Below are 115343 nucleotides of genomic sequence, written 5' to 3' on the forward strand. Positions count from 1 at the left end.
AAAGTCCGGTTTCTGCGCCTCACTGTCATTCGAGCAGCATGCAGCATCCTGTGGGTTTGGGCTCACTGCAGCCGTTCTCTGCGGTGAGACAGAACAGGTCCTTTGAGCCCTTCCCGGTCTTTGCTGCACCAACTGGATGCTATGGGTGCGCTAGGAAGGTCAAAGCTCTAAGCGGACCTTCAGCGGTTTTGACAAAAAACAGAGGTCTGGCTTCTACAAGTATCACGCCTCCATCTACTTGTTGTGCAGCAACTCACGCAGTTCGGGATAGTGTTGGTTGATTTGCCTTTCTAACTGTTTGGACCCTTGCTTGGGTGTCCAGGATTGTCCCATCAAGTTTTCAAACGCGCGTAAAACTAACCGTTCCAATGCAATCTCCGGTGAAGTCTTTAGGTCGTATTTTTGACGGTTGGTCTGAAAGCGTCCACGGATTTTCGTTTCATCGTCAGAGTCACCGTGAACTATTGCGTTTCGGAGTTGGTAGAGCTCCACCATAAGATCGGCAGTGGCTCTAGTTTTGTCTGTAGACACCGCGACCATCGTCGCTAGAGCATACCGTTTTACGTAACCCTTGATGACGAACAAGCACTCAAGCGCATTGAAAAGAAGGCTTATCCTCAAGTATCTGGGGGGCTAACAAAGCGCGCGACAGCATTTCCGCGGCAAACAGATTGCATTTGTAAGTTTCAAACACGCCAGCAATGTGTTTAGGCAGTCGATGTTTGCTAGGAAGACCAAATTTTGAGATTGTGGGAGCCTCGGATCCAAACAGAGCCGTTTCTTCTTGATAAGTAACAGAATGCGCCGGTGTAATGTAGGTAACCTCTCCAGTTAAGATTCTGTATTTCTGCACAAAACCTACATACTTTATGTCACCTGGCCGCCCGCATCGGTACGTGCGTAGCGCTGCCATCAGAGCTACCATGGCAGGCCGTTCATTGAATTGTGGGTCAGTCGTGACAAAGGCACTGTAGGGGTAGTCGCCTAGTTTTAGATACGGTTGAAGCCGTCTCAGGTCGATATTCAAGTCATTCGAAGAGACCAGCGCCCCTAGTTGACCAAGTTCTATTCCCTCCTTCATCTCTAGCCCTTGGATCAAGAGTAGGCGCTCATTGTTAGCGGGCACCAAGCCGTGATTGTGCCCGTTCAGAACAACTTCGACAAAAACGTCATGATTGACGGCATCTTCCGTTAAACTAGGGAGGTGTGATCGTTGCTGGACTACCCGTTGTATGGAGAACAATTGGTATTCGTTGGCCAAGGTGCTGAATTGGCGGGCCAAACTGTATAGTTGCATAGCAGGCTTGCCAGCACTTATCAGCCAACCGTTAAAGTCTTGCCATTCCTGCCAACTCTCTACCGCAAGCCCGATATTGTGATCGAGCTGCATAGCCATACAAAAATCAACTCGTGCCAAGTCACCGTCAATTACAACACACTGTTCGAAACCCAATTTTGCCAAATAGAAGAAAAAACGACGGTACAGAGCCTCATATAGCGCTATTCCAACACGAACATCCGGCATTCGAGTACCTCAAAATCTAAAGTTCTTTGTCCAGGAATATGTTGGAAGATCAAGGCATGGTGAATTGTAGAGTGCAACCTTAAATTGAAGCAGCAAAGTTTCCCAATTCAGATAAGGAATCTACCCTTGCCCGGCGACGGAACAAGGTCACTTCCGACGCAAAGCTGCCGTTCGTAGTGGTCGGTGCTGCTAATGTGGCGAAGGGCAGCTCCGTGGCGTTCCTGTTAGGTAACCGGTGGCACGGTGATTGGGGGCCATCGGTCTGGATGCAAAATCTTAACGGGATTGGGCGGCAGCTTTGTTGGGATTCATGCGGCAATTCACCGGGAATATGCAATCAGTCTTGTCGCATATCGCAATTCTCGAGCAATAAGCATCAAATGGATGCTTATCCTTCACAAGATTTCATCTGTTCTTTCGCCTTGTCCCAAGAAACCCCCAACCTTCTGCTCAATTCGTTAATTGAAGGACAGTCTTGAAGCGCCTTTCGAACTTCAGAGCTATCGAGTTGAATTGAAGGTCTTCCTGAGCGAATTGGAACTTTTCGATGCTTCAGGCCGTCAGAAAGTGTCGTTGTCTTCAGCCCATGGCGCTTTGCTATCTGCGCTAAAGGTAGGCGAGATTCATAGTCCTTGATGACGCGTTCCCATGGATCCAAACCCAGCTGTTCAAGCAGCTTCCAAAGAGACTTGCGAGAGCAATAGTACATTGCACGTAAATCCTTGAGCATTTCTACGGCATGAAAGTCTGAAATGAGATGCTTCGACGAGAATTGGAAAGGTAACTCCATAGCCTCTTTCAGCCAGACCATCATAAAGAGATCACCGTCTTTGCCCAGACTAATATCGGAGCGTTTTACCGCTGCCGGGTCAACTCTTCGGAAAGTTCTGTAGTTGTTTTGAACCTCCCAAATGTCGCGGGCAAGCTGACACGCGACTTTCTCTTTAGCTCGCATTTTCCATGCCCCTTCTTCCAAGAAGGTGTTTTTTGCAACTTGGGGCAGCGTTTAAAAGATTTGACTGCCGCGCGCACGATAACTCTATTTGGGATAGTCGCAAAATAGACTCCATTCGTGAGGTCAAATCATGAGACACAATGATATCCCTATCGACCGAGCAAGGCATGCGCGGATCAAGTTTGAACTAGAAATCAGGGGGTTGAAGCTCACGGATCTAGCGCAACGGATCGGTGTCGGAGCCAGCGCCGTCAGCTCTGTGTCGCTTGGGAAAAGCCGTTCGGAGAAAATCGAGAAGTACCTGGCTGCTGTGTTAAATCAGCGGGTTGAGGAGCTGTTCCCTGAGCGCTACGCCCAATCAGAAGTGGTCGAGGAGCAAAGCACGGGAAGACCGTAAATCCCGGGTTCTGGAAAGGTTGTGGCGTTGCGATGAGACCCATTGGTGAGCCGGAAAGGACCGAAGTCCTGTGTTGCAGATCGCCTGGTTTTTACGCAGGCAGAGGGACCTGTCGCAATCGTCCGGATTGCGGACATTTCCGAAGTGCACAAACTGCCACGCGCACTTGCCTGGGTCCGCGATACGATACGAGTATTGTTGTTGACGGTGTCTTCCGCATGTTTTGCGACTTCTTACCTTCTATCGCCGGGCCTGGGGACTTTACCTCGCAAAGATCGATACTGCCTACGCAACGCTTGCTTGTCTGGCTTCAGGCAAAGGCTAGGCAACGGCCTATTGAGCGCGGGCATTCCAGTCTACGAAAACTGTTGAATTCGCCCATCGAGCAGGCTCTGGCGGATGCCATTGGTGTGCCTGTCTCCGAGCTGTTCGAACCACTGCCAAGAGAGGAGAGCAACAAATGAGCCCGTAGGAAAAGCAAAGCCCCCGAGAGTTGCAGCTCTCAAAGGGCCAAGTGCAAGAGATTAGCACCCCTTTGCACACCCTTCATGAATGATTTTTGGCGACCCGTCAACCGCGCTGATCACTTCAGCGGGCGGGTCACCTTTTGCCTTAATCGATGAAAAGGAGCCGAACGGCGCGGGCAACAACCGCAGCCACGGCTAGAGATATGTCTAAAGATGATGACGACGACGATTTCTATCGTCCCCCTGCACCCACCACGGCCGGGCTTATGTTTCCTGCGCGCTCGAAGTTCACTGTGCGCGGGTTTACCCTGGCTAGGACACCCGCCGAAATGTACTGGCGGCAGTTTATTTCAGCCAGTCAGCTTGAACGGGCAACCTGCCTACTCGCTCTCGCAGATCCAAATCTTTGGAACCTGCACGATCAGCCGCGTCCCGTCAGCTATATTGATGCCTCGGGGCGTCAGCGCACGCATCGCTTTGATTGGCTGGCGGAGTACCGGGATGGATCACGTGTGGCGATGGCCGTCAAACCCGCCGAACGGGTCGAAAAGCTGAGCTTCCGAAGCACGCTCGCCGCGATCCGACGTGATCTGCCGAAGGGATTTGCCGACAAAGTTTGCCTCATCACAGAGCGCAACCACCATCCAAAAGAAGTGCAAAACGCAGAGCTTCTGAATTTCTTTAGACGCTGCCCGGACGAAGAGGCCGATCTTCTCGTTGCTGAGACCATCGCAGGTCTCAAAGACGAGCTTTCTATCGATGATCTCATCAAACCTCTGGGCCTGGGTGCGCGCGGCTTCCGCGCCGCCTTCAGAGCTATTTACGCGGGGCATCTGCAAGCCAACACGCGTGAACGCATTTCCACCAACACAACCGTCGCTCCAAGAAAGGAAAAGCCATGAAAGATATCCAGTTTCAGCTCAACCTTAGCCTCGAAGATGCTGTGATCGGGAAAGGTGAACTCAGCTTTGTGCATAAGGTCACAGAGGACACGGTTACACTGCTTGCAAAACAGGCGGGCTCTGTTCCTCTGACGTTTACCCATGAGGAACTCGCCAAACTGCTCGAAGATGGGCATTTCTCGATCGAGTATGGCTATTTCTCGGATCGTCAGGCCGCGCGTCGCGCGCGGGCAGGGCGGGCGTTGCTCTCGCGCTTGTCTCTCAAAACCCAGCTCTTGGCGTTCCAAGGCGAAGCCTGGTGCGAGGCCATGCGCGAAGGGGAAGAAGAAGGGTGGTTTAACCGATCTTCAAAACGGTGGTTTGAATTTCTTCCGAAGCTGCATGAGCGCGTGAAGCAGAAACTTCAGGATGGGGTGCTCAAAGCCATGAACGGCGAGCCGGTTCCACCGGACCTCCTTTCGCATGTTCCCGGTCGCAGCACCATCATGCAAAAGTACCGGGTTTGGGAAGAGACCCGGGACCCGATGATTTTTGTCAAAAGATCGATTTTCAACGGTCAGAACGGCAAGAGGGTACATCCCCATGTCGAAGCGATCATTCAGATCGAACTTGCAAACTATCTTCACCCCAACGAGATTTACCCTTCGCAAGTTTTGGATGCTGTAAATAGTGAGGTCCGACGAAAGAACATCGCCCTTGGGATCGCCGGTGAGGAACTTCTTCCGGAAGTTTCACTGAGCACGATCGAGCGCCGTATCAATGAACTGGACCGGTTTGAGGTGTTGGCTGCACGCAAGGGTGTCGCATATGCCAAGAACAAGCTGGGTGCCCATGTTGGAGGCATCAAGCTTCAGGCTCCACTGTTTCGTATTGAAATGGACGAATGGGAAATCGACCTCATGTCGATCCTGAAGAGCGCAGGGATCGACATCACGCATACCAGCCTGCGTGATCTTGAACTTGGGCGCTACTGGGTGTGCGTCGCAATGGACACCGCCAGCCGTTCAATTTTGGGTCTCAAGCTTTCGACCGCGCCAAGTGCAGAAGATGCGAAAGCAGTTATCTGGATGGCAATGCGCGACAAGACTGCGCTTGCATCCGGGCTGGGCTGTGAAACACCCTGGTCGCAACACGGGCATGTCTATCATGTTGTCGTCGACAATGGCCCGGCCTTTGTGAACGCGGATTTCAAAGCTGTACTGTCCGATCTGGCGATTGACTATTCTGTTTTGCCTGCTGGGGTTCCTCGATTGAGAGGGGTCATCGAGCGCTTATTTCGTACGATAGCGACTTTGTTGATGCCCTATTTGACCGGGCGGACATTTTCCAATCCGCAGCAAAGGGGCGACTATCCGTCGGAAAAATATGCGGTGCATACCGCAGAGAGCATCTTGGAACTTCTGGTGCGGTTCACGGTTGATGTTTACCATAATCGCAAGCATCGGAGCTTAGAATACGCAACGCCCAACAACATGTGGGACAAGCTCGTCTCTGAGTTTGGTTGGTCTCCACCAATGAGCGCGCACAAACTGCGTCACATCCTGGGACTGAAATTCCAGCGGAAAACTGGCCCTCATGGCATTTTGATGAACGGCGTGAATTATCATTCCAAACGTCTTGCCAAGCACTTTCTGAAATACGGTCCGCAATCGGTCGAGGTCAGTATCGATCCTGAAGATATGGGTCATATCTCAGTTTGGCTGGAGCGTGGAAACGACAGCGGGTGGTCAACGTTGCGGGCAACGATCGACGGGCTTGACGGAATATCTTTTGCAACGTGGGAGCGATCAGTCTTTGAGCTGCGCAAAAACAATCGCGCAGCCGCCAGCCTGACGCAGGGTGTATTAGACCGCGCTATTCAGCGAATGAAGGAGATCGACGCTGAGCAATGTGCGGCGCGACAGCTTGGGCCGATCAAAACTACCAGAGATCAGATCAAACGCGCGCAAAAAGAGACGTTCTGGGGTCTGTCTTTGGGGTCCGACCCGGACGTTGTTGCCGACAAAAACGCTCCGAGCCCGGATCAGGACATCGGATTCCTCTCCGATGAAATACCGTACCTTCCCGGCCCACTACCCGAAGAAGAACCAATACTGCCAGAGGAGAGCGAAAGCGAGTGGCTCTTCAGTGACGAGTTGGACGACGACGACGGTGATCGGAGAGGATCCGACGAAACCGAGGAGAAGGGCGATGAATAAGCACAGCAAGAAGTTTTGGACTGACAAGGACATCCGCAAAATGGTGCAGAGTCTGAGGAGACTCTACATCCCGCGGCCAGAGTTTGACAAACTTGATGCGCGCTTTGGTGCTCTTCTTGAACAGCGCCGTGCAGACGATGCGGACGGTATGCTGTTCACAGCCAGAAGCATCATGCTGGTGGGGCCGTCGGGGAGCGGGAAAACCACTGCCGTGCGGCATCTCAAGCATAAGTACAGGCACGCAATGGCGACGGACACGGAGCAGGAAATCTGCGAGTTCATTGGTCTTCAGGTGCCAAGCCCCGCCACGATGAAATTTGTTGGTGCGGCTACGCTGCGGGCGCTTGGTTATCCGTATTCTGGTAACAAACAAGGCCCGGCAATCTGGGATCAGGTCAAAGAGCAACTCCGGCTGCGTCGAACGCTCTTTCTTGGCTTCGACGAGGCGCAGGATTTGGCTCGTTTCCAAACTGACAAGGAACGGCAGTCAGTGGTCAACACCCTAAAATCTCTGATGGAAAACTCCGTCTGGCCGGTCGGGTTGCTGCTGTCCGGGATGCCTGACCTCAAGAAAATCGTAAATCAGGACGCGCAACTGGCACGTCGAGTTGATCCGATTGAAATCGGTCGGCTGCACGCAGTGCGTGATGTCGAACATGTCATAAAGATCGTTCAAAGATACGCCGATCGTGCGCGGATTGAAGTTACAGCGTCGGTGAAGAACGAAGCTTTTGCCATGAGGCTGATGCATGCGGCGGACTATCAGTTTGGACTGATGGCCGAGATCGTGGTCTTGGCGGTGTCGCATGCACTGTTCACCCAGGGGTTCGAAGCCAAGCTAAGCATTCGGCATTTTGCAGAGGTCTACGGCGAGCGTAACGGAGCTGAGGAATGGATGAATGTCTTCATCGCCGAGGACTACGGGCGCATCAATCCAAGAAAGCTTCTGGACGACGGGGAAGACCCTGACGACGGAGAAAATGCATGAGGTCTCCCCTTAACCCCATTCTCCCCCTTATCGAGGGGGAGACACCCTCAGGTTACGTCAGTCGAGTGGCTCGGCTCTATCGAACCACACCGCGCGATCTCTGTTCGGATCTTGGAATGCGATGGCCATTTCTCTGCTCCGGGCATGAGGATCAATTGGAGCGTCTTGCATGGCTGACAGGACAGGATTGTTCGGCGTTGAAGTTGTGTTCAGCGACTAAGCTCGCAGCTGGCCGATATCGCGTGGGGCTTACGCATTCCTCAACGGGTGTGTTTCGCCGAACGGCTTCCCGGTTTTGTCCTCTCTGCGTGTCGGAAGCACGGACCCAGTCAGGCGAACATGGCATATACGAGCTACTGGAATGGAAAGTTCTCAGCCTGCACCGCTGCGACAAGCACGGCGTAGGGCTGCGAACACTGCCGGCTGCGGGTCACTCTCACGAAGCCTATGATTTTGCGACACAGGCGATCAAGCATTGGGAGGTGATCGAGAAGGCCGTTGCCGATGCCATCATTCTACCGCCGATCAGGTTCGAAGATTATGTCCGCGAACGCATCCGATCTGGCCCACAAGGAGACTGGCTCAATGGTTTCGACCTAACAAGTCTGCATGGAGCTTGCGTTTCCCTAGGAGCAGCGTTGGAAGGGTTCGGTGCCAGAGCCGCAATGAGCCTTGATCGGTCAGTCACGCCTCGACTGGCTGAACTCGGACATTCCTACATGTCAGACGGGCCAGACGGACTGTCACGAGCGCTTCACCTGCTGCACGGAAACAGCCGGAGTGAGCGCCCGTATTTTAGCTCCGATCTGGGCCCGTTCTATGAATGGCTTCATGACGGCCAGGACGACCCAATCTTGCACGAAATACGGACAAAAACGCGCGAGCACATCTTTGAGACCTATCCGGTACCTTTGGACAAAGATGTTTTAGGGCAAAAGCCACAGCGTGAAATCTGGCTCACGATGGAAGAGGCCCGCAAGCGTTCGGGTTTCGGTGCAGTCTTTTTGAAAAAGCTGTTGGGGTACATCGAGGGGATCAGCGCTGATGACGCCATGAAACGCACGGATGTTCGAGTGACCGAGCTTGCCTGGGCGCAGGCGTTTTGGTCGGAGCTTATGAACCTGTCTCAGGCTGCGAAAGAGTTGTCCATTCGGTCTGAGCAAGTAAAAGTGCTCATGCGTTTGGGGGTTCTGACGCAGGTTCAAGTAACGTCGGCCTTGCGCTATGCGCGGCGTCAGGAGATCCAATTTCTACTGCGGCGCATTGGGGGACTGCCTGATGTCACCAACGACGTCGGCTACCTACCTCTTCGGACGTTCTGTCGTTCAAGGGGAATTTCTCTGGCTCGGGTTGTTGCGGCGTGTTTGTCGGGTGAACTGGAAGGGCAACTGCGCCAGGGCACAGGCGCGGGGGTGCATGCAATTGAGGTTTCTGAGCGGGCTTTCGCTCAAAAGGATGCCATCTGCCTTGAACGCGATTTGACGCTCGCAGAGACGGCAAAGTTCCTCAAGATCAGTATCATCTCAATCCGCAAGCTGCGTAATGCGGGCTATTTGGCTGTAATCAACAAGCTCAACCCGGATACAATCCACATCAGGACCTACGTATGTCGTGACAGTATTCGCGGGTTTCAGGCGCGGTATGCCACGTTGGGCCAGATCGCAGTTCAACGCAACGTTGCCCCGATCCACTTAGCACGGCAACTCGATCGCGAAGAGATTTCGCCCATTTCTTGTGATGGCAGTCTGGTGCGCGTCTATGACAAGGAGGCCGTATTGCCGGATGGAATTTGGCTTTCCAAATCTGCCATTGATCGGCAGGCGCAGGGAGAAGGCAAATGAGCAAGCTTGCGCTTTCTCTGCGTCCTGCTGCGCAGGAAATTCCCACATCCTATCTATCGCGATTGGCCGCGCGAAACGGCTGCTCGGATATGGCGTCCTTTTGTAGCGATGTTGGGTTGGACCTGCTTGCATTATCGAACGGGGATCGGGGTGCTCTAAAGGAGCTGTGTCATCTTGCGGGTCTGCGGGAAGACGCATTTGCAAAAACTCCCGTAATCAAGACGGCCAGAAATAGGTATCGGATCGGGCACGAGACGCTAGAACCTCTGACCTTCAATTGTGTTCAGGTTCGGGTCTGTCCAAAATGTCTGTTGGAGCAGCACCAACTGTCGCCAGAAATCTGGGAAAAGACACATCAGCTTCACTGGCAGATCCCACAAATTGGGTGCTGTCATCTGCACAACGAAAGGCTGCTTACCATATCGTGCAGATCTCTGCGTTTGAGGCGCTTTGATACCAGCTTGGCAATCAAAAATGCCTGGAACGAAATTCAATCTGCAGATCATCCCATGATCGCCGATAGCCTTGATCGCTATCTTGCCGAGCGGTTGATCAGAAGACGCGGTCAGCCTCTTTGCGACCAAATGAGTATTCCGCTGCTTTGCAGGATTGCCGAAGCTCTTGGCATCATTCTGACCTATGGCAGGTCGCAACGTAGGGGCGACCTGGACCGCCATGCAAAACGGCGGGCTCTTTTGAACGGATTTGAGCTCCTGATGGCTGGGGACAACGCCTTGTTTGACGCCTTGACGGAATTCTCGAAAAGAACCGCGCGAAAGTCCGGTCGCTATAGTTGGCCGCATTTTGGCGCGCTACGCAACTATCTGTATCGAGACTTGGACTACAGTGAAGGTTTGGACAAGTTTCGGGAGTTGATGCACCGATACGTCGTGGATCGCTATCCCATTGTGCCGGGTACAGTCGTCTTTGGAATTGAAGTTGAAAGGCGCCGGGTTCACACTCTCACATCTGCCAGAAAACACCTGAAAGTTCGTCGCGATCTATTCGAGGAGATCCTGATCGACAGCCGTCTCGGTCACCGCGATGCAAACGGGACGTTTGTGCTTGATGGCATTCTGACCGTCGAAATTGTCGAAGGATTGAGAGAGGTAACCTCAAGGTTTCTGTCCAGGAAAGAGGTCGCGGGGTTTCTGGGTATTTCAGAAAACGTGGTCAAGGAACTGCAAAAACGCAGAGTCCTGCGACCCCGAACCGGGCAGGATCACTGGGAGCGCAAAGGCTATGATGCCGAATATCTGCAATGCATGCTGGATCGGATTTTTGACGGGACGCGTGTGTTTCGAACCGCTCCGAGAGGTTCCTACACAATATCGAATGTGACACGTCGTACTCAATGCCGAGTTGCTGATATCGTGGAGCTGATATTGTCAGGCAATCTCAAGGTGAAGGGGCGCATTGGCCAAGAGCTTGCACTGAGAAACTTGCTGGTTTCAAAAGCGGGTGTTTCCAAAGCCTTGTCGAAGCAGCCTCGAAATGGATTCACCAAAGAAGAACTGGTTCAAAGATGGTCTATGGGCCGGCCGAACCTCAATCGATTGATCGCAAGTGGCGTCCTCCGACAGAAGCGAATGAAACACAGTCAAAGCCGAGTGACCGGAATGCTTGTACCTGCCGAGGATGTTGAGGCCTATGAGCGGGACAGATGCAAGAAGGGCGCCGGGGTTTCTGATTTATCGGTCGAGACATGCGGAGGAAACGGTTGGCATAATCAGCGACGTTAAGTTTAGATATGCATGACTCATCAGCATTCGTTCGGCCGAAAATTAAAAATGCTGAAATGGAGGTCACAAGCTAATGGCTGATAATGAAAAAAGCCTTTTTGAGCGACTCAAATCACTATGGGAGGCCATGGAAAAGCTGGGTGAGGTAGATCCCGAATTTGATGCGAAGGCCTTTTTCGATGAGATGTGGGCAGAAGAGTATGAAGACTCCATCGCTTCTTGGGAGGCTGGAAACACACAGGAAATCAATGATGCGGAGCTTGCTGAGGACTTTGATAGGCAGTTCATGATGATTGCGGCAGCTTACGCCACGGGAGAGGCGGCTAAGATCGACCGGGTCATAAATCACATTGCAATAATTCGGCGTATGAAGAAGCTGGGAATTTTTGATTTAAGGGGCTCGAATAAGGACCATTCTGATGAGTGACGGGGTGCCTTGAAGCGAACCTTCGGTAATACTTAAAGATCAATAGGCGTTGCCAACCAGATGGGCAGCTTAATACTGATCAGCCCGAAAGGTCCGGTTCATGAGCAGTGCGCGGAAATGTCGACGTCTAGCTCACAAGCACTTTTAGGCATTAAGCCGCCGTTCACTTTTGAAATAGCCGGACCCGCTTTCGGCCATCCTCTGGACATTACAAAGCTCGGTTTCCGCGTATTGCACTCTTTTGCAACTATGGCAGCACCGCTGACCTTGCCTCTTTTGTTCTCAAACGACAGTTTTGTCCCGCATACCGGACGCTCCGCACGGCTGAACCACCGTGTGCTTGATAGAGATCGTCAAATGTTCGCTACTAGCCCATAGCAACAAATGCTCAAAAAAGAGAATGTCGGCTTTGAAGCGCACGCTAGTTTTCGTATGCACAGAACAACCTGACCTACTTTTCGGAACATTTGATGTGTAATACACTCGCTCTCTTAGGCCTGATAATTCTTTTAATGTTTGGAGGTGTTGCATCTGCTGAAGAAGTATATGTCACCGCGAACGGCGAAAGGGTGAACGCCCTCGACGTTTTTAAAGACTGTGATGTTTGCCCAGAGATGATCGTTCTACCGCTGGGTAAGTTTCAAATGGGCTCAACTGTCCGTGAGGCGAATGCTGCGCAGTTAAGCGGATATTTAACCATAAATACCTTTTTAACCACGAAACTCGACCCATCTGACTACGAATTGAAGCTCAGACAGTCCTTTACCAACCTTGGCATCGATCCAGATCGGCCCGAAGAGGGTCTAAGGCAATACTATGCAAGTGGAAACGTCGTCCAACAGGATGACCCTCAGTATTCTGTCAATCCGTTTCTGCACGAAGTACCCCGCCATCAGGTTACTATTGATCTGCCTATTGCTATGGGACGCAACGAAGTTACGCGCGAAGAATGGGCTGCTTGCGTTGAAGACGGTGGCTGCGAGATGGGACAAAAGGACCTTCCGCGCTATAAATACTCTTCGTGTGAGAGCGCCGTGGATTGTACTCCAAACCCAGATACACGCGTTAGGTATCGCCTTCCCAAGGGACCACATGCAACCCATCCACGCAGCCCAATGACTGGCATGACTTATTATGAGATGCTTGATTACACGTCGTGGCTAAACAAAAAGGTAGGGGCAAATGTTTACAGGGTTCCGACCGAAGCGGAATGGGAATACGCAGCACGGGCTGGCACAACAACTAGGTATGCGCAAGGCGACACTCTGACATTAGAACAGGCCAACTTTCTAAACTACCGCTTCGAAGATGTGGATGGTGAACGTGTTTGGAAAGTTGATTTTGGAAGTGCCAGAGAACTTTTACCAGTAGACAATCTCGATGCGGCAAATGATTGGGGCCTACGACATATGTCCGGTAACGCCGGTGAAGTCACAAGTTCCTGCGGAGAGGGACCGCATCGCGGCTTAGAAACGTCCAGTCAGTACTTGGCAGTAGATACAGACCGTCCCGACTGTAAGCGTTCGATAAAGGGAGGTGCGTATGCCGGACATGTTGAGTTAGCAAGACCCGCCCGACGCGTTGCCAGTTCGAGTGATCGCTGGTCGCCTTGGAGTGGGTTTCGTGTCGTCCGCGATTTAACCCCGGAGAAATAAAACTGCCTTTGGTGACGCCCGATACAGTGTCCGCTTTGTCCGATCATCCACCATTCGTGACCTGGCACCGAACGTCTGGAATGTGCGGCTCGCGACGCGACGCACATGCAAAGAATAGAAGCCTAGTCGACGGCAGGCATGGGCTCATCTTTCCATTTAAACGAGCTGTAGAGAACGGCTAGATCCAGCTCGTTGCGCCCTCAGATTCAGAATGGTTCAGTAGGCGCTAGCTCTGATTATGAACGGTTCCAGGTTTGGACGAAAAGCCCAGTCTGGTATGGCAAAGGAGCAGCCTTCAATAGGGATGTCGTTGCATACATTAACTGAGGCGGACGACACGTCAGACGGTCGGCCAAAGTTCCAAGACAGACTGACCCAGAGTTGCGCCGCAAGGTGGAACAGGCCGCTATTAACCACGCGATTGCCTATTACGAGTCCGACGAGGGCGGTTCTCATAGAGTGGAATCAGTCGAGAAGGACGGCGTCGGCTGGGACCTTGAAGCGTTCTCTGAAGACAGCGCCCATCTCAAAGTTGAGGTCAAAGGACTCTCTGGAAAAGACCCCATCGTCGAGCTAACGCCAAACGAATACGCGAAAATGCAATCACCTGAACATCGGGCAGACTACATCATTTACGTGCTTACGGAGGCGCTTTCGCCCAAACCGGTGGCCTACATTTTTCGCTATGATGCAATTTTAACGAAGGGGAAAGACTTGGTCTGGATGACCGACGACGGGCAGCGACTACGGATTTTGCCCATCATCGCGGCCCGGCTGTCCATTGCTTGACGCAGACACACTGCATCAGTTGACAAAGTCGGCCCTTGGACGAAGCCGCTCGCGCGGCAATGGCGTCTGAATGGGCCGTATCTTCCTCCGTTCACCCAGAGAAGACCGATTGAGACTTCAGACCAGTTCCGGTGAGATTCCCGCCAGACACATATACTTCTCCTAGAATAGATAGAGACGCTGTAGGCTCAATTGTTAAGGATCGCAAACACTGAGGCGTTGCGCGTGAAGCGTCAAATCTCTTACGCAATTCAGTCGATTCCTGTAACATCCCCAATATTTTTATTGCCTGTGAATTTTAGGAGGGACCTATGGGAGAATGCGACCTTATCATGAAAGGCGGGGTAACTTCGGGGGTGGTCTATCCATTTGCCATCACAGAGATAGCCGGATCTTATCGGCTGCGTAACATCGGGGGAACGTCGGCGGGTGCTATTGCGGCAACCATTGCAGGTGCGGCCGAGTATCGACGGCAGACCGGTGGCGGCAATGAGGGGTTCGGGGACATCGAGGAAATTGCCTCGGAACTTGGCAAGGACCTAGGCTCGCTGTTTCAGCCAACGCCCGAGTTGAAACAGCCCTTCGAAATCCTTAAAAAACTGGTGACAAAAGACCCGAACGCACCCGAGGGCGAAGATGGTAAACCCAAAGCCAAGACCGGTGTCTTGAAAGCGGTTTTGACCACTTACCGCGGGCGGGTGTTCACGGCTGTGTTGCTGGCTGGCGCGCCCGCAATCTTGTCGGCGATGTTTGGGGTATGGGGGTTCTTTCTGTTCTTCCTGTTGCTGATCCCGGTTTTAGCGGTCGTTCTGATCGGGCTGGCGCTGAAAAAGGCCGCAACGGTGCATCTGCCGGCCGCGGATTTCGGGCTCTGTTCCGGTAAGACACAACCAGATTCGCAAAAGCCGGCCTTCACCAACTGGATCGCAGATCACATCGATCGCGTGGCCGGTTGCGATGTGACTGATACGACTCCGCCCTTGACGATCGGTGATCTGGAACACGTTGGCATCAATGTGGCGACCATGACGACGGATCTGTCGACGCAACGGCCCTATAAGCTGCCTTTGACAGAAAAGCGGTTCTTTGTGCGACGGTCCGAGATGGAGCGGCTTTTTCCAAAGCGGGTGGTGGAATATCTCTGCCAAACCGCCAATCCGCCACAGCACAAGGACGATCCGGACGATCTTTTTCGTCTGCCGGTGGGGCCTGAATTCCCGCTGGTGCTGATGGCGCGGATGAGCCTGAGTTTTCCGGGGCTGATCAGCGCGGTGCCTCTGTGGCGTGTGGATTACGAGAAGCCAAAGGACGAAAACGGCAAGAACCCGATGACGCGGCTTTTGTTTTCCGACGGCGGCATTTGTTCAAACTTCCCGGTGCATTTCTTTGACGCGCCCCTGCCGCAGCGCCCAACCTTCGGCATCAAGCTGGGCCCCTATGAAGAGGCCATCCACACCGGCGAGCGGGTGGACTTGCCTGAAAAGCCGCGCGACGTTCCCAGGCTCCGGACGTCGAAGGTTGACGGGATCGGTTCTTTCCTTTTCGCCATTCTGAACACGGCAAAAGACTGGAACGACACGTTGCAATCGCAGTTGCCGGGCTATGCCGAACGGATCGTCGAAATCCGATTAAGGACGTCAGAGGGCGGCATGAACTTTACTATGGACCCAGGCGTTGTCTCCGATATTCAAGAATACGGCGCTCACGCAGGCAAAAAGCTTGTGACAGCGTTCAAGGACGAGGAACAAAAAGGCTTCAACCGCCATCGCTATGTTAGGGCGCTGTCCTATGCTGTTGCGATGGAAGAAGCGTTGGCAGGTCTGACCACTGCTTATACGGATAACGCGGCGAACCCTACCTACCCGGAAGTTATGGCAGAGTTGGATGTAGGTGCGTTTGGTCGAATTTCGAAGGCCGAGCGAAAAGAAATCGTCGAACCGTTTCTGGCCAAGCTTTCGACCCTCGGGCTGGAGGTTAAAAACGACGAAGCCAGCGCGAAAACCAAAACAGTGAAACAAGCGGGCGGTCCTGCACAGGACGCTAGCCTTAGGCTGGCGGCAGAAGCTGATCGGCGACCGGAGGTGGTGGATAGCAACGATTAAGGCATTGTCTGATGTTCTTTTTTAATCGGAAACTCAATGATGGTATTGTGCCGTCTTCACTGATCTCGCAGCAAAACGAAGCGCGTCGCGAGATGGAGGAGTATCTGCTCCATCTCAGCCCGGAGCGTCGGGCGCAGACCGATCCGCCCTTTGTGTGGAAACGTCCGTTTGGCAGAGATGTGCTGCCGGCGCTGCATGAGATGGCTTATGGCAAGTGTCCGTTTTGCGAGCGGCGTTTGGCGCCGGAGGATTTACTGGTCTATCGGTTCCGACCGCCGTCGCGGGCGAGTGATGGGCGGTCCAAGCCGGATCTGGAAGCTTATCTTTGGCTGACGTTCAATTGGCAAAACCTATTCCCGATCTGCCGGGAATGTCGGCCTTTGGATTCAAGTCGCTTTCCTGTTCGGGGCAAGCGATGGGCACCGGGGCCCGATGTTATCCAGGGATTGCTGACGTCACCCGCCAGCTTGTTTAGCGCGAAAGAGCAACCGCTGTTGCTGTTTCCGGGTGAATGGAAGCGTATTTTGAAGCCCGAGCGGGTAACCTTCGATGGACGTTTTCCAAACGTTGCGATGGGTTTTAATGCTTTCGAATTCAGGCGCGACCGGCTCCATGCTACAATCGATCACTTTCATCTGGATCGTCCCGAACTTGTCGCCGCGCGGCGTGCCGCGATTCAAAACAGAATTGAACTTTTGTATGACGGCATTGTCCTGACCAAGGCAGAGAAACAGGATTCCCCGGATGCACTGGAGTTTGCATCGACATTTTGGGTGTTGTTCGGCTTGGTGCTGAGGGAGTTTCAAGGCGAGCTAGACAACTGGCCAAAGAAAAAGTTGCCGACGCTTCGTCAGTCCATTGCCGGCCTTGAGAAAGCGATGAAGAGTGAAGGAGGTATTGCCGCCGTCAGATTTGCGATCAGTAAGCTGACGTCCACCGCGGTCGAGGCCGGCGATCCGTTCGAGCCCGCCCCCGTTTCTTCCTCGAAAACCGCCGCCAAACCCACACCTTCCGCCAAGGCTGCCCCCGGAACCGCGCCAAAACGGGATTTCCCACGCCTCACCAAAATCTCCATCCGCAATTTCAAATCGCTCGAAAGCGTCGAACTCAACCTCAAACCCGAGCTTACCAACGTCGACAAGGAGCGGTTGGTGTCGCCGAAGCATACATCGCTGCCCGAAGCGCCGTGTCTGTTGATCCTCGGCGAGAATGCGACGGGTAAGTCCTCGATCCTCGAAGCCATAGTGCTTGCATGTCTGACGCCCGCCGAACGGAAGACGCTTGATTTGAACGTTCGGCGCCTAACGCTCGATCCGGATTACCTAGGTGAGTTGGAGAGCCAACCGCGTCAGACGGCGGAGGTTGAGTTGACCTTTACGCCGAAGCGCAAGCTGTTGCTGACCATGGATCGCGAGACGGGGAAGATGTCGGGTTCGCCGCGCGCGCAGAGGCCCTTGATATTCGCGTTCGGGGCGCATCGACTTTATGGGCGCGAAGCCTCGGAAACTCCGGTGTCGCGGGTCGAGACGCTGTTTTACCCAGAACGCTCGATCTCGAACCCTGAAGCATGGTTGACCGAGTTGCATGAAAACAATCCGGGCGAGATCCACGACGTCATCATGGCGCTACGGTATCTGATCGAGATTGACGGCGATTTCGAGAATATTGAGCGACGTGAGACATCTTCCGGCGAGCCACGCTGGTTGATCAATTTTCAGCGCTCCCGGAACGGCAAAACGAAGGTCGATCCCAATACCGGCGAGAAGGCGGTCGAGCAGCTACCGTACACAGTCACGCAGCGGTTCGATACGGTTTCGTCCGGCTATCGCGCTGTTCTGGCGCTGGTCTGTGAGGTCTTGGCGGGGCTTTATCGTGCGTTTCCGGGCAGCATGTACGAGGCACGGCTGGCGCATGCAATTGTGGTGGTGGACGAGATCGAGGCGCATCTGCATCCGCGCTGGAAGCTGACGATTATCGACAGGCTGAGGCGAGCGTTACCGAATGTGACGTTCATCTTTACCAGCCACGATCCATTATGTGTGAGGGGCACAGTGCAGGGCGAGGTGGTGGTACTCAATCGCTATATCAACGACTTGACTTCGACGACAGGCGTTTTGCCTGAAGCGGTGGAAAGTGTTGCGATTGCCGAGCGGGCCGAGCATCTGACGGTCGAACAAATGCTGAATTCGGACCTTTTCCGGTTGTTGACGACGGAAGGCGAGAACACGCAGCGCGAGTATGCGCGCGTTGCCGACATTCTGGCCAAGCAAGAGCGGCGGGAGGACCTTACAAGCGAAGAGACACATATATTGGACGCGTTTACCGGTGAGATACGCGAGGCGTTGCCCTATGGCGACACGGTCATTCCACGGCTGGTTCAAGAAGCTGTTGCGGAATACGTCCGTGACGCGCGGGATCGGTCCTCGGCCGAACACAAGGCGAAGCGGAAGGAAGCGGTGGAACGGTTGAAGGCGTTTCTGGCGGGGACGCTGCAATGAGGAAGGCCGACCGCCCGAAATCCGATGTGCAGAATGTGTTGAACGCCGTCTACAACAGCGACGGCCAGACCGAGCTCGAGCGCGCAAAAGCGCATTACAAGGCGCTGATTGACGTCGGCGGCGAGATCAAGACCTATGAATTCTCGCGCTACAAGCGATCAGAAGTAAAAACCGAGCTGGAGAAGATCTTTCACGGCAAATGTGCCTATTGCGAAAGCCCGTTTTCCGCAACCCAGCCGGTGGATGTGGAACATTATCGTCCGAAAGGGCCGGTCGAAGGGGTGGTGGGGCACCCGGGTTATTGGTGGTTGGCGGCGGATTGGCTGAACCTTTTGCCGGCCTGCATCGATTGCAACCGGCGGCGGGCGCAGATCACACCCAATCCGCCGAATTGGCGCTTGGTGACGCTGACGGAACATTTTAAATTTGACCGAAACAAGAGCCTTCTAACGGGCAAGCAATCGGCCTTTCCGCTGGCCCCCGGAGCCGCCCATGTTGCGGTTCAGGAAGGGGCGGTGGACGACGAGCCACGGTTGCTGCTGGATCCAACGCGGGATGACCCGGACGATCATCTGGTGTTCCATGTAGATCGAAGCAAACCGTTGATATCGCTTGTATACCCGAAGCCGTTGGACGAGAGCGCGATGCCTGGGCTGCCGACGGCCATCCGAGATTTGGTGGATGTTGGCACTCAGGCAGATAGGGCAAATGCCAGCCCCATTGGAGCGGTGTCGATCCAGGTTTATGGTCTCAATCGTTTGGGTTTAGTGCAGGCGCGGACGCGGCTTTTGCGGGATTTGGATTACCTCGCTCATACCTCGACCGAGCTAGATCTGCTGAGGACCGAGTTCCGGACACGGGTAGAGCGCCGTGAGGCAGAGCGAGACGCTGCAGTGGTCGCGGGTGATGATGTGACAGCCTTGGAACTTGATCTGGATCTGGACCAGCGGGCGGTGGCGAAGTTGGGGGAGCTGGTTGCGTCGCTTCGGGCCAAAATAATTGAAAAAACAGATGAGAAATACCCCTATTCCGCAGTCGCGAAAGCTTGGGTTCGGGCGTATCTGGACGATCAGGTGATTGGCTGATCGGCCTGAAGCGGGCTATGGCCTCGGCCAGATGATCGAAAGAGCGAGTGAAGCGGTCGTAACTTGTATTGGGTCAGAATTGCTTGACGTTTGGGTCAGAATTGAATGACGCGATATGCTCGTTTCTTGAGGTTAGTGAACTCGATTGAGTCAAAGGTTTGTGACGTTCCACAATTCTGATGAATGTCACACGAACCTGATCCAACCGTCATAGTTGGACCAGAAATGAGGTGAACGTTCGACATCGGATGGCACCCCCAAATCAATAACTCCTTGAGCACGAAGTAGACCCAGAGCTGCAAATCAGTTGCTGACAGAGGAATTTGGTGCCGCTTTTTGAGTTGGCAGTCAGTCGTGACTGTCGGCCCATAGCTGCCGTTGGTCGCTCTATGGCAATTCTGCGCTTGCAGCCCGTATTCCTGCCGTTCGCTGCGAGCGCAAAGGCAACTGCTAAGCTCATGTCGTCAATATAATCCAGAACCGATGAACTCGCTTAGCGAGCATCAATGCGGACATTCAAAAAATGCCAAGGGCTCCCATTTCCATCAAGATAAGACTCGGCCACCTTACTAGGGAAGGCTTCGTACCCCTCACCAAGTACCATTAGCGCATATGGGTCGCCCAGGAAAACCGCTCGGCCCTTTAGATTTCAATCGTTTCAGTGACGACCAACGCATCCTCAAGCTCAACTCCAAAGTGCCTAAACTTCCTCGGCATCTAATAAAAGACCGCCCGTATCAAAAATCAGTGCGGGCTAATTCACTAAGTGACCATTGATTGCAGCTCGAGGGCATCCCGTCTCCCGACAATCTAATGTCAAGCCAAGTGACAGATTTGGGCTCTCTACGGGCCTTCGTCGCGCGCTTCGAACCGCTATTGCCAAGCTAGCAGAGGATTTCACACTCTTCTGCAATGGACTCCAAACATTCGGTTCCATAGCTGAGGTGCGATTTTCAAGGCAACCCTACTACTGCGGTTCCTCTTGCGCACATACTCTGCCGCTTCGTCGAGAGGCAGTCTATGAACCCTGCAGTTCATACCGTGTAAAATGCAGTTAACGAAAATCCGGTACCGTTTGGTTGAATCACTCAAATAGATCATTTCGCGTTCCAGGCCCCTATCACATTCACAGGGCAAATACTCGCTCTGAAGCTCTTCGTATTGCAGCTTTGCGGTCTCAGAGATTATCAAACGATCGACTGACCAAACACGCTGCTCGATGCGGCCTTCTTCATGAGCCCTAAACTTCGCCACAACGCTCCGGTGATTGCCTGTGTCAGTGAACAGCTCACCATTTATTTCCACCAAACTCCAGGGTTCGGTATCAGTGGCATGGGCTTTCGGATCGTCATAGTATTCGGGCTTGGTTTCCAGCATATCCAGCTTCTTCTTCATCCGCTTTCCGTAGGCTAGAAACTCTCGCCACGTCATTCCCTGATTGTAGGCGCCGTGGGATGTCCCAACGATCTTACGCGGATCAATAACGCAGTTTTTCATCTTTATTTCCCAGACAACGAAGTCTCTTTCGTCGTAGCGCGGGCATGCCCGGATTTCTTCGTCTGCCCAACGACCGGCTTCCTCCAACCATCTTAGGCCTGTCGGCGCTGATACAAGCTGTTTGATATTTTTCATTCGATTGTCGCCTCAGCCTGTTGCTTTTGAGCGGAAACCTTGGGCAAGCTCTTGCAGATCTCTGGCCCGGTCCTGGGCATGCGTTTAACGATGAACATGTTAGCCATTGAATTTCTGGCTACAAATGACACTAGTTTGGTCCCAAACTTTCCAACCGCCATCCAATCCACTCAGTATTTCCAATTTAATCCGGCTTTCACATACGGCCCTTGGGCCCCGCTACCGAACTCCAGCTCGGCGCTCAGCTCCAACTTTGCTCCGGTCGAAAATTCCTTCTCGTAGCCAAGCAATAGGTTCCCACCCGTAAAATCGGATGCCGCAAAAGTCAGTTCGTTTGTAGCAGAAAACACAGTCACATCCGCTGTCGATTCCCCAAGATCACGACGGAACACGCCACCAACCTGACCAATGAACGAACCGACACCGGAAATCGACTTCTTTGCTTCCAATCCAAGCCGCGCTTCTAGCACCTCTGTGGTGACTTCTCCCACTGTAGCATTCGCATCAGAGCCGGTTTCGGTATAGCTGTCATCGTCCTGTCGAGTATATCGAACACTACCAAACCCAAGCATATCAACGTCACGAACAAGATCGATTGTACGTTCGATGCCGACACCTGCCGTGAGCAGACTGCTGTCGTAATCGCCATCTGCATCCGGGCTGCCCGAGATTGTTCGCGTTTTGTCGGTTGAAAGAAAGCCAAATCCCAGATCAGCCTCGACCACAAAATCTCCGAATTGTCGTCCGCCAGCGAAGCTCAGATAGACCGCGTTTGTGTCAAAGGTTGAATTGTCGCTATCGCCATCGGCAGTAAATGGATCTGCAGGAACACACCGGCAAATCAGAGATCAAATTTTGCGGATTCCCTTTGATGACGGAGCGCTTTGACGATTCAAACGCTTTTGATCGCGTGGCTGATTTCTTCGCTGGCTGCGCAGGCAATATGGGTTCCAGAGGTGGATAGATGAAAGGTCGCCGGCCGGAGGGGAGGCGGCGCTGTCGTTCCCACGCGGGGGGAGGGCGTCAATCAGTTCAACCTTGATGAGCGCGGGCGTGATCGGATGCTTGCGCTTGAGCCGGAGAATATCAATCCGGGTCACCGCGAGATCTATCGCTGTCTCGCTTTGCCCTTGTGCCACCCGAGCCGGGATCGGCTGAACGAGGGATTCATTTTCAGGTTCCACCAGCTTGTGCGGGTGGTGGCACGGCATGAGAAACTTCTGATCGCGCTGGAGGATGGTGAGATCTACACCGCGAAAACCCGCGACGGTGAGCAACAAAAAACAAAACCCGAGGTGGGCCAGATCAATGAAACCTTTCGCCAAATCCGGGTGCTGGCCGGTGAGTTTGGCATGACGCCGGTAAACCGAGCGTAGCCTTTCGGGTGGTGGTCAGATGGGGTTCAACTTTCCGCACCCCGGCGAGGATTACATCACATGAGCAACGCAACGCGGGCCTCTCCACAGGAGGATCCGGTCACGGGTTGGGTGTAGGAGGTGGCTGCTGGTGAGGTGGTGGCCGGGCAATATACCCGTCGGAGGCGTTTGAATTACAGACAGATTTCGCGCTCAACAATTCCGAATCCTTTTTCGAATCTGGAAGTTTCCCTCCGCGAAGTCTTTTTCTCCTGATTTTTGATGAGAACAGACTGGGACCCTTGCACCAGTTTTGCACCAAAATTTGGTGCAAGTGCCCCAAGTTTCACAGAATTTCAATGAAAGTCACGAAATTTAGTGAAGGAGATTTTTTCAATTTTTTTGCGCGAAGAGCCTTGTGTTTATTGGCTCTTATCGACTACACCCACCGGCGGAGACGTGGCCGAGTGGTCGAAGGCGCTCCCCTGCTAAGGGAGTAAACCAGGAATGGTTTCGAGGGTTCGAATCCCTTCGTCTCCGCCATTTACCAAGGCCATCAGATTATCAATATAAAACAAACACTTAAGCAAAAGCGACAAGGGCAAACCCCACACGCTTCCCCCACACGTTCACCCCACGCATAGTTTGGCTGGACGAATATGCGTTACGTGAATCAGTGGCCACTTAGCGGCCATTCGCTGCGTTTGCAGCGCCGACCATCACTGATGGCAGCTTTGCGCAGAATGGTGGTTCTGCAAAGTCAAAGGCGCTGATCAGGTTTAGTTGAAGCGAAAACTGGAAAGATGCTTTTCGCCCGTCATCAAGTTCGTGACCCGAATAGCTCATCCGTTTGCAAGTAAGTTCGGATGGCTTGCTTGAGCTCGTTAAGCTTGATGTATAGGTTTTGGCCCCTCTCCTCGCGCATATTGTGAGCCCAAGTAAGATCGGCTCCATCGAGGCATTCACGGTTGGGGTAGTGCCGAGGAAATTCCCGTACTACTTTTTCTAAATCATGGGCCGCTCGGATCGCGGCGTCATGAAGCTCCTTTTGTAAGTTGTTCACTTTTGAAAGGATTTCGTGAGGGAGAACTGGATTGTTTGAAACTTCGTCAAGCAGTTCCACTACCTCTTGGTACCTGCTACTGACCTCGAAGGTTTCCCAAGTGTAATTCTCCCAGTCGTAAACGTGGTGGGGCCGTTTTTCGGATTCGTCGGCATCATCAGCTGGTCCCACGATTTTTTCGAAACCCGTGGCATTCGGAGATACTATCATTCCCACGGATGAAGCTTTGTCTTCAGCTTTGGGTTTGACTTCCGCAGAAAACCGATCTTTGGCGTAAGTCTTAAAGAGACTGTTCATTGAGATATCAGCCGAAGTACTTAGTCCTGACGCACGCCAAGCATCAAAGTCAGATTTCCAGTTTAGCAGTTGCATGAGTTCTTGCAGCTTCTCAATCTGCACTTTGAAAACTTCGTTTTTAGCAGGTTGGAAAATGGTTCTTCGGGCTTGCCGGTAAGACAACCACGCTACGCTTCCGGCAACGATCCAGAATCCAATTTGGGTTAGGTTCTTAACCATAGTGACGGTGGTTTCTAAGCAAAATTGCATCTTTTTTTGACCTAAATTCGATCGTCCCAGATAAGGGCTCTTTCAAGCTATGCGCGTTCGACTTGTGATGAGAAAATCGGAGGTATCGAAGCGACTTCATCAAAGTGCTTGTGCCAGATGGTTTCGATAACTTCGATATATGTGTCTACTTCCCAACCGCTCATGAATGGAGAAATGGTGATTTCTTGTATCAATAGCGGCAACTTCAGCGAGAGGTCGCAGTAGATTACAGGCTCGTACCCTCCTCCTGGTGATCGTTTGGCGTAGCGTACTTCATTTTCATCCTTGTAATAGCCACGCTTGGAATACACGGCATCTTCAATATTGCGCGCTTTTCGACCGGTGTAGTCAACTTTTCCAAAGTAAACATGTGGCTCCGGTCTGGCATCCCCTAAACTTGCATCATAGGCAGGATTTTCGATTGCCCTCAGCAACTCCAAACTATTGAACGTAAATGAAACACCTTTTCCGGACGGTACATACGTCTTCCACATCAAATAGCTTTCCGCGCTCATGTCACGGTCAGAATCCGAACTTGGTCCGCAACATGAGAAGCAATACCATTCGTGTAGATAGTCGTTCGCTGTAACCGGAATAAATGGGCGCAGCAGAGCGGATTTGAAGCCTGTCTGTTTAAGATTGCCATGTGCGATCTCAAGCGAAGCGTTAATGCCCTCATCATTTGTCGCCGTTTTGATGTAGCCCCTTAAAGCTTCAATCGATTGTACGATGGCTCTATCTGCTTGAGCGTTACCAGTAGCCAGAACAAGTCGTTGCGTGTACCAATCCACCCGATCAAGAATGTACTCTTTCTTTAGCTCAAGATCGACCTGAGCTTCCGCTCTATCTGAGAACGTATCAACGCGAGAAAGAGGTAATCTTCGATGGGTTAGGAGGTCCAAGAACTTCCCCATTTCCATATATTTTCGGCACTGAAAGGTGTGTTTCTCAGTCTGTGAGAGGATTCGTGCGTGGAAGCGCTCAGATTGATCACAGAACGTTTGTTTGGTCATGGAAGGCCTGAAAATAGGGGCAATGTTAATACCGACATTTGTTGCACAGTGAAATGTAGGGTCAATCCCCTAACTTCTTGATGCCGTTGATCATAATGGTTTTCCCAATGTCCGGTTTGCGTGTTCGCGATATTCTGCATGAGCAAAGCTCATTGCTACGGTGAAGGTCCGTTAGGGGCTCTTACATCCCATTGATGCCCAATGCGGAGGAAGACAGAAGTGAGCGCACATAGGGTGGAACAACAAGTCTAATCTGCCTTTTACTGGTCTAAAGGAAGATTGAGTAGGTGCCGTCTTCAAGCCGCTTCAGATAATCGGCAGACATAGGTTTGCCTCATACGACTTGCCTTTTAAAATTTGCCAAGTCTCCAACATGTGCCTAGGCACTAGAGGCGCAGGAGATTGCTTTGGTTTGGAGGGGGCTTTCCTCGCTTGTTTTCGCTTGGGGGCATAGTCCCATTCCCCCTTGGCTATCTTGTATTTTCTTTTGATAACGGACGGATTAGCGGTCTTAAGTTCGGCAAGGCTTTCAACCTCCAACACATCCAAGAGGTCACCATAGCCATCAGAGCCGGGGACATTCAACGCCCTGTAGAGCCACAAGCAGCTACTCCGCAAAGGCGCGTCCCAGTGTTTAGTCTCGGGCAGTTCTTGGGCTATGAACTGGCCATACTTCGTTGGGGATTCGAAGTATTGCCATGCGGTGTGCATGAACAGACCGACATTCAAGTAGTCTTGCAGTTTGTCATTGAGCCTTGCGTGTCTAATGCCTGTCAAAGCAGTGGAAGAAGTCAAAGCCTTCTTGGTTATGGATTGATCGATGGTTATTTCTCTAGAATTCAATTTCTGTTCCTTTAAGTCGTTTTAGACCCCAAAAAATAAAACCCGTAGGTTCCCGTCCTCTCTGTGGGGTCACTCGGAAAAGTGCGGGTTTTCTGCCTTCTTAGTCAGGCCGAATAACTTAACACCGAGGTTGCTTTGGTTGATTGCGATCTGGGCTGGATTGTGCCTTCTATATGAGGCCGAATAACGCTCCCATTAGATCGACTTAGGAGAGTCCTCAGCAGGACAACTTTCTTGGTTCTGGTCGCCTCCCTAGGGGAAGCCTTAACGACTCTCAGCGAGGCTCTCAGTGGCTCTGACGGGCCTTCAAGAAGGGCATCTAGTGTAGCGGGTTTTCACCCCTGACACAGGTACGTCCTTGGTGGCTTCCGGAGACCCAACTAAAGACTGCCAAGGTCTGCGCTAACTAAGGTATATATAATCGGGGCTGCCCTTCTATATGAGGTCTAATAACGCTCCACCTTATGAGCGATATTTAGGGGTTATCCATGTCTCTGAGGGGCATTGCCAAGAGAGGGGCCGATAACAATGCATCACTATGAATACCCCTCCCGTTTGTTGAAGTCGGATTTCCAAACTTCGAATTTTGTTTGTGTTGTTCCAGACCTGGAATTGCGAAGGCAACAGTGTTGAATTTCCTGTCAAACGGGTTCGGGAATTGGCGGTGCAATGTGCAGTAAGTGGAAAACAAAGGCTTGCTGTCTACTCAAAACATACCCACATAAAGTAGATCGCGAAGAGGTCGCTACGACATGAAGGGGGTGTAATGGAGGGCTTGGGCATCGGAGAAACGCTTAGTATCGGGTTTGATGCCGTCGCCCTTGTCGTTGCCGTCGTTGCTATCTTCATTTCATTGAACGCACAGAAAGTGTCTCGCAAAAACGCAGAAGCGGCTCAAGAAGCAGAGCTAGCCGCTATGAGGTTGCGGGCTAAAGAAGCGCTTGCGGAGGTAAGGAATAGCTACTTCGAAGTGAAAACCGCTTGCGCTCAATGCCGAACATCATGGGAACAGCATAACGACAGGCATATGCCCGTGCTTGGAGACCCCCTCAGTCGTCGCACGCCTGCAATGGATGAAATATCGGACGTCGAGCATGGTGCGGCATCTATGTTGAAAAATCTCGAAGAACGCTTTGGTAACCTCGGTCAAAAGAACCCAAATGAACTAGAAGCACTCATTGACTCTTCTTCATCGGCTGCAATGGGTATCAGGTCATTAGTTTTGCGCCTTCAGGAGCCAAAACCCTTTCGGCGTTGGTGACTTTTGATTAGGGCGGCCTCAAGACAGTGGCCGACGAAAAAAACAATAATAACAACAATAATAATCCCCCCGTTTTTTGAAGTCAGTTCTCAAAACCCCCGCCCCCTCTTCAGCCAGTCAAAAAAATTCTCAATGGGGCAGTGGGTCTTTGTCGCAGTCAGTTCGCAATGATTGTAACAGTCACAACCAACGTTGACGTTAGTAACATGGGGGCATACATGGGGAATTGAGGCCACCCAGAAGGAACGAAACTTTGAAGCGGTACGTCATCTACAAGCGTGTAAGCACAGAAGAACAGGGGCGCTCTGGCTTGGGGCTGGATGCGCAGAAAAGGGACATTGGGATTTTCCTTGAGTCCTACTCAGAAGAACCTTTTGAGGTCATCGGGGATTTCACGGACATTCTGTCAGGAAAGAACGATGACAGGCCGGAACTTCAGGAGGCCATGAGGCTGGCACGGACAACTGGTGCTGAATTGTTGGTGGCTAAATTGGATCGCCTAAGCCGGAAGGTGTCATTCATCGCCACGCTAATGGATGATCCCAAGATAAAGCTAAGGGTCGCTTCCATGCCCAGCGCTGACAAGTTTCAGCTACACATTTATGCAGCATTGGCAGAGCAGGAGCGGGAATTCATTTCAATTCGCACAAAGGCTGCACTGGCGGAAGCAAAGGCGAAGGGTGTGAGGCTTGGGGGTCTTCGGGACAAGACCAATGAGAGAAACAAAGAGGTTCAGCGTAGAGCCAAGGAGAGGGCCGATAGAGTCGCCAAAGTGATTTTGCCACTAAGGAGCCAAGGGCTTAGTTTAAGGGCCATAGCGGACGCTCTGAACGCCTCTGGGGTGCCTACCGCTAGGGGTGGTAGTTGGCAAGCGTCGCAGGTCCAAAGAACACTAAAAAGGTTGTAAACGCTCGCTGAAACCTTGCTGTTTTGCCACACAGGTTTTTAGCACTTGCGGAAAGAATACGTTTCACACTTCGCGCGGTTGCGTACAGACGTGTTTCGAGCAATGTTAATGACGACTAACAATCTCATTTATTAAGGAATAGCAAAGCGTTGGCAACGAAACCAAATTTAAAGGTAAAGCCGGGGGACGCTCTTCGAGACCAAGCCGCAAAGCTACTGTCTTCAAAGTTCGGCCCTGCAAAAACCGAACGGCGGGAGATGGGCAAGAAACCGGACATTTACTTTGAGGTTTCCCACTTCGGGCGAACGGTTCGTTTGTATGTTGAGGCGAAGGACTACGGCCATGCCTTGAAGCGAAGCGAGGTTGCTCAGATTTTCGCAGATTACAGTGGAATACTGGACCGCAAGAAACCTGCTAGCCTCCTGATAGTTACGCGAAATGGTTTGTCTACCGATGCAGATACTTACGTAAATGTCGAGCAATCTGATTTGCGACATCAGACTATACTAGAAATCGAAGTGTCTTCTGTCGATTTGAGCTCCTATATGGACTTTCTACAGCGCGAATTCGCAGAAAGCCGCTTGGACAAATGTTACGTTGAGAGCGACTTTAGGATCAAAGGTGACGCTCAAAGTGACAGTGAATTTGAACGAACTACCAAGGGCCTTTTTGATACCCAAAAAAGTGCTTACCATGCCCTCAAGGACTGGGTAAATGACGATACCGACTATTCGCCAGTGGCTCTATTGGGCGGGTATGGATCGGGAAAAACAAGTTTAGCCACTAAGTTAGCTGCGGAATTGGCGGAAGCCAGTACAAAGAGTCTATCGGTTAGACGCCCTATTTTCATCAAGCTTGGGAACATAACTAGGTATTCTGCAATTGACGGTATTCTTGGCGGGTTATTTACAAGCGAAGTTCCAATTCAAAATTTCAATTTCCACGATTTTCAAATTCTGAACGATAAAGGTCACTTTCTAATAATTTTGGATGGCTTCGACGAAATGAAGCACTCAATGACTTGGACGAGTTTTAAGGCACAGGTTCAATCCCTCCTTAAGCTACACAAGCCCAAGTCAAAAGTACTATTGCTTGGCCGTCCTAGTGCTTTTCTAAGCGAAGATGAAGAACGCCATATCCTAAAGGGTGAACGCAGGTTCGGCGATGATTGGGTGAGCTTACCTCATTGGCCTCGTTTCCACGAATTAGAACTCTCCGATTTTAATGCTGAACAGCGAAAGAGATTCGTGACGGGCTACCTCGCGCTCGAAACCGACGACAAATTCACCTCAGACATGGCAAGTGAAAGAGCGTCTGTGGCGAATAAGATTGCAGATTCCGATCCCAAACTGTTCGGAAAGCCCGTTCATTCAAAGATTTTGACTGACTTGGCTACTGACCCAAAATTTGACCTCTCGGTTTTCAGCGAGTCCAAATCTCGTTGGGTTTTGTACAAGGAATTTATTCGGACACTCTACACCCGTGAATTAGAGAAAGAAGTTCGGCAGGAAATTTCCGATGACGAACGAATCAAATTTCTTAGGGACTTAGCGTTCTGGCTGTGGACAGAGAAAGGGACGAGTATCTCGTTCTCCTTGGACGAACTGCCCGGCAAGTACTTCTCACGCTGGGAGGACCGGACTAGCGACGACAAAACCGGTTTGCAGCGTGAGCTACTATCGGGCTCAATTCTTGAGCGGAAGCAATCTGACGTTTACTATTTTGGGCATAGGTCGTTTGCAGAGTTTTTGGTCGCCGACAGAATGCTAGCCAACCCACCTGCTCCTTCTGATCACGCCGTGTATTCACAAGCATACACAGACGGGGTGCAGCTATTTTTGTCAGAGGCATCTTCAAAGAACCAGACTACCGACTGGTGCAACACTTTTTCTCCAGCAAAGGGTGCCATTCATCACCATTATATCAATTTTCTGATCGACCAGTCTGGAAGTATAAAAAATTTCAAATCTCTAATTGATCCAAATTCACCGTGGTCAAAAATACTAGAGCCCTACAGTCCGACACTAGGAGTTTCCACTTGGAACTTTATTACAGTCTTGAACGCAATGTGGGGAGCAAACGCCGTTTCTTATGCGTGGCATTTTCTCGATATCGTGAGTGAGCCCGAAGGCGCGATAGATCACCTTTGCCAAGATGTAGGATTCAGTTACACAAATCTCAAGCAAGAGCTTTTAGTAGCTTTACTCAACTCACTCTTCAAGAAAGCAATACGGAAGGATCGGTATTTTACCATCGAAAGCAGTGACGTTGGCCTTAGAAGGCTTGCGCAACGGGGAATATCTACTACGGAATCCGAGAACGGGCTTGTTTTCGGATTTAGCAGTCTCGAAATGGCGGAGATATGCATGCGAATTTTGTCCGAAGCATCGCTGCCTTGGATGGGGCCAACTGAATTCGTTGAATTTAAGGTTGATTATCTTTCCACCCGAATCTGCGGAAGGCTGGAGCAAGACTTGCGTGAGAATCTCAGGGTATTCAGCAAACACTCAAAAAGCTTCTCAGCTATTACCGAAGTGAAGCGAAAATCGCAATTTAAGGCAAAGCGTGATCGAAAGAGTCGATCTAATAGCGCATCCTTAAAAAAGGGAGGCAGGAAGTAGTATTTATTTAGTACATGTGCCCACAGGGGCGACAGCGGACACATGAATGCGTGTGCGCTTCCTACGGCATGGGGTGGCAGTCGGCAGGATTGACAGGTTCAAAGCGCATTTGCGAGGCTGGTAGAGTGCGTTAGTCTGCCAGTCGCCACTGAACAAATACCTTCGGTGACGACTGTCGAATTAACACACTGGAACTAGCTCGCTTCAGCCTCAGCTTCAGCCCAACGCTGAAATATCTTTCCAAACGTTTGGTTCACTTCTGAGCCAACCTGCCAGCGCTGAAAATGGTTGGTGTTGTTTAGCCACTGTTGCAATTCTTCATGCACAGCTTTCAGCCATGGCTTTTCAGACTCAAGTTCGGCCCCTGAGAACTCATATCTTTTCGAAACAGCGTAGAATGCTTTTCTACGGTGGTCCGGTCGCAAATCTAATATCGAAGCAGCAAAATCGGAAGGGTTGATGGCCGCAAGAACAGGGAGTCTGGCGTAAACACTTTGCCTTGTATTCGTTACGGCGATCCAATTGTAGAATTCTTGAACATCAGTTTTCATAACTTTCAGAATCTGTTGACCAACAGCAGGTAAACTCTTCTCGAATGCGGCATACTGTGCTGATTGTAGCTTCTCGTACAGCCGATTAAACGACTCGCTCCTTGGATCATTTCCACCCCTTGGAAAGCCCAAGTTGCGGAAACTTCTATCAGAGTAACCATATCCACTTTCATTGTTAAAATCCGCGACCGGATCATATTCACGTAAGCGATCACTGGTTACCAAATCATCTATGTAGGCTGCGCACTCTGCCTCGATCTCGGGTAGGTCTTTTTCAGCGAAGCCCATTTCACTCAAGCTCAAGCGGCAACTGAAAACATGAAGGATCACGCCCGGTTCTAGATATTCTCGTTCTGAGAAGTTGTGCTCCATGGAACGGATTGCAGCGGCCACGGCGTCTTCTTCACGGTCCAAGGCCCACCACACAGTCTCCCATTCACTCTCAGCGGCGGGCTGATGAAACGCAGGGGTTTGAGCCAGAACTGTGTTAATGGTTCCGCGATCCACCTCCCCGTCGCAAAGAACCTTTTCTGCAAGCAAATGTGGGAGGACAGTTTGGTAACGGCCATGCTGGATTTGCTCCAAACCATACTTGGCTCGAGCTTCTCTGAGTTTTGCGTATTCTGGCTTATTGTTTATGTCCATTCCTCCACGCAAGCGCATGTCATCCCGTGTGAAATTTCCAGACTTCAATTCAAGTGCCAGTGCAACAAAGACTGTCAGGAGTTCCTGCATTCCTTCAGGGTTCTCTCGGATGGTTTCATCCAAACACAGCAGAAGACGTTCGAATTCCCATAGTACCTGCTTCAAGCTTCTTAGGTTGTTGTACCCAGCTTTGCGAAACACATCCGTTATAGTCTCGGCTTCTTCAGCAAAGAATGACTTTGATGGTCCACTGAATGCCGAAAAGATTGGCCCAAGTGCCGAATCCACATCGGCAACAACGGTCAGAGTTCTTCCAACCACCTTTTCTTTTTCTTTGATGCTCTCATTATCCCAAAGACCTTCTTCGTTTGCCAACAGGACAACGTGCTTGCCTTCGTGTTCAACAAACCCGTTGACGGCACCGAGTACTTCTTTGACGGGCATTTTGGCCCGTTCGATATCGTCAAAAATCAGTGCATTTGGCAGCTTGGCGATCACAAATTCAGTTAGGTCAATTTTGGTTAGATCGACAGAAAATCCGAAAGCCTTGATACCAGATATGAAGTCCCTCAGTTGCTTTCCGGCCTTCGCAACGTCAGAGTCCGATTTTGGTAAGAATGCTCGAACTAAAGCCTTCTCAAGCTCATCCCGATTTCCAATCCCAAAAAGGCTGACATACAAGGGTTTTTCAGGGTTATCCTCGGTTAAAAGTGACCTCACTAGATGAGTTTTCCCTGCGCCCCATGGCGCGGTCAATAAAACAGCAAACCCCGGTTCTGGGGAGGATAAATACTGCTGCAAATAGGCCCGAGTCGATGCGTTGAGGTCAGTCATACTTTAGTCCAACTTGTTGAAATTACCACTCAATACCTTGAACGCTCCATAGTTGGAATTGGCCTTCCTCAGATTGTGGATCACCAACACCCATACATTCTATTTATGTAATGTGTTTTGTTTTAAAATGAGACGCAGCCCAATAAAGCTCTGTTAATACCGACGATTTAAGCGCAAATCACAGTTTTCCAAAGGCTCAGAGTCGTTAGCGTAAACCGCTCCACAAAGTACACCTAGGTGTTCAAACGACTTCTTGGTTGCGCCTTGTGATATTCATCCTCCGACTGCCCCATGAGGCGTTCCATTCGTCGGTTAGGTTCTGAGTCTTCATGGACATGGGCATAGTCGCTCAAGTCGGGAACAGCATCACCCAGAACGTCTGTTAAGCACTCAACCACGCTATGCAAAACCGATGCTCTTTTTTGTGCATTCAACGTCGTAGTTGCCCAATGGTACCGTCCTTCGACGGCCCAAGAGTACATCGCTGTCCAGATTACGTTTGCCGCTACACACAATGACAGCAATTCAGGAAGATTTGTTGATACTACCGATGGAATGCCAAGGTCATACAAGAACGTTGTATACCCTAAGGCGCTATCCAGCCACCGTAGGGCGGCTAATGATACGACGCCTGAAATCAAGCCGAACGCTAGGAATGTCCATTTAAGGGTTTTTGTGCCGACGATTTCCTCTAGCATTGAGTCAGGCAAGCGAAGATCGTCATCTAGGTCTTCTGCGCGGGATACTTCCTCAAGGCATTTTCTTTCAATCAGGAGTTTTTCTTCGTTGGTCAAAGGAATTTCAGCTAGCACGTAGTGGCCTCTTCTTTAAGTTGTCTGGGCATGGATGCAGTACCCTTAAAGGTAAGCAAGCGGAACAGTGGAGTTGTTTGGTTTGTGGCTGGAGAAGCAGCGTTTAATCGGGGTAATCAAGTTTTTGAATTGCTTCATTTTTTAGTTCCAAACTGGAACCACCAGAGTAAACACCATATGTCATGGTCTGCTTCTCGTGGCCCATGATGTCAGCAGATACATTTTCGTTCACGCTGGCGTTTTCCAGAAGTGTTGCAACGGTCTTGCGGATACTATGAAAGACATGGCTTTTGCCGTGACCCATGGCAGCCTTCATTCGGCCAAATCTCTTTCCGAGGGCGTTTGATCTGTCGCCATATTTGTTCGTAGACAGGTTGCTGATCACGTACCCATCTTCGCTAGCTGAACACAATTGATCCAAAAGCGGTTGGAGCCTATTGTGGATTGGGATTTTTCTGTCACCAGCGTCGGATTTTGCATCGACTATTTCTATGTGGTCTCGGTGGACCTGAGAAACCTTCAACGAACAGATTTCCTCAATTCTACAACCTGTCCAGCGGGCAATATCTATCGCATCATACAGTTGCTGGTCGCCATTCATTTTTGCTCGACCAAGTAGTTCAACTACCTGCGCAGGAGTGAACGGTTCCCGGCCTTTGTTCCGATTGGTTTTGCTTTTGGACTTAGATTTTTGTTTGCTCAAAACATTCTCAAACGGGTTGTCTTCCCGATCAAGCAGCCCAGCCAACTGCAAGTATGTCCAGTAGCCCTTACATGCCGAAACCATCCGGCTCATCGTGCCGTGTGCCAATGAGTTTGAGGCTTGATACTCATGCGCCCAACGCTGAACTACTTGCTTCCTTACTTCATGTGAAAAACGATAGGACTCAGCGAACGCCAGAACATCGTGACGCTTCATGTCGATAGTCTTTGGCGCGTTGTCCAAGTCAGCCAGCCACGTTTCTAAATGCTCCAACAGGTCAACCGTTTCGTCTTTGGCTATCAGGTAAACACGTTCAGCTTGAACAGGGTCGCTTTCGCTGATTTTCCTTACCTTGTCTTCCAGTAGTTCTTCGTAAATTTCGGAGTTCGTCGTTACCTCACGATCCGAAAAACCACTTCTTGACTGCTCTTCTTCGCGGGCTTTCCTTATGTCTTCCCGGTAGTGTTTGGCTAGTTCCTCCAAAGGCACTGCACTTCCAGTCCGTTCAGCTTCAAATTCAGCTTTCCATCGGGCGACAACGGGCAATACCAGACGCTCTGCTTCAGTCTTGCTTTCTGTTCCCAGAGACTGAACTAGACGCTTTGTTCTGAAAGTGTCTCGAAGGTCTTTCGGGACATCCAGAACAGCGTACCAGCGGCGTCTTCTTTTTTCGATGTACTTCGGCATTTCCCCACACGATTCCCCCACACGTTTGTGTTTTTATCTCTTGTTTTTCAGGGTTTTCAAGGGTAAATGACGTTTGACGTAGTATCCCTTCGTCTCCGCCATACATCACACCGCAAATTCCCCATTAATTGGGGTAATAGGCTCAGGACCCGTCGAGTTTAGGCTGTCCGTATGCTTCTCCGTGCCCAATACGAGCGGTTAACAGGTTTTATCTTATCTGGCTAAGCGATGAGCAGATCGCCCCTCTTAAACCCTTCTTATCAACGTCTCATGAGAAACCTCGGGTCGGTGATCGCCTTGTCTTGAGTGGGGTTATGATTCCCAATCGCAACGGGTTACATGCGCCCAAGGAATGCGATCCGCATAAGATGCTCTACAATCGTTGAATGCGGTGGAGCGGCAAGGGTTTTTCGCCGAGATGCTGATTGGTTTGGCCGCGGATCATGGCGAAGAGCAGACCGTCATGATCGGTGCAACCTATCTCAAAACCCAACATACGGCGTTCTGTTTGGGCGTGAAAATGGGGGGGGTGGACTTCCGATTGGCAGAACCAAGCGCGGGATGCACACAAAACTGCACGCCATCTGTGACAGACGCGAGCGTCTTTTGAGCCTCTGTATGATCGCGGGTAGGGCGTCGAATGGTTCAGAGAAACGTTGTAAGATAAAGGGATGCGTGCCTGCATCCCCGACCGAAAGTAACGAAAGACGAATGTCCAATGCGGCAAGCGTGATAAAAGAGGCGCAATCGGATCGAAATTATGTTCGGGAGACTGAAGGACTGGCGGCGTGTGGCATCCCGCTACGATTGATGCCCAAAAGCCTTCCTGTCGGCAACTACTGTCAAAGCTCTCGTCATTTACGGGCTTATGAGCTCTGAACTTAGGTTTCGATGGATCACGATCGCACGGTGTACTAACACTTGAGAAAGTGCGGTGGAATGCGCGAGGCACATTGTATTGATGCGCGCTGACCAACTCGATCGACGTTGAAGCAGGGCGAAAATGCTACAAAAAAACCTTGAAGCGGTGGCTGCGGCTTTCGATGGCATTTCGCTCCCGCCTGATTTGGAAGCGAGGTTTCTTGGAACCTGGGTTTACAGGGGAACGTGCTTTGTCATCGATTTTAAGTGGCGCGATATACACTTTTCTGTCGATGTGACGCCCTCTCCACAAGGCTATTTAGCGTTGGATGTTGTACAAAGAACAATCCGAAGGTCGCCTATTAAAATAAACGCGAACAAAAAAGAGAAAGAACGTTTTGGGTCGAACCTCGGGCTTGATGCCGCGCTGGACAGAGTGATCGCTCACGTTCAGACGCTGATCAGTTCATTGGATGAAAAATATGCCGAGGCGGTAGTCCAGCACAGTCAGCCACCCAATACTGACCGAGCAAATACGGGTGCCACCGAAAACGCCAAAGCGGGAGCGCCGCATTTCGGAAAGAATGTCGGTGTAGTTACGCTGCCACTGCATTCAAACTATGGCGGTGTTCTTCAGGCCTTTGCCCTGTTTACCGCGTTACGACAGATGGGGCATCGCCCGATGCTGATAAACCTGCGGCGGGGTGCGGCCCTACCGATCAGGACTTTGCCTGTGACTGCATCGGAGTCGGGTGTCACCGGCACAGCAGATTTTCTGAAAGCGTTCAGATACAGGAACGCGAAGGCTACTCAAAGGTTCATCGAAAAGCATCTGTCTCCGATTTCGCAGCAGTTTTCCGATGACGACGAACTGAAGCAAGAGATTGGCAGCTATAAGCTGGATGCCGTTATCTCTGGCAGCGATCAGGTTTGGAGGGCAAAATACGCCAAGAACTTCTTGCCAAACTTCTTCCTCAGTTTTCTGGCTGACGGTCGGGATAGGCCGAAGAAAATCGCTTACGCCGCGTCCTTTGGGTCGGACAAGCCAGACTACAACGGCCCACAACTTCGAATGGCTTCGAAACTGTTAAAAGAGTTTGATGCCGTTTCTGTGCGTGAAGACACCGCCGTTGATGCATGTAAAACCTATTTCGGTGTGACAGCAGAGCACACGCTTGATCCGACGCTGCTTCTGTCTCCAAAAAACTATACGGAGCTGTTTGAAGGTCTGCCGGTTGAGGCAGAATCAGGCCAGGTCACAACCTACATTCTCGATCCTAACCCGTCGAAGGAGAGGGTCGTGGATGAGGTGTGTAAGGCATTGTCTTTAAGTGCTTTCACGGTGGCCGGAACCCCTTTCAGCGGTGCTCAAGACGGAAGAAATTTCACCTCGATCGAGAATTGGCTTGCCGCATTTTACAACGCCAAGTTCGTAGTGACGGATTCCTTTCACGGCGTCGTTTTCTCGATCCTGTTCAACAAGGAATTTGTCGCCTATGGGAACATGGATCGCGGCTCGGCGAGGTTTACCTCGGTGCTCAGGCAGTTTGGCCTCGAACACCGTTTGGTTTTCTCGGCAGAAGACTATGACGCGCGTACAGCGTTGCGCCCTATAGATTGGAAGGCGATCAACAAGAAACTCAGCGAGTTGCGAGGTAAGTCACTAGAGTTTTTACACAAAGCGCTTCATGACCACGTGACGCCGGATGTTGCCTTAAAGGCGAGGGGTCAATTAGTAGAACGGGTTGACCAGCGTGACCTGCGTTCCTCGGAAGCCGCGTTCTGTGATCCTAGAAAAGAAAACCCGCTCAGGACGTTTTGCACCGGGTGCGGTGTATGCCCATCTGAAAGTCAGGGGGCTTTGCATATGCGGTGGACCGCCGATGGATTTCGAATGCCGGAAGGTACCGACAATGGGCTGTTGTCATCGGCCGTCCGTGTCTGCCCTTTCAACCCTGCGCCTGACAGCGAAGTTGAGGATGAGGACAAGCTGGCCGATATCTTTCTCAAAGATGCAGGAAAGCGGCGCCCTCAGATGGGCCGGTTCATTGGAAACTACATCGGGTACAGTAACGAGCATCGAAAGACGTCCTCGTCCGGGGGGGTGGCGTCATATATCTTCGAAAGGCTTCTTGCAGAAAATCACGTGGAACATGTCTTTGCAGTCTCTGGATCGGAAGATGGAGGATATGCCTACAGGTTCTTCGATACACCGGAGGATGTGAAGAAGGCCGCCAAGACACGCTATTTCCCGGTTTCGATGGAGGATTTGTTCGCCAAAATCGAGCAGAAACCAGGGCGTATTGCGGTATCCGGTGTGGCTTGTTTCATCAAAGCGATACGCTTGAAGCAGCACTACAATCCAGAGCTCAAAGAGAAGATACCATTCTTGCTGGGGATCGTGTGCGGTGGGCTGAAAAGCCGATTTTATTCCGATTACCTCGCCAGCGCGGCAGGGGTGCAGGGGCCGTACCGTAAAGCCGAATACCGATTGAAGAATGAAAGCAGCACCGCTCTCGATTACTCCTTCTCAGCGGAAGACTCCGAGAGCAAAACTCATTCTGTGCGCATGAAGACTCTGGGCGACATGTGGGGAACTGGCTTGTTCAAATCCAGAGCCTGCGATTTTTGCACAGATGTACTGACAGAATTGGCCGATATCTCACTGGGTGACGCCTGGCTTCCGGATTACGTGCAGGATGGTCTTGGAAATAGCATCGTCATCACGCGCAGCCCTTTGGCAGAGCACCTTATTCAGCGGGGAATATCCGAGGGAAAGCTTTCAATGCGCCCCGAGCCGCCGCGAAGGCTTGTGAATTCTCAACGGGGCGGCATCAATCATAAACAGCGCGCTGTGCGGTTTCGGCGCAAAATGCAGGAAACTTCCTCTGAACTTCCTCTGCCCCCCCTAAGGGCACGCCTCAATGAAGAAAGTTCGGTGACCGAGATGTTCGTGCATGTCCTGCGCGAACGCACAAGGGCCAAAAGCCATCAGTATTGGCAGAGTTCAAAAGACCCCGTGGCGTTCCGAAGGCGAATGGCGGCCAGTCTGAGCCTATTGCAAGCGGCCACGACTGCGCGAAAATCAGATCCGATGATACGCAGCGCCGTGCTGAAGATACTCACCCGACGTCAGCCTGACGTGCGATCACAGAGCGAATTGCGGGTCGCACGCGTTTTGGCGCGCTGGTTGCGGGCAGTTCAGCGTCAGAATACAATCCGTTTCCAGTATATATCTGAGATTGCTCCTGAATTCTGGGCCGAGCTGCAGGAACTGTCGGAACCTGTACGCAGTGAGGTCTAGCGGCATTGTAAAGCCGCCGCCGTTGCCCGGAACACCATTTCGCCCTTATGGGGCACGCTTTTACAGCGGTCTGCGGGCAGGGCTGATCCTTGTGATCAGATATGCATCTCCAGCCGCGCGTCAGGGAAGGATTTGAGTACTGTTTCAACTCCTGCCTTCGGCAAGGCGCACAAAGCTGTGGACAACCCGTCGGCAATGGCCGCACTGGGGCCTGAAACCGAGACGATATGCGCTGGGTGCGAACCGCCTGTAGGGTTCAGGATGTGTCCCTGATCACTTGTCAGCATAAAGCTGCGCGCGTCCGACGTTGCCACCGCTCGGTCTCGTAGTTCGATGGATTTTTGGACCTGACCTCCGGGTCCGGCCAGTCCGACCTGCCAGCTCAGCCCGTCTGCTCGTTGGCCCAGGGCCGCGATTTCCCCCATGTTCACCAACACGTTCTGCAGGCCATGCCCCTTCAACAGTGTACTGATACGGTCGGTAACTGCGCCTTGCGCGATGCCGTTTAGGGTCAGTGCGGAAACGCCGGGTTGGGGCAGACGGATCACGTCCGCCTTAACGGTCACGCGTGCCCATCCGACAGAGCGTCGGGCCGCGTCGATCTTGTCGCGGCTCGCACCGCTCGCAAGCGCGGACCAAAGGGGCTGAACTGTGGGGTCGAAAGCGCCATTTGTCGCGTCGTGCAGCGCCGTGCACAGGCTGAGAACGTTCAACAGTTCGGGTGCGGGGCCGGACAGGTGCCCGGCGTTGTTCAGGCGGCTGAGTTCGGATTGTGGCCGGTACAGGCTGAAGATGTTCTCCAGCCGGTCCATCTCGGCCTCAACCGCGGCGATGATCGGCGCGGCTTGGGCGTCGGTCAGCCCCTCCAGCCGCAAGCTGGCCTCGGCCCCCAGCGCGACCCCGCGCCAATGGGCTGCCGGGGCAGGTTTTGCACCGGCTGGAAAGGCCGCACAGGCAGCAGATATGGTCAGGAACCGGCGGCGGGAGAGGGGGATCATGAGGGGGTCTCCAGTTTCAGGTCCAGATCGACAGGGCCAAGAACCTCGGCAGCGGGAATGTCGGACAGCGGCATCTGCGCGCCGCCATATTGGGTGATAAAGACATCAGCCGCGGCGGGATCGGCAAAGGGGACAACCTCGGGCGCGCCCATGCCGCCGGCAACGTTAGAGCCGACAACGAAGGTAGCACCATCCGCCGCGATCCAGTTTGATATGCCGGGTTGCCGCCAGTTCGGGGCGATCCCCATGTCACTGACGTACACGGCGGTGATCTCGGCGTCGCGTTCGGGGCTTTTCAGATAGGCCACCATGTCGCGTACCTGTGCAAAGAACAGCGGCGCGGGATACCCTTCCAGATGAATCTGCCCCTTTGGCCCGCCATGTTCGGCAATGTTCATCTGACAGAAATAGCTGAGCGCATCCGGGGTCAGATCAATCGGGTCGGGAGCTTCGGCAACTTCTTCCTTGCAGGCGGTCAGAGCGACCAGAGCGATTAGGGCGAGACGTTTCATGGCTCGACCCTCCGGAACGCGAGGCGGGCAAGGGCAAAACCCAGCACTGGCCAGATCAGCAGGGAAGCGGGTGCGGCCCAGTTGGGCAGGGCCTGCGCGGCGCCGGTCATGCCGGATGCCATGGCGACACCTTCGGTTGCGGCGATGTTCCACAAACGGAATGCGTCGGCCGGGTTGGCTACCATCACCCATGGAAAGACGGATTGGGTGAAGGTGCCGTCCTTGTCCATGACGACGGCTCCCAACAAGCCCAGATCATAAAGGACGACAAAAACCAGCCAGAGCCCGGCCGACAGACCTGCCGCCGCCGTAGCCCCCTTTGCCAGGGCGGACAGCAGGTAACCCAGCGCCAGAAAAACGGCGCCCAGCAGGATGGATGTGAGGATGAGGCGGACCAGCGCCATCAGGCTTTCCGGCCCTGCGCCACCGAAGAACGCGGCGACTGCGCCTGCGGTGCCGAAACCAACGGTCATGGCAAAAGCCAAAGCGGCCAGATGCGCGGTGAATTTGCCCAACAGGATTTCTCCGCGCCCGGCGGGATAGGACAGTAGCAGCGACAGGCTGCCCCGGTCCACGTCGCCGGCAATGGCGTCGAAGGCAATCATCAGCGCCAGCAAGGGCGCAAGGTAGACCGACAGGGTGGTCATCGAGGCCACCGAGACGGTCAGCATATCGACGCCCAGCGTGCCAGTCGGTGCACTGCCTGCGAAGGTCAGCGCCAAGGCGAACAGCACCATGATCAGCGTGGCCACCAGCAGCCAGCGGTTGCGGCGCAGGATCAGCATCTCGGTGCGGGTAATGGCGAGGAAGCGGGTCATTGCATCTCCTCCTGTGCGTAGTGGCGATAGAGGTCTTCCAGCTTGGGTGGGGTCATCTCCACATCTGCAACGGCATCGCCCAATCCGGCGATCCGGCGCAGGGCCTCCATCTTGTCATCAGGGGTACAGAGCAGCTCCACGGACGCCCCGTTGATCCGGTTGCCACCCAACTCGGCGGCCACGGCATCCGCGTTGACACTGGCGCGTACGCGAAGGCGGATCGGCAGACCGGCCAGCGCCGACAGATTGCTCAGCGTATCATCGGCGACCATCCGGCCCTTGCGCATGATGGCAATGCGGTCGGTGCGGGCCTCGACCTCGGTCAGGGCGTGCGAGGCGATCAGGACGGCGGTGCCCTGTGCGGCCAGCTCGTCGATGATAGCATAGAGATCTTGCCGGGAAATCGGGTCCAGCCCCGAGGTCGGCTCGTCCAACAACGCCACTTTCGGCTGGCCCAGCAACACTTGCGCCAGACCCAGACGTTGCCGCATCCCCTTGGAATAGGTTCCGATCCGCCGGTCCAATGCGTCGCTGAGGCCAACACGGTCCAGCAGGCCGGGCACATCGGCTTTGGCTCCGGATAGCTTTGCGAACAGGGTCAGTTGCTCGCGCCCGGTCAGGGCCGGATGGAATGACACCGCCTCGGGAAGATAGGCGGTATCCCGTCGGGCTTGCGCCGTGCCGGGGGTGGTATCGCCGATCCGGATGGCGCCGCTGTGGATGGGCGTCAGGCCGAGAATGGATTTGATCAGGGTCGACTTGCCCGCGCCGTTATGGCCCAGCAGCGCCACGCGCTGACCGGGGGCAAGAGACAGGTTGATATCGTCAAGAACGCGGGTTTTCCCTCGGTCCTTGAAAACATGGTCGATTGACAGGGCCTTATCCGTCATGAGGCACCTTTTTCATTGCTTGGGGTTCAGGGGCTTGCATCAAGGGATTGCTGTCCATCACGCCCCCCGGCAGCAGTGCCGGGAAGGCCGATTGCGACCAGCGCACCAGTTGCACGGCAGGCGAGCCGAGCAACAATTTGGCTGCGGGTTGGGTCCACAGCACATGGTCCATCGAGTCGTTGGGGCGATAGGGGGCGTCGGCGATGCCGTTGCCGTCCACATCATAGGCAGCAAAATCGGACCAGTAGTTGCCGCGCCCGTCTTCGGACCACTCGACCCATTTGGTCGAGACGTATTTCACCTGCGTCCGGTTGCCGACAAAGGCATTGCCGACGATCCGGTTGCGCTCGGAACCAGCAGTAAAGTGGATGCCGATGCCGCATCCCTGGAACCAGTTGTCGGTGAACTCGTTCTTATTTGAGTTATAGAGGAAGGTGCATTTTTCCTTGGCACCTTTCACCACGTTGCCTGTGATGGTGCTCTTGTTGGCATAATTCAGCATCACGCCATGTTCACGGTCACCGATCGAGACGTTGTTGGCCACGGTCACATTGGTCGTGAACATGACCGCATAGCCTAGATCATTGCCGATCGAGACGTTGTCGCTGACGACTGAGTCGTCGGCATACATGTAGTGCACGGCAAAGCGCAGGTCGCGGAACAGGTTGTTGGTGAAGGTATTCTTCTTCGACGAGTTCACAAATATCCCGTCGCGCCCGTACCGGATGTCATTGCCGTCAACCACCGCACCCGGCGCATTCCAGACATAAACACCATTGCCACGGTCATTCATCCGCTGGTCCAAACGGCCTTCGATCCGGTTGCCGCGCACGATGCTGTCCTTGGCCCCGTGAATGTCGACGCCATATAGATTGCCCAGCAACACGTTATCCTCGACCACGGGCGCTTTGGCCGTTTTGGTCAGCTGGATGCCACTGTCGATCCCGTCATGGCTTGAGCCGGAGCCGATCACCGTCAGTCCGCGCACAGTCACGCCCGGTCCGGTCACGGTAATGACGCTGCCGTTGCCTTGTCCGTCGATGGTGGCCTGGCCCTGCCCGTCGATGGTGACGGGCCGGTCCAGAACCAGGGTTTCGGTGTAAACACCGGGGCTCAGGCGGAGGGTGTCTCCATCCGCCGCCTGCGCCAGTATTTCAGTGATGGCCCCCGCCCGGTTGGGAACGTCCCAGTCCGCCGCCCAAAGGGGCGAGCCAAGCAGGAGCGGTATGAGCAGGGGCCAACGCATGGGTTATGCGCCCTGCGGCTCGACCAGCATCCGGCCGCGCATTTCCATATGCAGCGCGTGGCAGAACCACTGGCAATAGAACCAGTGTACGCCCGGACGGTCGGCGGTGAAGGTGACCGAGGCGGTGGCCATCGGCCCAATCTCCATCGCGATGCCGTAGTTGCCCAGGCAGAAGCCGTGTGTCACGTCATCCACGTCGTCGAGGTTGGTGATGTAGACCGTCACCTCGTCGCCCTGTTTGACCGTGAACTTCTCAAGGCTGAAGGTCGGTGCCTGCGAGGTCATGTAGACGCGCACCTTGTTGCCGTCACGGATGGGCTCTTCGGCGCCTTCTTCCAGATCGATGCCGTCGGCCTCGGCCTGTTTGCGGGCGTCTTCCCATGTGACGTCGTTGCGGTCCCAGACGTTGACCGGGTTGACGATGTCAGAGCGAACGATGATCGAGTCATGCGGCTCGGCAAAGGTCGGGCCATCGTGGACCACCTTCATCTCGTCGGACGAGATGTCGATCAGCTGCTCGTTCTCGGGCTTCAGCGGGCCGACGTTCAGGAAGCGGTCTTTCGAGAACTTGTTCATCGAAATCAGCCACTTGCCGTCGGCGTCTTTGGTTTCACCCATCGAGGTCGAGTTGTGGCCCGGCTGATAATGCACGTCGACCTTCGAGATGATCGGATCGACGTCTTCACCGTTATAGGCCTTGATCGCTTTGTCGATGTTCCACTTCACAACCTGGCTGTCCAGGAACAGCGTGGTGAACGCGTTGCCCTGGCCGTCATAGGCGGTGTGAAGCGGGCCAAGACCCAGCTGCGGCTCACCCACGATGCAGGACCGCGGATCGGCGTCGCTTTCGAACAGGGCGTCCAGCTTGGTCACATCCATGATCGAGACAGTCGGCGACAGCTTACCGTTGATGCAGACGTGCTTGCCGTCCGGCGCGGTGTTGATGCCGTGCGGCGAGTTCGGGATCGGGATGTAGCGGGTGTATTTCTTGTTCTGACCCTTACGGCCGTCCAGAACCTTGACGCCTTTCAGCTCCTGATAGTCGCCGGCTTCGATGCCTTTTTCGATCTCGGCCAGGTTGAAGACAACAACGTGGTCCAGCTCGTTCTCGGTCATCTCGGCCAGGTTCATACCCATTTCCGAGTTGTACGAGGTCGAGTAGGCGTATTTGCCCTGATAGTCGCAGTCGGTGTTGTCGAGGTTGCCCGACACGATCACCTGCCATGCCACTTCCATCGTGTCACCGTCCAGCGCGGTGAAGATGTTTACGTATTGCGACGGATCGTCCAGCACTGTGCCGTCATTGACCAGCGGTGTTTCATCTTCACCATTGGCAAAGACATAACCGGTGCGCGGGAATTTCTGCGGACGCAGACCGTGGATCGCCTTGGCGTTCGGGATCTCAGTGATCTTGTCGCATTTCATCACATCGCAGCGCACACGAGCGACGCGGGTGTTGGCCTTGTCGTTCATGAACAGGTAACGGCCGTCATAGGTGCCATCGGTGAACGACATGTGCGGGTGGTGCAGGTCGCCGTTGTCATAGGTTTTCAGGCCGCGCTTGGCCAGGAATTCCTTGGTTTCCGGCAGCAGGCCATCGGTCATGATCTTCAGCGATTCATTGGTCTGACCCCAGCCGGTGGCCGAGCAGCGGTTGAACACCGGCACCCGCATCAGTTCGCGCATGGACGGGAAGCCCAGGATGCGCAGCTCGCCGGTCTGACCCGAGGACCAGAAGCCGTAATATTCATCCAGCTCGCCGGGTTCGAGGTTGTATTTGGCGGCGGCGCTGGCTTCGCGGGCGCTCATCAGGGTCGAGCCCAGACCGGTCCCGGCCAGCACGGCACCGGTGGCGGTAGCCCCCAGCATCCCGCGGCGGGTGATGTTCAGTTTGTTTTCATTGTCCGACATGATCGTTCCTCCTTTTTAGGAAACAGATTGCGGTTTGGCGTTCGGATGGTTCGCCGGTGGTTGCCCGAGGGGGGTCTTAGGATTGACCGACCCTGTCTTGGCCCGCCGTTTAAGCTGGCGGATAACGACGGGACATTTGTCCTCGGACTGGTAGAGCACCTGACAATGCAGGCAGGTGACGCACTCGTTCGGGTTGATCTCACCGGTGGGGTGGATTGCCTGAACGGGGCATTCGTTGGCGCAGGTCTGACAGGGGGCGCCGCACTCTTTGTAGCGGCGCAGCCAGTCGAACATGCGGATACGGGCGGGGATCGCCAGCGCTCCGCCCAGCGGGCAGAGATAGCGGCAGTAGAACCGTTCAATAAACAGCCCGATCCCCAGCAGGAGCAACGCAAAGACCACAAACGGCCAGTCGCGCATGAATTTCAGGATGATCGCGGTCTTGAACGGCTCGATCTCGGCATACTTCTCGGCCAGCGGGATCGACACGAAGCTGATGCCGAAGAGCACGAGGAAGATCATGTATTTTGCAGGCCAAAGCCGTTCGTTCAGACCCCAGGGCAGGGTCCATTGCGGCACCTTCAGTGCCCGCGCGATCTTGTTGGTCAGTTCCTGCAGCGCGCCAAACGGGCACAGCCAGCCGCAATAGGCTCCGCGTCCCCAGAACAGCAGGGCGGCGGCTACGGCGAACCATTGGATAAAGACCAGCGGGTCCAGCAGGAAGGCGTCCCAGCTAAATCCGGAGCGCAGGCTGCCCGCCAGCGCCATCAGGTTCACCACGCTCAGCTGCGCGTTGGCATACCAGCCGATGAAGAACAGGGTCATCGTCAGGTATCCAATGCGGAACCAGTAAAAGACCCGCGCATTCATCGTCGCGTGGAACTGGAAGAAGAACGTGGCGGTCAGCACCAGCAGCATGACGCCCAGAACGGCAATCTCGACGGTGCGGTCTTTCCAGATGCGCTGCCACAGCGCGGCCTTTGCGGCGGCCTCTCCGGTGGCGTCATCGACGACTGCGGGGGCGGTGACCGGCAATAGGTACTGATCCGGCAGCTTGTAGCTCAAATCGAAGGTCAGGAAGGTTTTCTCGACCGCACCTACGGCCCGTTGCACCAGCAGTTGCAGGCGGAACGGTTCAGTCGGGTCAAACCCGGCATCGGCGGGGATCTTGAAGATATCAAGCTCGGTAAAGCTGGGCGCATCATATGCTGCGACCCGACCCAGACGGCGCTGTTGCTTGTCGAAGAAGCGCACCGAGCTGTCGCCCTGGATCAGCTGAATCCGGTCAAAAATGCCACCGCGCACATAGCCCGAGCCCTTGAAGCTGTAGGCCCCGCGCCCCAGCACCAGAATGGCTTGTTCGCCTTCGTCCAGCCAATTGGTCAGGTTCTTGTATTCGGCCTCACCCAGCAGGGATTTCCCGATCGACGGCACCGAGACCAGCGCCACGTGCATGTCGATAAAGGTGTCGTCCGGCTCACCCTTTTCGGGGCGTTTGATGGCGCGCTGATCGCCGGTGGCCTCAAACGCGGCGTTGACCTGGCCCACATCCAGCGTCAGCCGCCGCACCGAGCCGTCACCCGAGAGGGTGGTCCAGTCGTAGACTGCATTCTTCGTCATATCGACTTCGCGTTTCGGCCCGTCTGCCTGCAGCGGGGACAACCCGCCCAGACCCAGCGCGCGGGAGACCTTGATGCCGCCGCGCACGAGGCTGTCGTCGATCACCATGATCGTGACCGTCGCGCCCGAGATGATGTCGAGATCATGCCCTTCACCACCCGTTGCGGCCTCGTGCTTGAGGTCGAGGCCGGTGTAGCCTTCGGTCAGTTCGACCATGCGGGAATTGGGGATGCCGATCAGAACGATGGGTTCCGAGTGTTTAACCAGCTTCACCCCGGTCAGCACCGCATCGTCGTCGATGGCGGCGACCACGTGGATGGGTTTGCCGGAATAGCCGGTGGTGCCCACGAAATCGGATGTCAGGAAGGCCCAGGCGATGGTTTCCCCGCCCTTCAAAACAGGGGCGACGGGGACGTCATCCCGCACCGGACCAAAGGCATCGGCACCTGGGGCCAGATCGGCGGGCTCAATGTCAGGCAGGAAGCTGGCGAGGCTATCGGCATGGGCGCTGATCGCCATCAGGCAGGACAGGGTAAGGGCCAGCAGGAAATGGATTGCGCGACTTACGACCACGGCGCACCTCCGACTACTTGGGTGGACGCCATGGACGCGCGCAGGGCGCGTTCAGATTCTTCTTGGGTCGCGCGCGGGGGTCCCCGGGTTTCGGGCCACAGTCGTTTTACGCTGTAGACATTGACCAGATCGCGGTTTTCGCATTGTGCGGCGTGAACAAGACCTTCCCGTTGCAACACGGGCAGGTCTGGCACCGGGGCCGCTGAGGTGACCGCGCACAAGGCGCAATCGGCGCATTTCGGACAGGGCGCGGTTGGGTCCGTGGTGTCCACTTCAAGGTCCACCTGAACCCAGACCGCCCCTGCCTCCGAGCAGATTTCCACCCACATGCTTTCCCCGGGACTCGCCAGCGCCGGGCCAAGCAGCTGCAACAGCAGAAGGAAGATGCCCGCTAGTGCACAAGCTGCGCGGGACGCGCAAACAGCTGACATGTGCAGAGGGTTGAGGGCGGGCATGGAGAATCCAACTCGGCAATCTTTCCTGAGTCCTAGTGCCGTTGCTCGATTCGATACTTGACTTATGTCATTTGTTTTCAATCTGCCCAAAAATTAATCTTGGGCGATTTTCGGTTAAATCACAAAGCACTAAAGCCTTGGTTCAACCGTCAGCTTCATCCATCAGGCCGCGTACCCAGCGCCCGGCAAGCCAGGATGCAGGCACGCCCAGAGGGATCGACCACAGGATCGCTGTGACCGGCTCGATTATTCCGTAGCCGGCGCTGTTGGCGATCAGACCGGCCAGAAACAGGTTGATGGCCACGGTCAGCGCCGTGGCCGGGTAAAGCAGAATGGCCAGTTTCCAGACCGGCCATTTGCCTTCAGTGGCTGGTTCCTTCCGAGAAGGTGATTTTGTTCCAGACATTGTATTTTCCCGAAGGTTTGCGCATTGGCAGGCGGCGGACCTCTTCCAGCGTTTGCGCATCATAGACGATTACGGCGCCGTCATCTTCCCAGATCGAAACCAGCGCGTGGCTGCCGTCTTTGGTGAACTCCACATGCGCAACTGTCTTACCCGGAGCCGGGCGCAGAGTCTTAACGATCTCAAGGCTTTGCTTGTCGATCACATGCATCGCATCCTTGTTCGGCCCAAAGAATACATCGGCCCAGACGTAAGGCGAATTTTCATGACTGCGCATGAAGAATCCCGGTCCTTCGGTCTTGATCCGCTTGACCGTTTCCCAGGTTTCCATGTCGATCACCGACACTGTGCCATCAGTCAGGTGCGGCGTAGCCATTACGGTTGTATCATCGCGCTGCCACGTGATGCCCGAGCCCAGATGCGGCATGCCCGGCAGGTCCAGATCAGCAACTTTGTGGCCGATGACCAGATCGATCACCTGACCGCCCTTGCCATCGCGCGAGGCGCCCATGACGTATTCATAGCTCTGGTCGAAAAAGAAATCGTCCAGATAGTCGGGCGTGGTGATCTTGCGCACCGGGAAGGGGTCGGGGTTCTTGAATTGACCCTCGATGCGGAAGTCGTGACCAAGACCGGATTGCGGTGGATTGGCGCCGTAGAAGACCTCCCAGATCTCGGGCACGTCTTTCAGCGCCAGAACGAAGCTTTCGCGCGGTGGGGCCTGATACACGGCCGAGACACGGCTGGGGACGCCCTTCTTGCTCTTGACCTCAACGACCTTGGCGACCGAGAGGTCCTCGGTCGACAGCAGCGTCAGGCTGTTGGGCAGGTAATTCGCCACGGCGACCCATTTGCCGTCGCCAGACATGGCGATGTTGCGGCTGTTCAAGCCCGCTCGCACGCGGCCCACCTGTTTCAACGCCCAGATGTCGTACTTCTGCACCCAGCCATCGCGGGACATAATGAACACATAGCGGCCATCGGGGTTGAACTTGGGTCCGCCATGCACCGCAAAGGGGGTTTCGAACCGGTCCAGAACCTCGAACGTGTCGCCGTCCAGAACGCTGACATGGTGATCGCCGGTCTCAACCGCCAGCGTGATGTTCATCGGGTCGCTGGCCCAGACAGGGGCGTCCACGGGGACATAGTCTTCGTCCAAAATACGGCTGGCCATGATATCGGCCTCGCCCCATTCTGGCTCGGTTTCCAGCGGGGATTTCAGCCAACCGGCCAGTTCCTCGATCTGTACCGCGTCGAGTTCGTGGGAAAAGGCGGGCATCTGCGTGGCCGTGCGCCCTTCGGCGATCACGGCGGCCACGCGTGGGCCGCGCATCCGTTTCAGCGTCTCGGGGATCAGCGCAGGACCAACCCCGCCCAGGCGGTTTTCACCGTGGCAGGATGCGCAGTGTTCGGCATAGTCGGCTGGGGCATCGGCCCATGCGGTGCCCGCCAGCAGCAGTGAACAAAACGTGCCGATTTTCAGAGTGTCAAAAGAACTGATGCGCCGGGTCATGGCTTTTTCCTCGGAACGGCGTCACCTGCAGGCGCTCGCCCGCATCTTCGACGCCGATTTCTTGATTTGTCAGATAACAGGCCGGATCTTCGGCCCAGGGGTCGCCGGTCAGCTGCAAAGCCCGAATCCGGGTGTTGCCGCCGCAGACGTCCTTGAGCTGACAAGCCCCGCAGCGCCCCTTTAGCGGGCGCGGGCGGGTGCGCAGCATGGCGAGCATCGGATCATCGCTGGTCCAAAGCTCGGAAAACGGTTTGGTCTTCACATTGCCGACCGTGTAGTCGGACCAGTAGGTGTCGGGATGAACGCGACCCAGATTGTCGATATTGGCCACACCCAAACCGCTGGAGTTGCCACCCCACGCGGCCAGATGTTCGCGCACATGGGCGGCCTTGTCGGCATCGAAGCGCGCACGCACCCAGTTCAGGAAATACCCGGCATCGGCGTCGTTGTTGCCGGTCACGATGTCCAGCGGGCGTCCGCCCGAGGCGGCCTCCCACGCGCGTTCCAGCAACAGGTCGAGCCCGTTGCGGGTGCGCATATGCTCGGCATCCTCGCCCCGGTTCTTGTCGCCGCGCCCGGCGTAAACAAGGTGAGACAGGTAGAACTTGTCGACACCCTCGTCATCGCACAGTTGCAGCAGGTCGGGCAGGTGGTGCTGGGTTCCCTCGGTCAGGCAGAACCGCAGGCCAACCTTGATGCCGCGCTTTTTGCATTCGCGGACACCGCGCAGGGCGTCGGCAAAGGCGCCTTCAACACCACGGAACCAGTCATTTGTGGCTCCGATCCCGTCCAGCGAGATGCCAACATAGTTGAACCCGACATCGGCGATCATATCGGCGGTTTCGTCGTGAATCCGCGTACCGTTGGTCGACAGCGCCAGCATGGGCACCAGATCACGGGCGCGTTTGGCGATATCGAAGAAATCGAACCGGTCCAGCGGTTCCCCACCCGAGAGGATCAGGGCCGGGACGCGAAACTGGCCCAGATCCTCAAGGGTTACCATGGCTTGCTCGTGGTTGAGCTCACCCGGGAACGCAACATCTGCCGAAACGGTGTAGCAATGGCGGCATTTCAGGTTGCAGCGTCGCGTCAGGTTCCAGATCACCACCGGTTTTACCGGTCCGGGGCGGCGTTTGCGCACCGGGGTGGGGCTGACGAGTTGATGCATGTATTCAGTCAGGCGGAACATGTCTCAGCCTTTCGTTTTCAGGCGCAGCCCGGTTTTTTTCAGGATGCGCGTGGAATAGAGGATATCTTTCGCCCTGCAGGCATCGCCCAGAATGGCAGTGATCTCGGCGCGCTTTTCTTCGACCTCGTCGCGGTCTGTGCCGTGGACCATGGCAAACAGGTTATAGGGCCAGTCGGGCAGGGCGCGGGGGCGTTCATAGCAGTGGGTCACAAACGGTAGAGCGCCGATCAGGGTACCCAGTTCGGTTACGCGGTCGTCTTTGACATCCCAGACGGTCATGCCGTTCGAAGTCATGCCCAGTTTGTAGTGATTGGGTGCAGCAGCAATGCGGCGGATCACGCCGCGCGATTTCAGGTCGGCCAGACGAAGCAGCAACTCGTCTTCGTCCATGCCCATATCTGCGGCTACCTGCGCGTAGGGCGCAGGCACAAGGGGCAGGCCGCCTTGCAGTGTCTCGATAATCTCTCTGTCTTTCGCGTCGATCATGCCGCCACCCGGAAGCCGATGAAAAATTCCTGCAATTTGGGAAAACAAAGAACTTCGATGCCCGTTTCCCGTTCGATCGCCTCGGCGGTGGCCTCAATCCCCTCGGGGGTTTCGGTTGCCAGAACGAACCACATGTTCAGCCGATGCGTGCGTTCATAATTATGGGCAACCTCTGGATGCGCATTGACTTTGGTCAGGACTGTTTCGAAATTCTCGGGCGGAACGGCCATTGTGCACAGGCAGAACGCGCCGCCCATAGCGGCCGCGTCGAAAAACGGGCCAAAGCGGGTGATTACCCGCTCATCTTTCATGCGTGTGAGGCGGCTCAGCAACTCGCTTTGCTCTATGCCCAGTTCTTCAGCAATTGCGGCATAGGGATGCGTGGTCAGTGGCAGATCGTCCTGCATCCGGTTCAGGATTGCGCGGTCGGTTTCATCCAGCGTCATGCGGCGGCCTCTCTGGCTTGGATAAGTGCGCCGGTCTGTTTGAAGCAGCGGGTCGAGAACAGCACCTTGTGGCGTGCACCAGCCAGTTCCGGCAGGGCGGCGGCACCCGAAAGGGTGTCCAGCGCTTCGTTGCGCGACCGGGCGTGGATCATGGAATAGAGGCGATAGGGCCAGACGTCTTCGACCGGGTTCCGCTCATAACACAGGGTTACGCCGGGATGCGCGGCAAGGACCGGGCCAGCAGTGGCAACCTGATCGGCAGGCATATCCCAGACCACCATAGCATTGGCAGACCAGCCAAGCGCCCGGTGTCGCACGATCACGCCCAGGCGCGAGATGATGCCCGCTTCGTGTAGTGCCTTGATCCGTGTCATCACGTCCGACGTTGACCGATCCAGCGACTGTGCCAGTTCAGCATAGGGGTCGGTGACCAGCGGAAGGCCCGAACTCAGCGCTTGCAGCAATGGCCGGTCGCCGTCCTGCATGGCCGAGCTGTCCACTTTTCGGGGCCCGGGCACGTTGCGGGTTTTGCCCGACATGCGGAACCCGAGATCGACGTTGAACGGGCGCACCAGCCGCAGATCCAGCACTCGCAGCCCGGTACGGTGACTGATCCGCGCCAGCGTGTCGTTCACATGAGCGCGGTCCGGACCGGTGGCGACGAACCACAGATTCCAGTCATCCTCGCGCTGGTAATTGTGATTCACGCCGGGTTCCGCGTCGATCATCGCGGCGACCTCTTCCAGCCGCTCGTCAGGTGCGGCGACGGCGGCCAGAGTGCTGGCCGAAACCGCGCCGGGCGCAATCGTCGCGCCAACGCGCGTGATCCGGCCGGTTGCGCGCATCCGGTTCAGGCGGTCGATGACCTCGGTCTCATCCAGGCCCAGCGCAGTGCCCAGAACCTGAAACGGGCGGTCGGTGATGGGGAAATCGCGCTGGAACTCATCCAGCAGGCGACGGTCGATCGGGTCGGTAATATGATCCATCGGTCACAGCCCTGTTCTGTGCGCACGCGCGGTAAAGAAAATGCCCGAGGGGCTGTCCGCATCGATTTCGCGCAGTTTTTCAAAGGTCTGGGTGTCGTAGACCATGACTTTGTTAGCATCGCGCACGCTGAGCCAGACCTCATGCCCGCGCGGGGTGAACTCCATGTGCAGCACGGCAGGGCCGGGCTTGAACTCGTGGATGATCTCTTTGCTGACGCTGTCGATCACCTGAATCGTGTCATTCAGCGGATGGGCGAAATTCACCCAAACCTGACGCCCGTCGGGGCGCGCCATGGCAAAGACCGGCTGGCCATGCGTCTTGGTGCGCCCGGTTTCGGTCAGGGTGTCAGAGTCGATCCACAGAACCTCGTGATGGCCAACGGCGGGCAGGACAAATTCACGCCCGGTCAGCGCCCAGCCTTCCAGATGGGGCATCTTGTAGACCGGCATTTCTTCCTGTCCGCGCCCGTAATCGGGCAGTACACGGATCGGTTCGGGGTTGTCGGCCCACAGGTCCAGCGCGGTCAGACCATCCTCACCGAACAGGCCGGTGATATAGGTGCGACCATTGGCGGTGATCAGCGCGTCATAGGGGTTTTTACCCATGTCGGTGATCTTGGTGATCTCGGGGTCGCCCTTGGCAAAATCGGCGATCCAGGTCTCGCCCGTGTCCCACATGGTGAACACGAAGCGACGGCCCGGCGCATCGACCAGACCGATGGTTTTGCTGTCGGTGGGGATGTCAGCCACCATTTCGAGCGTGTCCGCATCAAAGACACGTACGCCGCCGGGTTCATAGTTCGACACGGCGACCAGTTTGCCATCGTCCGAGATCGCGCCGCCGATGGCGTTGCCCGCCTGCACGACGCGGTTCACGATCTGGCGGGTGACGATATCGACCTTGGTCAGCCCTCCATCGCGCCCGAACACGTAGGCAAAGCGTTCATCGGGCGAATACACCAGCGAGGCGTGGGACAGATCGCCCAGCCCCTCGATCCGCGCCAGCCCAGCACGGTCGGATTGGTCCACCAGCAGGACCGAGCCCTTGGCCCGTTCGATCACCAGACCCAGGTCTCCGGTTGCGGTCGGTTCGGCGTGTGCCGTTGTCATCATCAGTGCGGCTGCAAGGCCGAGGACGAGATGTTTCATTGTGCCTCCTGTTCCAGCAGGTAACGGGCGATCCATTCGGCCTCTTCTTCACTGATCAGAGGCCGCCAAGGGGGCATCGCAGTGTCGGGGATGCCATCGAGGATGACCCCGGTCAGGACGTCGGGATCATAGTGTTCGAGCGTTTCGGACCGCAGGTCGGGTCCAAGACCGCCTTTCAGCGACAGGCCGTGGCACGAGCCGCAATCCTGATGGACAAGCCGTTTCAACGCGTTGGGATCAATCGCATCGGCAGCAAAGGCGGACGTGGCTAGAACGACGGCGGTTGTCAGCACGGCATGGGCCGCCCAGCCTGGTCGCTGGGCCGACTTGCGAGGCCGCGCCCGACCCACCCCCCGGGAAGGCGTCTGGCGCCCCGCCGAGGCCGGGCGCTGCCCCAGGCTCTTATGACCAAGCTTAGCCATGAGCCTGTTCCAGAAGCTCCGCCAGCGGCCGTTCCGCATAAAGCGATACCACCTTGCCGATGATGAACAAGGTCGGTGCTTTCAGATCCGCTTTGCGGACATCGGCCGCCAGTTGGTCTAGACGCGATACCATGCGGCTTTCGTCAGGTGTGGTGGCTTTGCCCACGGCCAGAACGGGGGTCGATCCGGGCAGGTTCTCGGTCATCAAGCCCACGGCAATCTGGCCGATATTGGCCACACCCATATAGACCACAAGGGTCGAATCGGGATCGGCCAGCCGTTTCCAATCCAGGTCCAGCACCTTGTCGGCCTGCCGGTGGCCGGTAACATACTGCACCGAGGTCGCCAGCCCGCGATGGGTCAGTGGCACGCCGGTCGAACAGGACGCGCCTTGTGCCGCCGTGATGCCCGGCGCGTATTCAACGGCGACACCGTGGGCCATCAGGTAGGCGGCCTCTTCCGAGCCGCGGCCAAAGATCATCGGATCGCCGCCTTTCAACCGTGCGACGGTGTGACCGGCCAGCGCCTCTTCCTTCAGGATTTCGTTGATACGGTCCTGCGGTACGGTGTGGCATTTGGGGGCCTTGCCCACCGGGATCAGCCGAGCACCGTCGGCGTGCAGCGCGAGGATTCCGTCCGAAACCAGCCGGTCATAGACGACCACGTCGGCCTCTTGCAGCATACGCAGGGCGCGCAGGGTCATCAGCTCGGGGTCGCCGGGGCCGGCGCCAATCAGAAAAACCTTACCGCTCATGTGCTAACTCGCTTGTTCTGAATGTCTTCGGAACCCGGACCTTCCGGCAGCTTCCACGCGCGAATAGGGGACGTTGCTGGGGGGACCGGGCGTGTCATGAGGGCAAGTTGGCGCAATCCTAAACCAACCTCCTTGACATAAGTTAAGGAGCGCGGGATTTGCGCCCGCGCTCCTTTGATCTTGCCTGTATTATTGCCTCGGCTCAGGGTTCGACGGTGATCATGCCGATCATGTTCTGCGTTTCCCAATGCGGCCCGCACAGATATTCCTGCGGCCCGGGAGTGAGGAATGTCATGTCCACCGATTCTTCGGGGAACAACCGGTCGCTTTCGGGCTCGCTGCCGTCTTTCAGCAGGACCGAATGGCTGGTGCGTTTGTCCACGTTCACCCAGCGCACGGTGGTGCCTGCCTTTACGGTCAACTCGCCGGGGCAGAAATTATATTTGTACATCAGCACCACCTCGGCGTCCTCGACGGCGGAAGAAGGCTGGCCGAACTGTTCGACATAACGCTCTTCGGCCTCGGCGCAGAGATCGGCGGTTTCATCGGCCCAGGCGGGCGCAGCCATAAGCAGCAGCGCGGGAAGAAGGCGGTGGGGTTTCATCGTCCATGTCTCCTTTCCAAAGGGGAAGGGGCCGGATCAACCGGCCCCCTCGTTTATTGTTTTACCACGTTGATGTTAGCTGAGTCGTCATCCAACGCAAGGCTGGTGTTCAGCGTCACATGGTGGAACCGCGCGGCGGCAAAGTCGTCGTGGATGGCAAAGCCGACCGTGTAGGTCTTGCCAGCCTCCAGCGGCACATCACCGGGCGCGCCAGAGTTCAGCGGGCGGCTGAAGACCACTGTCCACATACCACCGGACAGCTCGGCCGAGGCGGCGATTTCGCCGTCATTGACCACGCGCTGTTCCAGCAGATAGCCGTTGGTGGCGCTGCCGTCCGCATAGACACGCATCAGGTCAAGATAGGTGCCGTCGGCCAGATACTGCTCGATCTGCTCGGCGGGATGCAGTTTGTCCCAACCACCCATCGGCTTACCGCGGCGGCCCTTGGTATCAACCTCGGTGCGGCTTTCGCTGATGTATTTGGTCACCGTGTCCTGAGCGTTCAGACGACCCGAGACGTCACCATTGGCGGCAATCGCCTCCGCACCCGGATCAAAGGGCATGTAGGAGTTGTCGGCGTGGCACGAAGCCCAGCAGCCCACCTGTTCGCCCATCTCGATACCGGTACCGGTGATCATCATGGCAACCTTGATCTGGTTGTCGGGGTCCATCTTGCCACCGTCCACGAACGGTGCCGGGTTGTGGCCTGCATCCGGCCATTGCATGCGGATGTACAGGTTCTCGTCGTCATGTGCGGCCTGAACGGTTGCGTCGATCACACCACGTTTGCCGGGGATCGGCGTCGGCTCCAGATCACCACCGGCGACAATCTTGTTGCCAATCGTGTCCAGTTCCTTGGCGTGACAGGTCGAGCACTGATCGCCGCCTTTTGTCAGCGGACGGGCCCCACCGTGGAACTTGCCGTTCTGCACCCATTCAAACGAAGCCTGACCGGGGTAGAACAGTTTCAGATCCGCGCTGGCCACGGCGTTCCAGTCGACGTTGCCTGGGACATCGCCGCCACCACCGCCTGCAGCCGCTGCGGTCTCTTCTCCGTTTGCCTTGGCACGCTCTTCCGCAACGGCTGCGTCAACAGCGGCCGCGATCTGGGCCTGAACGGCCTCTTGCTGCGCTTTCTTGGCGGCTTGTTCGGCCTCGGCTTCGGCAGCTTCCTGCGCCTCGATCTTGGCCAGGCTGGCCAGATACTCCGGCGGAATCGGACGGATGAAGGCCGGATTCGGCGCTTCAAGCTCTTCCAGATACTCTTCGTCGGCCCGGTCGCGCGCATCCGAGTGCGCAATGCCTTTGTGGCAGTCGATACAGGTCTGGCCGATCTCCATCGCGTTCAGGTGCTGCTGACGCGCACGGGGTTTCTGGAACTCGGGCATCATCGATTCGAAATCGTGACAGTTACGGCATTCACGCGAGTCCGAGGACTTCATCCGCTCCCATTCGTTCATGGCCAGGTGTACACGTTTGGCCTCGAACTTTTCGCGGGTGTTGATGGTGCCGACCATCTTGCCGTACAGCTCTTTGGACGCCTTGATCTTGCGGATGATCTTGTGGGTCCAGTCCTTGGGCACGTGGCAGTCGGAACAGACCGCGCCCACGCCGGAACGGTTCACGTCGTGGATCGTGCCAGTGTATTCCTCGTAAACGAAATCGCGCATCTCGTGGCACGAGATACAGAAATCCTTGGTGTTGGTGGCTTCCATGGCGGTGTTGAATCCGCCCCAGAAGACGATGCCGGCGACAAAGGCTGCGGCAATGCCGGCCACGGGCATTCCCCATAGGAAATACCGGCGCCAGATCGGTTTTTTCTTTTCCGGTTCGGAAGTCATATCCGGGCTCCGTTTTGGCTGTCTTGTCTGGCCTTGGGTGGCAGGCCGGTGAGTTTGGCTGATAGGTCAAACGAGGAAAGGGCGGGCGAGGGGCCCGCCCTTTCCGATGGTTCCTGCGAACCCGTCAGGTGACGTGGTTCGAGCGGTTGTAGACGTTGAACTTGCCGGTCGGGGCATACAGCCCTTCGATGCGACCGATCTCTTCCAGCGTTTTGGCGTCGAAGATCACGATCTGACCGTTAGGCTCTTTCGAGTCCGACAGGTTCCACTTGGAGACCCAGACCTCGGTACCATCTGCGTTGAACTCGAAGTGAACGGCAGCGCTGCCTTCGTCTTCGGTGATCTGGATGGTTTTCACGATCTCGCCGGTCTCTTTCGAGATGACCTGCACCGATTGCTGAATTTCAGGCTCGGGGTGCTTGGTCTGGTCCGCCCAGATGTAATCCGAGTTCGGGTGGGTCCGAACAAACAGGCCGGGGCCGTCTGTTTCCACTTCGTAGCAGGTTTTCCAAGCCTGATCCGGATGGCCTTCCGGGTCGTTACCCCAGACGGTTACGGTGCCCACGCCAAGGTGGGTTGTACCGGCCACAGGACCACAGTTCGGGTCGATCCAGTTCGCGCCCGGTCCGGGGTGCGGCAGGGCAGCGGTGTCGATCATCGCTTCCAGCTTGTGGGTCTCGGTGTCGACAACAACCATCTTGTTCGACGCGTTTGCGGCGATTTGGAAGTACCGGCCAGTCGGGTCAAAGAACCCGTCGTGCAGGAACTTGGCCGAGTCGATCTTGTCGATCCGCAGGTTATCCAGGTCGGTATAATCAACCTGCCACAGTTGACCCAACTCCTTGATCGCGACGATCCAGGTCGGCTCGTTCGGCGTTGTGTAGATTGCGGCCACGCGGGCCTCTTCCACATAGTCGCCGTCGACATTCACGCCGCGGGTCGAAACAACCTTGACCGGCTCCATTGTCTGGGCATCAACGATTGCGAAGTGCGGAGGCCAGTAACCGCCACCGATGACGTACTTACCATCACCGGATACGGCAACGTCGCGTGCGTCATAGGCAATTTTGACTTCCGAAACCAACATGTTCTCAGGCTTCTGCCAGAGGTCGATCTTGGTCATCTTGCCGTCGCGGCCCATGGTGTACCAGAAGCGGCCTGGGTGTTCCGGCTCGGTAATGCTGTGGTGTTCCGACGCTTTCAGAACGTGCACGGCGTAACCCGTCGGGATGTGTGTCAGCACTTCTTTGGTGTCACCGTCGATAACGGCCACTTTACCCACGTCACGTTCGATGACGACGAAGAAGTTTTCCCAGTTGCGGCCGTGAAGCGGCTCGGTCGGGTAGTCGGCTTCTTCGACATAGACCTTGCGGGTCTCTTTCATCTGCTCCAACGACATCTCAGGCGGCTTGGGAGCCTCCATCTGGATGTAGGTCGCCATATCCTTGATTTCCTGCTCGGTCATGATGTCCGAGAAGTTGTTCATCCCGCCTTCGGTACCCCAGGCGATGATTTTCTCGAGACGTTCCTGCCCAAGTGCAAGGGTTCCGCCTTCGGTCACGGTACCGTCGGCTGCAGTTTTCTTCCAATGTGGTTCAAGACTCTTGCCTGTGGCGCCTTTGCGCAGAACGCCGTGACAGCCTGCGCATTGTTCGAAATAAAGCTGTTTGGATGATTCAAACGCTTCCTCGCTGAGGGTTGGCTCTTCGGCGAAGGCTGGTGCAGCGACGCTGCCCAGCAGCATCGCCAAACCGGCCCCAAAGGCGCGGCCAGTTTTGTTGTAGCTGATTCCAAGTGACATGATCACTCTCCATTTGCGTGGTGAGGCACCTCTAAGGGTGAGACATTGCGCGGGGCCACTCCTTGACGAAAGTCAACACGGGGGACGCAAATCGAGAGCCAGCCGGAAAAAAACGCCAAAAAAACCTCGGGAAAATCTGAGTCTTAGGGGCATGTTTTCGGTGTTTTGATTTTGGTTAAGTCACCGGTTCGGTCGGGCTGCTACGAGTTGCAAAACCGTCAAGGAGAGCAGCCATGCCCGCAATCGTCACCCGTGTTCTTGGTGAGGGGTTCCGTGTATTCTTTCTGTCCGCGGGCCTCTACGGCCTATTTGTCGGGCTGGTCTGGGGGCTGTGGCTGGCCGTGCCGTATATGGCACCGGATTATGGCATGACGCCACCGATGTGGCACGCGCATGAGATGATCTTTGGCTATGCCACCGCAGCGCTGGGCGGGTTTTTCCTGACAGCTGTGCCCAATTGGACCGGAGCCCCCGAGGCGCGGGCACGCTTTATTACCCTTGCAGCCGGGCTGTGGCTGGCGGGGCGGATGGCCATGTGGTTTTCCGGGATGCTGCTGCCGGTGTTCGTTGCAGTGGTCGATCTGGCCTTTGTGCCTGTTCTGGCGGCCAAAATCCTGACTCAGCTGATTCGTCGTCCGAAGCCGCAGAACATGATATTCCTGCTGCTGCTCAGCCTGATCTGGGTCGCAGACCTGATGACTCATCTGGAATGGATGGGGATCACGGCCGACACGCTGCAAACCGGGTTGCGCGCAGGATTGCTGAGCTTGTGTGCGATGATCGCCATCCTGGGTGGGCGGATCACGCCGGCCTTTACCCGCAATGCCATGAAACGCGAGGGCGTCCCCGAGGCGGACTGGCCGGTGTCAGTCGCTGCCCTGGATAAGGCGGGCATGATTCTGGCCCTTATTCTGCCGCTGACCGCCCTGGTGTTTGGTGCCGGGCCGGTGGCCGGAGTGGGGGCGCTTGCACTGGGCGTGGTGCAGGTTCTGCGCATGTCCCGCTGGCGCGCGCGTTGGGCGGCACGGCAGCCGATTCTGCTGGCCCTTCATCTGGGGCTTGGGATGTTGGCGCTGGGTTTGATTCTCTGGGGTCTGTCGGTGCTGGGCCTGGGCAATGAGGTCGCCGCCCTGCATGTTCTGGGTATCGGATGCGTGGGCGGCATGACTCTGGCGGTCATGAGCCGCGCTGCGCTGGGCCACAGCGGCCGTGCGCTGATCGCACCGGCCCCAATGGTTGTCGCCTATGGGCTCATGGCCGTGGCTGCCCTTTCGCGTTGGGTCGGGGCCGAGCTGAACGCTGGCTACATGGTGGCGATGCTTCTGTCCGACGGACTGTGGGTCTGTGCCTTTGCGCTGTACCTGATCGCCATGTGGCCCGCCCTGACAGGCCCGCGCGCGGCTCGGGCGGGATGAATTTTAATTACTTCGGCCAGTCTTGACTTTCGTTAAGGAGACACCATGGCCCAACCGCCATGTTGATCAGACAAGCTAATCTGCGCAAAGGAGAGCGCAATGCGAGAAGTCATGACCAAGAGCATGGCCCGCAACATATTTTATGGCGGGTCACTGTTCTTTATCCTCATCTTTCTGGCCCTGTCGGCCCATTCGCACTGGTATATCGTGAATTCCGAGAACTCGGCAAAACTCGATGAAAGTGTGGTCCGGGGCAAACATGTCTGGGAAAAACACGCCTGTATCAACTGTCATACGATCCTGGGTGAAGGGGCCTACTTTGCTCCCGAAGTCGCGAACGTCATGACTCGCTGGGGCGTCCTCGACGACCCGGAATCGGCCTTTGAATCCCTTAAAGGCTGGATGGAGGCGCAGCCGACCGGCATTCCCGGTCGTCGGCAGATGCCGCAATTCAACCTCAGCGACGAAGAACTCCGCGACCTGACCAACTTCCTGATCTGGACGGACAATATCGACGCTCAGGACTGGCCGCCCAACGAGGCCGGCTGAGAAAGGGAACGGAGAAATGAAATACGAATCCCAAAAAATCGCCTACGCCTACTTTGCGGTGGCCATGGCCCTGTTCGCGATACAGGTGATCGGCGGCCTTCTGGCTGGTCTGATCTATGTATTCCCAAACTTCCTGAGTGAGCTTCTGCCGTTCAACATCGTACGGATGCTGCACACCAACTCGCTGATCGTCTGGCTGATCCTGGGCTTCTTCGGTGCAGCCTACTTCCTGATCCCGGAAGAATCCGAACGCGAGATCCACTCGACCAAGCTGGCCTATCTGCAGCTGATCATTCTTGTGGTCGGTACTTTGGGCGTGGTTGTGACCTATGTCTTCAACCTGTTCGAAGGCAACTGGCTGCTGGGTAAAGAGGGCCGCGAGTTCCTTGAACAGCCTAAATGGGTCAAGGCGGGCATTGTCGTGGCCGCGCTGATCTTCCTTTACAACGTGTCGATGACCGTTCTGAAGGGCAAGAAGACCGCCATCACCAACATCCTTCTGTTGGGTCTGTGGGGTCTGGCGCTGTTGTTCCTGTTTGCCTTCTACAACCCGGGCAACCTGGCCCTGGACAAACAATACTGGTGGTATGTCGTCCACCTGTGGGTTGAAGGCGTGTGGGAACTGATCATGGCCTCGATCCTGGCCTACCTGATGCTGAAGCTGACTGGTGTGGACCGTGAGATCGTCGAAAAATGGCTCTATGTCATCGTCGCCGCCGCACTGTTCTCGGGCATCCTTGGTACGGGTCACCACTACTACTGGATCGGTACGCCTGCGTACTGGCAGTGGATCGGTTCGATCTTCTCGAGCCTCGAAGTGATCCCGTTCTTCGCGATGATGGCCTTTGCCTTCGTCATGGTCTGGAAAGGCCGTCGTGACCACCCCAACAAGGCCGCGCTTCTGTGGTCGCTGGGCTGTGCTACGCTCGCCTTCTTCGGTGCCGGTGTCTGGGGCTTCCTGCACACGCTGCACGGGGTGAACTACTATACCCACGGTACGCAGATCACCGCGGCGCACGGTCACCTGGCCTTCTACGGTGCCTATGTCTGCCTCAACCTGGCGATCTTCAGCTATGCAATGCCGATCCTGAAAAACCGTGATCCGTACAATCAGGTGCTGAACATGGGTTCGTTCTGGCTGATGACCAGCGGTATGGTCTTCATGACCTTCGTGCTGACCTTCGGCGGTACCGTGCAAACGCACATGCAACGTGTGGTTGGTGAGTACTTCATGGACGTACAGGACCAGATCGCGATCTTCTACTGGATGCGTCTTGGTTCGGGCATCGTCGTTGTCCTCGGCGCGCTGTTGTTCATCTACTCGATCTGGGTGCCCCGGAAAGAGATGGTTGAACCCGGCCCGATCGAACGCGACCGTCTGGAAAACGATCCTGACCACGTCACAGCGGAGTAATGGATATGGATGGCTCCATAAAAATGAATGAGGGGGCGGCGAACGCCCCCTTCTACCTGCCCCAGGGCGATGAATGCGATGTGTTCACCGCTGCTTACAACAACGACCTGCCGGTACTGCTGAAAGGGCCGACAGGCTGCGGCAAGACCCGCTTTGTGGCCCATATGGCCGCCCGTCTGGGTCGTCCGCTTTATACCGTGGCCTGCCACGACGATCTGGCCGCTGCCGACCTGATCGGACGCTACCTGCTGAAGGGTGGCGAGACCGTCTGGGTCGATGGCCCCCTGACCCGCGCGGTCCGCGAAGGCGCGATCTGCTACCTTGATGAGGTCGTCGAGGCCCGCAAGGACGTGACCGTTGTGCTGCACCCGCTGACCGACGACCGGCGCATCCTGCCGATCGACCGCACGGGCGAAGAACTTGAGGCCGCACCCGGCTTCATGCTGGTGGCTTCGTACAACCCCGGTTACCAGAATATCCTGAAAACCCTGAAACCCTCGACCCGGCAACGGTTCATCTCGCTCGAGTTCGACTTTCCGTCGCCCGAGATGGAAGCCGAAGTTGTCGCCCAGGAAAGCGGGCTGGCGCTGGAGCGCTGCAAACCGCTGATCCGGTTGGCGAACAAGCTGCGCGGGCTTAAGGGTCAGGACCTTGAGGAAGGCGTTTCCACCCGTCTGGTTGTCTATGCCGCGACACTGATCGCACAGGGCATGTCGACCGACCGCGCCATCCTTGCCGCTATGATCGAACCTCTGACTGATGATGAGGACATCAAACGCGGGCTCCTCGATCTTGTCACGGCTGTCTTTGGGTGAGGCCGGCCGATGGTCAGGATCGAATTTGAGCCATGGGAACCCGAAGAAACGATCGGGAAACTGTGGCACACCCTTGCCAGCCGCCTCGATGCACCTGAGGTGCATGTTGGAGCCGCGGTCGACCTCTCAGAGGTCGCGGGGCGGTTGGCAGTCCTCTTCCGAGGGCTTGGGGGTAGTCCGGGCGTTGAATTGCGCCCGGTCTCGCCCGAGGTTTCACGTCACCGTCTGAGCTGGCGCCGCAAATTGGCGACCGAGGTCGAACTGATGCCACGCGCCTCGTTCGATGGAGAGGTGTTGCGCCTGCCGGATCGGCTGGCCGTTTATCCCCTGCGCGAGGCGAATGGTGCGCTTTATGTCTGGCTGGCCGCTGCGGCCGCTCATGCCGGAACCCGAATTGACGAAGAAGACCCGCTGCGTGCCGATCTGCACGCGCTGGCTGCGGCCCGGCAGATGGTTGAGGCCACGCTGGAAGACGCCCCGGGTCTGCGTCCGCTTTACACGGAACTGTGCAAGGGGTTGCTGCACCAGCGCAGCGTCCCCGATTTGCCGCCGGTTGAGGCTGCGGTAGAAGGCATCGTTCGCCATATGCTGGGCGATCCCGAACCGTTGTCGGATCGCGCCCAAGCATTTCTGGAGATGAACGACGGGGTTGCGGCCCCGCGTGGCTATCAGCCGTTCCGCCCGGTGCCCCTGTGGCCCGAGTTGCGCGCTGTTGGCTTTTCCGAACATAACGAGGTCGAAAATCCGGAAACCGAGGGTGAGCCCGAGGAGTCCGGCGAAAAGACCCACCGCGCCCGCCGCCGTAAATCCGATCAGGCCGAGCGCAAAGACAGCCTGATCCTGCACAAGTTCGAGGCGATCCTCAGCTGGGCGGAGTTCCTGAACCTTAACCGCCGGGTCGATGATGACGACCCCGACAACGCCAAAAAGGCAGCGGACGATCAGGAAGAGATTGGGCTGGGCCAGATATCGAAGGCACCGCCGACCAAGCTGAAACTGCATCTGGACCTTGCGCCCGAGGACGTGAACCGCGAACGTCTGTCGGGTCGAATCCTCTATCCCGAATGGGATGTGCGCACCGGGCAATACCTGCCGGATCATGTGAACGTTCTGCATTCCGACGCGGAAGTCCGCGAAGACGCTGCCGAGTTCGGCAAAGACCCCGCCACCGCCCGCCGCATCCGCGCCGTGAAACGCCAGTTTGAGGCCCTGCGCCCCGGACGCGTCATGACGCGCGGCCATTTGGACGGGGATCAGCTGGATATCGAGGCCGCCGTGCGTGCTGAAACTGACCGTATGGCCAGCGGCGAAGGCAACGAGCGCGTCTGGATGCAATCCCGCCCCGTGGCGCGTGATCTGGCCGTGTCGATCCTGCTGGACGTGAGCCGATCCACGGAAAGCGCCGTTGCAGGCCGCGCCGTGATCGATATCGAACGCGAGGCGCTGGCCGCACTCGCCTGGGGCCTGAACGCCTGTGGTGACGATTTCGCCATCCACGCCTTCAGCTCGCTGAAACGTCAGCGGGTCTATGTGCAGCGCTGCAAACGGTTTGATGAGCCTATGGGCGCGACGGTCGAACAGCGGATCGCCTCCTTGCGGCCGGGTCACTACACACGGCTAGGCGCCGCGATCCGTCACTGCTCTGCCGATCTGGCCAAGCAATCCCGCAAACGCCGGTTGTTGCTGGTGATCACCGACGGCAAGCCCAACGATCTGGACCACTACGAGGGCCGCCATGGTATCGAAGATACCTGCATGGCGGTGCGTGAGGCACGCCGCGCCGGGCAGTCGGTCTTTGGTGTCACTATCGACAAGACCGGCAAAAGCTGGTTCCCGCGGATGTTCGGGCAGGGAGGTTTTGCCGTTATCCCCGACCCGCATCGCCTGACGATGGCCCTGCCGCAGATCTACCGTCAACTGGTCGGCGCATGAGCGATACCTCTCTGATCGACGAGCTTCCGGGCGAGTTGCTGATGTGGGTTCTGATCATCTCGGAATTGCTGGTCTTCGGCGCCGGGATGATCGCCTTTATGGGCGTGCGGCTGACCGACCCGGCGGGCTTTGCCGAGGCGCAGTCACATCTGCACCGCACGGGGGCGGCGTTCAATACCGCTGTTCTCGTCACGTCCGGCTATCTGGCCGCGCAGGCCCTGCACTGGCGGCAGGCAGCCCGTCGTGGTGCGGCGCGTCTGGCCCTGATCGGGGCTGCCCTTTTGGGCGTGGTGTTCCTGATCATCAAGGGCACGGAATACGCGGACAAAGCGGCACAGGGCATCGGCTTCGAAACGCATCCTTTCTTTTTGTTCTACTACCTGCTGACCGGGTTTCACGCTGCACATGTGCTGGCCGGAGTTGGCATCCTGCTGCTGGTCGCTTGGCGAGACGATGCCCGAAATATCGAGGCGGGCGCTCAGTTCTGGCACATGGTCGATCTGGTGTGGATCATGCTGTTCCCCGTGATCTACCTGTTGGGATGAAAACGATGGGCGTTTCATCATCTATACCCAAGCGTTCCCGCCGGAGGCTCCCAAGCCCGATCACCTGCGCCTGGCTTACCCTGTTGGCGCTCAGCGTCGCATCCGCAATGCTGACCCTGATGCCTATACCATCAAAGCTTTTGGGCGGTGGAATACTGATCCTTGCGCTGGCCAAATCTCGCATAATCCTTGCCCAATATCTGGATCTTGCCACCAGCCCGCCTTGGCTGCGCGGCTTCACCATGGTCCTCACCGGGTTTGCAGTGGTGATCTTTGGCCTTTTCCTGATCTGAAAAAGAAAAAAGCCGCCCTAAAAGGGCGGCAGTTATCCAAGCGAGGGGCGCTATGGTTATTGGGCGGCCATCGGCATCCGCGCGATCTGGCACCGTTGCCACAGGGCTGACAGCGCATTGACCAGGTGATCGATATCGGCGTCGGTATGAACCGGAGACGGCGTGATCCGCAGACGCTCGGTCCCTTTGGGGACTGTGGGGTAGTTGATCGGCTGGATGTAGATGCCGAACTCTTCCAACAGCGTGTCCGAGATGAATTTGCACTTCACCGGATCACTGACCATCACCGGGATGATGTGGCTGGGGTTGGGCAGATGCGGAATGCCCTCGGCGTCCAGCCGGGCGCGGACCTGCGCCACGCGGGCCTTTTGCAGATCGCGTTCAGCGTTCGACTGTTTCAAGTGCCGGATTGAGGCCGCAGCGCCGGCTGCGATCGATGGGGGCAGGGCGGTTGTGAATATGAACCCGCTGGCAAAGCTGCGCACAAAGTCACACAGCGCGGCCGAGGCGGCGATATAGCCGCCGACCACACCGAAAGCCTTGCCCAGCGTGCCTTCGATCACGGTCAGGCGATCCATCAAGCCTTCACGTTCGGCAATGCCGCCGCCGCGCGGGCCGTAGAGACCAACGGCGTGAACCTCATCCAGATAGGTCATCGCACCGTATTTGTCGGCCAAATCGCAAATTTCTTTGATAGGCGCGATGTCGCCATCCATGGAATAGACCGACTCAAAAGCGATCATCTTCGGCGCATCAGGATCAGCGGCAGCCAGTTTCGCCTCGAGATCCTCAAGATCGTTGTGTTTCCAGATGACTTTTTGTGCGCGTGAGTGGCGGATGCCTTCGATCATCGAGGCGTGGTTCAAGGCATCTGAAAACACAATCAACCCGGGGATTTTCGAAGCCAGCGTGCCGAGGGCGGCCCAGTTCGAAACATAACCGGAGGTAAACAAAAGCGCGGCTTCCTTGCCGTGCAGATCGGCCAGTTCGGCCTCCAGCAGCACATGGTCATGCGTGGTGCCCGAGATGTTGCGGGTTCCACCCGCGCCGGCACCGCAGCGGTCCAATGCGTCGTGCATGGCGGAAATCACGGCAGGATGCTGGCCCATGCCGAGATAGTCGTTCGAGCACCAGATCCGCACATCCCGCTGCACTTGCCCGTCGGTCTGGCGCGCGTTCGGGAAGGATCCGCAGCGACGTTGCAGATCGATGAAGACGCGATAGTTTCCTTCTTCCCGCAAATTTTCGAGGCTCTGGCTGAAAAATCGCTCGTAGTCCATCTTTCTGACTCCCCGGAATACTGGCTTTGGAGTGAAATTATGCGTGTTGCGCTCCCCGCGACATGACTATTGTCAAGTTGACCCACGAAAAGGCTGGTGCGTGGTGCAGAGCTTTGGCATAGCCTGAGTTCGAAGGAATGTACCGGTCAGAAGATCGACTAGGGAAAAGGGGAACCTTCTTGGCTCACGAAGCGCAAAAAGCAATCGCGCGGCAATCGCTCCTGCTCAAGAGTTTGCCGGATCAGCACGTCGATACTTTGCTCAGCCACGCGATCTGGCGCAGCTATGATCGTGGCGAGACGATTTTCCTGCAGGAAGAAGAGGCCAAGGCCGTTCACGTTATTCTGGCGGGCTGGGTCAAGCTGTTCCGTATGTCCCCCACCGGGGCCGAGGCCGTGGTGAGTGTCTTTACCCGCGGCGAAAGCTTTGGCGAGGCGGTTGCGCTGCGAAATGTCCCGTACCCGGTGTCCGCCGAGGCTGTGTCAGCCTGCGAGATCATGCATATCCCCAGCCCGGTACTGCTGTCGCTGATGAAGGAAGACCCCGAAATCGGCGTGTCTATCCTGGCCTCGACCTTTACCCATCTGCACGCGCTGGTGGCGCAGCTTGAACAGCTCAAGGCGCAGACGGGGGCGCAGAGGGTGGCCGAGTTCCTGCTGAACCTGTGCGACGTCGATGCTGATGCCTGCGACGTGGAACTGCCCTATGATAAGATGCTGATTGCCGGGCGTCTGGGGATGAAGCCGGAGAGCCTGAGCCGCGCATTTTCGCGGCTCAAGACGGTTGGTGTAAAGATCAACCGCAACCACGCGGTGATTGCCGATATCGAACGCCTGCGGGACTATGCCGAAAGCGATCCGTCGGAAAAGTGACGAGCAAGGATCAGTGTTTCGGTTTCCATTCGGGTGTTAAAGAGACAACGTGGAGAGAATTGGTGTCTGAGTACGTTGGCTTCCCTCGAAATGATGCTGAAATGAAGCTGACCGCTTTGCCTTTGTCTGTGCTTATCTCTTACGCCCATTCGATCATTGAAAACCCGGAACACTGTGAGTTGATCAAAGCAGGTTGGGACCGAAACCGAACATCTTCTTGGACTGACGAGCAGCGCGCGGAACAAGCTTGGAAAGAAGAGGAACTCGGTGAGGCCTTTCTGAAGACCGTTGGTTATGGTGGCCTCTACGGGCGGCATTGCCTAGCGCTGGCCCAGGTGGCAAAGGCGACCTTCAAATATCTATGTTCCACGCATGAGGACTTTGAGTCGTTTATCCTGAAGGAAATAAAGGATTCGCCATTTGTGAAGGAAATCACTTGATAGTGCGGAAAACCTGACGTCACTGGTCGATCCTATCACCATCCGAAACCGATGCGCCTATGAGTTATTTACGACTGGTAATTACCAGTTGGGCGGCACGATGCGGTTTGATCCGTCAGTGGTTACTATACGTGTGGAGAACTCGACGTCGGATCAGATCTTCACTTCTGTTTCCGTGAACATCAACTCGACCGTAGATCAACCTGGAGTCCGTGAATTTGCGATACCACGGACAAAATAGACACCGGCGCGCACAGTCACAATTCCCGAGAACCGCTCCTTGATCGGTGATCTATGGATCGAGCCTGGCCGGTGGGGGACCGCAACTATTTCCAGGTATGACGTTGCAAAAGTTCTGCCGAATCTCACTGCAGGATTTGCGAGTGGCACCTTGGATCATCAAGCGTATTCCTGGAACTACCAGTCATACAGGCACATTGAAATCAAGGTCAAATAACGCGGCAGAGCAGGTGCAAACAATGTAGTTTGCCTTGCTTGGTCAAATTCACAGGCAGGGTTCGGTGCGCACTTCACGCGCGCAGCGATGTTGCGGTTGCAGCGACAATGCGGCTTGGTGGTCAAGCGAAGTCAGAACCTAGGGGATATCCCGGTGCTGCTGGAGAGAGAAAGTTCGAACTCTCTCTTCGACATCTTGCAAGAATGGGAGACCATTCTTGAGACCTGTAATTTCCCTTCTGACACCGTAACCTAGGACAACGATCCGAAGTTTGGTGATGAGCATTTCGGAAAGTGGTTTTAACATGGTAGCTGGAAAGCCGGTCATGAAGCGGGGAGCTTCGTTCGCGTTTCGAATGAGCTGTGATGAGAAGGCCGTTCCGCTTCGGGAAACCTTCAACGTTCCGACCGCATCGGATGCCGATAGCGCGAAACACCATAGCACTCTTGCAACGCTAGAAGCCGTCCAAGCTGAATTGGCAGAGCGAAGGCCAAGTTTCTAACTCCAGACGGCTAGGCGATAAGTTGGCCGCATTTTAGAAATTCCAAACTATACCCCCCATTTCTTATTCTCGTAGATGTCGGAATAACTGTCGACGGTGACGAACTCTACTCCTAAGCGTTCAAAGAACAGCTTTCGGCTCAAACTGTTGTCCGACGTCCTTTCTACGAACCAGATTTTGTCGGTGATCTGGTTAGAAATTTTCTGCAACTTCGCTCGTTCTAAGAACAGCCAACGCAAGAAATTCTCATCTTTTCCAAAACTAAAGCCAAAAATCAAAATCGGGCAAAAAAACAGAATATCAAGCCAAGTGTCAGATCCCCTCCAGCTTTGGTGGCCTTTTTTGATTTTGGCGCGCAGGCTGTTGTCCCCATTGTAAACCCAAGATCTCGCGCGCTGAACTGAACCCATATAGTCGGTTAGTCCAAGGCGGATACTTCGCGCGTAGCGCATCATGCCGTGCGCATGCCAAATCGCAAATGACGAGTGCAAATCAGAAATTTTTTGATCTGAAAAATATGAACCCCATGGATAGTAGTCAGTAAAACTCTTTCCCGTTCTGAACAGTTTCAGGTTTTTTGTCCGGGATAGGTTCTCATCAAAATTCACAGTGATTATTGGTCGTTGATGTTGGTGCGCCCACGTTACGATGCGTTTATGATGAGAGGTCGGATTCCAGTCCTCCATCAATTTGCAAAACTCTGACTGAAGATTATTTTGATGTCCGCTCTCTCTGGCAAGATCAAGAATATCGAAAAACTCAGTATTCGACATTTCCTCTCTTTCTTGAGGTGTCAGTTGCAATCCTTGCCTTGTCGATAGCTTTTGAAGCAATCTATCCCAACTTGATGTACCGCCGCCGCCATGGATGTTTATACCGTTGCCGATAAGGAGGGCGGGTTTTTCCTCTTGCGATAACACTGTACTCAATGAAGCCAATTCGACTATTCCCTATTCGCCTGCAACAACACTGTTAATTGTCTAGCGCCTCACCAGAATTGGAGATGCTCAGCGCTTTCACCTCAGTTGAAAACACGGTGTGTAGTTGATTGATCCTTTCACAAAGCCATTCGTGCTGCCTGTTCCAGTCTTCGTTTTGGTCAGCGTTAGCGTCCCGTAGATATACGGCTACACGGCAATCTGTTCGATCTGGAAGAGGCTCCCACTCCAGTGGAAATCCCAACTTATTCTCTATTACTTCTCTTCTTGCTAACAGCAGTTCAAAGTACTTTTTTGCCTCTTGGCCGGAAATATATAGCTCTGTTCGGACATATTTTTTCAGCCGATTCATGTTGGCGCTCAAGTGAAACCCCGTCCGCCCTACGCCATAATTCATCCAGGATTGCGGCTGTGCTTTACGGTTGCCGGATACCGGACCACCCGATTTTTGCAATTGCGCATGAAAAGCATCCCAGTATTCACGCTGGCCAACGCGCGTTTCAGTCAACTCAGCATCATCAAGTGAACGCGCGGCGCGTGCAACAGAACGCGACCAGTTGTTGGGCTTGGATACGGCGTTGAACTTGGGTGCGGCAAGAGACTGACCGATCCGCCAAAGTTCGACTTCAAGCCCGAAGAAGCGAAACTTATCGTCAGTGATCTCGTTTAACCAGTCGAGTGTCGCGCGATGTTCTTCAGTGAACTGGGCAGCAATCCAAACGATTGTAACCGCTTGCAAGCCGGATGCGTAGGTCAATAGCTGCCCAAGATGGGTGTGGTCTGTTTTCGCAAGCTGGTTCTCGACCAGCACCCAATTGTCGGTGCCGATATCTTTGCACAAGATATCGGCGCGAAAAGGGCCCACCGACCGTTCTTGTGCTTCAAATTCCAAGTCGATACCCAACGTTTCTGACAAGATTGAGAGGTTTTCAGGTTGCGCTAGCCAAGGTGTGAAATCGGCTGGTTCACTTTGCCAGATTTCTCTCAGATCAACTTTTTCCAGTCGGCCAAGTTCAAACATCTTCTTCCTCGATCAATCTGTTAGTAAAAGCTTCGAGATCTGTTCCGAGGCCATGAAGCATGAAGATTCCATGCATTTCAACATGTTGTTTGCAATGGGCACTGGCAGCCTGAAACGCTGACATGTCCTGGCAACGCTAAAACCCGTGCAGGCTGGCCTGATAGGGCCTCTGTACCCGTCAAATCGAGAATAGGTGAGTATTCGAATTTGGGTTTGGTGTTGGGCAGTACTCAGATTCCTGAGCGAATTGGACGCATTCCTGCAAGCGTTTAAAGACAAGTCCACTACATCTTGCACTTTTGAATGAGTGGCCGGAAAAGAACCGAGAGTGCGTTCATATTTCAAGAATGCAAGCTGTATGAGCTGTTCAAGAAAGAATGCAGTGGTTTCTACCAAGAACAGCGAAACACAGGTTTCCGCCTCTGTGTAATTCATCGCAGGCGAGAAGCTACGAAATCCGACCCCAATACGTTACGCAGCGAAAGTTCCAATTGTCCCACATTGCGTGAGTTTTTGAAGTTCGCCGCGAATTTCTGACGCGCATCAAAAACGCCAGCAGAAACCTCTGCGCCAGGACCCTGACGCATTCACGGCGACACCGGAAGCCGTAGTCTGCTATCCTCAACCGACAAGGATGGATTCGATGACAAAAACCGAGACTGAACACTATGAGCACATCCAGTTTCGGATCCCTAAAGTGAAACTGGATGAGTTTAATGCGATGGTCTACGAGCGCTATGGCATGAAGCATGGCGGTAAGACCAAGATGTTCCTCGATCTGATTGCGGAACAACAGACATCGCAGAGGATCGCGTTGTTGAAAGCCGAGATAGAACGGCTGGAACAGCAAACGCAAGGACAACACGTGCTTTAGGAGACCCCCTCGGCCGAGCCCATAGTCCTTGCCGTTATGGGCCGCGGGAAGCAGTTGCAAATCCAGCACAAAGAAACGCGACTTTCCTGTAGTAATAGATACTACAGCTTGCAGTTGATACCCCATGCAAAGAACGTTGTCCCGCCAAAGTGCTGCCGGAACCCAATCGGAGCTGACCCTCCTACCGGCGGAATTCCAGGAGGGCACAATGTCTGAAGCTGAAGCCACCATCAATGTGGTCGACTACGACAACATTCAGAAAAGCGTTGAGCTCGAATTGGGTCAGAACCCTTTGGGCTGGTCAGGGATCGTGACTGAGCTTTTTGAGCACATCAAAGCACGCAGTGACAAGATTGGGGTCGAGTATCCAAAGGTTCTCCAGATCAAGGAGAAATTTGGCGAACTCCGGATCTACTTCAGCAAGGCATCTGAGGACGAACGCATCCGCGGCTGGGTCACAGCCACTATCGATAGGGCGAACCAAAGTTGCGAGCGATGCGGGAACGCGGCTCGCCCGCAGAATTTAGGAAGCTGGATCATAACGTTATGCTGTTGGTGCGCGCATTAAGAAGCGGCCACTCGGTTCAACGAGAGCAAACGTCGCTATTTCCGCCCAACGGATGCACCCGAGCACCTTACCTGTGCGGTCTGTGGCTATGTTGGACAGATTGATCGTTCCGACGGCAGGCGGAGGTGCCACTGCTGCGTGAAAAAAGGCTGGTGAGATCCAGGCAGGTTCCACTTAGACCACGATACTGATCGCCTTGTGTGGAGTGACGTACGAGCGGATATTCTGCGGCTTCGGAAAAGACATGGAAACTGCAAACCAGTTCGCGCCGACTAAGACACCGGCTTTCGGGCGCTCTTCATAAGATCAGAATCACCTGCCGATTCTCACTTTGAGCAGGAAATCTGTATTCCTGAGACGGTCGAGAGGCAGCAGATTTACACAATCTATGGTAGAAAGTTCCCGGAACTACGCGGTGATTCACATCGTTTTGCATACTTCATGTTGACACGACGACCCATGCTGGTTCAGCTTCGCCCCATGACAAGCACACGCATCCACTGCCAACGAATATCGACCTGATTCGATACCCCACGCGAAGCACGCGGGAGGCAGCATTGGTTATGCGGGCGGGGCTTATACCCCTGTAATAGCTCCAGATTAGAGTGCACGAGTCGGTTCGATTCCGACGCCTCCTACCATCCTTTGGAGGCATTCCATGTCAAAAGACCCCAAAACAAATGAAGACCTGAAAAGACACCTTGAGCTCTGCGCCAACAACGATCTTCTCTCGGAAGTCAAAACGCGCATCGAGACCGGTGTGTTGAAAGAAACCCTGCTGTTCCATGGTGCTACAGGTCGCGTGTACTCAGACCTCGGTAGGGAAGACAGGCGCTACCTTCCTCCAGACGCAGTTCTACAGTTGGTATTTCCTTTTCACGAATTCGATCCTGACAGTATCAATCATCGAAACGTCGCTGAATGCTTGTTCGACTTACCAGACGAACACTTCTCTGCTCTCAAATCGACGGTGGCGGCAGAGACAGAAAAAGGCCTGCATCGTCTAGTTGCTGTGCTGGAGGAAATCGCTTCAGTTCAAGAATCCCAACCCCCTAGAACCGGGGATCCGGCGGATGAGTGACATCTTCGATTACGATGACATCCGCGGCTCCGTTGAACGATATCTGGGGAAAGACAAACTGGGCTGAGACGGCTGGCGCGGGGCCTTCTGCATCAAAAGGCCAAAAACCACTCCTGGAACTAAGGCGGGCCTACGAGGGCTCAAGCATGCAAACACCACATAATAAGAAAGACGAAAAATGCTAAGAGTTGTTGTTTATGTAAACCATACCCCAATCGCCGAAGCCCGTGCAGGAAACATGTCCGGGCTTGCCGATATCTCTGACTACAAGGTCCGAGTTTTTGAAGATGAAGCCCCGCATCTCGACATTCCGGCTAAGGATGTCACCGGCTGGATCATGGGCCACCCGCGCCGAAGCAGTGTTTGGTATCTGGTTCGGAAAATCGCAGAGTTTGCTGCTCGGGAGATTGAAGCAACGTCTGACAAAGAGCAGCATGTGTCGCCAGATGACACCCAACAAAACGAATAATGAGGAGTATCGGAGCCGGTCTCCCGTCCCTCTAAACCGTTGCAAATCACTTACACTGGAGGACGAGGTTGTTTGCAGAATTAGAGCCTTTCCTGAAGACGTGCTCGCACGACCAAGAACTGGCTTTTCCAGGACAATAGAATACTGTGCAAAGTTAAGCGAACACATGGTGCGTCACAAAAACGTGACAGGTCCACACCAATTTTCAATGGTTTAGAAAGCCTGATCACAGAACCACGTATCAGCTGCAAGCCCTGAGTAAAGAACGCGCCGCCAGTTGTTTATAGGCATTGCCACGAATCCGCTTTTCTCCTGTAGAAGCTCAGAAAAAGTTGTCGGGCTAAGATCGCGCATGTACTGCTTCATGCGTATTATTTCAGGCAATTCTGCCGCGGCCTCTATTCCAAAGCGGGAGGCCAAGTCATAGTCATTGAAATGGGCGCGCGCTCTTGATTTTTCAACTTCATTCCAGTCGTCAGGCGGGTCTGCATAGAATGTTACGGCAGGTGGAAACGATTGCTCCACATGGGAAAACACCCATTGCTGTGTGAAAAACTTATCATTATCGAAGTAGGGATGAAGGGTTTGCCCCTCTTTCGTTTCAGCGAAGCTATTACTCTTTCCAGAATTACAGTCTCTACAGCAAGGCACCAAGTTTCCAGGTGCCACCGAGAACAGTGGAAAGTTGGCCTTTGGAAGGTAGTGATCCAAAGTTTGAACTTGACCTATCCCACCACAAAAAGGGCATTTGTTGAATGTAGAAACCATTAATAGCTCATAAGTTTGTCGAGCCGGTTTTTCTTTCGGAACAAGATAGCTCGTATAAAGCTTCGTCAGGTCAGACTTTGTCAGCGCCCCATGAACAAATGGATCTTCTCCCCGGCCCGCAACGGTACGGGGAAAGGTATAGAGAGTTCCAGCCTCTGCGGAGGCGGTGTAGGCCGCCTCAATGCTCGTGCAGCATCCGATTTCGCCCCGGTACTTCATGCGCTGAGTGGTATTGCCGACACTATCGACGCATTCGTTGAAAACCTGGTCGAATGTGACCTCCGGCCTCGACAATTTTTGCATCTGTTATTGGTCTCTTTTTTCCAAAATGGAGCGTAAAATGGCTCTTCCCTCCAAGCCGATCTGGTTGGAAAAATCAGAAAGAATTTTCTCGTAGTTTCGGGTAGCCAGAGCCTCTTTTTGCAGAATGGAGTTGAAGCCCGACTTGCTGACTTCCAGGCCAAAAATCTCTCGCGTCAGTATTCCAACATTTTCACCGAAAGTTTCGATTTCCGGTCTATTCCAAGAAGACGCAAGGCCGCTTCGATTGATTTTCCATACGCAAGAACGGGGTACTTCTTGCAAGACTACTGGTGAGTGAGTGGCGACAATCGCGACAGCATTCTGGTCGAATAGGATGTTGCTCAAGATTCTGATGAATGCGGAGAGAAGTGGCGGGTGAAGGTGGCTTTCTGGTTCATCAACCAATACCAGAGCTTTCTCCTCCACGTGCGCTATTAGCTTCGTTACTGTCAATAGAACGATAGCGTGCCCCGAACTCATCACCTTTATTGAACGTAATGCATTCTCTTCGAGATGGTCCTGTTCTAATTTTGCGAGGGTACTCAAATTCATATCAGCGAAATTCTGGTCGGTTTCCAGAGTTTTAACGGCGGATATCCAACGTTTCTTCTTGCCTGGGTCTCCAAAACAAAGGTCCAAACTATCTGCAAATTCTTTGTGTAAGTCCGAAAGTGGCTTCAAAACAGAACCGGCACTATCAGAGTAGTCTTTTAAGCCAACATAAAAATAGCAAATTCCTTTCGATGGGTCGGGCTGATCAGGGGGAGGAGTAAATGGATCAAACGCACTAAATGAAACGGAAACTAGGCTGCTAAAAAAATCACGACCTATTTCTTGCGATCCCGTAAGACTAGGTTGTTCAAAGCGGGCTGCTTGAAATGTTCCGTCGGTGATAGCATGTATCATGGAGTTCATTAGTGATGTTTTGCCTACGCCATTTCTGCCTATAATCGCGTGGATATTAGTGCTGGGTTTCGAGTGGGCACTAATATCGAAGTCTAGAGAAAAGCCTGCTAATTCAAAAGTTTTGTCCAATTTGAAGCAGAACTCAAAATCGGTTATTGGTTTTCCACCAGCCAGAACGCGAGTAAATTGAGCTTCAATGGCGATCAAGCTTACACTGCGTAGATGTGAAATCTGAAACACCTTCTGATCCTTGGCTAGAGCCAAAGACGAGGGTAAGAGAACTACGTCCCGTAGCGAATTGAGGAGTGACCTCCCGAAGCTTTCTGAAAAGGTCGAAGCAATATAATAGTAGTAGTCGACATCAACACCGAGAGAAAAATAATTTTCAGGCAGCTCAGTAAAAGTTCCGGGAAGAGTAGAAAACGTCGAAACTGATTCCGTTTGACCGGAAAAACCAATCTTAGTATTGCTCAACTCATGGAGGTTGCCTTCCCCGTCGAACACAAATACCTCAAACATTGTATAGAATGAGTAGTCATTCCACTGATCTACTTTGAGATAGACAGTGTCTCTTCCCTCAGATGGCACATTGCCGTTCTTAGGAATTACTACAAAATTCATATCTTGACGTTTCCAATCATTGCCAATTCTTCTTGAACACTCTTTGCTTTGAGAAGCTATGGAAGTTTATTGGGGGATCGTCCTGGGATTTTAGGCAGAAGCGTGCATTCTCTTTTCATGTTTCGAATAGTACAGACCTCGCTTAAGTGACTTAAAGTGATCATTAGCCGTACCTTGAGGCCGATCTGATCTTCTGCGCTTACACATGAAGTACCGCAACGGCTTACGATACAACTTTCTGGCTCCGGTGCGACGGTAAATGTGACTTAATCGATGACATTTCCCGATGGTCATTGTCTATTCTACCTCTTACGGCTCGAACCCTGTTCTCGATTGGGCCTACAACCGACCAGTCTTTACGTCGGCGAACGGGGTCTAGAATGAATACAAATTCGCGATCCGTGCCGTTTACGTGACTCTTCCCAAATGTCACAGAACGTCGTTTCGTAATTCGATAAGCGTCAGGATAGATCTCTGCAATTTCGGAATAGGCGCCGTTCGTGACCACTACTGTCGCACCTCTTGAAGCCGCACGTCTACATGCATGCGCAAGCCTTATCTGGTCGCTCCAAGAAAAGACACTTGCTCCGTAACGATCAAAGTGATCCTTGCTGTGATTTGAGTATGTCGGATCACAAAAGACGACATCACCCTCTTTGGCTTTGTCGATAATGGATTCAAAATCTCCGCTGTAAAGTTCGGAGCCTCTGCGCAAGTTGGAGGCACAGGCCAGCGCTGTTCCGGTTGTCCATAAGCTGTCGGGTACTCTTGAACCGCCGCCATAAGGGGTATTGAATTTGCCACTACGGTTCGTACGGTAAAGTCCACCGTAACAGGTTCTATTCAGCCAGATGAACCTACAAGCTTTCTCAATGTTGTTGTCGGGCAGCCAATTTCGAATTTTGTAATAGTTGTCCTTTTCAACCGGCCAACTTTTCAATATTTTGATAGTTTCATGTGGTTGGTCTCGCAATACCGCATATGCGAGCATTAACTCACGGTTTAGGTCGTTAAGTATCGACTGTTTAGGGCAAACTGAAAAAAATATCGCACCTGAACCAAGAAAGGGTTCAATGTAGTGGCCATTGCTCGAAGTAAGACGTCTTTTGATAACCTCTGACAGGCTAGATGCAAGCCAACGTTTGCCCCCAGCCCAGCGCAAGAAAGGTCTGGAAGAGCATGGAACCGGCAAGTCACAAGAGCTGTACGAAACCCCAGTCTCGTGACGGTTAATTTCCTTTGGTGAAGGTGCGTTTTGAAGGTTCATGATATCAGGCCAATAACGTACTCTTCTAGTAGCCTAGACGATGAGCTTTGGGCCAGGCTAACCTGCCTGTTTGCCAAGACCAGTGGGATAAGTGAGTTTTCATAGCGAGAGCTTGTGACCTTTGAAAGTGCCCTGACAACTTCTTCAAGCTCTGGTAAATCGTTTGGCTTTGGGTTTTCTGGACCGCCATTAGTAAGGTCATTTGAAGGCACTTGAAGCGCAACTACGTGCGAAGCTGAGAGGCGTACGCCAACTCGAGTTCCAAAACTCACTCGGTTGCGTGGGTTCGTTGGATCGTAAACCTTACCCTGGATCTCTTCATTTAGAAACTGACGCGAGGGAATAAGAACATCACCATCGCAAGGTACTGCATCTGGGAAGTTTGCGAGGAACTCCACCATATTACCTGTTTTTTCCACGCCTGCTAAATGCATGGTCACACCTCGAGACCGCAGCCATTGCAGGTATCGACGCACGCCGTCGATGACCCGGAATCCCTCGGCTCTAAGCATAAGTGAGCCGTCTTTGATGAAGAGTATTTTTTCCAGACGGTCGTGTTTACCGTTTTTTGTTGCAAGCATTGGCAGTCTGAACAAGCACAAAAGTTCCAACACGCGCATGAAACTGTTAGCAATAGTCTCGCTAGGTTGTTCGACGGGGTCAGAGCTCGACAAGAGTCCAAGGTAGTCAGAAAGAAAGTGTTCAAAACCGCAGTGAGGACAACTAAAAATTTGCTTTTCTGGAATATCAAAGGTGTCACGGCAGAATAAACAATTCATGCTGCGGGGTGACTTCACCGAACCGCTCGGTAACCATTGTTCAAAGAGAAGGAACTCTAAGACTTCATAGAGGCCTGTTACGGCGGGCAGTAAAGAAGCATTGATAATTTCTCTAAGCGTGTCGCGCATCGTACGGCCAGTCATACGAACACCTCTGAGCGGGAGGTAGGCTGGGCGAAGAGTGCACCGTGAGAGCATGTTACCCATGTCACGAGGATCCATCATCGGATCGTTTGCTATCTTCTTCAAGTCATCGAGAGAAAGGATGCTAACGCCCGGATTGATAAAGGACATTGCCTTTTCTCGCCGGATTGGATTGGGCACAGTTTGGAGACCCGCATCGACCGTAAGAACTTGCTCAATCTTGGTTGGAATACTGAAATCAACATTCAAGGCAGGCGTCGCAGCGTTTGGCTTTTTTGGAGCACTGTCTACCTTTAAATTCTGCAATATATTGGCAATTGCAGGATTATTAATCACTTCCATATGAGCGATCTTGGAGGCTGCTTCGCGTGGTTTAGGTCCTTTGGAATATGGCATCTTATTTTGTTGCCGGAGAAGTTGGTTTCGTAGAACCGTCAAACTTGCGGATCTGAACTGGCAGTGCGAACGGAACGGACAGTGTCTTGAGGCGCACGTATCCCTTTGAATTTATACGTTCTACATCCTCAGCAACATCTCGGAACGCTCTTTTGTGTTTCAGTTCTCGTACTTCGCGATCATCATCCAAATGAGTGACGATAAAATTTTCCGTATTCTTCACAAGATCAGGCGAAAGTGTCGATATTGACTGCGTGGCATACACTAAAGATATGTTAAACTTCGCACCCTCCTTTGCTAGTTTGTTATAGATGTTTTCTCCTAGCCCACGGTCGTCCGAAGGGAAAAGCGTGTGCGCCTCTTCGAAGTAGAGAACAACCATCTGGTCGCCTAACCTGTTATCATTAAACTTCTTCATTTGGCTTGCGAGTAGCGAGTGAGAAATCCGATCTGCGAATGCCTTCCGGACCCTTTCTTCGCCCATTGCCAAGTCTAGAAAAACAGTCTTACCTGATTGAGCCTCATTCACTACATCGCTGAATATGTCGGCGCCACCTGTCGAATGATACGGCCGAAAGCGTGAGAACTTTCTGGCACCGGAGATGTTGCCAGCACCGTGAAGAATGCGGAGCAAACCTGATGAAACCGAATCGAAATAGGGATCTCCAGTCGTAGATGACGCTTTAAACAGCTTATCCTTTTCAGCTTGGCTGGCACTTTCATGAATATCGGCTACAGCCTTCCAAACATTCGACGCCACCTGATAGGAGTGGGTTGTCTTCATCTTACCTGATGCGTCTGTTATGCTTGGAGCTAGACTCGGATTGGCGAGTAGCTCCGTTTTCACGGGTGCTTGAAAATCTACAAAAACGTTGCCGGAGGGTGCAGGAAAACCCGCCTCTACTAGAATTGCGTACCAGATCCCCATGGCTCTCCAATAACGGTTGTATCCGCTCTTATTCTTCACTGGATCCGGAGCCTGACTAACTGGACTAGGTTCCCAGTTTTGCGCAGGGACAATGTAGTCGGGCATTTTACCAATTTCGCTTTCCCAAAGGCTGAAAATTAAACTCTTTCCAACATCAGGTTGCGCGTAGAAATCCACTTTAAGTGATTTAGGAGTCGCAAGATTCGCAGCTGCGTCACTCGCTCTTGGTTTCGGGTTGAGACTATATCGTACGCACTTCAGTGGGTGGCGAGCCGCAAGGCAACCACCATCTTGCTCGTTCCAATAAGTATATTCACCGCTGGGGTCGAAAATAATCTGGCCCGCATTACCACCTTCTAAGATAGTATCAGCGACAACCTTCATTGTGTTGGACTTACCGAACCTTGTCTTTCCAAAAAGTGCGGTCCTGTGACCATAAGTAGCGCCGGTGAAGTCGCCCGGGTCAATCTTAACCGGAACGTTTAACCTAGGGTTAACTGAAGGAGTTTCGGTGTATCGAAGGTCTCCAATTGTCAGTGGACTCGGATCTTCACTGAAGGCATTGATCAATGTTTCGAGATGATCCTCGGTCGGCACATAAACTTCGTAGAAATGGGGTGCAAAATATGTATCGACGTCTAGTCCGAAGCCTATACTTGACTTCCCATTTTCATCGACCTTGTCAAAAAAAGTTCCGACGATACTGCCTTTCAATGCAGACCATTGAAATTCTTTGTCTGTAATGGGATCGATATTGGCCTGAGACTTGTGCATCTCAAATATTGTTTGCCGAATTTCGCTGTCGATTGGCGTCGGGACGCTATCGGTAATTCTTACCATGATCACACGATCACAGGCGCGCCGCTCTGCATTACTTACGCGGCTAGGCGCAAGGCGAACTAGGACCAGAGTGTTTCTGGGAACGCCACCGCAATTCCTCTTCCATGGGTCGCAAGTTACAATAGTCACATCTTCATAAGAGAGATTAAGGATAAAACCTAAGAGCTTGTCGGCATTTTGGGGATCGGCGGCCTGTTTGTCTGGTTGATATGTTTTTGCAAGTGCGGCAACTGGGGCAGACGTTGTCTCTGTGTTTGGCACTTGGGTTGGTGGATCCTCCAACAATCCAGCTTCCATGTCAGGTTGTGTCATGCTCGATTCTCCGGCCTTGCTGGCTCTTGGTTGGACTATACGTTTTTGATACTGAACCCTTCCCGTTTGGCCGGCAAGGGGGAGGATAACTCTTTCGCTTCCATTTCAGGTTGTTTTTTGGGGCCGCTCATGTGGCGAGGTTTATAACTCCTTTTCTCCGGTTCAAGGTCGCCGTTTGCCTCCGACATCACAAGGCGCGTCAAGCTGACCGCCAGTGTCTGCCTGTTCGCTTTCAACAATGACCATCTCCGCATTCTTGCAGACCAGATGTCAGGCACTCGTCGACCGTTGATTATCTCTCACCCGACCCATTACATCAGCGGCTGGGATGTCGAGTCAGGGGGCGGCCTGTTCGACCGCTTGCACGCTGTAGTCGCTGATGTTTGCTGGCATGGACATGTTGCCTGCTCTGGCTTCTGCTAGTTCTCATACCGTTAGTTAATGCCACATCGATGAGAACCTCAATCAATCCCCCTTTTGAGGGCAGTGTGTTCGTCAATTGACACCGAATCACCCGCCGTAATTGTGAGTGGCAAAGTGATTTCTAGGGCAACGCTCTTGTTGTCAAGCAATCAGTTCCAATCCTTGCCAAAGCCAAAAATTCTACTTTTTGCAAGAATAGTATTCTTGCTATCCTTTCCATTTCCGATCTCCACTATTCTTATATTATCATTAAAAAACAAATACTTAAAATCATGGTATCAAAGCACTTATGCTAGTCGATGCGGTCCTTTTTCCGCTAAGTGGACAATAGGAGGGTACGAAATTGAAAGCGCCCAACGTGACCAAATTGTGCGAAAGATGGGAAGAGCAATCCCCTCCGGACCCTTTTGCTCACCAAGGCATTCCAATCGACGTGCAACGCTATCAGGCAGCGCTAGACGATTCACAATTGAGCCGCGAGCAAAAAACAAAATTCCTCGAAGCAATATGCTCTATTCTCATGACTTTCGTGGAGCTGGGATTTGAAGTCCACCCTGTCATGCAAGCTGGACGGGCTGGAGATGCCTGTGAAGGCGCTGGTCATCAAACAGTCTCAAACGTAGAGAAAGCTATGGCTCGAAAGTAGTTCACAAACTCACTGGCGTGAAATGGCTCTGACTTACTGAATGGCCAGTTAGCAACGATCTTTTTCTTACCGGCATTCCAAACCATGGAAGGTCACGATGAACCATTGGTGCTTAGGACTCTGGCATCGGTGGCAAGAATAAAGGATGGTTTTATGCGCAATCAATCTGATCCGTTGAATAGCCTTCCAAAGGCGCTGATATACTGCCGAGTTTCTTCAGTGAAGCAACGTGTCGACGGTGCTGGTCTGCAAAGCCAAGAACATCGCTGTCGGGAATATGCCAATCAGTATGGCTGGGATGTTGAGATGGTTTTTCCCGACGACGTTTCTGGTGCCGGGGATTTCATGGATCGCCCGGGAATGCGTGCCATGCTTGCGTACCTTGATGCGCAAAAGGGCCCGCGCTATGTCGTAATATTTGACGACTTGAAACGCTTCGCACGCGATACTGAGTTTCATTTGAAGCTCCGAAGAGAGCTCGCCTTCCGTGGCGCGGATGTCAAATGTCTGAATTTTGATTTTCAAGACACACCCGAAGGCCGCTTCTTTGAGGTGGTGATGGCAGCTTCTGGTCAGATGGAACGCGAGCAGATGGCTCGACAAAACAGCCAAAAAAGCCGGGCACGCCTAGAAAACGGCTATTGGGTATTCACCGCTCCCCTTGGCTACAAATACGTAAAGGATAAAGGAAAGGGCGGCAAAAGGCTTGTTAAAGTGGAGCCAGTCGCCTCGGTCATTCGGGAGGCACTCGAAGGGTACGCAAGTGGCCGCTTTGCCTCTCAAGCGGAAGTTCAACGTTTCCTAGAATCTGATCCGCATTTCCCAAAAGATATGAAAAATGGCACCATTTGCCCAATAACAGTCAACCGTTTGCTGAAGCAGGTTGTTTATTCTGGATACGTGGTGGGTGCAAAGTGGGGGATTTCTCTGCGCAAAGGGAAACACGACGGCCTAATTTCATTTGAGACGTATCAGCGTGTTATTGACACCATTGAGGGCAAGAAGCGTCGCCCAGCTGCTCGCGCAGACTACAACGAAGACTTCCCCCTCAGAGGCCACGTCGTATGCGACAGCTGCGGAAATGCAATGACGGGAGCTTGGTCTTCGGGCTGCCGCAAGCGCTATGCTTACTACTTCTGTGTCACGCGTGGCTGCGAGGCAAAGAGTAAATCTGTCCCTCGTGCCAAGTTCGAAGACGGCTTTGCGGAGATCCTGCGATCACTTCAGCCAGGGTCAAGTCTGTTCAGTGTGGCAAAGGTGATGCTGCGCGACGCTTGGAACATCCGCCTAGCTGAAGCAAAAGTGAAAAAGTCTTGCTTAACGAAAGAGGTGAGAAAGGTTGAAAAACAGATAGAGCAATTCTTGGAGCGTATGCTGGATGTCTCGAACCCAACTGTTGTGAAACGCTTTGAAAAGAAGATCGATGAGCTTGAACGCCAAAGATTAGTAATCAAAGAGCAACAGGAAAAAACACTGCCGCCTGCGGGACGGCTGGAAGACTGTATCGAACTCGCCCTCAAATTTCTCGCAAACCCCTATCTTTTATACAAAAAAAGTGATTATGCAGTGCGTCAGGCGTTGCTAAGAATGGTGTTTTCGGAACCTCTTAGATACAGCAGAATTGAGGGGTATCGAACTCCAACTCTCACCTTTCCTTTCAAGGTGTTAGCTGAGATTTCGAAAGAAAAATGCGAAGTGGTGCTGCTGGAGGGCATTGAAACCCTATATGTAGATGTCTCAAAAAATCTCAGATAGAGATTAACTATATGAAAATGTTTAACTTACCTCCTTCATTCGATCTCAATTAATCTCGACTAACGGCAGCACATACCATACCTAGGGGTGGACCAATGGGTGGACCGGTAGAGAGTTATATGGCGAAAAACAAATTGAGCGCGCGTGGCGTTATTGCGCTAGGTGCTGGAAAGCACTGCGATGGCGCTGGGCTCTGGCTTGTGAAGGCAGATTCAAAAAGCGGTAAGTGGGTTCTTAGACTGACGGTTTTCGGTAAGCGGCGGGAAATGGGTCTCGGGCGGTGGCCGGATGTTGGCTTGGCAGAGGCGCGGGAAACAGCTGACGCAGCCCGACGCGAACTGCGGGAAGGCCGAGATCCGATCAGAGAGCGGCAGAAACGACGTGTAGAAGCCCAGCGCAACTTGCATCTCTTTAGAGACGTCGCTCGGGATGCGTTTGAAGCGCGGAAGTCTGAGCTGCGGGGTGGCGGAAAAGCGGGGCGTTGGTTTAGCCCGTTGGAGTTACACGTCATACCCAAACTTGGTCATGTACCCGTTGCTGAAATTACTCAGATCGATCTCCGGGATTGCCTCGCGCCTATCTGGCATGAGAAAGCCGAGACGGCTCGAAAGGCGCTGACGCGGACATCTATTTGTTTGGAGCATGCAGCAGCGCTGGGCATTGATGTTGATTTGCAGGCTCCCAAGAAGGCGCGTGCATTGCTTGGCAAACCGCGTAAGTCCACGACCAACATTCCGTCGCTGGCCTGGAGTGAAGTGCCTGAGTTCTACAATAGCTTGGACGAAGGTACGGTCACCCACCTTGCTTTGAAACTTCTAATTTTGACCGGGGTACGGTCACGGCCAATACGGTATTTGAGGGAAGAGCAGATCGATGGTGATCTTTGGACTATTCCGGCGGAACAGATGAAAGGGCGCGAGGGCGCTACCGCTGAGTTCCGTGTTCCGCTTTCGAATGAAGCGCTTCATGTTCTTGGAGACGCGCGGCGACATGCTCGCGACGGCTATCTGTTTCCGAGTATTCGGAAAGGGGTGATCTCGGACGCCACGATGTCGCGATTGATGGAGCGTCGTGGCATGAGCGCCCGTCCGCACGGATTTCGTTCAAGTCTCCGCGTGTGGTTGGCAGAGGCAACCAATGCGCGTCACGAAGTTGCAGAAACCATGCTTGGTCACGTTGTGGGCAGTTCTGTCGAACGCGCCTATCGGCGAACCGACTTTCTCGACCAACGTCGTGTGCTGCTGGAGCGCTGGGCGTCCCACCTCACTGACAATACAGATACAATCATAAAATTGGCCACAGCATGAATCAGGATCGTCGTTATCTTCCCTTGTACAACGGAAACGGCAAATGGATCTCTCGCCCAGATCTCTTTGTTTTGGTTCGAATGGGCGCTCCAGACGACGAAAAAGAGAGCACCATTTGGGAGGCCTACCGGCACATGTCAGAAATCTCGGATAACAGTAGCATTGAATTGAACCCTTTGGACGCAATAATCGAAAGAAAGTTCGTAAGATCTAACATGTCCGAGCGTAGATACGCTGCAATGGTGGTGCGCGAGATCGCGCGACTCTATCTCAACGGCGTAACGCCAACTTTGGGCAAAGCGGTAAAGCTGATTACACGGCCATTGCTGGAGGAACAAAGCGCCAGATTGGAAAGCTCGGTCTCTGAACAAGTGAGAAAGGCCTTCAGCCGGTTTCGCAATACTTGCCACCTTGAAGCCGCATATCGATCAGACGGTCCAAGGTTTCAGACCTTTGAAAATGACCCGAAGAAGTTCGACGAGTTCCTTTCGAAAGCCAAAGCCTTAGAGGAACTTTTAGACTGGGTCTCTGCGCAAGGAAGTTTGAAATGGAACCCGTGGCGCGTTCCGGAGCATTTTACTCCCACTTTTAAAGGAAAAGTCACGAAACTGAGCGTTCAAGAAAAGGCTCTGATCGGCGTAGCCTGAAAGCCGAGTTTGGGGGGAGAAATTTTTTCTCCCCTCCCCGCATGATCTTAGATCGCCTCTAGATGACTCAACGCTCATCAAAACGAGGCATCTAGTCACATGAACGCTGAAGCCAACTCAATTCAAACCGAAATCGATCCATTGCTTAAGGTGGCGGAAGCCGCAGAGCTGCTTGCAATCAGCGTGCCGAGCTTCTGGCGCCGTATCGCGGATGGGTCGGTCCCCAAGCCAATCAAACTTGGTGGATCTTCTCGGTGGCCTCGTTCCGAAATCCTTGCTGTCATCGCTGAAGCCAAAGCCAACCGGTAACAAACCGGCCAGCAACGCTTGCGAGCGGCTATATGTCTTCCTCCGCTTTTCTAATATCAACTGACCAGTATCCTCACGGTGGACGCCCGTGAGCACACGGTCAGCCAACCTTGTATGGAGCCTCCATGGCTGGACAAATGATTTTCGCCCAACTTTCAATCCAAGATATGCGCCGAACAATACGGGATTTGACGCTTGAAGAGCGCGGATTGCTATTCTCGTTTCTTATCGAGAATTGTGAGGCGCAGGACTCATTGGAGCATGACGAGGAAAGGCTTGCGTATCGTGTCGGCCTTGGCAAATCTAAAAAGTCGCTGGCGCGTCTGCTATCGTCGCTCATCAAGACTGGAAAAGTGAAAGCGACCGATGACGGAATAATGGTCGCTCTCGCGGAAAATGCGATCAATCATTTCCAAGCGAAATCCGAAAATGGCAAGTTCGCAAACTCCTGCCGAAACGACAGAGCAAAACCGAAAGCAATCTTGGAGCAAGCAAACGATTTGCATTGTGATCTGTCTAATCAGGCTACGAGCGCGCTCAGCGTGGCGGATTTGCTGAGTCACGCTGAAAAAAAAGAACTCACCTTGGAATTTGACCGTCTGATCGCAGCTCTCAGAAATCTCGTCCAGAACAAGGGTGCGTATACACTCGCTGATGCACTTGATAGCGACGCGGCAAAACGCACGGTAGAGCGGTGGTGTGCGCTTGAACTTAGCTATGAGCAAATCGTTTCAAACGTAAACGATGTGATAGCCAGAAAAGGCGATGGAGCAATAATGTCTTGGCAGTACTTTGATAGAGTGTTCCTGAACTTGGCTGAACGAAAAGCTACTTTGCATGGTGCTTCCAGCCGGTCACCAAGACACGCTTAGGCAGCAGATAGTGCAATCGACCTATTCCTTTTGCCAGCAGGCCCCTAGGCGGCTCGTCCAATTTGATGCCGCCCGCGTTTAACGACGCTTTGAAAGTCCATGGGGTCTTAGGTGGATGCTTAGAATTGCTTACATTTGGAGGTGTTTTTGAGTTTGAACCAAATGCTTCGCGAGGTGTTGCTATCACTTCAGGAAGAGTTCTCTTCGGGTACGGCACCGAGCTATCGAATCTGCCCCTTTCGGAACGTTACTGGTCGAGGCAAAGAGAAGACGTGCTCCAAATGTATTGGTGGCCAGTGTCGAGATCTGCAGGACATTGGCTTGGACGAAGAGGGTCAACCGCTTCCAACACATCGCCGAGCACGCTGTGGCGCGAAAACGCGCAAAGGTTCGCAGTGTCAGCTCCCAGTGTCTCCAGGAAAACGGAGATGTCGGTACCATGGTGGCTTGTCAACTGGCCCAAAGTCTGCTTCCGGCCGAGCGCGGATCGCTGAAGCACAACGCAATAGATGGGCAAAACAGAGATCCAATACTTGACCAAGTGTTTATAGTTGTATGGCAATGTCCACCGACACTATGCGCCGATAACAGTAGTAGCAGATTTATAAGCACCAAACATATTCCGAGCACGCTTGTTTATGCTCGTGACAGAAACGGATAGCCGTCATCTGAGCAAAACGCTCGGATGACCGAGTCGAGCCCAAACTGGACAATGGTTCGCTACGCAGCATTCATCAATTTCGGGCGGAAAGCAGACCTTCGCTACTCTCGCGAAATAGCCATTCGCATTCTTGGTTAGCGGCCATTCGACAGCGGTTGCATGAATTGACCTATTGGTCCGCTTGAGCACGCCAACAGAGAAAACACCAGACGGTGTCGGCCTGGCGATCTCATCAGGATGTTTGATTGCCGATTTCGCGGCTTTACAACCCGCTTCGCGATTACGGTACAACTCTGTCGCGGCCTGACCAAGAGACTTCAGTGTTTTCGATTAGTGAGTGGCAACCTATTATGGTGTTGTTAAATATGTAAAATCCCTTTGGGCGCAGGGATCCCAACTGCGCTGTGAATATTTATGCTTTCTAAATATACAAATTCTCCTCTCAATCTTCACCGCTATGTTAGCGTTATCGCTTTGAGATTGACGCTTGTTCTCACCGGTTAGCCGGCACCCAGCACAATTTGCGAAGCATTTCGCGTTGTCGGCCCAATTGGCCCGGCAGCCAAGGAACATACACTGGAGGAAATATGTCCCTGATGCAGACCATTACCCGTAGAGCCGCCTTGCTTTCTGTCGCCGCTGTCGCACTGACTGCCGGGACAGCGTATGCAGGCGATGTCAAAATTGGCTTTCTGCTGAAAACCATGCAGGAAGAGCGCTACAAACGTGACCGCGCCGCGTTTACTGCGAAAGCAGAGGAACTGGGCGCCGAAGTTATCTTTGATTCAGCGAACAATGACGAGCTGACTCAGCTGGCTAAGTTTGAAAACATGCTTGCCAAGGGCGCAGACGTCATCGTGTTGCAGCCTGTGAACACCGGTACCGCCGGAAGCATGGTCAGCATGGCAAACAGCGAAGGTGTGCGCGTCGTCGGATATGACTCGATGCTCGTGGACGGGCCGCTGGATGCGATGGTGATGCAAGACAGCTGGGCCGTGGGCCGCCTGCAAGGCGAAGCCATGGTCGAATGGCTGCAGGACAAGAACGGAGAGGTGTCCGGCAAGATCGCCTTGATTCAAGGTCAACCCGGCGACTCCAACGCGATTGCCATGAGCAGCGGTGTGTTGGAGATTGTCGAAGCGAACCCGGGGTTGGAACTGGTGACCAATCAGGCGCATGAAGGTTGGTCATCCGAGAAGGCAATGGCGACTGCGGAAAACACGCTTACTTCAAACAGCAACGGCATCGACGCATTTATCGCCAACAACAGCGGCATGGCCCGTGGTGTTATCGCGGCATTGGAAGCACAGGGGCTGGCTTCATCAGACAAAGTGTTTGTAGCCGGATCTGATGCCGACCTGGCCAACATCCAATACGTCGCGCAAGGCAAGCAAGCCGTTGAAATCTGGAAACAGATCGATCCCTTGGCTGAAACCGCGGCAGAAGTTGCAGTGGCTTTGGCTAAAGCGCCGGAAACCGCGCCCGCTGATCTGGTCGAGGTGGACAAGGTTATCAATAACGGCTTCGCCGACGTGCCGACAATCGTGACCCCAATCACGCTTGTGACGCAGGACAACATCGATGACACGATCATCGCTGGCGGATTCTACTCCAAGGAAGAAGTCTACGGGAACTGATCCTCGGGACTGTTTCCTGAAGGAGGGCGTTTCGCCATTTGGCTTCCTATGCGTGTACTCCCCGCGCGCGGCTTCATGGTGCCCTCCTTCCTTAAACCCCTTGCGGCAAAACTGCCGGTCAGGGTGGGGAATGTCCGAAACACCTTTCTGAATGTGATGGGAAAAAGCATGTCTGAAGTCGTCCTGAAAATGCAGGGTATCATCAAGGATTTTCCCGGAGTTCGCGCCCTGAACAATGTCAATTTCGAAGCCCGCTCGGGCGAACTATTGGCGTTGATGGGAGAAAACGGGGCGGGCAAATCCACGTTGATGAAAGTGCTCAGCGGCGTGTGGCCATATCCAACCTACGAAGGCGATATCTATTTGCGCGGCGAAAAAGTCCGGTTCGCGAATACAAAAGAGGCCGAGGCGGCCGGCATTGGCATCATCTATCAGGAACTTAACCTGATCCCCGGATTGTCGGTTGCGGAAAACATCTTTCTGGATCGCCAGTTCACCGACGCCAAGGGCAGGATCAACTGGAACCAAACCTTTGCTGAAACACAAAAGCTGCTGACTGAACTGGGTATCAACGACATTCGCCCGACAGATCTGGTGCAAAATATCACTGTGGGCAAACAGCAGATGGTTGAGATTGCCAAAGCCCTGTCGCTCAAGGCTGAGATACTGGTGCTGGACGAACCGACGTCAGCGCTGACGGATAAAGAGGTCAAGGATCTCTTCCGTATCATCCGCAAGTTGAAAGCCGACGGTGTCTGCATGTGCTACATCTCGCACAAGATGGAAGAGATCGAGCAGATCGCTGACCGGATCGCGGTTCTGCGCGATGGTCAGACCATCGGTGAAGTCACGCCTATCGCGGATATCACCCTTGATCAGATCATCGCCCGAATGGTCGGGCGCGACATCAAGGATATGTTCCCCAAGGTCGAATTCACACCGGGTGAAGTGACTTTGGAGGTCGACAATCTGTCCGTGACAAACCCCGACCTTCCCGGCAGCTATCTGGTCAAAAACGCCAGTTTCGTTGCGCGCAAGGGCGAGATTCTAGGCATTTCCGGACTTATGGGCGCGGGTCGAACCGAGTTGGTCGGTGGCGTATTCGGTGCCTATCCGGACCAGACCACCGGTGAGGTGAAGCTGAACGGGCAAAAGCTGGATATCAAATCTCCAAAAGATGCAATCGATGCCGGTATCGCGCTGTTGACCGAAGACCGAAAGGCGCTGGGGTTGTTTCTGGACAAATCCATTTCCTTCAACACGACGATTTCTTCGCTTGAGACAATCAGCTCAAAGGTTCTGGGCATTATCAACACCCAGCAGGAACGAAAGATCGTCAAGGAATATGTCGATCAGCTTGGGGTCAAAACACCGTCGATCGACACGGTGATCGGTACGCTCAGCGGCGGCAACCAGCAGAAGGTCATTCTGGGTAAGTGGCTGAACTCACGCCCAGATGTGTTCATTCTGGATGAACCTACGCGCGGGATCGATATCGGCGCCAAGGTCGAGATTTACAAGCTGCTGAACGAACTGGTCCAGCAGGGTGTCACCGTCATCATGATTTCTTCCGAACTGCCCGAGGTTTTGGGCATGTGCGATCGGATTCTGGTGATGTGCGAAGGCGAGATCGTGTCGAACTTTGAGCGGGACGACGCGAAGAAAGAAGCAATCATGGCGTATGCCACCGGCAGCGCATAAGGGAGGAAGCAAATGAGTGCTGACAGCAACGTTGCAGGTGTTGGCGTCAATGGCGCCAAGGAAAACCACCTGATAAACTTCATCAAGGATAACGCGACACTGATTGCGTTGATCGTGCTTGTCGTCGGGCTCAGCTTTGCCGACGACGCGTTTTTTACCGCGCGGAACCTAAGCAACCTGTCCCGTCAGGTTACCATCATCGGGATCATTGCAGTTGGCATGACCATGGTCATTCTGATTGCGGGTATTGACCTATCCGTTGGCTCTGTCGTCGGGTTATCAGCGGTCGTCTGTACGCTCATGATGCAATGGGGCGTGCCAACAATATTGGCGGTGCCTGCAACCCTTTTGATCGTCGGTGTCGGAATAGGTCTGTGGAACGGGTTCTGGATAGCCAAGTTCAACATACCACCATTCATCATAACCCTTGGAATGCTGACCATCGCACGTGGTCTGGCACTAACCCTGACCAACGGCAGTTCTGTCCCGGTAACGAGTAATGTGTTCCCATTGATTGGTGGGGCTTATATCCCGCCGATGATGTCCAGTGTCGTGCTGATCGTGTGTGCCGCGCTTGCTGTTTATTCGATCTTCCGGGATGTTCAGCAAAGCAAGGCGCATGGCGTCGAAGTGAATATGCAGGAACTGTTGGTCAACGGAGCCGTAATGATCGGCGGGTTTGCTTTGGCCTTCCACGTGTTCACCAGCTACAAAGGGATCCCCGTTCCTGTTGCGATCTTTGCAGTCATTGCGTTTGCCGGGATCTATACGCTGAACAGCACCCGCTTTGGTCGCCGCCTCTATGCGCTTGGCGGAAACGAGGATGCGGCTCGGCTGTCCGGCATCAACGTCGTCCGCACTAAGATGATTGTCTATACGGTCATTTCGGTCCTGTCGGCGCTGGCTGGTATCATCCTGGCCTCACGTCTGAACGGTGCCTCACCCAACCTTGGAACCATGTTCGAACTTGACGCGATCGCGGCCGTTGTTATCGGCGGCACCAGCTTGGCGGGTGGCTCGGGCAAGGTGAGCGGAACCATCATCGGGGCTCTGCTGATCGGCGTCCTGAACAACGGCATGAGCCTGCTTGGTGTGGTGACCTTCTATCAGTTGATCATCAAGGGCCTGATCATCATCCTCGCCGTCTGGTTCGATGTGATGCAGAAGAAATAATGTTGCTGGCCTGCCCCCGGTCACACGCACCGGGGGCAAAGCCAAAATCCCCGAAAACTTGAATGACAGTTGGGAGGTAAGCGATGGTCCAGTCCATTTTAGCAACCTTACGCACAGACGGCCTCAGAGCTTTGGGTTTGGCCGGCCTTCTATCCGCATCGCTGCCAATGATCGCGGCAGCGCAGGACAACGCTACAATCGGGTTCCTGCTCAAGACCATGCAGGAAGCCAGATACCAGACTGACAAATCCCTGTTCATTGCACGCGCGGAATCCCAAGGTGCAGATGTGATCTTTGATAGCAGCGGCAATGATCCATTGCGTCAGTTGCAGCAGGTTGAGGAAATGCTGGAATCGGGGGTGGACGTTCTGGTCCTGCAACCCGTCAACACCGCAACCGCTGGTGCCCTTGTTGATTTGGCCCACGATCAAGGCGTCAAAGTCGTCGGGTACGACTCGATGCTGCAGGACGGGCCGCTTGACGTCATGGTTATGCAGGACAGTTGGGCCGTCGGGCAGCTTCAGGCCGAAGCGATGGTGGACTGGCTGAATGATACCCGCGGTGAGGTCAAAGGCCGGGTCGCCCTGATCCGCGGTCAGCCTGGTGATGCCAATGCCGAAGCGCTCAGCAGCGGTGTGCTGAAAGTGATTGCCGATCATCCTGGGCTCGAGCTTGTTGCGGATCGCAGCCATGTAGACTGGTCTCCTGATATGGCCAGAGACACTGCCGAGAACCTACTGGTCGAATATGACAACGACATCGATGCGTTCATCGCCAACAACAGCGGGCTTGCCTTTGGGGTTCTGGCAGCATTGTCGGATGAGGATCTGGCATCGGCTGATCAGGTCTTTGTTGCCGGGTCAGATGCTGATCTGAAGAATGTCCAAATGGTCGCCAATGACATACAGGCGCTGGAAATCTGGAAGCAAATCAAACCTCTGGCCTATGAGGCGGCGGATATTGCCGTGAAAATAGCGCAGTCTCCGGATGCCGAAATCAGCGAATTGATCGGTGAGCATACGCTGATCGACAATGGTTTCGCGGAAATCCCGACGGTTATCACCCCTGTTTTTGCAGTGTCAAAAGATACGATCGACAGCACGGTGATCGATGGCGGGTTCTATACCAGCGAACAGATCTATCAGAACTGAAGCTGCTATAATCACGCATACGCCCGCCGGCAAAACAGCAAATAAAAGCAAGGGATCGAAATGTCTGACAAGATCAATGTCGCAGTCCTTGGCCCGATCCCAAGGGACAATATCACCAGCTATCAGGGTGAGAAATTCAATAAATTTGGCTGCGCGGTCTATACAGCGGTCTGTATGTCCTCGCTGGCCGGTCCGGGTTCGCGGATCAACGTTGTCAGCCATGTGCGCAGGTCGGACGTCGACAATATTCGCACCTTGCTGTCTGAGTTTCCGTATCTGGATGTCAGCCATGTCACAGGCGACGCCGATCAGGGCGCGGTGATCGATCTGGTTTACGTCGATCAGAACCATCGCAACGAAAAGCAGACGGGTTTCATGAACCCGATCCTGCCCGACGACATCGAAGACCTGATGGATTGCGAGGCTTTCGTTTTCGTTCCGATCACGGATTTCGAGGTTCCGTTGGAAACGATCCGATACATCAAGGCCAACAGCGATGGTCTGGTTGTATTTGATGCGCATGGTCCCACCAGCGGGTGTTCAGCACATGGCGAACGGTATCATAAATTCTGGATCGATAGAGATCGCTGGCTTCCGCATATCGACCTTCTGAAGATGAATTTGGAAGAGGCGCAATGCAGTTGGTTCAAGGGAGAATACGGTTCTGACGAGTTGCAGGAAATAAGCGAACTCACGATGGACCAGTTGCCCAAGTTCGCCCAGCACTGCCTGGATCTTGGCGTCAAGGCGCTCTACGTCACGCTGGATCAACACGGCTGCGCCGTCTACCACAAGGATGCAACCGGCCGGATGCGGGAACATCTGGTCAAGCGAGTGCTTGTCGAGGATGTGGTCGATACCACGGGCTGCGGTGACAGCTTTGCTGGTGGTTTGGCTTTTGGCTACCTCAAGACTGGCGATTTCGTCACAGCCTGCCAGTTCGGAAACTGTGCAGGAGCACAGCGCTGCTCGAGCAGCGAGCTGGATGTCTACGGATCACTGGAAGAAACCGAACGTCAGATTGCCGAAACCTACGGCGATTGAATTATCCGAAATATCACCCGAATGGAGCCCTGACATGCAGACAATGCTGAGCAGTAGCGACTGGCTGATCGAAGAAACCCAATTCAATCTGGATGAAGCGAACTTCAAGGAGACCATTTTTACGGTCGGCAACGGCTATCAGGGCACACGTGGGTCGCTGGAAGAGGGTCACAAAGGAGAGCTGTCTGGCACCTATCTGGCTGGTGTTTACGATCACCATGACTCGACGGTGATCGATCAGGTCAATGTGCCGACCTGGCTGCCGCTTCGGGTTCGTGTCGAAGGTGAAATTCTGGATGTCCAAACGTGTAAAGTGGTCGAACACAAGCGCGTGTTGGATCTGCAGACCGGATTTCTCCACCGAGATACGGTTTTTGAAGATAGCAAAGGCCGTCGCACTCGAATCACCAGCATCCGCTTTGCCAGTTTTGCCGATCAGCACATCTGTGGCATTCGCCTGATCGTCACTCTGGAAAACCACTCGTCCGAGATCACTGTCGAAAGCGCCCTTGATGCCCATCGATACAATCTGGATCGATTGCCAGCTTATCAAGGAAACCCGGATTTCCATCCCGAGGTAAAATGGGAAAAATGGGCCAAAAGCCGACACCTGAAGGTCACTCAGTCACATGCAAGCAGCGATGCGTCCTATATCGAAGCTCTGACTCTGGACACTGGCATTTCGATTGGCATGTCGTCTGCCTTGGATTGGCCTTCCTTTAGCGAGTTCAAAGGCGCAAACCTTGATTATGAGCAGGTTTCGCAAACCATTTCTGTCGAGGCGCTCAACGGGCAAAGTCTGACTTTCGAAAAGCTGGTGTCGATTTATACATCGCGAGATCTGAACGGCGCGGAATTGGCAGCCAAATGCGAAGCGTCTCTGGAGACCGCGCATGCCAAAGGGTTCTCCGCATGTCTAAGCGAAAGTGCCGCAGCATGGCGCAAAAAATGGGATTCCTGTGATTGTGTGGTGACGGGTGATCCTGAAGCAACGCGGGCGATGCGCTTCAACATCTATCACTTGCTTATAGCAGCCAACGAAAACGACCCGCGCGCGAACATCGGCGCCAAATCCATGTCTGGGGAAGGCTACAAAGGTCACGTTTTCTGGGATACCGAGATCTTCCTGCTGCCATTCTATATATTCACGCAGCCGGAGACGGCCAAAGCCCTTCTGAAATACCGTTACAATACGTTGAACGGCGCACTTGAGAATGCCCGCATGAATGGGCTTAAGGGCGCGCAGTACGCGTGGGAATCCGCTGATACCGGGGTGGAGACAACGCCAAAATGGACAGCGGACGGCGCGAACCGGATCTGGACCGGAGAAGAAGAGATTCACGTCACCGCATGTGTGGCATATGGCATCCTCAGTTATGTTGCGGCGACCGGAGACAAAGATTTCCTTCGCGATTTCGGGGCCGAGGTTTTGTATCAGACCAGCCGGTTCTGGATCAGTCGACTGGAATGGAACAAAGACATGGACCGGTACGAGCTGACAAACGTTATTGGGCCGGACGAGTTTCACGAGCATGTCGACAACAACACGTTCACCAACCGAATGGCGAAATGGCATCTGGAGCAATCCGCACGTGTTTTCAAAGAGTTCAGCGAGGCCTCGTCAGCGGTTCATGACGAATTGCGGATTCGGTTAGATTTAACAGAAAAGGAAGTGGATAATTGGCTGGAAACGGCCGAAAAAATCTATGTTCCCTTTGACCCGTCCCGCAATCTGATTGAGCAATTTGAAGGATATTTCCAGCTCAAGGACATTCCCATCACCGAATGGGACAAAAACCGTATGCCGGTCTACCCGGAGGGGCATGATCACTTTTCACTGAATGGCTCGATGCTACTCAAGCAACCTGACGTGATCATGTTGAACTATCTCTTGCCCGACGAGTTTTCAGACGAAATCAAAAAGGCGAACTATGCGTTTTATGAGAAACGCACGATGCACAAATCATCGCTCAGCCCGGCCATTCATTCGATCATGGGGATTGAAGTCGGCGACATTTCCTCGGCCCATCACTATTTCGAACGTTCTGCCTTTGTTGATCTGGTCAACAATCAGGGAAACACACAGGACGGGATGCATATCGCATCGGCCGGTGGCACCTGGCAGTCGCTTGTTTGTGGGTTTGGCGGGTTCCGGGTCAAGCACGGCAAGATGACGTTCAAACCCTGGCTGCCCGAGGCATGGTCCGGCATCCGGTTTAATCTGAAGTGGCAGGGGAATGACGTCGAAGTTCTGATTTCTCATGACGAGTGTCGGTTTAAGCTGATTGCTCCGTCCGGCACGAAAGAGGATATCGAGGTGATGGGCCATCCTGTTACTTTGATTGCCGGAGAGGAAGCGGTCTTAGCACCGCAGCCTGCGTGACAACCAAGATTTTTCTCGCAGGAATGGTCAAGGTGTGCCGAGGTGCTATCGTCAGTCTGCAAGAGCCTCAGCAACGCGCGTGTGCAGTTGTTCCGCTGCCGCGTGATCGATGAGCAATTCGTTAACAAGCCCCCGGGTGATCAGTTCGAATACCGTATCGCCTCGTTCCTTCTGAATCGCGACGACCACAACACCACTTTGATCAGGATCGTCAAATGCCCGATCTGCGATGGCTTTGACATGCTCTGTTTTGATCCCGGTCCACAGCCCGTTCAGCTCGTCAATCAGGTCCATCTTGGCCTGTGAAATTTCCGTTCTCGGGATCAAAATACCGCCAAGGTCCCCGACGACCAATTGCCGGAGATCGTCAGCCCTTAACCCGCCAGCCTGAACCAGCTCTTCAAAACTGCCCAGAACCGGAGTGCTTGAAGACCCGACGCTGGAAATCAACATATCCATTTTATCAATCAATGCGTCTGGACCCGAAAACACGCGGTGAAATCCCGGGGTGTCAGAGATGTACTGCCAAATGGAACGGCGCATGGTCTCATCGTAGTGACGGGGTATGTATGCCGGGAAACCAGTGAGCTGAGGGCTATCCTCCGGCTGATCGTTAAATAGCTCATCAAACGTTCCGGCAAGCCGGCTGGCAGAGTATCCATGCTGAGCCAGCGACATCAATTCTGCGCAAACCGCTGCAAACTCAGTCTTTTGCGACTTATCTATGGGCTGCCTTGAGGCTGCAATCCCTTCTGCCAGAGACTTGATTGTTCGACCCCACGCAACGCCGATGACGTTCGATTTCTCGATCAGTTCTATCAATCGCCCGGATGCGGTTCGTCCAAACCTGGTACGGCGCTGTGACAGCGCAGCCTCGGTGTTCCCCGGGCCGCTTTCAAACACCCCAAGCCGAGGCGGTCTAAGCTTGTTCCTGTTGCAATATCGCTTCAGATCAGAATTCAACCCTGAAGGAGCCAGCATTTCGTCCATCTGGGCAATCCACTCGTCTGAGAATTGTTCTTTGACGAAGCGTTGTTCGATGACCAAGTAGTTTTGGCGTTCAGCGTGTTTCAGTAACCGCGATACATGCGGTTGAGACAGGCCACCAAGAATTGCTCCTATCTCTACCTGCGACATGTTGTGCGTTGCGCGCATATAGGCAGCGCACTGGGCGCGTTCTTCAAATGGAAGTTTTTTAACGTCGATCATTTGTTCAATATTGTTCGTTAGCAGGATCCTGACAGCGTGAATAATTATGCCATATAAACATTCACATGCCAGCCGATTGAAGAAAAATCCTTACATGCTACGTGTTTCTTGCACAGGCTCGAACCAGGAGATTCAGCATGCCGATCAAAGGACTGATCTTTGACCTCGATGGTGTTTTGGTCGACACCGTACCGGCGCATTTTGCTGCTTGGAAACGCATGTTCGAAGAATACGGGTATGAGTTTGGAAGGGCGGAATACCGGCGACTTGTCGATGGGCGCCCTCGTTATGACGGCGCGCGCGCGGTCATGACCCGGCATTCGGAGAATGAAGTCAGAACCGCCGCAGACAAAAAAAATGACTATTATGTTGAAATGATCGAGCGAGGCGAATTTCGTGTCTTCGATGCTGCTGTGCACCTCGTAAGACAATGCCAGTCGGAGGGTTACGGGCTGGCGGCCGCTTCCAGCAGCGCCAATGTCCGAGCCGTTCTCGAAAAAGCTGGTTTGTTGGATGCCTTTCCGGTTGTTATCGGAGGCGACGATGTCGAAAATGGGAAACCCAACCCTGATATATTCCTCACCGCCGCCAGCGGGCTGGGGCTTAATGTGGATGAATGTATCGTGATCGAGGATTCCTCTTCCGGTGTCGAAGCGGCAAAGAATGGTGGTTTCTATTGCGTAGGTCTTCTTCATGAAGATCACGAGAGTGAACTAACGGCTGCGGATTGCGTCATTTCTTCGCTGGCCGAGGTTGACATTGAGCAGATAGACGAATCCAAGTCGGAATTGCCTGTCTAAATACTTTTTTGCGACATAGAACTGGATTTTTTAGGGACAGATAACAGACTTCACCTAAAATTCAGTATCGTGTGCTCAACCTCTCACAACTTCGTGTGCCCGAGTTTGACTATTGGCCGCTTCGGTCAAGCTCCGATGCGGCGCTTGACTCTGCTGGGAAGGCACGGTTGGGACCGTTTACGCGCGTGTGAGGCGTTGGGCTGAAGGTCCAGAAAATCCGCGAACTGTTCGCTCGACCGATACCCTATGTTGTACTGGTAGCGAACGGCAGGTTTGACGGGCTGCACCGCAGCATCGAAGGTGTCCGCTGGACGGCAGGAATGGGCCGTTCTCGCAGCTTTGCAAAGCGCGGTTTCTGAATTCAACTGCCGACAGTTGAAATCACAGCGAGTGGCAATACCTTGACCCTTTGAGGACAAGACGTGCCTGGTTTGGGCTCTTTGTCAAAATTGGAGTTTCGGGAACTACCAACCCAGATCCCTCACTCCGTAAAACGTGTATGCAAGCGGCAGGCTGTGGCGGCGAAGTCTGGGGAAAGGGATTGCTGCAGGGCGTTGTTGCATGAGCGAAGGCAAAGGTGATTTGTAGGGCTTGCCAGCCGCAATTCCTGCCAGCAGCCGCCCGGTATAGGTCGCCATTGCAACACCGCCGCCGTGATAGCCAAACCCGGTCCAGGCGCGCCGCCAGTTTCCGATCTGCCCGGCATAAGGAATAAGGCCTCTGGTGAGACAGACCAGACCGCTCCAGTGAAACTCAGTTTCCGCGCAGATCAGCGCCGGGAACAGGGCCTCGAATTCGTGGCGGATCTGACGCCGCATCCGCTGCATTGAGCCAGCTGTGATGTTGCTGGTGCCGCGCATTCCAAACAGCACACGGTCGTCCGGCAGCAGGCGAAAGTAGTGCAGCAGGTTACGGGTGTCGTAGGCGATGCGCCGGGTGGTCCACCCCTGGGTCTGTTTTTCCAGTTCGGTCAATGGCCGCGTGACGATGATATGTGACACCACCGGCAAGTAGCGCCCCCGCAGCCAGTCCGGAAGGTTGTCGCTGCTGTAGCCGTTGCTGGCAACGATGAGGCGATCAGCCTGAATCCGGCCGGTAGGCGTTTCGATGATGTAAGTGCCGCCCGGCTCTTCTTGCACCGAGAGCGCAGGGGTGCTGCCGTGGATCACGGCGCCGGCCTGCTGTGCCAGACGGGCCAGACCAGCAGCATATTTGCCTGGGTTCAAGCCGAAGCCCTGGGGCAGCAGAAAACCACCGTGGAAACCGTCGCCGTGCAAGCCTTCCTGCTGCATCTCCTGTGCTGACAGAACCGAGCATTCAACCCCGGCATAGCGGCGCAGACCTTCCGCCACCTCTGGTAATGCACGGGCGGCTGAGGCGTTGTGGGCCAGGCAGTATTCTCCGTCCACCTGGGCCTCTGCCTCAATGCCACCGCTGGAGGTGAGATCTCGGACCAGAGCAACGGCCTCTTTCTGGGCGCTATAGAAAGCGCGCAGGTCATTCTCGCCGAAGCGGCGGATGATCGCGCTATCTCCCAGTTTTGCGCCACCGAAGCCGCAGAAGCCGGCATTACGCCCCGATGCCCCCCATCCGGGCTGTGCGGCCTCGATTACAAGCGGCGCTTCGCCGTAATCGCGGGCGAGATGCAGTGCCGTGCTGAGACCAGTGTAGCCAGCACCGATAATGGCCACGCCCGCGCGCCGATCCCCGTCCAGCGCCGGAAAGGCAGGCGTGGCAGGCATCGTAGCCTCCCAATAGCTGCCAACCGGTGTCTGGGTGTCATAGGCGTGGGCGTCGTAGATGCGGTGGAGATTTGGCATGGCGTCGGTCCGTTCTGGCGGCGCCCCTTCAGGGCGCTGCGATCACCTTGGTTTCAAGATATTCGAGAATACCTTCACGGCCGCCCTCTCGCCCGACTCCCGACGTCTTGATCCCACCGAAGGGAGAGCCGGCGCCAAGGAATGCGCCGTTCACATTGACCATACCCGAGTGCAGGGCGCGTGCGACGCGGGCCGCGCGGTCACTGTCGCCGGTTTGCACATAGGCAGAAAGGCCGTAAGGCGTGTCATTGGCAATGGCGATAGCTTCCGCCTCGTTGTCGAAGGGGATCATTACCAGAACCGGGCCGAAAATTTCCTGCTGTGCGATGCGCATTGCATTGTTTACATCAGCAAAAATGGTGGGACGGGCATAGTAGCCAGTCTCAAATCCTTCAGGCTTGCCAGGTCCACCGGCCACCAGCTGCGCGCCTTCGGCAATACCGGCCTCTATCATCTCCTGCACGCGGGTATATTGCTGGGCGCTGGACAGCGGCCCCAAGTGATCACCAGGTTCAGCGGGGTTGCCGACGGTCATTTGCTCGCATTGCTCCTGCGCCAGTTCCACTGCGCGGTCATAGACGGAGCGCTCAACCAACATCCGGGTGGCGGCATCGCAACTCTGGCCGGTATTGATGAAACAGGCTTCGATACCCTCGGTGACCGCAGTTTCCAGATCGCAATCGGCAAAGATCAGGTTCGGGGATTTGCCACCCAGTTCCAGAGCCACCTTCTTAACCGTTTCCGCAGCGTCCCGAGTCACCGCTACACCGCCGCGGGTCGACCCGGTGAAGGACATCATGGCGACATCCGGGTGGCGTGACAGCGCAGCTCCAACCACCGGGCCTTCGCCGTGAACCAGGTTGAATACACCCGCAGGTACGCCGGCCTCGTGCAGCACTTCGGCATATAGGATCGCAGATAGCGGTGTCAGTTCCGACGGCTTCAGCACCATGGTGCAGCCCGCAGCCAGTGCAGGCCCGACTTTCAGCACGATCTGGTTGATTGGCCAGTTCCACGGGGTGATTAGCCCGCAGACGCCTACAGGCATCCGCACCAGCGTGTCGCCATTGGTCAGCCTCTCTTCAAAATCAATTGTTTTCAGGTCTGCAATAATGGCTTCCAGATGGTCGATGCCCACCTGGGCCTGCATCTCGCGCGACATGTTGATCGGGGCGCCCATCTCCAGCGATATGGCCTGTGCGAAATCATCTACGCGGTCGATGTAGACGTCCAGCACCCTTTCGAGCAACGCAATACGCTTCTCACGGTTAGTGGCGGAAAAGCCTGGCAGCGCGGCCCTGGCTGCAGAAACTGCGGCATCGATGTCTGCATCATTGCCGAGTACGAGCGAACCAATTGGCTGTTCGGTAGCGGGATTGACAACGTCCACGGAACCGGTGCCATGGGGATCGGTCCAGCTACCGCCGATGTAAAACTGGGACAAGTTGTACTGCATTATTGTGTTTCCAATTTTGCCTGAGTGTATGTCACGCGGCGGCCATTGCTGCGCGGGTTTCCTGTTTCTGGCGACGTTCTTGTCGGCGGTTGATGAGCGACGCGGCGATGACACCGGTGGCGACGACGCCTATCAGCATGGTCGAAAGAGCATTGATCTCGGGCGAGACACCCAGCCGGACGGAGGAATAGAGCTTCATCGGCAAAGTGGTGGAGCCGGGTCCTGAGGTAAAGGTAGCGATCACCAGATCATCGAGTGACAGAGTGAATGACAATAGCCAGGCCGAGATCACCGCAGGTGCGATTACCGGCAGTGTCACCTGTCGGAAGGCGGAGAGCGGAGTGCAACCCAAGTCGAGGGCCGCATCCTCCAGCGACCTGTCAAAACTTGACAGCCGGGAGGTGACCACCACCGAGGCATAGCACATGGAAAAGGTCGCATGAGCGACGGTGATGGTCCAAAACCCACGGTCGAGACCAATGGCAACAAATAGCAACAGAAGCGACAGGCCGGTCACCACTTCGGGCATCACCAGAGGAGCAAAGATCATGCCGGAGAACAGCGTGCGCCCTGGAAAGCGACCCATGCGGACCATGACGATAGCGCTGAGGGTACCCAGAACCGTGGCAATAGTCGCCGAGACGAAGGCGATGCGGATAGTTATCCAGGCGGCCTCAAGGTAAGCCTCATTATTCAGTACGATACTGTACCATTTGGTGCTGAAGCCGCCCCAGACTGTGACGAGGCGCGAGTCGTTGAAGGAATAGACCACCACCAGCAGCAGCGGCAGGTAGAGGAAGGCAAAGCCTAAGGTCAGCGATGTCAGGTTGAACAAGTTGAAGCGGCGGATCATCCCAATTCCTCCTGATGTTTCTGCTGATGGCGTTGAAACAGAACGATCGGCACTATCAGGATGGTAAGCAGAACGATGGCCACGGCCGCCGCGACACCCCAATCGCGGTTGGAGAAGAACTCGAGCCACAGGGTCTTGCCGATCATCAGTGTGCCGGATCCGCCCAGAAGGTCAGGAATCACGAATTCGCCGATTGCGGGAATGAAGACCAGAAAACAACCTGCGATCACCCCCGGCAGCGATAGCGGGAAGGTGATCTGGCGAAAGGCTGCAAATGCACTGCAGCCGAGGTCTTCGGCCGCTTCCAGAAGACGGCCGTCGATCCGCTCCAGTGAGGCGTAAAGCGGCAGGATCATGAACGGCAGGTAGGAATAGACGATGCCGATATAGACCGCGATTTCGGTGTGGATGATGGCCAGCGGCTGATTGATAATGCCGAGTTTCATCAGGGTGAGGTTCAGGAATCCCTCGTTCTTGAGAATGCCGATCCAAGCATAGATGCGGATCAGGAAGCTGGTCCAGAAAGGCAGGATGACCAGTAGCAGGAGCGTCTTACGCCATTCCTGCGGAGCCTTGGCCATGGCATAGGCAACCGGGTAGCCGATCAGCAGGGCGAGGAGGGTTGCGATGGCGGCGACTTTGACGCTGTTGAGGTAGGCCTTGAGGTAGATGCCGTCCTCGGCCAGCCAGAGGAAATTCTCGAAATCAAGTTCCGCGAAGGATGCGCGCAGTCCAGCAAGCCCCTCATCCAGGCTGAAGGTGGGGGCATAGGGCGGGCTGGCGGTGACGGAATCCGACAGGGAAATCTTGATGACGATCAGGAAGGGCATCAGGAAAAAAAGCGTCAACCACAGGTAGGGCACGAGGATAAGCAGACGTCGGGATATGCTCATGATCCTGCCCTCACGCGTCGACCAGCACGCAGGCACCTGCGCGCCAACTGAGCCAGACCCTATCGTTCCAGTCGATCTCGCGCCGCGAGGTCAGTAACCGGTTGGCTTCCTGCGCACGGATCAGAAGGCCTCCTTCAAGCCGAACCAGAAAGGTTGAGGCGCTGCCGGTATAGGAAATTTCTTCGACCGTACCCTCGACCAAGTTCACGTTGTGCGCTGCTGCCGGTTGATCCTTGGTGAGGTGGATTTTCTCGGGGCGCAGCACCAAGATCTTGTGAGCACCGGGTGTCAGAACATCACCGGGCTGCGGGCGGATCACCAATTGGGTGCCACCGTCCCAGCGGGCCAGTGCCAGTTCGCCTTCCATACCCGCCAGTTCAATATCGATCAGGTTCACATTGCCGATGAAATCAGCGACATAGCTGGACGCAGGATGTTCATATATCCGCGCGGGCGTGTCGGTCTGCAAGAGCTTGCCTGCCTGCATGACAGCGATACGAGAGGAAACGGTCATCGCCTCTTCCTGATCATGGGTGACAATGATGAAGGTAAGGCCCAGTCGGTCCTGAACGTCCATCAGCTGAAACTGTGTTTCCTCGCGCAGCTTTTTGTCGAGCGCGCCGAGCGGCTCGTCCAACAGCAGCACTTTGGGTTTCTTGGCCAAAGAGCGCGCCAAGGCCACCCGTTGCATCTGTCCGCCAGACAATTGGTGTGGCTTGCGGTCCGCAAACCCTTCGAGCTGTACCAGCGCGAGCATCTCGTCCACACGATCCTGAATGTCGCGCTTCTTCCAGCGTTCCTGCTTGAGACCGAAGCCGATGTTCTTGGCCACTGACATATGTGGAAACAACGCATAGGACTGGAACATCATATTGATCGGTCGCCGGTTTGCCGGGATACCTGTAAGATCCTGCCCATCCAGCAGAATGCGGCCTGAGGTTGCCTCCTCGAAACCCGCCAGCAAACGCATCATCGTGGTCTTGCCGCAGCCAGAGGGGCCGAGGAGCGAGAAAAACTCGCGTTCCTGAATGTCCAGGTTCAGATCCGAGATTGCAGTGAAGCTACCAAAGGACTTGGTCACATTCTCGAAGCGGATCAATGGTGTCCGGAGCCGTTCCTGCGGACTGGCAGGTTCGGCGTGGGCGGCGGCATGGGCCGGATCAAAGAGGTTCATTGCTGCAGGTTCCTCTGTCGCTGGTCTCTGCCGCGGACCGGGCGGGTGCTGCGGCAGAGCTAAGGATGCGTGGCCCGAAAGCCGTGCGTCAGGTCACTCGCCGGTACGGACCTTTGACCATGTGCGGGTGTAAAGCCGTTCGGTCTTTCGGTCCTGCAGCACTGGGGTGGTCAGCACCTCCATCGTTTCCTCGGTTGGATAAACGGCCGGGTTGCCGGTCAATTCCGGATCGATCTCGGCCTGGGCGGTGAGGTTGGCGCTGCCATAGCGAATGAAGTTTGCGTTTTGCGCCGACACCGAAGGCTGCATCAAGTAGTTCAGAAAGGCATGGGCCTCATCCACGTTTTTGGCATCGGCCAGAATGGCGAGGCCGTCAAAGTCCAGGATCGTTCCTTCTTCTGGAATGATATATTCCAGAGTAACGCCATTGCCGGCCTCCTTGGCGCCGTCTGCGGCCCAGTAGGCATCACCGCTCCAGGTTAGGCCGAGACAAGCGTCGCCGTCAGACAGCGCACCGATCATGCCATCGGTCGATATTTGGGCGATATTGTCACGGATCGCGCCGATATGCGCTCCCGCAGCAGCGATCTGGTCTTTGTCACTGGTATTCGGGTCATAGCCCATGTCGATCAGCGCGGCACCAATCACGTCGATCGGGGAATCGGCGATCATTACACTGCAATCAGTCAGCTTGCCGGAAATCTCGGGATCAAACAGAAGATCCCAGGATTTGGGATGGTCTTCGCCCAGACGCTCGGCCAGCTTGTTGGTGTTATACGCAATGCCGAAGGTCCACCAGTTGTAGGGTACCAGGTACTCGTTGCCAGGATCGAAGGCTTCGATCAGTCCGGCGATTTTGGGCCAGACATGTTCCAGGTTCGGAATCTTGGATTTGTCGATCTTCTGTAAAACTCCAGCCGAGATTAGCCGGGCGGTGCCAGTGGAGGAGGGTACTATGATGTCATACCCGGAACTTCCCGCCAGCACTTTGGTTTCCAGCATCGCGTTGGAATCATAGGTGTCATAGGTGACGTCGATTCCGGTTTCCGCTTCAAAGGCTTCGATGATCGCAGGGTCGAGATAGTCGCTCCAGTTATAGATCACCAGTTCGCCCTCTGCTGCAGCGGCGATGCCCCAGATAGTGGCGGCTCCGGCCATAAGGCCGGTTGTCAGCTTGGTATTCATAGTTTCCTCCCGTGATGGCGTTACGTTTTTTCTTGCGGTGCGGGCCTCAGGCCCGCTCCCGTTCCAGTTCGAGCCCTTGACCCAGCAATTCCTGAGTGGCGTGCTCGACACCTTCGGTAAGCATGTCGAACATGTCGTCGATCTGCGCCTCGGTGATCACCAGTGGCGGTGAGAAAATCGCCATGTTGCCATAGGGGCGGACCATCAGGCCCAGTTCCTGGCAGCGGGCGTCAATGACGGCACCAATGCTCGCATCAATCTCGGCACTGGCCTTACCATCGCGGGTCAGCGAGCATTCAATGCAGCCCACCAATCCCATTCCACGCACATCCACAATCAGCGGCATTTCCAACATTTGACTCAGGCGCTTCTGGAAATGCGGGGTCACGCTGCGGACGTGCTCCAGAATGCCGTCGCGCTCAAAGATCTCGATGTTTTTGAGACCGGCGGCGGCGCAAACCGGGTGTCCCGAATAAGTGTAGCCGCTGGTGAAATAGACGTCCTTGGAGATATCACCTTCGATGTCCTTGAACAGACGGTCAGAGAAGATCGCGGCTCCCATCGGTGCATAGCCCGAAGTCAACCCCTTGGCGCAGGTGATAATATCCGGAGTGACGCCGAAGAGTTCCTCGGACGCGAACCAGTGGCCAAGTCTGCCAAAGCCGGTGACGACCTCGTCTGAAATGTAAAGGACGTCATGTTTGCGGCATACCTCCAGGCAGCGTTTGTGGTAGCCTGTGGGCGGTACGATCACGCCACCGGAGCCCAGCACCGGTTCGGCGATAAAAGCGGCGACGTTATCCGCGCCCAATTCAAGGATGGCATTTTCCAGATCCGCCACTTTTTCATCGAGGAAGGCTTCAATGCTTACGCCTTTCGGTCGGCGGAAGGCGTTCACGTCCGGCAAGAAGTGAGGAATAACCTGATCGGTGTCGAACCACTGGCGCTCACTCGGCTTGCCGCTGAGTGACGCGGTTAGATAGGTGCCGCCGTGATAGGCATGCGCCCGAGTGATGATGCGTTTCTTGGACGGCTTGCCCAGCAGGTTATTGCGGAAGTGGATAAAGCGGATAGCGGTGTCTACTGCCGTTGAGCCGCCAGTTGTGAAATAGACCCGGTTGAGGTCGCTCGGCGCACGCTCGGCAATGGCGTGGGCCAGTTCTGCGCTCACCGATGTTGCCTCGCTGAAGGGCGAACAATAGGCCATCTTGCGGGCTTGCGCCGCCATTGCATCTGCAATTTCGGTGTTGCCGTATCCGAGCTGCATGCACCACATGCCGCCGGGGCCGTCGATCACCTTGTTGCCGTGCTCGTCGTATACATAGATGCCCTCGGCATATTCGCTGAACGTCCTGTCGGCTTTTCCGGCGCCCTGGACTTCCAGCCCTTCCCACGGATGGAAGTAATTCTCCTTGTCCCAGGTTTTGAAGTTTTCGAAGTCGTTTCCAAGTTTGGTCATCACGGCCCTCTGTCCGGAGTTGCTGCTTTCATGAATGAACGTTCATACATTACACATAAGTGAATGATCGTTCATTGTCGATGGAAATTTATTTCGATATTGGGCAGGGTGTTCAAAAGGCGCCAACCCGGCCGAGAGAAGGAAAGGGCAGGCAAATGACAAGTATCGGAGATACAAGAAAAAAGCGGAAGGTGGACAAAGATCTGCACCGTGAAGTGCTGCTGGAAGCTGCTGCCAACGTGATCCTGCGCCATGGGGTGAGCGGCGCAACAATCAGCCGTATCCAGGAGGAATCCGGGCTCTCCCGCGGCATGATCAACCTGCACTTCCAGTCAAAGGACAATCTGATTCGCGAACTCGCGAAACACATGACGCGGGAATACAATGCGGCCTGGCAGGGCTTCACCAGCCAAGCCCCGGAAGTAGTATGTACCCCGGACGATGCCGCTGCCCGTCTGCAGGCGCTTTTCGAGACGGATTTTTCAGAAGCAGTGCTGAACAAGCGCAGCGCACGACTGACCTTCGCCTTCCGCGCTGAACCTGATCTCCAGGCAGTTGGATCAGGTTACATCGAGACCCGTGGAACTGATCTACATGATCATGTACGCAGCTGCTGCAAGGTGCTCTGCGAGGCTTGCGGAACTCAAGGTGATCCCGAAAAAGTAACTATGGCAATCATGTCTTTGCTGGAAGGGTTGTGGACCGATTTTCACGCCCACCCCGATGAGTTCAGCAGAGAAAATGCGGTGGATGTCTGCCGGACCACCGCGCGTGCTTTCTTCCCTGGCTACTTCTGAGCGGCAGGGCCATGCTCCCACACCGTCAACGAGTATCGCTCGCCCTGCTCAATTGGCGTCGCCTGATGCAGCAAGAAGCTCGGAAAGACGGTCGCGCTTCCCTTGTATCGACTGGCTGTCATTGCGTGGGCATCCGGCATGATTTCCAAGTCACCCCCGTCGTATAATCCGGATTTGCTAAGCTGAACTACCAGCGTCAGTTTCCGTTTTCGAGCGGTCGGGCTGTCCCCGATATCGGAGTGCAAAGCAAAATAGCCACCATCAAAAGCCTTATGGGCCGTCGGCTGATGGGTATAGTCGCCCTGTCGCTGATACTGTGATGCACCCTAGGTCAACTATGAACCCAGCCTGTGAATTCGAATTTCTCGCTTGGTGCAGCCGCAGTACCAGAAGTGTTGCAAACGTTAAGTATGGTCACAGCTGCTCGTGCAGAGAGAACGTCTATCAAGCCGGAGTTGAGCCGGACAAATGGGGTTGTCATCTATAACTTGACGATCCGTTCTCGCGATCCAAACATTTTCCGTAGAAGCTGTGGCGGCTTCACAATTGCGCGTGATAAACTGCGTGTAACGCATAAGATCAGAGATGAACCATGCGGTTACCGGATGAAAGCGATACGGAATATGGAACGGGCAATGTCCGGGCATTTCTGGAAAGCTTGACCGGTCCGTCTCGCGGAACCGTAACCTGGCTTGTCGGCACCGCTTTGTCCGCTTCACTAGGTCAAGACCGTATCCTGAAGATAAGGCGGAAAGAGGATGTACCCCCACATGACGAAGATGTGGCGACCTTTCAATGGTCGCAAGGCGGTTACACGCTAAACGCGCTGCCCGGCCGGGAAATCTGGGTCAATGGTCAAAAGATTGCTTCGGTAACTCTTAGAAATGGCGACATGATCGAGTTCGGTGAAAAGGGTCCCATGTCGCGCTACAGGATGTGTGACCACTCATTCCCGGCACATCACACTGTCGAAGACATAATAAGTGACGCTTATGTGTATGCGCGCTCCAGCCGACGACCCTTCGCCAGCAAAATGTCCAGTGCGGTGCGCGAAGGCGGACGTCGACTGACATCACAAACCACTGCTTTGTTCAAGATTACCGTTATCGGTGTACTTCTTCTGATCTTTGCCTTTGGCTATTTGCTTTTTCAGAACGATCGGAAGCTGGCGGACAGCCTGAAACAGGAATCTCTCAAGATCGAGGCGGTTGCTGTCATGCTTACGCAGACGCGTGAAGATGCATTGACGGCGGATGATCTGGTCGCACTCAGAGAAGCGTTTGACAACCAGGTGATTTCCACCGAGCAGCGCCTTGGGACATTGGAAGAACGTGCTGGTGCGTCCAGGCGGGTAATAACGGGCTCGACGCGATCCATTGCCTTTATCCAAGGGGCCTACGGATTGCGACAAACTGAAAGCGGCAAATTGCTGCGGCATGTGCTTGGCCCGGACGGGGAGAAACTAAAAACTCCATTCGGGAAACCATGGATTGAGCCAGATGCGGCAGGCGCGCCGGCAGAATTTCAGTTCACCGGAACCGGGTTTCTGTTAAAGGGCACTTCTTTATTGGTGACCAACCGTCACGTTGCCTTGCCATGGACTGCCGGAGATCAGGTGCAGGCCCTGAAAGCTGCGGGGCTTGAGGCCGAGATTCTTAGTCTGCTAGCTTATCTGCCAGAACAATCCAAGCCAATGGAAGCGGTATTGCTTAGGGCAAGCAAAACGGCCGATCTGGCGCTTCTGTCCATTGATGCGAACCGTGTTCAAGGGCTTGGGCTTTCACTGGCACGTGACCCGCCGCGTGCAGGTGAAGAAGTTTTCCTGCTTGGATTTCCAACTGGCCTAAAGGCCTTGATTGTGCAGGCCGGGCCGGATTTTCTGACAACGCTGGAGAGCGATGGCGCCGTCGACTTCTGGACGATTGCAAAAAACCTTTCAGAGCAGAACAAGATCAGACCTCTGGCCAGCCGGGGGATCGTCGCCCAGACCAGTCCCGGTGCAGTCGTTTATGATGCTGAAACCACAACCGGCGGAAGCGGCGGACCTGCCCTGAACCGAAATGGCGAGGTGGTGGCTATCAATGCCGCGATCTTACCTGAATTTGGCGGCTCCAACATCGGTGTTCCTGTATCGCACCTCAAAGTGCTTCTGGAGGAAATCCGGTAGCAGCCACTGGGGCGAAACTCTCGCTGGCTGTTGCCATCGACAGAGATAGCGCAGAACCGTACCAGTTCTGCGCTTAGCTACGGTCTAAACATTGAACTCCCTGATATGGATCGGGAACGCAGGCCAATTCGTTCCCGATCAGGTGAGGCAGGTCGTGTAGCATGAAAGATGCTTCGCGCTGCCGGGAGCCGTTCTTCGACACTCACTTCGAGATGGGGGACTCTGAGACCCAGGGGTCGCAACCGAACAGCGGCAGCAGTTTCATGCTACGAGCCAAATCTGCCACATACTGTTTTAGTTGAATAGCGAAATTGCTTCATGCATTATATTTGAAAATCGAATAGATACCCCATGGATATTGAACTCGCGCGAACATTTCTGGCGATTGTCGAAACGGGCAGTTTTCTGGAGGCTGCCAACAAGGTTTACGTCACGCAATCAACAGTGAGCATGCGTATTCGGTCACTCGAACAACAGCTTGGACGACCAGTGTTCGAGCGCGGAAAATCGGGTGCTACACTTACTCCGGCCGGGCACCGCTTTCATAAACACGCGCAGGCACTTGTCAGGTGCTGGACACAGGCCCGGATCGACGCCTCCCTGCCTGATGCGGTGGAAGCTGCTCTGGAAATCGGTGCTGTGCCCAGTTTGTGGGACGGGTTCCTGATCGACGCGATGCCAGAGTTTATGCAAGCGTTTCCGAATGTGGCCGTTCACGGGTCTACGGTTTCAACTGAAACACTGCTAAGCCAAACGACTGCGGGCGCGCTGGATTTGGCTGTGATGTATGATCCGCGGAACACTGTCGGGCTGACCGCAATGCAGTTGTTCGAAGATGATTTCGTACTCGTGAGCAGCGATTTCGATACCTCGCGAAGCCCATTTGAAGAAAACTATGTTCTGATCGACTGGGGGCCGGAGTTCCGTGCCGATCACCTGCTGAACTTTCCGGAAATTCCGACGCCAATGTTGCAGCTTGGAATTGGCACTCTTGGCCTGAACTACTTGAAAGCCCAGCTGGGAGCCGGATTTTTCCCCTGGCGGGTAGTAGCGCAGGAAGTCGAAACCGGTTGGTTGAGGGTGATTGAGGATGCTCCTCGGTTTGCTTATGCCGCCTATGCTGTTTTTGCAGACGATGATCCTGAAAGCCTCCCCTGCAAGGCCGCCCAGCTATTGAGTGCCTTTGCAAAAGAACAGTTTCCCGTCACGGCCTGAGATGGCGGACTACTCGCGGCTTACCATGTAGAAGGCGAATTGTCAGTTTTCGGAAGCCTCCAGGGCTTCGGTTGCTGCGGGTTGTATTTTGCCAGACTCGAACATTAGACCTGCAGTAATCCCGACCATCAAAACGCCGCCCATGATGGCCCAGTACCTCCAACCAAAAGACCTGTGCAAACGCATTTTTCTCTCCACGGTCGTCCATCGAAACCAGAACAGTATAAGGAGGGATAGAAATCTGCCAAATCGTGGGGATTGACCCTCAAAGAGGCAATATACTGAAAACAAACATCTATTCAGATCATCGATAGCACAGTTGAGAAAAAATCATAAGGTTTGGCACTCCGAAAACGAAGATTGATCCCCTAAAATATCGAAGCAGAGGGAAAGGAGGTATCGATGGATAGGCGTTGGATTAATCGCGTTACCGAACACATAAGGCGTTTCATTGCGTCACAACGGTTCGGGATCGTGAAGCATTCGGCAGCAAAACAGCAGGATTTGCAATGCCCACAAGATTGGGACGATGCCGCCGAGATATGGGACCCGTCCGAATTCGACCCGGAAAAAGAAAACCGGGAACGACGTTTGCGCCCGAGCGATTACGAATGGGACTCAAACGGTAATCTTCCTTGGTGCGGGCACAATCACCGGTTCAAAGGAGGCTGAAGGGAACCCAAGGCCTAAACATTGGATATTTCAGTCACAGGTGACGCAATATTCGCGTCCCTTGATCCTGCATCGTATACCGTTTGGGATCCGAGAGCGCCGAAGGTGAACTCCCACTCCGGATAGCACGACCGAAAACACTTGAGATTGTGGAAAAAACTACGTCGCTTTCGGCCTCTTAGGTCGAAAACAGCGCAGCGCCTTCTGTGTGTTTTGGCAAAATTCAGTACCAATCAAAATGGTGTACAGAATGCTGGAAGTTCATTCGATTCCCGGTGCATTTACCGCGCGGGAATGTGAGCAAATTGTTGCTGCATCACAAAAAGCCCCGGCGAACGAGGCTCTGCTTGTCGGGCAAAACAAGGATCACAATCTGCGCAGAGCGGATGTGACTTGGCTGGACGACGTCGACGGCTCTGATTGGGTGATGTCACGCCTGATCAATCTGGTTCGTCGCTCCAACACCAGCAAGTTTGACTTCGATCTTCGCGAGTTCGCGGAAAGCCCGCAGATTGCATGCTACAAAGGATCAGATGGTGGTCATTTTGCGTGGCATTCCGATATTGGCGACGGGCCCGTTGCCCGAAAAAGAAAGCTGTCTATGGTCGTACAGCTCAGCAAACCCGGGATGTACGACGGCGGTGACTTGGAGATTATGCCGGGTGCTTATGCTGTAACGGCCAGCCGCCATCAGGGGAGCGCGACCATCTTTCCAAGCTTTTTGTTGCATCAAGTGACACCGGTTGAGAATGGTGATCGGCATTCGTTGACGGTCTGGGCGCATGGCCCGGCGTTTCGCTAACGATTTCCGTACTCGTTTAATTTAGAGTCCGAGACCACAAGGCTAACCATTCCTTTCGTGTAGGAAAGAGAGTCGAAAGTGTTAGGCTTGCCTTTAACATGTGCGCTGAAATGGCAATTCTTGTAGTCCAACGCCTCTGCCAAATCCTGGAATCCGCACGGCACCAACGCCTGAGTTGCTTTGGTCACTCAGTAGCTGGCCTCTATTATGTATCCGTCGGTAAGTGACTGGCGACTGATTTCTCATGGACTATGTTTGGCACGCTCACCATATCAGAAGCAACTTTGCCAGCTACCTTTGAAGTACTTTCGACAGATATGCGTGTCTGACCCAACCGGGGGTGCAGCTTGCGAGCCAGAACCCACGTCCAAAGCAAACCAGCGCCACCCGCGGCGAACACGCCAGAGAGCGGTGCCACGAGAAGAACCAGCCAGGCGGCACCGGGTGTAATAATACCCGAAACATCGCGAAAGCTCGCGTAAATTGCTGACATCTCAGTTCGTTCGGAAGGTTTGACCGCGAGAAGGAACGGCAAACCTGCGGAAACATCAAGCAAGATCAGGAAAATCGAGCCCAT

96 protein-coding genes, 2 tRNA genes and 2 pseudogenes (1 of these 100 running past the window's edge) are annotated in these 115343 nt (G+C 54.4%); 52 read left to right on the top strand and 48 right to left on the bottom strand.

What is annotated here, in order from left to right; translation table 11 throughout:
• Positions 1-589: 589 nt before the first annotated feature.
• Positions 590-1525: a hypothetical protein gene (locus tag GOX63_RS17050; RefSeq protein WP_170546520.1), complete on the bottom strand. Its 936-nt coding sequence runs from the start codon at positions 1523-1525 to the stop codon at positions 590-592.
• Between the two features lie 388 nt (positions 1526-1913).
• A complete protein-coding gene (locus tag GOX63_RS17055; RefSeq protein WP_170327998.1) occupies positions 1914-2480 on the bottom strand; it encodes a hypothetical protein in 567 nt (188 codons plus the stop codon).
• Between the two features lie 130 nt (positions 2481-2610).
• Between GOX63_RS17055 and GOX63_RS17060 the strand changes: the two genes are divergently transcribed.
• From GOX63_RS17060 to GOX63_RS17115, 12 genes are all read left to right on the top strand, one after another.
• On the top strand, positions 2611-2877 hold the full coding sequence (locus GOX63_RS17060; protein WP_170327997.1) for a helix-turn-helix domain-containing protein: 267 nt from the start codon (positions 2611-2613) through the stop codon (positions 2875-2877).
• A 670-nt stretch (positions 2878-3547) separates the two neighbouring features.
• Positions 3548-4246 (top strand): hypothetical protein, encoded by a 699-nt coding sequence (locus GOX63_RS17065; RefSeq protein WP_170327996.1) that lies wholly within the window; start codon positions 3548-3550, stop codon positions 4244-4246.
• Positions 4243-6444: a DDE-type integrase/transposase/recombinase gene (locus tag GOX63_RS17070; protein ID WP_170327995.1), complete on the top strand. Its 2202-nt coding sequence runs from the start codon at positions 4243-4245 to the stop codon at positions 6442-6444. The genes GOX63_RS17065 and GOX63_RS17070 overlap by 4 nt, the downstream gene beginning before the upstream one ends.
• A complete protein-coding gene (locus tag GOX63_RS17075; protein WP_170327994.1) occupies positions 6437-7432 on the top strand; it encodes a TniB family NTP-binding protein in 996 nt (331 codons plus the stop codon). The genes GOX63_RS17070 and GOX63_RS17075 overlap by 8 nt, the downstream gene beginning before the upstream one ends.
• Entirely contained in the window at positions 7429-9273 is a 1845-nt protein-coding gene (locus GOX63_RS17080; RefSeq protein WP_170327993.1) for a TniQ family protein, read from the top strand. Before GOX63_RS17075 ends, GOX63_RS17080 begins: the two co-directional genes overlap by 4 nt.
• Positions 9270-11015, top strand: coding sequence for a TniQ family protein (locus tag GOX63_RS17085; RefSeq protein ID WP_170327992.1), 1746 nt, complete (start codon positions 9270-9272; stop codon positions 11013-11015). Before GOX63_RS17080 ends, GOX63_RS17085 begins: the two co-directional genes overlap by 4 nt.
• A 73-nt stretch (positions 11016-11088) precedes the next feature.
• Positions 11089-11442, top strand: coding sequence for a hypothetical protein (locus GOX63_RS17090; RefSeq protein ID WP_170327991.1), 354 nt, complete (start codon positions 11089-11091; stop codon positions 11440-11442).
• Positions 11443-11912: 470 nt separating this feature from the next.
• Positions 11913-13097 (top strand): formylglycine-generating enzyme family protein, encoded by a 1185-nt coding sequence (locus tag GOX63_RS17095; RefSeq protein ID WP_170327990.1) that lies wholly within the window; start codon positions 11913-11915, stop codon positions 13095-13097.
• 393 nt (positions 13098-13490) lie between these two features.
• A complete protein-coding gene (locus tag GOX63_RS17100; RefSeq protein ID WP_170327989.1) occupies positions 13491-13886 on the top strand; it encodes a DUF3883 domain-containing protein in 396 nt (131 codons plus the stop codon).
• Between the two features lie 311 nt (positions 13887-14197).
• Positions 14198-15988, top strand: coding sequence for a patatin-like phospholipase family protein (locus GOX63_RS17105; RefSeq protein ID WP_170327988.1), 1791 nt, complete (start codon positions 14198-14200; stop codon positions 15986-15988).
• Positions 15989-15999: 11 nt separating this feature from the next.
• Positions 16000-18486, top strand: coding sequence for an AAA family ATPase (locus GOX63_RS17110; RefSeq protein ID WP_170327987.1), 2487 nt, complete (start codon positions 16000-16002; stop codon positions 18484-18486).
• Positions 18483-19571: a hypothetical protein gene (locus GOX63_RS17115; protein ID WP_170327986.1), complete on the top strand. Its 1089-nt coding sequence runs from the start codon at positions 18483-18485 to the stop codon at positions 19569-19571. Before GOX63_RS17110 ends, GOX63_RS17115 begins: the two co-directional genes overlap by 4 nt.
• Before the next feature lie 897 nt (positions 19572-20468).
• On the opposite strand, the gene GOX63_RS17120 is transcribed toward GOX63_RS17115, so the two are convergent.
• Both GOX63_RS17120 and GOX63_RS17125 read right to left on the bottom strand, forming a co-directional pair.
• On the bottom strand, positions 20469-21203 hold the full coding sequence (locus tag GOX63_RS17120) for a hypothetical protein (RefSeq protein WP_170327985.1): 735 nt from the start codon (positions 21201-21203) through the stop codon (positions 20469-20471).
• Positions 21204-21373: 170 nt separating this feature from the next.
• A complete protein-coding gene (locus tag GOX63_RS17125; RefSeq protein ID WP_170328017.1) occupies positions 21374-22048 on the bottom strand; it encodes an autotransporter outer membrane beta-barrel domain-containing protein in 675 nt (224 codons plus the stop codon).
• Positions 22049-22264: 216 nt separating this feature from the next.
• Here GOX63_RS17125 and GOX63_RS24140 point away from each other — a divergent pair, with 216 nt between their 5' ends.
• Both GOX63_RS24140 and GOX63_RS17135 read left to right on the top strand, forming a co-directional pair.
• Complete coding sequence (locus GOX63_RS24140; RefSeq protein WP_170327984.1) at positions 22265-22579, top strand: P27 family phage terminase small subunit; 315 nt, start codon at positions 22265-22267, stop codon at positions 22577-22579.
• 432 nt (positions 22580-23011) lie between these two features.
• Positions 23012-23101: transfer RNA gene (locus tag GOX63_RS17135), tRNA-Ser, on the top strand.
• Between the two features lie 277 nt (positions 23102-23378).
• Here GOX63_RS17135 and GOX63_RS17140 read toward each other — a convergent pair.
• From GOX63_RS17140 to GOX63_RS17150, 3 genes are all read right to left on the bottom strand, one after another.
• Positions 23379-24137 (bottom strand): hypothetical protein, encoded by a 759-nt coding sequence (locus GOX63_RS17140; RefSeq protein ID WP_170546522.1) that lies wholly within the window; start codon positions 24135-24137, stop codon positions 23379-23381.
• A 77-nt stretch (positions 24138-24214) separates the two neighbouring features.
• On the bottom strand, positions 24215-25180 hold the full coding sequence (locus GOX63_RS17145) for a hypothetical protein (protein WP_170546524.1): 966 nt from the start codon (positions 25178-25180) through the stop codon (positions 24215-24217).
• Positions 25181-25486: 306 nt separating this feature from the next.
• Positions 25487-26023, bottom strand: a complete 537-nt coding sequence (locus tag GOX63_RS17150; RefSeq protein ID WP_170546526.1) for a hypothetical protein — start codon at positions 26021-26023, stop codon at positions 25487-25489.
• A gap of 766 nt (positions 26024-26789) precedes the next feature.
• Here GOX63_RS17150 and GOX63_RS17155 point away from each other — a divergent pair.
• The 3 genes from GOX63_RS17155 to GOX63_RS17165 all read left to right on the top strand — a co-directional run bounded on the left by GOX63_RS17155 (position 26790) and on the right by GOX63_RS17165 (position 30812).
• Entirely contained in the window at positions 26790-27284 is a 495-nt protein-coding gene (locus GOX63_RS17155; protein ID WP_170546527.1) for a hypothetical protein, read from the top strand.
• A gap of 253 nt (positions 27285-27537) precedes the next feature.
• Positions 27538-28191: a recombinase family protein gene (locus tag GOX63_RS17160; RefSeq protein ID WP_170546530.1), complete on the top strand. Its 654-nt coding sequence runs from the start codon at positions 27538-27540 to the stop codon at positions 28189-28191.
• A gap of 149 nt (positions 28192-28340) precedes the next feature.
• Positions 28341-30812, top strand: a complete 2472-nt coding sequence (locus GOX63_RS17165; protein WP_170546533.1) for an NACHT domain-containing protein — start codon at positions 28341-28343, stop codon at positions 30810-30812.
• 194 nt (positions 30813-31006) lie between these two features.
• On the opposite strand, the gene GOX63_RS17170 is transcribed toward GOX63_RS17165, so the two are convergent.
• The 3 genes from GOX63_RS17170 to GOX63_RS17180 form a co-directional block, all read right to left on the bottom strand.
• On the bottom strand, positions 31007-32842 hold the full coding sequence (locus tag GOX63_RS17170; RefSeq protein WP_170546535.1) for a P-loop NTPase fold protein: 1836 nt from the start codon (positions 32840-32842) through the stop codon (positions 31007-31009).
• Positions 32843-33075: 233 nt separating this feature from the next.
• Complete coding sequence (locus tag GOX63_RS17175; RefSeq protein WP_170546538.1) at positions 33076-33654, bottom strand: hypothetical protein; 579 nt, start codon at positions 33652-33654, stop codon at positions 33076-33078.
• Between the two features lie 103 nt (positions 33655-33757).
• The gene (locus tag GOX63_RS17180; protein WP_170546541.1) at positions 33758-35044 is read right to left on the bottom strand and encodes a tyrosine-type recombinase/integrase; all 1287 of its coding nucleotides are present in this window, start codon (positions 35042-35044) and stop codon (positions 33758-33760) included.
• A 188-nt stretch (positions 35045-35232) separates the two neighbouring features.
• Here GOX63_RS17180 and GOX63_RS17185 point away from each other — a divergent pair.
• Both GOX63_RS17185 and GOX63_RS17190 read left to right on the top strand, forming a co-directional pair.
• Positions 35233-35855 (top strand): annotated as a pseudogene (locus GOX63_RS17185) (IS5/IS1182 family transposase).
• 192 nt (positions 35856-36047) lie between these two features.
• A complete protein-coding gene (locus GOX63_RS17190; RefSeq protein ID WP_170327983.1) occupies positions 36048-39209 on the top strand; it encodes a polysaccharide pyruvyl transferase family protein in 3162 nt (1053 codons plus the stop codon).
• Between the two features lie 95 nt (positions 39210-39304).
• On the opposite strand, the gene GOX63_RS17195 is transcribed toward GOX63_RS17190, so the two are convergent.
• The 20 genes from GOX63_RS17195 to GOX63_RS17290 all read right to left on the bottom strand — a co-directional run bounded on the left by GOX63_RS17195 (position 39305) and on the right by GOX63_RS17290 (position 59826).
• On the bottom strand, positions 39305-40207 hold the full coding sequence (locus GOX63_RS17195; protein WP_170546544.1) for an FAD:protein FMN transferase: 903 nt from the start codon (positions 40205-40207) through the stop codon (positions 39305-39307).
• Positions 40204-40719 (bottom strand): nitrous oxide reductase accessory protein NosL, encoded by a 516-nt coding sequence (locus tag GOX63_RS17200; RefSeq protein ID WP_170546547.1) that lies wholly within the window; start codon positions 40717-40719, stop codon positions 40204-40206. Before GOX63_RS17200 ends, GOX63_RS17195 begins: the two co-directional genes overlap by 4 nt.
• Positions 40716-41537 carry an ABC transporter permease gene (locus GOX63_RS17205; RefSeq protein WP_170327980.1) on the bottom strand — a complete coding sequence of 274 codons (822 nt, stop codon included), beginning with the start codon at positions 41535-41537 and terminating at the stop codon, positions 40716-40718. Before GOX63_RS17205 ends, GOX63_RS17200 begins: the two co-directional genes overlap by 4 nt.
• A complete protein-coding gene (locus GOX63_RS17210) occupies positions 41534-42427 on the bottom strand; it encodes an ABC transporter ATP-binding protein (protein WP_170546551.1) in 894 nt (297 codons plus the stop codon). The genes GOX63_RS17205 and GOX63_RS17210 overlap by 4 nt, the downstream gene beginning before the upstream one ends.
• Positions 42417-43673, bottom strand: a complete 1257-nt coding sequence (locus tag GOX63_RS17215) for a nitrous oxide reductase family maturation protein NosD (protein ID WP_170327978.1) — start codon at positions 43671-43673, stop codon at positions 42417-42419. The genes GOX63_RS17210 and GOX63_RS17215 overlap by 11 nt, the downstream gene beginning before the upstream one ends.
• Positions 43674-43676: 3 nt before the next feature.
• A complete protein-coding gene (gene nosZ, locus GOX63_RS17220) occupies positions 43677-45584 on the bottom strand; it encodes a TAT-dependent nitrous-oxide reductase (RefSeq protein WP_170327977.1) in 1908 nt (635 codons plus the stop codon).
• 15 nt (positions 45585-45599) lie between these two features.
• Positions 45600-47723, bottom strand: coding sequence for a NosR/NirI family protein (locus tag GOX63_RS17225; RefSeq protein WP_174826829.1), 2124 nt, complete (start codon positions 47721-47723; stop codon positions 45600-45602).
• 44 nt (positions 47724-47767) lie between these two features.
• Positions 47768-48232 carry a DUF2946 family protein gene (locus GOX63_RS17230; protein WP_174826826.1) on the bottom strand — a complete coding sequence of 155 codons (465 nt, stop codon included), beginning with the start codon at positions 48230-48232 and terminating at the stop codon, positions 47768-47770.
• A gap of 142 nt (positions 48233-48374) precedes the next feature.
• Entirely contained in the window at positions 48375-48638 is a 264-nt protein-coding gene (locus GOX63_RS17235; RefSeq protein ID WP_170327975.1) for a hypothetical protein, read from the bottom strand.
• Positions 48595-50148, bottom strand: a complete 1554-nt coding sequence (locus tag GOX63_RS17240; protein ID WP_170546553.1) for a nitrite reductase — start codon at positions 50146-50148, stop codon at positions 48595-48597. Before GOX63_RS17240 ends, GOX63_RS17235 begins: the two co-directional genes overlap by 44 nt.
• A complete protein-coding gene (nirJ, locus tag GOX63_RS17245; RefSeq protein ID WP_170327973.1) occupies positions 50123-51337 on the bottom strand; it encodes a heme d1 biosynthesis radical SAM protein NirJ in 1215 nt (404 codons plus the stop codon). Before nirJ ends, GOX63_RS17240 begins: the two co-directional genes overlap by 26 nt.
• Before the next feature lie 3 nt (positions 51338-51340).
• On the bottom strand, positions 51341-51823 hold the full coding sequence (gene ahbB, locus GOX63_RS17250; RefSeq protein WP_170546555.1) for a siroheme decarboxylase subunit beta: 483 nt from the start codon (positions 51821-51823) through the stop codon (positions 51341-51343).
• A complete protein-coding gene (locus GOX63_RS17255) occupies positions 51820-52269 on the bottom strand; it encodes an Lrp/AsnC family transcriptional regulator (RefSeq protein ID WP_170546558.1) in 450 nt (149 codons plus the stop codon). Before GOX63_RS17255 ends, ahbB (GOX63_RS17250) begins: the two co-directional genes overlap by 4 nt.
• Complete coding sequence (gene ahbB / locus GOX63_RS17260; protein WP_170546560.1) at positions 52266-53255, bottom strand: siroheme decarboxylase subunit beta; 990 nt, start codon at positions 53253-53255, stop codon at positions 52266-52268. Before ahbB (GOX63_RS17260) ends, GOX63_RS17255 begins: the two co-directional genes overlap by 4 nt.
• A gap of 3 nt (positions 53256-53258) precedes the next feature.
• Positions 53259-54404 (bottom strand): cytochrome D1 domain-containing protein, encoded by a 1146-nt coding sequence (locus tag GOX63_RS17265; protein ID WP_170327969.1) that lies wholly within the window; start codon positions 54402-54404, stop codon positions 53259-53261.
• Entirely contained in the window at positions 54401-54826 is a 426-nt protein-coding gene (locus GOX63_RS17270) for a c-type cytochrome (RefSeq protein ID WP_170327968.1), read from the bottom strand. Before GOX63_RS17270 ends, GOX63_RS17265 begins: the two co-directional genes overlap by 4 nt.
• Positions 54819-55580 (bottom strand): uroporphyrinogen-III C-methyltransferase, encoded by a 762-nt coding sequence (gene cobA, locus GOX63_RS17275; RefSeq protein ID WP_170327967.1) that lies wholly within the window; start codon positions 55578-55580, stop codon positions 54819-54821. The genes GOX63_RS17270 and cobA overlap by 8 nt, the downstream gene beginning before the upstream one ends.
• 202 nt (positions 55581-55782) lie before the next feature.
• A complete protein-coding gene (locus tag GOX63_RS17280) occupies positions 55783-56184 on the bottom strand; it encodes a cupredoxin domain-containing protein (RefSeq protein ID WP_170327966.1) in 402 nt (133 codons plus the stop codon).
• Positions 56185-56237: 53 nt separating this feature from the next.
• Positions 56238-58025 carry a NapC/NirT family cytochrome c gene (locus GOX63_RS17285; protein ID WP_170327965.1) on the bottom strand — a complete coding sequence of 596 codons (1788 nt, stop codon included), beginning with the start codon at positions 58023-58025 and terminating at the stop codon, positions 56238-56240.
• A 124-nt stretch (positions 58026-58149) separates the two neighbouring features.
• Complete coding sequence (locus GOX63_RS17290; RefSeq protein WP_170327964.1) at positions 58150-59826, bottom strand: cytochrome D1 domain-containing protein; 1677 nt, start codon at positions 59824-59826, stop codon at positions 58150-58152.
• A 233-nt stretch (positions 59827-60059) separates the two neighbouring features.
• Here GOX63_RS17290 and GOX63_RS17295 point away from each other — a divergent pair, with 233 nt between their 5' ends.
• The 7 genes from GOX63_RS17295 (at position 60060) to GOX63_RS24230 (ending at position 66789) form a co-directional block, all read left to right on the top strand.
• Positions 60060-61241: an NnrS family protein gene (locus tag GOX63_RS17295; protein ID WP_170546563.1), complete on the top strand. Its 1182-nt coding sequence runs from the start codon at positions 60060-60062 to the stop codon at positions 61239-61241.
• Positions 61242-61340: 99 nt separating this feature from the next.
• Positions 61341-61790 (top strand): c-type cytochrome, encoded by a 450-nt coding sequence (locus GOX63_RS17300; RefSeq protein ID WP_170327962.1) that lies wholly within the window; start codon positions 61341-61343, stop codon positions 61788-61790.
• Positions 61791-61806: 16 nt separating this feature from the next.
• Positions 61807-63204 carry a cbb3-type cytochrome c oxidase subunit I gene (locus GOX63_RS17305; protein ID WP_170327961.1) on the top strand — a complete coding sequence of 466 codons (1398 nt, stop codon included), beginning with the start codon at positions 61807-61809 and terminating at the stop codon, positions 63202-63204.
• A gap of 5 nt (positions 63205-63209) precedes the next feature.
• Positions 63210-64019: a CbbQ/NirQ/NorQ/GpvN family protein gene (locus tag GOX63_RS17310; protein ID WP_254435996.1), complete on the top strand. Its 810-nt coding sequence runs from the start codon at positions 63210-63212 to the stop codon at positions 64017-64019.
• 9 nt (positions 64020-64028) lie between these two features.
• Positions 64029-65951 carry a nitric oxide reductase activation protein NorD gene (locus GOX63_RS17315; protein ID WP_170327959.1) on the top strand — a complete coding sequence of 641 codons (1923 nt, stop codon included), beginning with the start codon at positions 64029-64031 and terminating at the stop codon, positions 65949-65951.
• Positions 65948-66496 (top strand): cytochrome c oxidase subunit 3, encoded by a 549-nt coding sequence (locus GOX63_RS17320; protein WP_170327958.1) that lies wholly within the window; start codon positions 65948-65950, stop codon positions 66494-66496. The genes GOX63_RS17315 and GOX63_RS17320 overlap by 4 nt, the downstream gene beginning before the upstream one ends.
• Positions 66497-66501: 5 nt before the next feature.
• Positions 66502-66789, top strand: a complete 288-nt coding sequence (locus GOX63_RS24230; protein WP_437436621.1) for a cytochrome C oxidase subunit IV family protein — start codon at positions 66502-66504, stop codon at positions 66787-66789.
• Positions 66790-66845: 56 nt separating this feature from the next.
• On the opposite strand, the gene hemA is transcribed toward GOX63_RS24230, so the two are convergent.
• Positions 66846-68069, bottom strand: a complete 1224-nt coding sequence (gene hemA, locus GOX63_RS17330) for a 5-aminolevulinate synthase (RefSeq protein ID WP_170327957.1) — start codon at positions 68067-68069, stop codon at positions 66846-66848.
• Between the two features lie 179 nt (positions 68070-68248).
• Here hemA and GOX63_RS17335 point away from each other — a divergent pair, with 179 nt between their 5' ends.
• On the top strand, positions 68249-68941 hold the full coding sequence (locus GOX63_RS17335; RefSeq protein ID WP_170327956.1) for a Crp/Fnr family transcriptional regulator: 693 nt from the start codon (positions 68249-68251) through the stop codon (positions 68939-68941).
• Positions 68942-69003: 62 nt separating this feature from the next.
• Positions 69004-69381: a hypothetical protein gene (locus GOX63_RS17340; RefSeq protein WP_170327955.1), complete on the top strand. Its 378-nt coding sequence runs from the start codon at positions 69004-69006 to the stop codon at positions 69379-69381.
• Positions 69382-70387: 1006 nt separating this feature from the next.
• On the opposite strand, the gene GOX63_RS17345 is transcribed toward GOX63_RS17340, so the two are convergent.
• Positions 70388-71278, bottom strand: coding sequence for a hypothetical protein (locus tag GOX63_RS17345; protein ID WP_170327954.1), 891 nt, complete (start codon positions 71276-71278; stop codon positions 70388-70390).
• A gap of 34 nt (positions 71279-71312) precedes the next feature.
• The gene (locus GOX63_RS17350; RefSeq protein WP_170327953.1) at positions 71313-72299 is read right to left on the bottom strand and encodes a DUF4268 domain-containing protein; all 987 of its coding nucleotides are present in this window, start codon (positions 72297-72299) and stop codon (positions 71313-71315) included.
• A gap of 643 nt (positions 72300-72942) precedes the next feature.
• Here GOX63_RS17350 and GOX63_RS17355 point away from each other — a divergent pair.
• From GOX63_RS17355 to GOX63_RS17375, 5 genes are all read left to right on the top strand, one after another.
• Positions 72943-73173: a hypothetical protein gene (locus GOX63_RS17355; RefSeq protein WP_170327952.1), complete on the top strand. Its 231-nt coding sequence runs from the start codon at positions 72943-72945 to the stop codon at positions 73171-73173.
• Between the two features lie 208 nt (positions 73174-73381).
• Entirely contained in the window at positions 73382-73741 is a 360-nt protein-coding gene (locus GOX63_RS17360; protein ID WP_170327951.1) for a hypothetical protein, read from the top strand.
• Between the two features lie 546 nt (positions 73742-74287).
• Positions 74288-74382, top strand: a tRNA-Ile gene (locus GOX63_RS17365).
• A gap of 17 nt (positions 74383-74399) precedes the next feature.
• Positions 74400-74822, top strand: coding sequence for a hypothetical protein (locus GOX63_RS17370; RefSeq protein ID WP_170327950.1), 423 nt, complete (start codon positions 74400-74402; stop codon positions 74820-74822).
• A gap of 178 nt (positions 74823-75000) precedes the next feature.
• On the top strand, positions 75001-75291 hold the full coding sequence (locus GOX63_RS17375) for a hypothetical protein (protein ID WP_170327949.1): 291 nt from the start codon (positions 75001-75003) through the stop codon (positions 75289-75291).
• Between the two features lie 213 nt (positions 75292-75504).
• On the opposite strand, the gene GOX63_RS17380 is transcribed toward GOX63_RS17375, so the two are convergent.
• The 5 genes from GOX63_RS17380 to GOX63_RS17400 form a co-directional block, all read right to left on the bottom strand.
• Positions 75505-76362: an HNH endonuclease gene (locus GOX63_RS17380; protein WP_170327948.1), complete on the bottom strand. Its 858-nt coding sequence runs from the start codon at positions 76360-76362 to the stop codon at positions 75505-75507.
• Between the two features lie 3 nt (positions 76363-76365).
• Positions 76366-77889: an AAA family ATPase gene (locus GOX63_RS17385; RefSeq protein WP_170327947.1), complete on the bottom strand. Its 1524-nt coding sequence runs from the start codon at positions 77887-77889 to the stop codon at positions 76366-76368.
• Between the two features lie 223 nt (positions 77890-78112).
• The gene (locus GOX63_RS24145) at positions 78113-79156 is read right to left on the bottom strand and encodes a Dam family site-specific DNA-(adenine-N6)-methyltransferase (RefSeq protein WP_170327946.1); all 1044 of its coding nucleotides are present in this window, start codon (positions 79154-79156) and stop codon (positions 78113-78115) included.
• The gene (locus tag GOX63_RS17395; protein ID WP_170327945.1) at positions 79153-80421 is read right to left on the bottom strand and encodes a hypothetical protein; all 1269 of its coding nucleotides are present in this window, start codon (positions 80419-80421) and stop codon (positions 79153-79155) included. Before GOX63_RS17395 ends, GOX63_RS24145 begins: the two co-directional genes overlap by 4 nt.
• A 55-nt stretch (positions 80422-80476) precedes the next feature.
• Positions 80477-82555, bottom strand: coding sequence for a helicase HerA domain-containing protein (locus tag GOX63_RS17400; RefSeq protein ID WP_170327944.1), 2079 nt, complete (start codon positions 82553-82555; stop codon positions 80477-80479).
• A gap of 766 nt (positions 82556-83321) precedes the next feature.
• On the opposite strand from GOX63_RS17400, the gene GOX63_RS17405 reads away from it, so the two are divergent.
• From GOX63_RS17405 to GOX63_RS17460, 13 genes are all read left to right on the top strand, one after another.
• A complete protein-coding gene (locus GOX63_RS17405; protein WP_170327943.1) occupies positions 83322-83624 on the top strand; it encodes a hypothetical protein in 303 nt (100 codons plus the stop codon).
• Positions 83625-83777: 153 nt separating this feature from the next.
• Entirely contained in the window at positions 83778-85379 is a 1602-nt protein-coding gene (locus GOX63_RS17410; protein WP_170546566.1) for a recombinase family protein, read from the top strand.
• Positions 85380-85498: 119 nt separating this feature from the next.
• Positions 85499-86686, top strand: coding sequence for a tyrosine-type recombinase/integrase (locus tag GOX63_RS17415; RefSeq protein ID WP_170546569.1), 1188 nt, complete (start codon positions 85499-85501; stop codon positions 86684-86686).
• Positions 86683-87333: a hypothetical protein gene (locus GOX63_RS17420; protein ID WP_170546571.1), complete on the top strand. Its 651-nt coding sequence runs from the start codon at positions 86683-86685 to the stop codon at positions 87331-87333. Before GOX63_RS17415 ends, GOX63_RS17420 begins: the two co-directional genes overlap by 4 nt.
• Positions 87334-87432: 99 nt before the next feature.
• Positions 87433-87642, top strand: coding sequence for a helix-turn-helix transcriptional regulator (locus GOX63_RS17425; protein ID WP_170546573.1), 210 nt, complete (start codon positions 87433-87435; stop codon positions 87640-87642).
• Between the two features lie 125 nt (positions 87643-87767).
• The gene (locus GOX63_RS17430) at positions 87768-88514 is read left to right on the top strand and encodes a hypothetical protein (protein WP_170546576.1); all 747 of its coding nucleotides are present in this window, start codon (positions 87768-87770) and stop codon (positions 88512-88514) included.
• 162 nt (positions 88515-88676) lie between these two features.
• A complete protein-coding gene (locus GOX63_RS24020) occupies positions 88677-89051 on the top strand; it encodes an HGGxSTG domain-containing protein (protein WP_302478377.1) in 375 nt (124 codons plus the stop codon).
• Positions 89052-89762: 711 nt separating this feature from the next.
• Positions 89763-90812: a sugar ABC transporter substrate-binding protein gene (locus tag GOX63_RS17435; RefSeq protein WP_217356211.1), complete on the top strand. Its 1050-nt coding sequence runs from the start codon at positions 89763-89765 to the stop codon at positions 90810-90812.
• A gap of 168 nt (positions 90813-90980) precedes the next feature.
• Positions 90981-92513 carry a sugar ABC transporter ATP-binding protein gene (locus GOX63_RS17440; protein ID WP_170546579.1) on the top strand — a complete coding sequence of 511 codons (1533 nt, stop codon included), beginning with the start codon at positions 90981-90983 and terminating at the stop codon, positions 92511-92513.
• Between the two features lie 12 nt (positions 92514-92525).
• Positions 92526-93686: a sugar ABC transporter permease gene (locus GOX63_RS17445; RefSeq protein ID WP_217356212.1), complete on the top strand. Its 1161-nt coding sequence runs from the start codon at positions 92526-92528 to the stop codon at positions 93684-93686.
• Positions 93687-93769: 83 nt separating this feature from the next.
• On the top strand, positions 93770-94837 hold the full coding sequence (locus tag GOX63_RS17450; RefSeq protein WP_170546581.1) for a substrate-binding domain-containing protein: 1068 nt from the start codon (positions 93770-93772) through the stop codon (positions 94835-94837).
• A 60-nt stretch (positions 94838-94897) separates the two neighbouring features.
• The gene (locus GOX63_RS17455) at positions 94898-95881 is read left to right on the top strand and encodes a carbohydrate kinase family protein (protein WP_170546584.1); all 984 of its coding nucleotides are present in this window, start codon (positions 94898-94900) and stop codon (positions 95879-95881) included.
• Between the two features lie 34 nt (positions 95882-95915).
• Positions 95916-98264 (top strand): glycoside hydrolase family 65 protein, encoded by a 2349-nt coding sequence (locus GOX63_RS17460; protein ID WP_170546587.1) that lies wholly within the window; start codon positions 95916-95918, stop codon positions 98262-98264.
• A 51-nt stretch (positions 98265-98315) separates the two neighbouring features.
• On the opposite strand, the gene GOX63_RS17465 is transcribed toward GOX63_RS17460, so the two are convergent.
• Positions 98316-99473 carry a sugar-binding domain-containing protein gene (locus GOX63_RS17465; protein WP_170451110.1) on the bottom strand — a complete coding sequence of 386 codons (1158 nt, stop codon included), beginning with the start codon at positions 99471-99473 and terminating at the stop codon, positions 98316-98318.
• 137 nt (positions 99474-99610) lie between these two features.
• Between GOX63_RS17465 and GOX63_RS17470 the strand changes: the two genes are divergently transcribed.
• Positions 99611-100273: an HAD family hydrolase gene (locus GOX63_RS17470; protein ID WP_170546590.1), complete on the top strand. Its 663-nt coding sequence runs from the start codon at positions 99611-99613 to the stop codon at positions 100271-100273.
• Between the two features lie 464 nt (positions 100274-100737).
• Here the strand turns inward: GOX63_RS17470 and GOX63_RS17475 are convergent, their stop codons facing one another.
• The 7 genes from GOX63_RS17475 to GOX63_RS17505 all read right to left on the bottom strand — a co-directional run bounded on the left by GOX63_RS17475 (position 100738) and on the right by GOX63_RS17505 (position 109113).
• On the bottom strand, positions 100738-102093 hold the full coding sequence (locus tag GOX63_RS17475; RefSeq protein WP_170546593.1) for an NAD(P)/FAD-dependent oxidoreductase: 1356 nt from the start codon (positions 102091-102093) through the stop codon (positions 100738-100740).
• Positions 102094-102121: 28 nt separating this feature from the next.
• Positions 102122-103549, bottom strand: coding sequence for an aldehyde dehydrogenase family protein (locus GOX63_RS17480; protein WP_170546596.1), 1428 nt, complete (start codon positions 103547-103549; stop codon positions 102122-102124).
• A gap of 31 nt (positions 103550-103580) precedes the next feature.
• Positions 103581-104402, bottom strand: coding sequence for an ABC transporter permease (locus GOX63_RS17485; RefSeq protein ID WP_170546597.1), 822 nt, complete (start codon positions 104400-104402; stop codon positions 103581-103583).
• A complete protein-coding gene (locus GOX63_RS17490) occupies positions 104399-105295 on the bottom strand; it encodes an ABC transporter permease subunit (RefSeq protein WP_170546600.1) in 897 nt (298 codons plus the stop codon). Before GOX63_RS17490 ends, GOX63_RS17485 begins: the two co-directional genes overlap by 4 nt.
• A 10-nt stretch (positions 105296-105305) precedes the next feature.
• Complete coding sequence (locus GOX63_RS17495) at positions 105306-106469, bottom strand: ABC transporter ATP-binding protein (protein ID WP_170546602.1); 1164 nt, start codon at positions 106467-106469, stop codon at positions 105306-105308.
• 93 nt (positions 106470-106562) lie between these two features.
• The gene (locus tag GOX63_RS17500; RefSeq protein WP_170546605.1) at positions 106563-107654 is read right to left on the bottom strand and encodes an extracellular solute-binding protein; all 1092 of its coding nucleotides are present in this window, start codon (positions 107652-107654) and stop codon (positions 106563-106565) included.
• 46 nt (positions 107655-107700) lie between these two features.
• A complete protein-coding gene (locus tag GOX63_RS17505) occupies positions 107701-109113 on the bottom strand; it encodes an aminotransferase (RefSeq protein WP_170546608.1) in 1413 nt (470 codons plus the stop codon).
• Positions 109114-109193: 80 nt separating this feature from the next.
• On the opposite strand from GOX63_RS17505, the gene GOX63_RS17510 reads away from it, so the two are divergent.
• Positions 109194-109910: a TetR/AcrR family transcriptional regulator gene (locus GOX63_RS17510; RefSeq protein ID WP_254436003.1), complete on the top strand. Its 717-nt coding sequence runs from the start codon at positions 109194-109196 to the stop codon at positions 109908-109910.
• On the opposite strand, the pseudogene GOX63_RS17515 reads toward GOX63_RS17510, so the two are convergent.
• Positions 109901-110161, bottom strand: a pseudogene (locus GOX63_RS17515) (2OG-Fe(II) oxygenase); the annotation flags it as partial. The gene GOX63_RS17510 and the pseudogene GOX63_RS17515 sit on opposite strands and share 10 nt — an antisense overlap.
• A gap of 341 nt (positions 110162-110502) precedes the next feature.
• Between GOX63_RS17515 and GOX63_RS17520 the strand changes: the two are divergent.
• The 4 genes from GOX63_RS17520 (at position 110503) to GOX63_RS17535 (ending at position 114766) form a co-directional block, all read left to right on the top strand.
• Positions 110503-112077: a trypsin-like peptidase domain-containing protein gene (locus GOX63_RS17520; protein WP_170546616.1), complete on the top strand. Its 1575-nt coding sequence runs from the start codon at positions 110503-110505 to the stop codon at positions 112075-112077.
• A gap of 351 nt (positions 112078-112428) precedes the next feature.
• A complete protein-coding gene (locus tag GOX63_RS17525; protein WP_170546619.1) occupies positions 112429-113292 on the top strand; it encodes a LysR family transcriptional regulator in 864 nt (287 codons plus the stop codon).
• A gap of 402 nt (positions 113293-113694) precedes the next feature.
• On the top strand, positions 113695-113964 hold the full coding sequence (locus GOX63_RS17530) for a hypothetical protein (RefSeq protein ID WP_170546621.1): 270 nt from the start codon (positions 113695-113697) through the stop codon (positions 113962-113964).
• A gap of 250 nt (positions 113965-114214) precedes the next feature.
• Positions 114215-114766 carry a 2OG-Fe(II) oxygenase gene (locus GOX63_RS17535; RefSeq protein ID WP_170546624.1) on the top strand — a complete coding sequence of 184 codons (552 nt, stop codon included), beginning with the start codon at positions 114215-114217 and terminating at the stop codon, positions 114764-114766.
• 205 nt (positions 114767-114971) lie between these two features.
• Here the strand turns inward: GOX63_RS17535 and GOX63_RS17540 are convergent, their stop codons facing one another.
• A protein-coding gene (locus GOX63_RS17540) for an MFS transporter (protein ID WP_170546625.1) crosses the window boundary here: on the bottom strand, positions 114972-115343 show its final stretch. Its footprint extends 939 nt past the window's final position; the window shows 372 of its 1311 coding nt (coding positions 940-1311); its start codon lies beyond the right edge, outside the window; its stop codon occupies positions 114972-114974.

This window comes from Ruegeria arenilitoris, from assembly GCF_013031355.1.
GTDB classification, from domain to species: domain Bacteria; phylum Pseudomonadota; class Alphaproteobacteria; order Rhodobacterales; family Rhodobacteraceae; genus Ruegeria; species Ruegeria arenilitoris_C.

Bases quoted from the DNA above. Each gene is read 5' to 3' on its own strand.
- GOX63_RS17050 (WP_170546520.1), bottom strand. From the start codon at position 1,525: ATGCCGGATGTTCGTGTTGGAATAGCGCTATATGAGGCTCTGTACCGT.
- GOX63_RS17055 (WP_170327998.1), bottom strand. From the start codon at position 2,480: ATGCGAGCTAAAGAGAAAGTCGCGTGTCAGCTTGCCCGCGACATTTGG.
- GOX63_RS17060 (WP_170327997.1), top strand. From the start codon at position 2,611: ATGAGACACAATGATATCCCTATCGACCGAGCAAGGCATGCGCGGATC.
- GOX63_RS17065 (WP_170327996.1), top strand. From the start codon at position 3,548: ATGTCTAAAGATGATGACGACGACGATTTCTATCGTCCCCCTGCACCC.
- GOX63_RS17070 (WP_170327995.1), top strand. From the start codon at position 4,243: ATGAAAGATATCCAGTTTCAGCTCAACCTTAGCCTCGAAGATGCTGTG.
- GOX63_RS17075 (WP_170327994.1), top strand. From the start codon at position 6,437: ATGAATAAGCACAGCAAGAAGTTTTGGACTGACAAGGACATCCGCAAA.
- GOX63_RS17080 (WP_170327993.1), top strand. From the start codon at position 7,429: ATGAGGTCTCCCCTTAACCCCATTCTCCCCCTTATCGAGGGGGAGACA.
- GOX63_RS17085 (WP_170327992.1), top strand. From the start codon at position 9,270: ATGAGCAAGCTTGCGCTTTCTCTGCGTCCTGCTGCGCAGGAAATTCCC.
- GOX63_RS17090 (WP_170327991.1), top strand. From the start codon at position 11,089: ATGGCTGATAATGAAAAAAGCCTTTTTGAGCGACTCAAATCACTATGG.
- GOX63_RS17095 (WP_170327990.1), top strand. From the start codon at position 11,913: ATGTGTAATACACTCGCTCTCTTAGGCCTGATAATTCTTTTAATGTTT.
- GOX63_RS17105 (WP_170327988.1), top strand. From the start codon at position 14,198: ATGGGAGAATGCGACCTTATCATGAAAGGCGGGGTAACTTCGGGGGTG.
- GOX63_RS17110 (WP_170327987.1), top strand. From the start codon at position 16,000: ATGTTCTTTTTTAATCGGAAACTCAATGATGGTATTGTGCCGTCTTCA.
- GOX63_RS17115 (WP_170327986.1), top strand. From the start codon at position 18,483: ATGAGGAAGGCCGACCGCCCGAAATCCGATGTGCAGAATGTGTTGAAC.
- GOX63_RS17120 (WP_170327985.1), bottom strand. From the start codon at position 21,203: ATGAAAAATATCAAACAGCTTGTATCAGCGCCGACAGGCCTAAGATGG.
- GOX63_RS24140 (WP_170327984.1), top strand. From the start codon at position 22,265: ATGCTTGCGCTTGAGCCGGAGAATATCAATCCGGGTCACCGCGAGATC.
- GOX63_RS17140 (WP_170546522.1), bottom strand. From the start codon at position 24,137: ATGGTTAAGAACCTAACCCAAATTGGATTCTGGATCGTTGCCGGAAGC.
- GOX63_RS17145 (WP_170546524.1), bottom strand. From the start codon at position 25,180: ATGACCAAACAAACGTTCTGTGATCAATCTGAGCGCTTCCACGCACGA.
- GOX63_RS17155 (WP_170546527.1), top strand. From the start codon at position 26,790: ATGGAGGGCTTGGGCATCGGAGAAACGCTTAGTATCGGGTTTGATGCC.
- GOX63_RS17170 (WP_170546535.1), bottom strand. From the start codon at position 32,842: ATGACTGACCTCAACGCATCGACTCGGGCCTATTTGCAGCAGTATTTA.
- GOX63_RS17180 (WP_170546541.1), bottom strand. From the start codon at position 35,044: ATGCCGAAGTACATCGAAAAAAGAAGACGCCGCTGGTACGCTGTTCTG.
- GOX63_RS17190 (WP_170327983.1), top strand. From the start codon at position 36,048: ATGCTACAAAAAAACCTTGAAGCGGTGGCTGCGGCTTTCGATGGCATT.
- GOX63_RS17195 (WP_170546544.1), bottom strand. From the start codon at position 40,207: ATGATCCCCCTCTCCCGCCGCCGGTTCCTGACCATATCTGCTGCCTGT.
- GOX63_RS17200 (WP_170546547.1), bottom strand. From the start codon at position 40,719: ATGAAACGTCTCGCCCTAATCGCTCTGGTCGCTCTGACCGCCTGCAAG.
- GOX63_RS17205 (WP_170327980.1), bottom strand. From the start codon at position 41,537: ATGACCCGCTTCCTCGCCATTACCCGCACCGAGATGCTGATCCTGCGC.
- GOX63_RS17210 (WP_170546551.1), bottom strand. From the start codon at position 42,427: ATGACGGATAAGGCCCTGTCAATCGACCATGTTTTCAAGGACCGAGGG.
- GOX63_RS17215 (WP_170327978.1), bottom strand. From the start codon at position 43,673: ATGCGTTGGCCCCTGCTCATACCGCTCCTGCTTGGCTCGCCCCTTTGG.
- nosZ (WP_170327977.1), bottom strand. From the start codon at position 45,584: ATGTCGGACAATGAAAACAAACTGAACATCACCCGCCGCGGGATGCTG.
- GOX63_RS17225 (WP_174826829.1), bottom strand. From the start codon at position 47,723: ATGGCGATCAGCGCCCATGCCGATAGCCTCGCCAGCTTCCTGCCTGAC.
- GOX63_RS17230 (WP_174826826.1), bottom strand. From the start codon at position 48,232: ATGCCCGCCCTCAACCCTCTGCACATGTCAGCTGTTTGCGCGTCCCGC.
- GOX63_RS17235 (WP_170327975.1), bottom strand. From the start codon at position 48,638: ATGTCTGGAACAAAATCACCTTCTCGGAAGGAACCAGCCACTGAAGGC.
- GOX63_RS17240 (WP_170546553.1), bottom strand. From the start codon at position 50,148: ATGACCCGGCGCATCAGTTCTTTTGACACTCTGAAAATCGGCACGTTT.
- nirJ (WP_170327973.1), bottom strand. From the start codon at position 51,337: ATGTTCCGCCTGACTGAATACATGCATCAACTCGTCAGCCCCACCCCG.
- ahbB (WP_170546555.1), bottom strand. From the start codon at position 51,823: ATGATCGACGCGAAAGACAGAGAGATTATCGAGACACTGCAAGGCGGC.
- GOX63_RS17255 (WP_170546558.1), bottom strand. From the start codon at position 52,269: ATGACGCTGGATGAAACCGACCGCGCAATCCTGAACCGGATGCAGGAC.
- ahbB (WP_170546560.1), bottom strand. From the start codon at position 53,255: ATGGATCATATTACCGACCCGATCGACCGTCGCCTGCTGGATGAGTTC.
- GOX63_RS17265 (WP_170327969.1), bottom strand. From the start codon at position 54,404: ATGAAACATCTCGTCCTCGGCCTTGCAGCCGCACTGATGATGACAACG.
- GOX63_RS17270 (WP_170327968.1), bottom strand. From the start codon at position 54,826: ATGGCTAAGCTTGGTCATAAGAGCCTGGGGCAGCGCCCGGCCTCGGCG.
- cobA (WP_170327967.1), bottom strand. From the start codon at position 55,580: ATGAGCGGTAAGGTTTTTCTGATTGGCGCCGGCCCCGGCGACCCCGAG.
- GOX63_RS17280 (WP_170327966.1), bottom strand. From the start codon at position 56,184: ATGAAACCCCACCGCCTTCTTCCCGCGCTGCTGCTTATGGCTGCGCCC.
- GOX63_RS17285 (WP_170327965.1), bottom strand. From the start codon at position 58,025: ATGACTTCCGAACCGGAAAAGAAAAAACCGATCTGGCGCCGGTATTTC.
- GOX63_RS17290 (WP_170327964.1), bottom strand. From the start codon at position 59,826: ATGTCACTTGGAATCAGCTACAACAAAACTGGCCGCGCCTTTGGGGCC.
- GOX63_RS17295 (WP_170546563.1), top strand. From the start codon at position 60,060: ATGCCCGCAATCGTCACCCGTGTTCTTGGTGAGGGGTTCCGTGTATTC.
- GOX63_RS17300 (WP_170327962.1), top strand. From the start codon at position 61,341: ATGCGAGAAGTCATGACCAAGAGCATGGCCCGCAACATATTTTATGGC.
- GOX63_RS17305 (WP_170327961.1), top strand. From the start codon at position 61,807: ATGAAATACGAATCCCAAAAAATCGCCTACGCCTACTTTGCGGTGGCC.
- GOX63_RS17310 (WP_254435996.1), top strand. From the start codon at position 63,210: ATGGATGGCTCCATAAAAATGAATGAGGGGGCGGCGAACGCCCCCTTC.
- GOX63_RS17315 (WP_170327959.1), top strand. From the start codon at position 64,029: ATGGTCAGGATCGAATTTGAGCCATGGGAACCCGAAGAAACGATCGGG.
- GOX63_RS17320 (WP_170327958.1), top strand. From the start codon at position 65,948: ATGAGCGATACCTCTCTGATCGACGAGCTTCCGGGCGAGTTGCTGATG.
- GOX63_RS24230 (WP_437436621.1), top strand. From the start codon at position 66,502: ATGGGCGTTTCATCATCTATACCCAAGCGTTCCCGCCGGAGGCTCCCA.
- hemA (WP_170327957.1), bottom strand. From the start codon at position 68,069: ATGGACTACGAGCGATTTTTCAGCCAGAGCCTCGAAAATTTGCGGGAA.
- GOX63_RS17350 (WP_170327953.1), bottom strand. From the start codon at position 72,299: ATGTTTGAACTTGGCCGACTGGAAAAAGTTGATCTGAGAGAAATCTGG.
- GOX63_RS17355 (WP_170327952.1), top strand. From the start codon at position 72,943: ATGACAAAAACCGAGACTGAACACTATGAGCACATCCAGTTTCGGATC.
- GOX63_RS17360 (WP_170327951.1), top strand. From the start codon at position 73,382: ATGTCTGAAGCTGAAGCCACCATCAATGTGGTCGACTACGACAACATT.
- GOX63_RS17370 (WP_170327950.1), top strand. From the start codon at position 74,400: ATGTCAAAAGACCCCAAAACAAATGAAGACCTGAAAAGACACCTTGAG.
- GOX63_RS17375 (WP_170327949.1), top strand. From the start codon at position 75,001: ATGCTAAGAGTTGTTGTTTATGTAAACCATACCCCAATCGCCGAAGCC.
- GOX63_RS17380 (WP_170327948.1), bottom strand. From the start codon at position 76,362: ATGCAAAAATTGTCGAGGCCGGAGGTCACATTCGACCAGGTTTTCAAC.
- GOX63_RS17385 (WP_170327947.1), bottom strand. From the start codon at position 77,889: ATGAATTTTGTAGTAATTCCTAAGAACGGCAATGTGCCATCTGAGGGA.
- GOX63_RS24145 (WP_170327946.1), bottom strand. From the start codon at position 79,156: ATGAACCTTCAAAACGCACCTTCACCAAAGGAAATTAACCGTCACGAG.
- GOX63_RS17395 (WP_170327945.1), bottom strand. From the start codon at position 80,421: ATGGAAGTGATTAATAATCCTGCAATTGCCAATATATTGCAGAATTTA.
- GOX63_RS17400 (WP_170327944.1), bottom strand. From the start codon at position 82,555: ATGACACAACCTGACATGGAAGCTGGATTGTTGGAGGATCCACCAACC.
- GOX63_RS17410 (WP_170546566.1), top strand. From the start codon at position 83,778: ATGCGCAATCAATCTGATCCGTTGAATAGCCTTCCAAAGGCGCTGATA.
- GOX63_RS17415 (WP_170546569.1), top strand. From the start codon at position 85,499: ATGGCGAAAAACAAATTGAGCGCGCGTGGCGTTATTGCGCTAGGTGCT.
- GOX63_RS17420 (WP_170546571.1), top strand. From the start codon at position 86,683: ATGAATCAGGATCGTCGTTATCTTCCCTTGTACAACGGAAACGGCAAA.
- GOX63_RS17425 (WP_170546573.1), top strand. From the start codon at position 87,433: ATGAACGCTGAAGCCAACTCAATTCAAACCGAAATCGATCCATTGCTT.
- GOX63_RS17430 (WP_170546576.1), top strand. From the start codon at position 87,768: ATGGCTGGACAAATGATTTTCGCCCAACTTTCAATCCAAGATATGCGC.
- GOX63_RS24020 (WP_302478377.1), top strand. From the start codon at position 88,677: ATGCTTCGCGAGGTGTTGCTATCACTTCAGGAAGAGTTCTCTTCGGGT.
- GOX63_RS17435 (WP_217356211.1), top strand. From the start codon at position 89,763: ATGTCCCTGATGCAGACCATTACCCGTAGAGCCGCCTTGCTTTCTGTC.
- GOX63_RS17440 (WP_170546579.1), top strand. From the start codon at position 90,981: ATGTCTGAAGTCGTCCTGAAAATGCAGGGTATCATCAAGGATTTTCCC.
- GOX63_RS17445 (WP_217356212.1), top strand. From the start codon at position 92,526: ATGAGTGCTGACAGCAACGTTGCAGGTGTTGGCGTCAATGGCGCCAAG.
- GOX63_RS17450 (WP_170546581.1), top strand. From the start codon at position 93,770: ATGGTCCAGTCCATTTTAGCAACCTTACGCACAGACGGCCTCAGAGCT.
- GOX63_RS17455 (WP_170546584.1), top strand. From the start codon at position 94,898: ATGTCTGACAAGATCAATGTCGCAGTCCTTGGCCCGATCCCAAGGGAC.
- GOX63_RS17460 (WP_170546587.1), top strand. From the start codon at position 95,916: ATGCAGACAATGCTGAGCAGTAGCGACTGGCTGATCGAAGAAACCCAA.
- GOX63_RS17465 (WP_170451110.1), bottom strand. From the start codon at position 99,473: ATGATCGACGTTAAAAAACTTCCATTTGAAGAACGCGCCCAGTGCGCT.
- GOX63_RS17470 (WP_170546590.1), top strand. From the start codon at position 99,611: ATGCCGATCAAAGGACTGATCTTTGACCTCGATGGTGTTTTGGTCGAC.
- GOX63_RS17475 (WP_170546593.1), bottom strand. From the start codon at position 102,093: ATGCCAAATCTCCACCGCATCTACGACGCCCACGCCTATGACACCCAG.
- GOX63_RS17480 (WP_170546596.1), bottom strand. From the start codon at position 103,549: ATGCAGTACAACTTGTCCCAGTTTTACATCGGCGGTAGCTGGACCGAT.
- GOX63_RS17485 (WP_170546597.1), bottom strand. From the start codon at position 104,402: ATGATCCGCCGCTTCAACTTGTTCAACCTGACATCGCTGACCTTAGGC.
- GOX63_RS17490 (WP_170546600.1), bottom strand. From the start codon at position 105,295: ATGAGCATATCCCGACGTCTGCTTATCCTCGTGCCCTACCTGTGGTTG.
- GOX63_RS17495 (WP_170546602.1), bottom strand. From the start codon at position 106,469: ATGAACCTCTTTGATCCGGCCCATGCCGCCGCCCACGCCGAACCTGCC.
- GOX63_RS17500 (WP_170546605.1), bottom strand. From the start codon at position 107,654: ATGAATACCAAGCTGACAACCGGCCTTATGGCCGGAGCCGCCACTATC.
- GOX63_RS17505 (WP_170546608.1), bottom strand. From the start codon at position 109,113: ATGACCAAACTTGGAAACGACTTCGAAAACTTCAAAACCTGGGACAAG.
- GOX63_RS17510 (WP_254436003.1), top strand. From the start codon at position 109,194: ATGGAAATTTATTTCGATATTGGGCAGGGTGTTCAAAAGGCGCCAACC.
- GOX63_RS17520 (WP_170546616.1), top strand. From the start codon at position 110,503: ATGCGGTTACCGGATGAAAGCGATACGGAATATGGAACGGGCAATGTC.
- GOX63_RS17525 (WP_170546619.1), top strand. From the start codon at position 112,429: ATGGATATTGAACTCGCGCGAACATTTCTGGCGATTGTCGAAACGGGC.
- GOX63_RS17530 (WP_170546621.1), top strand. From the start codon at position 113,695: ATGGATAGGCGTTGGATTAATCGCGTTACCGAACACATAAGGCGTTTC.
- GOX63_RS17535 (WP_170546624.1), top strand. From the start codon at position 114,215: ATGCTGGAAGTTCATTCGATTCCCGGTGCATTTACCGCGCGGGAATGT.